This window comes from Pseudomonas sp. B21-048, assembly GCF_024748615.1.
Taxonomy (GTDB): Bacteria; Pseudomonadota; Gammaproteobacteria; order Pseudomonadales; family Pseudomonadaceae; genus Aquipseudomonas.
Genome location: NZ_CP087168.1, coordinates 4854998 through 4967809, shown reverse-complemented (window position 1 = coordinate 4967809; position 112812 = coordinate 4854998). Strand labels below are relative to the sequence as shown.

The window sequence follows — 112812 nt, the reverse complement described above, 5'->3', positions numbered from 1 at the left end:
CCCACACAGCACGGCACGGCCACAACAGCACCCGAACAGGCTCAGTCTTTCAGCCTGCAGCGTCTACTCAGCTACGCCTGGCGCGAGTCGCTGGAACTGCGGCGCGATCCGGTACGCGCCACACTGGCGCTACTGGGATCGCTGCTGCTGATGTTTGTTATCGGCTATGGCATCAGCACCGACGTCAATGACCTGCGCTACGCCGTGCTTGACCGTGATCAGACCGGCCTGAGCCATGACTACACCCTGGCGCTCTCCGGTTCGCCGTATTTTCTTGAGCGCCCGCCGTTGCACAGTTACGCAGAGCTGGACCGACGCATGCAGACCGGCGAACTGAGTCTGGTCATCGAGATCCCGTCCGGCTTTGCCCGCGACACCACGCTGGGGCGCAACGCCCAGGTCGGTGCCTGGATCAACGGCGCCATGCCCAGCCGCGCCGAAACCGTGCAAGGCTATGTGCAGGGCATGCACCTGCTCTGGCTGACGCAAAAATCCCAGCAATTGAACGGCGAAACCTACACCAACCCGGTCGAAGTGCAGACGCGCTTTCGCTACAACCCGGACATCAAGAGCCTGCCCGCCATCGTCCCGGCGGTGGTGCCATTGCTGCTGTTGATGCTGCCGGCGATGCTGACCGCGCTAGCCGTGGTGCGCGAGAAGGAACTGGGCGCGATCATCAACTTCTACGTCACCCCTGTCACCCGCACCGAGTTCCTGCTTGGCAAGCAACTGCCCTATGTGGCGCTGGGAATGCTGAACTTCCTGTTGATGAGCGTGATGGCGGTGACCGTACTGGATGTGCCCATGAAGGGCAGCTTTGCCACCCTGGCGCTGGCCACCCTGGTGTTTCTGGTGATCTCCACCAGCATGGGGCTGGTCGCATCGGCCGTCACACGCAGTCAGATCGCCGCGATGTTCGCCGCGCTGATCGGCACGCTGGTGCCTGCCACCCAGTTCGCCGGGCTGACTACACCCGTTTCCTCGTTGGAGGGCATTGGCAAGCTGATCGGCGAAGCCTACCCAGCCACCCATATGTTTCTCATCAGCCGTGGCGTATTCGCGAAGGCTTTGGGGCTGGCTGATCTGCAGCAGTCCTTCATTGCCTTGTTGGTGGCCGTACCGCTGGTGATGGGTCTGTCGATTGCGATGCTGCACAAACAGGAGCGCTGAGATGAAACGCACTTTTTCCAACATCTGGCAACTGAGCGTCAAGGAGCTTCGCAGCCTGTGGCGCGATCCGGTCATGCTGCTGCTGATCGTCTTCAGCTTCACGGCGATGGTCTACACGGCCGCCTCGGCCATTCCAGACACCCTGAACAACGCACCGATCGCCTTCGTCGACGAAGATGATTCGCCCCTGTCGCAGCGCATCGCCACCGCTTTCTACCCACCTCAGTTCACGCAACCAGAGCACATCAGTGTTGCCGAGATGGACGCCGGTCTGGACTCCGGCCGCTATACCTTCGTGCTGCACATGCCGCCCAACCTGCAGCGCGATGTTCTGGCGGGTCGTCCCGCGCAGGTGCAGCTCAACGTCGATGCCACACGCATGGATCAAGCCTTCAGCGGCAGCGCCTATGTCGAGCAGATCGTCACCGATGAGGTCCAGACCTTCGTGCAGCGTTATCGCGGCAATTCGGCCCTGTCGGTGGAACTGGCGCTGCGCGCACGCTTCAACCCGGCGTTGGACAAGACTTGGTTCAGCAGCCTGCTGCAGATCATCGACAACATCACCATGCTGGCGATCATTCTGACCGGAGCCGCGCTGATCCGCGAACGCGAGCACGGCACTATCGAACACCTGCTGGTGATGCCGGTCACCCCCACGCAGATCATGCTGGCCAAGGTCTTGGCGATGGGCACGGTGGTGCTGGTGGCGGCGGCGTTGTCGTTGCAGTTCGTGGTACGCGGGTTGCTCGCCGTACCCATCGAAGGCTCGGTCTGGCTGTTCCTGGTCGGCGCCGCGCTGAGCTTATTCGCCAACACCGCCCTGGGCATCTATCTCGCCACCGTGGCCCGCAGCATGCCGCAGTTCGGCCTGTTGCTGATGCTGGTGCTGTTGCCGTTGATCCTGCTCTCCGGCGGCGCCACTCCGCGCGAAAGCATGCCCACGCTGGTGCAGTACCTGATGCTGGCCGCGCCCACCACCCACTTGGTGCAGTTGGGAGAAGGCGTGCTGTACCGCGGCGCGGGGCTGGACGTCGTGTGGGTTCAACTTCTTGCGCTACTACTCATCGGCAGCGTGCTGTTCGCACTTTCGTTGCAGCGTTTTCGCCGGATGCTTGCGCAGATGGATGGAGGCTGATTGATGCCTGGCCCTTCATGGCGCCAATGTGTCATTGCTGGAGATTTAAGCGGCTAGCTCGGCATCCTACGCAATGCCTGCGTTCGGCCTGCTGGAAGGGGCAGGAAGATCAAGAGCCAAAGCGCGTTTTACGCGCTTCTTGTAGCCGCTGCCGAAGGCTGCGAACGGGCTGCGCGGTATTCCGACGAGGCGTACGCCAAACCTGGCGACGCGGTACATCAGGAACATTGGGGAGGCAGGTTTAGCGTCTCCTTCGGAGTCGTACGCAGCCTTCGGCAGCGGCTACAGGGACCGCGAAAGGTGCCGTAGAAGTGATCTTACAAGGGCATGCCGAGCCTAGGCGAGGCACCGAGTGGAGGGGCAAAGCCCTTTGGTTACTTTGGAGTGGCCGGCATTCCGAGCTCCAAAGTGACTCGCTGTAAAAGCCAGCCCTTTCAGGGTCTTCGTTTAAACTCCCCCAAAACTCTAGTCAGGGTGACGAAAACGATGTGGGCAGAAGTTCTAGCGCGGTTTGAAAAAAAGGCACCGGCCAGTGTCATGGTCAAGTTGGCACTGGAGCACACCATTCCTGCTGAGTGGGTGGATCAGGTATTTGAAGAGCATCGTCAACGCCAGTACCCGCGTGAGCTTTTGTTTTCGACCATCGTTGAGCTGATGTCCCTTGTTTCATTGGGTCTACGGCCTTCCTTACATGCCGCTGCGCGCCAGATGGATGCTCTACCGGTTACCTTGGCGGCGTTCTATGACAAGGTCAGCCGTACCGAACCGGCATTGCTGCGAGCCTTGGTCACCGGTAGTGCAGAGCGCCTGGCTCCGACGATAAAAGAGTTGGGCTGTTCAGCCATTTTGCCCGGCTGGCAGTTGCGCATCGTTGACGGTAATCACCTGCCGTCTACCGAAAAACGCTTGGGGGCTTTGCGGCGTGAACGAGGCGCGGCTCGGCCGGGGTTTCGGTGGTGGTTTACGATCCTGACCTGGATCAGGTCGTTGACTTGCAGCCTTGCGAGGATGCCTACGCCAGTGAGCGCGTCAGCGTGCTGCCGTTGTTAGCCCGGGCCAGTGCGGGACAGCTGTGGATGGCCGATCGGCTTTATTGCACGCTGCCCGTCATGCAGGTCTGCGAGGAAACGGGCGCTTCGTTCATTATTCGCCAGCAAAGCAAGCATCCACGGCTGATTTGGGAAAGCGACTGGCAAGAACCGGTGCCTGTCGACGCCGGAACAGTACGCGAACAAATTATCGAACTCAAAGGCGGCCACCGCTGGCGCCGAGTTGAACTGAGCCTGCAAACACCTACCGAATCAGGCGACTGCGTGATGTGGTTCTGGAGCAACTTGCCCGACACCATCAGCGCTGAGCAAATCGCCGATTTATACCGTCGTCGCTGGAGTATCGAAGGGATGTTCCAGCGTCTTGAATCGGTGCTGGACAGTGAAATCGAAAGCCTCGGCTCTCCCCGGGCGGCCTTGCTGGGTTTTGCCTCGGCGATCTTGGCCTACAACGTTCTGGCGGTTCTCAAGCGGAGTGTGGAGCAGGCTCACCGCGAGACGCAGCCTGAAAGTTGGGACGCTTCGACCTTCCATCTGGCGGTGCAAGTGCGTAGCGGTTATGAGGGCATGCAGATCGCGTTGCCCTCGGATTACCTGTCATTTCAATCAACCTCAGAAACGCTGGCAAAGCGGCTGTTGGCACTGGCCAGGAACATCAAGCTCAAGCAGGTCGCCAAAAGCATACGCGGTCCCAAAATCGCCAAGCCCAAGGAATGGCTGGAGGGAAAGGCTGCCAATGCTCATGTGTCGACCGACCGGGTGCTTAAGGCCCATAAAGGGAAGACACCTTGAAAGGGCTGGCTGTAAGAGCGAAACCGTCAGTAGCCGCAACCGCAACAACGGATATGTACCCCCAAAAAACCTCAGATTTCACGACCGCTGCGCGCCCGAGCGGGAGCAATCTCCCAGGCACACAGGGCTTATCTATTGCCATGAATGATTTCACTTTTACAGCACAGGGACGGATCCATATCCCCTAGTCAAATCTCAACCCCAACGCCCCCAACTGCCGCCGCGTCTCTCCCGCCGACACATGATGAATCGCCTGCCACCCCAACTCCATGGCCGCCACAATATTCGGCGCATGATCATCGATAAACACCAACTCCTGCGGCGCAACCTCCGGCAGATGGGCGCGAATGCGCCGCAAGGCCGTGTGATAAATTGGGGCATCCGGTTTGTAGTGGTCTAATGAAACCGGACACCCATTTATCCCCCCATCACATCGCCGGATGAGGTTAGGTGGCGTTAAACACCATTGGACAGAGAAATGCCTTATGGCCCCTGAATAGAGAGGCTATCAGTTGATTTCTCAGAATGGATAGGATTATTTCGGACAATTAAAAAGCCGGCTTGTGGCCGGCTTCTCGGGGACTGGCTTGATTTATTTTTGGTAAACCGCGCCAGCCTTCAAAACGTACACCCGGATCTTGCGTCCGGCTGTGGGACTTGGCGAGAAAGTCATCTGCCTTGTCGGTGCGATCTGAGCCTGAAGAAGGGTCGATGCGCAAATGTGGGGCGCAGCATACTGATTTTTTTGAGGAATTCCCAGCTTGGCGTGCGGAGTAGAGCGATTGTGCTGAGGTGTAGCAGCTGCCGAAGGTTGTGTTCGACCGCCGCACCGCTCGCTCCTACACAGGGGCAAGCCCCCCGCCATGGCTTACAGGAAGGGCACGGACGGCCGACGTTTGTTGAGCGTCGACCACCAGAATACCCATCCCAATACTCTGATGTTTTGCTTGTCGATCTGCTCGGCATTGAAGATCTCATCTGGATATTCGGTTTTGTTATAGCTGCGCAATCGCAACGCATTCCCCGGCATTCGATGCAGGTATTTGATCCGCAACATGCCGTCATGCTCTATCGCATAAATCTCCCCATCGATCACCTGGGTCAACCCGCGGTCGATCGCGAGCGTCGAACCGTCTTCAATCTTTTCGGCCATGCTGTTGCCGATCATGTGGATGCAGATGGCATCAGCGTGATTGATTTCCAGGGAGTCGAGGTGGGTGCGGGGCAGGCGGATGGATTGGCTGAGGTCTTCGACGACGTGGGTTCTGTTGGAGCCTGGCGCGGTGGCTGCTTCTTTGTAGAAGGACAGCTCGACGTCAATGGGCTCGATCACGGTGTAGATGCCGCGAATGGCCTGAGCGTCGAAGGTGTTGCCGGACTCGTCGAGCACACGCAGGCGCGAGGACTCTTTCGGGCCTTCACCGGTTTTCAGCCAGTCGCTATTTACAGACAGTAGTCTGGCGACTTCTTCCATGCGGTAGGCGGGCACACCTCGGGTGTACCAGTTATGGATATTTTGCGGCTCCGTGTCGAAGAAAGCGGCAAATCCTGTCGTTGTGATTTTCGCTGCTTCGAGCAGCGCTTTAAACCGTGGGCCGCTAGTGTTCTTTTTCATAAACACGAGTTTACGGGCGCAGGCTGGGGGTTTGAATAAACGACCCGTTCAAAATTCGAGGGAAATTTGAGACCGGATGTAAGACGCTTTTTGTAAGAATTAAACAAGCAAAAACCCGAGCCAAGAAGCTGCAAACGCACTGTTAAAGGCGTATTTCCAGGCGCCCATAAAAAACCCCGGATCAACCGGGGTTCTTTTTGAAGCTGGCAGCTAGAAGCTTATCGCAGCGACTCAGCCTTTATAGGCAGCAACCGACTTGGTGATCGCGTCGCGGGCGGCATCTGCGCCGGCCCAGCCTTCGATCTTCACCCATTTGCCTTTTTCGAGATCTTTGTAGTTCGCGAAGAAGTGCTCGATCTGCTGAATCAGCAGCGCAGGCAAATCGGTGTATTCCTTCACATCGACGTACAGCTGGGACAGCTTGTCGTGTGGAACCGCGATCACTTTGGCATCGCCGCCGCCGTCGTCGGTCATGTTCAGGATGCCGACTGGACGCGCGCGGATTACCGAACCTGGAGCCACCGGGTAAGGGGTCACGACCAGCACGTCGAGGGGGTCGCCGTCGTCGGCCAGGGTGTTCGGGATGTAACCGTAGTTGGCCGGGTAGAACATCGGGGTGGCCATGAAACGGTCAACGAACAGGCAGTCGCTGTCTTTGTCGATTTCGTATTTGATCGGCGCGTGGTTGGCCGGGATCTCGATCGCGACGTAGATGTCGTTCGGCAGGTCTTTGCCAGCCGGAATCTTGCTGTAGCTCATTGGGCGGTGCCCCCGTTAGTTGACCAAAAACACTTGGCCGGATTGACCAAAAAGTGGCGGCGATTATAGGCCTATTCCGCCGCCGTTGCCATGCGCCAGAGGTCGTAGAGACCCAGGTGCCCGCTAGTCGTGTGCCTGATAGACCGGGTTCTCGGCCAGAAGTTGCCGCAGACGTGCCAGTGGATCCTGCCGATAAAACAGCTTCAATTGCTCATAGACTTGTGGATAAGCGTCATGTAGCAAATCCGGGGCGCTGAAGAAATATTCGCTGGTGACGGCGAAGAATTCGGCGGGGTTTTCCGCTGCGTATGGGTCGATGGCGGTTTGCGCGTCAGGGTTGCGATCCAATTGCCGATCGAGGTCGTCATAGGCCTCTTGCATGACTCTTGCCCAATCACTGACGCGCATATCGGCATGCAGCGGCGGCAGGCCATTGGCGTCGCCGTTGAGCATGTCGAGCTTGTGCGCGAGTTCGTGGATGACAAGGTTGTAGCCTTCCCAGCCACCGCTGGCCATCACGCCGGGCCAGGCAAGGATGACCGGGCCTTGCTGCCAGGCTTCGCCGCTGTGTTCGCCGTCCCATTGGTGCTCGACGCCGCTGGCATCGCGATGGCGCTGCGGGCTGAGGAAGTCGTCGGGATAGAGGATGATTTCGTGAAAGCCCTGATACCAGTTCAGATCACCCAGATGCAGCAACGGCAATTGGGCCTGGGCGGCGAGCAGCAGGCGTTGCTCCAGGTGGAGTTCGACGCCGGGCAGGGCGGTCAGGTGTTTGTCTTGCAGGAACAGCACGCAGGCTTCGCGCAGCCACTGGTCTTCGGTTGCGCTGAGGCCATCGAGAAAACTCAAGTGATGGCGCACCCGTTGCCACATGTCGTCGGCAATCGGATGCCTGGCCAGGGTGCGCTGGCGTCGCCAGGCGCTAAGGGACCACATCGTGAGTCAGCGGGGTTCGGCTTTGGACGCAGCATGACCGAGGCGGCTGCGGATCACGCTGATGATCATCGGCAGCAGCGACAGCAGGATGATGCCCACTACCAGCAGCGACAGGTTTTTCTTGATGAACGGTACGTTGCCGAAGAAGTAACCGAGGGTGACCAGGCCACCCACCCAGAGAATGGTGCCGAGGACGCTGAAGGCAAAGAATCGTGGGTAAGGCATTTTGCCAATGCCTGCGACGAAGGGGGCAAAGGTACGGATGATTGGCATGAAGCGCGCCAGGGTCACGGTTTTGCCGCCGTGCTTGTCGTAGAAGTCGTGAGTCTGTTGCAGGTAGTCGCGGCGGAAAATTTTCGAGTTCGGGTTGCGAAACAACCGTTCGCCAACGGTGCGGCCGATCACGTAGTTGGTGCTGTCACCGAGAATCGCCGCCAGCATCAGCAGGCCGCCCAGCAGCACCGGGTCCATGCCGCCGCCGGCCGCCACGGCGCCGGCGATGAACAGCAGAGAATCGCCCGGCAGGAATGGCGTCACCACCAGACCGGTTTCGCAGAAGATCACCAGAAACAGAATGGCGTAAATCCATGCCCCATAGTTAGTCACCAGCAGGTCGAGGTAAACATCGAGATGCAGGATAAGGTCGATCGGGTTGAAATCCATGGAAAGCACCTGTGGTGATGGCCCGACTCGGCGGGCCTGTGCGGTTGGCTTCGCGTAAGACTACAGCCAAGTGTGATTTTTCTTACGAGCCGGAAGAATGGGCATTATACGGAGGGATAAGTGAAAAGCGCGTCGAGTTTGTAGCGGGGGATGTCGATGGGTCGACCCGCAGTCTGTTGGCCTTGCCCAATTCTTTGTGGCGAGGGAGCTTGCTCCCGCTGGAGTGCGAAGCGCTCCTGGTCCGACTACGCGATGTATCAGGACAATCGCTCTGGTTGGTTTACGACTGCTGCGCCCGAGCGCGGACCGAACGGGAGCAAACTCCCTCGCCACAAAGGCCCAGTGAGTTACAGCTCTTCACTGATCGGTAACACGTAGTTCTTGAACTCGGTATCTTCCTTGAACCCGATGGATTCGTAGGTTTTCTGCGCGACTTCGTTATTGCTGCTGGTGGAAACGCGCATGCGCACGGCGTTGGTTTCCTTGGCCATTTTCTTCGCGGTGCGGATCAGGTTGTCGGCCACTAACTGGCGGCGGGCATCTTCAGTGACGTAGATGTCATTGAGAATCCACACGCGTTTAAGCGAAAGAGATGAAAAGCTTGGGTACAACTGACAGAAACCCATCAGTTTGTTGCTGTCGTCATCGGCCAGGGCCAGGTAGATCACCGACTCCTTGCGCCGCAGGCGTTTCTCGAGGAACGCCCGGGACGAGTCCGGATACGGCAGGGAACCGTAAAACTCGCGATATTTGACGAACAACGGGGTCAGCAGGTCGAGGTGTTCGAGGGTCGCTTGAATAATCCGCATGTCAGGTCTCGTCTTCAAGTGGCTGTCTTACGTGGTGACGGCGATGGGAAATCCCCTGGCGGCCGTGCATCGATCCTGCCTGAAACCCGAAGAGAAACGCAATGCGGAAACGGTTCAGGCATTCGACGGGCTCAGTAGGAAATTACCTATCATGTCTGCACCAGAGTCCGACTCCAGCGTCTGAACCTGGGCTTCGTCCTTCAGACTGACCCCCGATAACTGCCGCCGGCAGGCTTCGCGCATCAAATACAGCAAACGGTGGGCCGCCATGCCATAACTCAAGCCTTCGAGCCGGACATTCGAGATGCAGTTGCGATGGGCGTCCGTCAGTCCGATTTTTGGATTATAGGTGAAATACAACCCGAGGCTGTCTGGCGAGCTCAAGCCGGGGCGTTCTCCGATCAATATGACCACCATTTTCGCGCCTAGCAGCTCGCCAATCTCGTCGGCCACCGCGACTCGGCCCTGTTCCACCAGAATCACCGGCGACAAGGACCATCCCTCAGGGGCTGTCTGTTCTTCCAGGCGCGCCAGAAACGGTACGGTGTGCCGATGAACGGCCAATGCCGAGAGGCCATCGGCTACCACAACGGCCAAATCGATCTCGCCAGGATGGCTCAGCGCATAGTCGCGCAGGGTCTGCGCCGACTGATCACTCAGCTTGCGCCCCAAATCAGGGCGCTGCAGGTAGCTGTTCCGGTCCGTGGCGGCGCTGTGCAGCAACAAGCTCTCACGTCCACGCTCGGCCAGTTGCGAACTGAGCCCCTTGTGATCGAACGGCAGGTGCACCGCATCCCGGGCCTGTGCATGGGCGTACTGAAAATCCAGCTGTGCGCTGGTCGGCATACTGGTGCCTGTACGACCGAGGGCAATACGTGCCGGGGTCAGGCGACGCAGTTCCAGCAATGGGTTTTGCGGATCGACAGGTGGTTTATCCATCTCAATACTCATCCCAGTTGCGCCATGGCCTGACGGAAGGCCGGCGGCAGGTTGTCGCCGAAGTGAATTTTGCCGTCTGCCTGGGTGAAGATGCCCATGTTCGCCAGCCACTGTTCAAACTCCGGTGCCGGTTTCAGGCCCAAGGTTTTCCGGGCGTAGAGGGCGTCGTGGAACGACGTGGTCTGGTAATTGAGCATGATGTCGTCGGAACCGGGAATGCCCATGATGAAGTTGATCCCGGCCACGCCCAGCAGGGTCAGCAGGGTGTCCATGTCGTCCTGATCGGCCTCGGCGTGATTGGTGTAACAGATGTCGCAACCCATGGGCACACCCAGCAGCTTGCCGCAGAAGTGGTCTTCGAGGCCGGCGCGGATGATCTGTTTGCCGTTGTAGAGGTATTCCGGGCCGATGAAGCCTACGACGGTGTTCACCAGAAACGGTTTGAAATGGCGCGCCACGGCGTAGGCGCGGGTTTCGCAGGTCTGTTGATCGATGCCGTGGTGGGCGTTGGCCGACAAGGCGCTGCCCTGGCCGGTCTCGAAATACATCAGATTCTGGCCCAGCGTGCCGCGATTCAGGCTCAAGCCCGCCTCATAGCCTTCCTGCAAAACGTTGAGGTTGATACCGAAACTGGCGTTGGCCGCTTCAGTGCCGGCGATCGACTGGAACACCAGGTCCAGCGGAACACCGCGATTCACCGCCTCGATGGAGGTGGTGACGTGGGTCAGCACGCAGGCCTGTGTAGGAATTTCGTAACGCTGGATGATCGCATCGAGCATTTCCAGCATGGCGCAGATCGAGGCGATGCTGTCGGTGGCCGGGTTAATGCCGATCATTGCGTCCCCGTTGCCGTACAGCAGGCCGTCGAGAATGCTCGCGGCGATGCCGGCCGGTTCGTCGGTGGGGTGATTGGGTTGCAGGCGTGTCGAGAGCCGGCCGTGCAGGCCCAGCGTGCCGCGGAATTTCGTGATCACGCGGATTTTCTGCGCCACCAGCACCAAGTCCTGCACGCGCATGATCTTCGACACGGCCGCAGCCATTTCCGGGATCAGGCCCGGTGCGAGGGCGCGCAGGCTCTGTTCGTCGGCGGCGTCGCTGAGCAGCCAATCGCGAAAGCCACCGACAGTGAGGTGGCTGACCGCTTTAAAAGCCTGTTTATCGTGAGTGTCGATGATCAGTCGGGTGACTTCATCGGTCTCGTAAGGAATCAGTACTTCCTGCAGGAAGTGAGTCAGCGGGATGTCAGCCAGGGCCATCTGCGCGGCCACCCGCTCGCCATCGTTGAGGGCGGCAACGCCGGCCAGAAAATCCCCGGAGCGCGCCGGGCTGGCTTTGGCCATGACGTCTTTGAGGCTGTCGAAACGGTAGGTCTGGGCGCCGACGGTATGGGCAAATACGGCCATGGTGTCCTCCTGAATAAATGACGACCTGTAGGAGCGGGTTACCGACCCCAAATAGGGCGGGCGCCGGGCAACTGGCCCGGCGCCGGTGCAACTCAGACGCCTTCGAGCATCGCATCCGCCGGCGCGTCGAAACGCTGCTTGGCAGTCAGTTGGAAATACAGGTAACCGGCCGCCATGAACCCGAGGAACACACACCCGATCAAGGTGTTGAACCACGCCATCGCCACCAGGCACACCACCGCCAGAAACAGCGCGATGCCCGGTACGATCGGGTAACCCGGGGCGCGGAAGGTGCGTTCCAGGTTCGGCTCGGTTTTACGCAATTTGAACAGGCTCAGCATACTGATGATGTACATCACGATGGCGCCGAATACCGACATGGTGATCATTGCCGCCGTCAGCGTCATGCCCTGCAGATTGACCAGGCCATCGCTGTAGATCGCCGCGATGCCGATCACGCCGCCCGCCAGAATCGCCCGGTGCGGCGTCTGGAAGCGCGAGAGTTTGGCCAGCCCTTTGGGCAGGTAACCGGCGCGAGCCAGGGCAAAGAACTGTCGGGAGTAGCCAAGAATGATCCCGTGGAAACTCGCCACCAGGCCGAACAGGCCGATCCACACCAGCATGTGCATCCAGGTCGAATTATTGCCGACCACGGCTTTCATCGCCTGAGGCAGCGGATCGTTGATGTTCGACAGTTGACGCCAGTCACCGACGCCGCCAGCCATCACCATCACGCCGATGGCCAGGAACACCAGGGTCAGAATGCCACTGACGTAAGCCCTGGGAATCGTGCGTTTCGGATCCTTGGCTTCCTCGGCGGCCATGGCGGCGCCTTCAATGGCGAGGAAGAACCAGATCGCGAAAGGTATCGCCGCAAAGATGCCAGGGATCGAGGCCAGGGTGAATTCGTTGGAACCCGACCAACCATTGAGTACGAAATTGCTGAAGCTGAAGCCCGGGGCGACCACGCCCATGAACACCAACAACTCGGCGACCGCCAGCACAGTGACCACCAGTTCGAACGTGGCTGCGATGCTCACGCCGAGGATATTCAAGCCCATGAACACGAAATAGGCGCCAACAGCGGCGATCTTCGGGTCCAGTTCCGGGTATTGCACGTTGAGGTAGGCGCCGATGGCCATGGCAATGGCCGGTGGCGCAAAGACGAATTCGATCAGGGTGGCAATGCCGGCGATCAGTCCGCCTTTTTCACCGAAGGCCCGACGGCTGTAGGCAAACGGCCCGCCAGCGTGGGGAATAGCGGTGGTCAATTCGGTGAAACTGAAAATGAAGCAGGTGTACATCGTCGCCACCATCAGGGCGGTGACGAGAAAGCCCAGGGTCCCTGCGGTGCCCCAGCCGTAACTCCAGCCGAAGTACTCGCCGGAAATCACCAAACCAACGGCAATGCCCCATAGATGCAGAGTGCCGAGTGTGGGTTTGAGCTGTGTCGTAGAAGTCATAAGTCCTCTCTGTCTTTTTTATTGTTTGATCTGTTGGACTTTCGGGTATGGCGTTTATGTGTGGAGCAGGCACGCAAAGCCCATGCCAGACCAGCAGGGCGATGATTAACGGTGCGTTTAAGGACGCCACCGCGGGCTTGCCCGCGATGGCTATCTGAAGGGCGATACAGAACTGCCTGCATCGCCCCCGGTTTTTAGAAGAAACCCAACGGATTGATGTCGTAGCTCACCAGCAGGTTTTTGGTTTGCTGATAGTGATCGAGCATCATTTTGTGGGTTTCACGGCCGACGCCGGACTTTTTGTAGCCGCCGAACGCGGCGTGCGCCGGGTACAGGTGGTAGCAGTTGGTCCACACGCGACCGGCCTTGATCGCCCGGCCCACTCGGTAGGCGCGGTTGATGTCGCGGGTCCAGAGGCCGGCGCCCAGGCCGAACTCGGTGTCGTTGGCGATGGCCAGGGCTTCGGCTTCGTCCTTGAAGGTGGTGATGCTCACCACCGGGCCAAAGATTTCTTCCTGGAACACGCGCATTTTGTTGGTGCCCTTGAGCAGGGTCGGCTGGATGTAATACCCGGTCGCCAGGCTGCCCTCGAGTTTTTCTACCTTGCCGCCGGTCAGCAGTTCGGCGCCTTCGCCCTTGGCGATGTCCAGGTACGAAAGGATTTTGTCGAATTGCTGCTCGGACGCCTGGGCGCCGACCATGGTGTCGGTGTCCAGCGGGTCGCCACGTTTGATTTGCAGGACTTTGTTCATGACCACTTTCATGAATTCATCGTAGATCGACTCTTGCACCAAGGCGCGGGACGGGCAGGTGCAGACTTCGCCCTGGTTGAAGAATGCCAGCACCAGGCCTTCGGCGGCTTTCTCGATGAAAGTCGGTTCGGCTTGCATGATGTCGGCGAAGAAGATGTTCGGCGACTTGCCACCCAGCTCCACGGTGGACGGAATGATGTTTTCGGCGGCGCATTTCATGATGTGCGAGCCGACCGGGGTCGAGCCGGTGAAGGCAATCTTGGCGATGCGTTTGCTGGTGGCCAGGGCTTCCCCGGCTTCTTTGCCGAAGCCTTGCACCACGTTGAGTACGCCAGGCGGCAGCAGGTCGCCAATCAGCTCCATCAGCACGGTAATGCCCAGCGGAGTTTGCTCGGCCGGTTTAAGGACCACGCAGTTACCGGCGGCCAGGGCCGGGGCGAGTTTCCAGGCGGCCATCAGAATCGGGAAGTTCCACGGAATGATCTGCCCGACCACGCCCAGCGGTTCATGGATGTGATAGGCCACGGTGTTGCCGTCGATCTCGGCGGCGCTGCCTTCCTGAGCGCGGATGCAACCGGCGAAGTAGCGGAAATGGTCGGCGGCCAGCGGGATGTCGGCGTTGAGGGTTTCGCGAACGGCCTTGCCGTTGTCCCAGGATTCGGTGATCGCCAGCACTTCCAGGTTCTGTTCGATGCGATCGGCGATTTTCAGCAGCACCAGCGAGCGTGCCTGGGCGGACGTGGCGCCCCAGGCATCGGCGGCGGCATGGGCAGCGTCCAGGGCCTTTTCGATGTCTTCGGCTGTGGAACGCGGGAATTGGGCAATAGGTTGGCCGTTGACCGGTGAGGTATTGGTGAAGTACTGACCTTTGACCGGCGCGACGAACTCGCCGCCGATGTAGTTACCGTATTGGCTCTTGAACGAAACGATAGCGCCTTCAGTACCGGGGTGAGCGTAACGCATGATGGTTTCTCCTTGGCTTTTGTGCTTATAAGGGAGGACGCGCTAAAGCGCCGTACAAGCGTAGAGCAAAGGTCGGGCCAGTGCCTTGCAAGTCAGGTAAATCAAGGTCTTGTGTGTTTTTTGTGGGGTGGATGGGCGGCGTTTGTGACGCTTGCGGTACAGCCCCTGTGACACTTTGTACCGTTTATGGCGCAGGCTGTGACTGGCGGGTCTTGCCAGCATTGCAATGCGTCGATGGCTGGAGGATGCTGGGCCTCAAATTGCCACACAGGTAATCCTCTGTGGCGAGGTTTGTTTGTGAGGGGCTTGTGTGGCGAGGGAGCTCGTCGGAACGCCGCACCGTCCCGCTGGGCTGCGAAGCGGCCCCAAAAATGTCTGCCGGTCATGATTTTTTGGCGAGCGCTTCGCACTCGAGCGGGAGCAAGCTCCCTCGCCACAAGGTGTGTGCCAGCCTCTTAATGGGGCAGCACAGCTATCGGGGAGAATAATAAGAAATGCACGACAACCATTTGAGTCGCCATGCCCAGCAAGTGTTGACCGTGACCCAGGGTAAATCCCACCTTCACGGTCCCGGCAGCGATCCGTCCATTGCCCGTTCCTGGCTGCGTTGTCTTGAGGACTATCACCTCGACCCGGCCCTGACCATGGCGCCGACGGTGCTGGAACATGGCCGCGTGCTGGAAAGCCGCGAACGTTTGCAGCAAGTGCTGCAGATCGCCGGCAACGAAATGACCAGTCTCCATCAGCAACTTTCCGGCGCCGGTCACGCGGTGCTGCTGACCGACGCCCGCGGGGTAATCCTCAACTGCGTCACTGCGCCCACCGAACGGAAGATTTTCGAGCGCGCCGGTCTTTGGCTGGGCGCCGACTGGAGCGAAGCCTGCGAAGGCACCAATGGCATCGGCACCTGCCTGGTGGAGCGTCAGTCCCTGACCATCCATCAAGACGAACATTTTCGTGGCCGTCACACCGGCCTGACCTGCTCGGCGAGCCCGGTGTTCGATCCGCACGGCGAGCTGCTGGCGGTGCTCGACGTGTCTTCGGCGCGCCACGAGGTTTCGCGTCAGAGCCAGTTCCACACCATGGCACTGGTCAATCTGTCGGCGAAGATGATCGAGAGCTGCTATTTCCTGCGTTATTTCGACAATCAATGGCTGCTGCGTTTTCACTTGCAGGCCGAATCCGTCGGGCTGTTCAGCGAAGGGTTGCTGGCGTTTGACGGGGAAGGGCGGATCTGTGCGGTGAACCAGAGTGCGCTGAATTTGCTGGGGCATATTCGTGGCGGGCTGTTGGGTAAACCGGTGGAGGCGTTTTTCGACTGTTCGCTGGATGAATTGCTCGGCCGCGCGAGCCCAGGTGCCAGCGCCAGTTGGCCGTTGCGCACCCGTGACGGGCGGCAGCTGTTTGCTGTCTTGCGCGGGCAGCCGCGCAGCGTTCCGGTGCCGGTGGTGCAAAGCCCGAGGGTTGCCGAGCGTCCGCGCTTGTCGGGCATTTGCCTGGGTGATGCTGCGTTGCAGGAGGATTTCCGCAAGGCCTTGCGGGTATTTGAGCGGGACGTGCCGTTGCTGATCAACGGCGAAACCGGTTCCGGCAAGGAAGCCTTCGCCAAAGCCGTGCATCAGGCCAGTCAACGGGCAGCAAAATCTTTCGTTGCTCTCAATTGCGCGGCGATTCCCGAAAGCCTGATCGAAAGCGAGCTGTTCGGCTATCGCGGCGGTAGCTTCACCGGTGCCCGCAAGGAAGGCATGCGCGGCAAGTTGCAGCAGGCCGATGGCGGGACGTTGTTCCTCGATGAAATCGGTGACATGCCGCTGAGCATGCAAACCCGGCTATTAAGGGTGCTGGAAGACCGGCAGGTGGTGCCGATTGGCGGTGAGCCGGAATCGGTCAATGTGCGGATCATCAGCGCCACCCACCGCAATCTGCTTGAGCGGGTGCAGGACGGCAGTTTTCGCGAGGATTTGTATTACCGGCTCAATGGGCTGGAGATCGCATTGCCGGCGCTGCGTGAGCGCGCTGACAAATCACAGTTGCTCGACTTTTTGCTGGCCGAAGAGGCGGGCGGGGAGACGGTATTGATCAACGGGCCGGCGCGGCAGGCCTTGCTGGATTTTTCCTGGCCGGGGAATGTTCGGCAGTTGCGCAATGTGCTGCGAACCCTGGCGGCGCTGTGTGACGGCGGTCGGATCGGGCTGGAGGATTTGCCGGCAATGATTCGCCAGGCCCGACCGCTGACGGCATCGGCAGTTGAAGAGCCGTCCGAGTATCCGCTGGACGATGCCGAGCGGTTGGCGTTGCTGACGGTGTTGGAGCAGCAGCGCTGGCACATGACGCACACCGCCGAACAACTGGGTGTCAGTCGCAATACCCTCTACAGAAAGTTGCGCAAACACGGTATCGCCCGCTAGGTTGTGACTGATCGTTCCCACGCTCTGCGTGGGAATGCCTCCCCGGACGCTCTGCGTCCGCTTTTGGGACGCAGAGCGTCCCTTGCTGCATTCCCACGCAGAGCGTGGGAACGAGCGTGGTTACAGCTAAAGAGTGCGATTTTCCCCTCCCTACGCTAACCTGCGGCCATGTTTTACGAGGTCGACTATGCACATTCATATTCTTGGTATCTGCGGCACTTTCATGGGTTCGATGGCGGTTCTGGCCAAAGAGCTGGGCCATCACGTGACGGGCTCCGATGCCAACGTCTATCCGCCAATGAGCACTCAGCTGCAAGCCCAGGGCATTGAGTTGACCCAAGGTTACGACCCGGCGCAGCTCGATCCGGCCCCGGACCTGGTGGTGATCGGCAACGCCATGTCCCGCGGCAACCCGGCCGTCGAATATGTGTTGAACAAAGGCCTGCCATACGTCTCCGGCCCGCAATGGCTGGCCGATCACGTACTGCAAGGTCGCTGGGTGCTGGCGGTTGCCGGCACTCACGGCAAAACCACCACTAGCAGCATGCTCGCCTGGGTCCTGGAACATGCCGGTATGAGCCCGGGTTTCCTGATCGGCGGTGTTCCGCAGAACTTCTCGGTGTCGGCACGTTTGGGTGATACGCCGTTCTTCGTGATCGAAGCCGACGAATACGACAGCGCGTTCTTCGACAAGCGCTCGAAATTCGTTCACTACCGTCCGCGCACGGCGATCCTGAACAATCTTGAGTTCGATCACGCCGACATCTTCCCCGATCTGCCGGCGATCGAGCGTCAGTTCCATCATTTGGTGCGGACTATCCCGAGCGAAGGCCTGGTGATCCATCCGACCACCGAACCGGCCTTGCAGCGTGTTATCGACATGGGCTGCTGGACCCCGGTGCAAACCACCGGTGCCGGCGGTCAGTGGCAGGTCAAACTGCTCAGTGAAGACGGCTCGAAGTTCGAAGTGATGTTTGAAGGCGTCGCCCAAGGCGTAGTCGAGTGGGACATGACCGGTCAGCACAACGTCGCCAACGCCTTGGCCACCTTGGCCGCCGCGCGTCACGTCGGCGTAGTACCGTCGATGGGCATCGCTGCATTGAGCGCGTTCAAAAGCGTGAAGCGGCGGATGGAAAAAGTCGCGGAAGTGCGTGGCATCACCATTTACGACGACTTCGCTCACCACCCGACCGCCATCGCCACCACCCTCGACGGTCTGCGCAAGCGCATTGGCGACGCGCCGTTGATCGCGATCATCGAGCCGCGCTCCAACTCCATGAAGCTCGGCGCTCACCGCGATGGTTTGCCGGAAAGTGTGGTCGATGCCGATCAGGTGATCTGGTATTCGCCGGCCAACCTCGGTTGGGACCTGGGCGCCACCGCCGCGTTGTGCACGGTGCCGTCGATTGTCAGCGATTCGCTGGAAGGCATCATCGAGCGCGTGAAGAGCCAGGCCCAGCCCGGCACGCACGTGGTGATCATGAGCAACGGCGGCTTCGGTGGCCTGCACGGCAAACTGGCCGAGGCGCTGCAATGAACAACGGTCCGGAACGCATCACGCTGGCAATGACCGGCGCTTCGGGCGCCCAGTATGGCTTGCGCCTGCTCGACTGCTTGGTGCGTGAAGACCGCGAGGTGCACTTCCTGATTTCCAAGGCTGCGCAACTGGTGATGGCCACCGAGACCGATGTCTCGCTGCCGTCCAAGCCGCAGATGATGCAAGCCTTCCTCACGGAATACACCGGCGCCGCCGCCGGGCAGATTCGGGTGTATGGCAAGGAAGACTGGATGTCGCCGGTGGCGTCGGGCTCTGGCTCGCCAGCGGCGATGGTGGTGGTGCCGTGCTCCACCGGAACCTTGTCGGCTATCGCGACCGGGGCCTGCAACAACTTGATCGAACGGGCCGCCGACGTCACCTTGAAGGAGCGCCGCCAGCTGATTCTGGTACCGCGCGAGGCGCCGTATTCGAGCATTCATCTGGAAAACATGCTCAAGCTGTCGAACATGGGCGTGACCATTCTGCCGGCGTCACCGGGCTTCTATCACCAGCCGCAGACCATCGATGACTTGATCGACTTCGTCGTGGCGCGAATTCTCAATCTGCTGAACATTCCGCAAGACATGCTGCCGCGCTGGGGCGAACACCATTTGAGCAGCGATGAATAAGTTGCTGATGATCCTGCTGGCTTTGCAATTGGCGGGCTGCGCCACGGCGCGCACGCTCGATGCCGCCAAGCCTGGAGCGCCGGTGGTGTATTCGGGGACGCGCCTGGATTTGTATGCAATGAACGGCGGGTGCTGCGCCATGGACCGATTCGGTGCAGAAGCGCCGAGCTATCCGGGTGTTGACCTGCCGGCCAGCGCCTTGCTCGACACGTTGCTGTTGCCGCTGTCGTTATTGACGGTGTTGGGAGTGAATTTTCAGGCGACGGGTGGATTGTAGGAACGAGCGCGGCGCTTGTGGCGAGGGAGCAAGCTCCCTCGCCACAGGTCGGCGCGTTATTTACCGAGCTTGCGCAACTCATCCGACTCGACAATCCGTACGCCATCCTGCTCTTCCAGCGCCAGGCGCCACATGGCGCGGGCCAATTGGCAGGCTTCGATGCCGTGGTATTTGCCCGGAATCAATTTCGACAATGGGCCGGCAACCCGCTCGGCCAGTCGCGGCTCGACGCGATCACCCAACAACAGCGAAGGCCGGCAAATGGTCAGTTGCGGCCAATTCTGCGCGCGCAATGCGTGTTCCATCTCGCCTTTGATCCGGTTGTAGAAAATCGAGGATCTGCGGTCGGCGCCCAAGGCGCTGATCACGATCAAGTGTCGCGCGCCCATTTCCCGTGCACGTTTGGCGAAGGCCACCACCATGTCCAGGTCCACCGCGCGAAACGCTTCCTCGGAGCCGGCCTGCTTGATCGTGGTGCCCAGGCAGCAATAGGCGATATCGACGCGACCGTTCAATTGCGGCAAAAACACCGCCGGGTCGCCGACCGGGTTTTCCAGGTGAGGGTGCTCGGCCAGTGGCCGGCGTGAGGGGGCCAATACGCGTGTAATCGTTGGCTCGTTGAGTAGACGGTCAAGCAAATGTTCACCGGTTAAACCGGTGGCTCCGGCAAGCAATACATGCTGAGGCGTCAAGTACATAATTATTCCCCCTTGATACTGTTCAGCTTAGTTGCTCTTTTCATCCTTGCTGATAGAGACACTTTGCAGTGCTTTTCGTGCCTGCTGTTTGCGTAACGATTGCCAGTGGGCGAGAACGCTTTTCGGGGCCCAGATTTGCGGTTCGGAGGCCTCGAAGTTGTCGGCCAGTTCACGCTCGGCCACGGTGGCGCTGGCCAGTTTGAAGGCTTGCTCCAGATCGTCGGTCTGGTTCAGCGCCTGGGCGAACAGCGCGTCGCCGAAATAAGTGAAGTTGGCTTCTTCCGAGCACCCGAAGGACACCCGGTCGGCGCGCGAAGCGGTCATGATCAAGGTACGTTCGTCCTTGAGGGCTGGGATGAAGCCGCCGGAATAACAAGACGAAATCACAATGATCTTGTCGCGCTTTTTCAGGGGGGCGAGAACCGCGGCGAGTTCGTCGGCCGGCAGGTCGGCCAGCTCCATGCGTGGCTGGTCGAGCACCAGCTCGTGCTCACTGGAACCATGACTGGTCAGGTAAATGAACAGCAAGTCTTCCGGGCCACTGCGCTCTGCCAGGGTCTGGGCGGCGCGGCGCAGGTTTTCCCGGGTGGCCATTGGCCGGTCGCCGAGGTGGTCGCGATGGTTGACCAGGCGGATCTGGCCAAAGGCGCCGAAACGGCTGGCGAGCATGTTGGCGACGTAGTCGGACTCGCGCAGGAACACGCTCTGCTTGCCGTCGCCGCCCAGGGTCAGGGTGTACAGCTCGACCGCCGGGGTCGAGGCCGGGACGTTGGCCAGTGCATCGTCGAGCAAACGACCCTGAGCCAGCAAGCCGAGTTCGAGTGGGTCGGGCAACAGCTTGCCGTTGGCGTCGCGCACGCGTTGACTATTGACCCAGGTGCCGCTCTGCACCGTGCCATCGGTCAGCACCAAAGTGCCTTGGCCCTGATAATTGTCGCCATCGAACTGGCCGACATAGAAACTGCCATCGGCCAGGTTCAAGCGACCCAGGCCGGTAAAACGCCAGTCGCTGAACTGGCCGATATAGTGACTGCCGTCGGCGCCGACCAACTCGCCTTTGCCGCTGAGCACGCCTTCTTTGAACTGACCCAGCCAGACATCGCCATCGGCGTTCTCGTAGCGGCCCTTGCCGTGCAGTTGATTGTTCTTGAAACCGCCGACATAGATATCGCCATCGGCGCTGTTGAAGGTGCCGTTGCCTTCCAGTTGACCGTCAGCGAAATGCCCGGTGAACTGATTGCCGCTGGCATCGCTGCGCTGGCCTTCGCCGTTGGGTTTGCCGTGGGCGAATTGACCCTGATACTGGCTGCCGTCTTCGAGTTCCAGGCGACCGAGCCCTGAATATTGATCGGCCTTGAATTCGCCGCGGTAGGTCATGGCGTTTTCTTTGAGGGTACCTTCACCGTCGCGTCTACCTGCCTTGAAACCGCCGGTATAGCTGCTGCCCGTGGTGGTCAGCGTGCCTTGGCCGTCGAATAGCCCTTGCTGGAATTGCCCGCGATAGACCTCACCATTGCTGCCGTGCCATTCGCCCTGGCCATGCCATTGGCCTTTGTCGAACTGCCCGGCGTACCAGCTGCCGTTCGGGTAATCGATGCGGCCCTCGCCTTGCAGCAAGCCATTGACCAGTTCACCGCGATAGCGTCCGCCGTCCGGCAGGCGGGCATCGGGGGGCAACAGCGATTCGCCGTCGCCGCAAGCGGTGAGCAACAGGGTCAGAGCAAGGAGTGCAAGTGAGCGCATAGCGGGATCCGGGCAATTAGGCGACGGAGTATGCCGCAGCTATGTGTCGCATTTATAGAGACACGGCGCAGACACGGCGCGAAACAGCGTGAGCTGCTTCGCATCCGGGATGCTTTACACGAAGCAGAGGGACAGTGGCTCGGCGATATACGCCGGTTTGTCCGACCCTTCGATTTCAAGCGTGGCGGTGGCCTTGAGCAACCATTGGCCGGGTTTCTTCTCGGTGACCTCGTTCATGTCGACCTTGAGTCGAACCCTGGAATTGACCTTTACAGGCTGGATGAAACGCACGCTGTCCAGACCGTAGTTGACCACCATCTTCGCGCCCTCGGGCAGGATGAGGATGTCTTCCATCAGTTTGGGGATCAGCGACAACGACAGGAAACCATGGGCGATGGTGCTGCCAAAAGGTGTTTGCGCAGCTTTGACCGGGTCGACATGGATGAACTGATAATCGCCTGTGGCTTCTGCGAACAGGTTGATGCGTTCCTGATCGATGGTGAGCCATTGGGAACGTCCGAGCTCCTTGCCGACATAATCTTTGAGCTCCGCAACTGGAACATAGGGCATTGAGACTCTCCTTGGGTTCATCGGTTTTATTGGTTTTCCGAGCGGGGGGATGACCTCCCTTGCGAACCACTTTAGATCAACATGGCAAATTGTTCCGGTCAACTCACCATGCTGTTGGCGAATGCCGATTCATAGCGTGGGCGTGCTTATAATGCTCGGCCCCTTCTTTGTGGGGAGAAAGCGCGGGAGAGGATGGATGTTGTTACGTGGCCTGACCTGGCTGGTGCTGTTTCAATTGCTCGGTACCGCCCTCAACCATCTGATATTACCGGTGCTGCCGGGGCCGATCGTTGGCTTGCTGTTGCTGCTGGGGTATTTGATTATCCGCGGTCAAGTCGGCGAGCCGCTGAACCTTGCGGCCAGTAGCCTGCTGCGTTATTTGCCGTTGCTGCTGGTGCCGCCGGCCGTGGGCGTGATGGTTTACGCCACCGACATTGCCGCGGATTTCTGGGCGATCACCGGTGCGCTGGTATTGTCGCTGGTGTTGTCGATGGCCTTTGCCGGCGTGCTGATGGACCGTTTGGTCAAGCGTCACGCCCATCGCGAGGACGGCCAATGATGTTCGATTGGCACGGCGCCTGGGCGTCGGTGATTCATCATCCATTGTTCGGCATTGGCGTGACGCTGGGGGCGTATCAGTTGGTGCTGGCGGCATTCGAGAAAACCCGCTGGGTTTTTCTGCAGCCGGTGCTGGTTTCCATGTTGCTGGTCATCGCTGTACTGGTCAGTTGCGGCCTGAGCTATGCCGAATACCGCAAGAGCACCGAGATCCTGAGTATCTTGCTCGGGCCGGCCACTGTTGCACTGGCAGTGCCGCTGTACCTCAATCTGCGGCGGATCCGGCAATTGTTCTGGCCGATATTTACTACGCTGGTGATAGGTGGGGTGGTCGCCACTAGCATGGTTGTGCTGCTGGGCTGGTGGTTCGGCGCCGACCACATGATCCTGATGACCATGGCCCCCAAATCGGTGACCTCGCCGATTGCCATGCTGGTGGCTGAGCAGATCGGTGGTGTCGCCGCGCTGGCGGCGGTGTTCGTGTTGATTACCGGTGTGATCGGGGCGATCTTCGGGCCGAGTCTTTTGACCCGTCTCGGTGTCCACAGTCCAGAGGCCCGCGGCATGGCCCTGGGCATGACGGCCCATGCGGTCGGCACGTCAGTGGCCCTGCAGGAAAGTGAAGAGTGCGGCGCCTTCGCGGCGCTGGCAATGAGTCTGATGGGCGTGGCCACGGCGGTGTTCCTGCCGTTGGCGGTGTCGATGGTGGTGTAAGGAAATGTCTATGAGCTTGCCGCTTTTTCCGCTGAACACGGTGCTGTTTCCGGGCTGCATCCTTGACTTGCAGATCTTCGAGGCGCGTTACCTGGACATGATCGGTCGCTGCATGAAACAGGGCGGCGGCTTCGGCGTAGTGTGCATTCTCGACGGTGAAGAAGTCGGCATCGCCCCCGAAGGCTACGCACGGGTGGGGTGCGAGGCGCTGATCACCGATTTCCATCAGCAGGACAACGGCCTGCTGGGCATTCGGGTGAAGGGCTGGCGGCGTTTTCACGTTGTGCGCACCGAGGTACAGCGCAACCAGTTGATCGTCGCCGAAGTCGAGTGGCTGGAAGACGAGCCCGAGCAACCGCTACAGGATGAGGACGCCGACCTGGTCGCGCTGCTCAAGGCTTTGGCGGAACACCCGATGGTCGAAGCGCTGAGCATGGGCGCCGAAGCGACGGGGCAGCAGTCGCTGGCCAATCAGTTGGCGTACTTGTTGCCGTTTTCCGAGGTAGACAAGATTGATCTGTTGCAACTGGATGATCCGCAGCAACGGCTGGATGCGATTCAGGCATTGCTGGATAAGTTGCAGGGTGAGTTGTTTGCCTGACGATCTTTTGATCTTTTCAGTACGCGTATCTCAACATCGCATGTGGCATGTGCCTCAACACAAAGAAGCCGAACAACGCCACCAATGATGGCAACACCAGCCACCAGATTTTCGGCGGCATGGCGGTGAGTGAAGTCTGGCGTTGAGTCAGCCAAAGGCTGGCCGCACACACACACGCCGCCAGCATCGCACCCGCCAGCACATCGGTCGGCCAGTGCGCCCCCAGATACACCCGTGACAGGGAAATCGTCAGCGCCGGCAAGCAGCCCACCAGTAACCAGGTCAAGCGCATTCGCGGTGGTTGTCCGCGACCCGCCAGTACCGCGAGCGTCAGGAACAGCGCGAAAGAGCCCGAGGCATGGCCGCTGGGCATGCTGTAGCTGGTCAGCGGATCGCTCAGCACTTCCGGGCGCACGCGGGTGAAAAAGTGCTTGGTCACGGTATTGCCCAGCGCGGTGAAAAGCAAAGTACTGCCAGCAAAAATTGCGTGCCGCCACTGGCGTGTGAGCAACAGCAAGGCTGTCAGCAAGGCGCTGAACATGAACATGTTGCGCAATTCACCGATCAGCGTGAACACCACGGCCACTTCATCGAGGATCGGGCTGCGGTGTTCCTGGATCAGGGTCATCAGTCCCTGGTCGAGCGCGGTCAAGTAGGGGTAGCCGATGAACAGGCCGAGCAGGATCAACAGGCTCATGCTGCTGATCCATATCGTCGCCCGGCGGTGGCGACGCAGACTGCTGGTCGCACTCAGGCCGACCATCACCGCGATACTGCCCACGACGATCCCGGCCTCGGGCCAAAAACCCTCCGGCAACGGCAAGCGAATCGCCGCGCCCGTGGCCCAGCCGGGCAGCACATAGGCAATGCTCCAGCCCGCGGCAGCCAACAGGCTGACGACGGCGAAGCGCGGGAACGGCATGTCGAACATCCCGGCAACCATGGGCAGCATTGGCCGCAGCGGGCCGATAAAGCGTCCGACCAACAAACTGGCAATGCCATAACGCTGAAAATACGCTTCGGCCCCGGCCATCCATTCCGGATGATGGCGCAACCCCGGCAGGCGCCGGATGTTCTGGTGGAAATGTCGGCCCAGGAAATACGAAGCGATGTCGCCCAGCGCACCGCCGAGCAAGCCCAGCAGCAGCGTTTCACCCAACGGCAGTGCGCCACTGCCGGCCAGCACCGTCACGGCAAACAACAACACCGTGCCGGGCACGATCAGTCCGACAATTGCCAGGCATTCCAAACAAGCCACTACGAACACTGCCGCGGCCAGCCATTGCGGATTGACCGTCAGCCAACCGGTCACGCTCTCGAGCCATGGGCCCATAAAAACAACTCCATCGAGTAATCAATCGACCCAAAGGGACGAATGCAAGCTTCAAAGCACTACAGATCCCACAAGGGATTTTCCAACACTCAGGACAGCAACAAATAATCGCGACCTTCGACTTGCCCCCGACGCAATGGGTTGCGCGTGCAATACGGCGCATAAGCCGCGTCGATGAAGCGGTACATCAAGTGTTCGTCGCGCCCGTGGGGAATGCCCAGGCGTGTGGTCTGGATGATATGGCCGGGCGCCGGTCCGAGGTCTTCCACCAGCAATATTTCGTGGTCGAAGCGCTTGGCGTCCCAGACCGGCACCTTCAGGCCCAGCGCCTTGCAGAGCAACGTCTGTCCGGCACACAGCTTTTGCGAGGGGCGAGGGCGGCCCTGAGCATCAGGATTGTTCAAAAGCATCTGCGCCAGGCTTGCCGGCCCGCTCAATTCATCGACCCATGGATAGGCGGATTTGATCAATACCGCATTGCCCGGCCCCTGAGCGCTGAAGTTCAACGAATCGCCGCCCCTGGCGTAATACATATAAATGTGGCCGCCATCCAGAAACAAAGCTTTACGCTTTTCTGTGTAGCCCAAGGAGGCGTGGCTGCCTTTTTCTTCGCAGTAATAGGCTTCGGTCTCGATGATCCGGGCACTGAGCCACAGGTCGCCAACACGATGACGGATGATTTTGCCCAGTAAATCCCGGGCCAGCGTTTGGGCATCGCGGTCGAAAAATGCATCCGGCAGCCCCTTGGGCTGACGCGTAGTGGATGCAGAAACAGGCAGGTTGGTCATGATGAACAGCGTTTGTCAGGGCTGATTGAGTTGTGATGATAACAATATGCAGCTTAATCCCGGCTGAACGGCGGCCAATTGCGCTCCATTTCGACCATCCGCCCGTCACCGCTGTTAGTCCCGGGACGCGACAGCTATAATCTGCCGCTTTACTCTTTACCAAGACCTTAGCAAAGACCATTGCAGACCATGACTGAGTCCGTTCTTGACTACATGACCCGTTTGGGTCACGCCGCCCGCGAAGCTTCCCGCGTGATCGGCCGTGCCAGCACCGCGCAGAAAAACCGCGCCCTGCAGGCGGCTGCCAATGCGCTGGATGCCGCACGCGCCGAGCTGACCACGGCCAATGAACTGGATTTGGCCGCTGGCCGCGCCAACGGTCTGGAACCTGCTTTGCTGGAACGCCTGGCCCTGACCCCGGCGCGCATCGACGGCATGATTGTCGGTTTGCGTCAGGTCGCGGCATTGCCGGACCCGGTCGGTGCGATTCGTGATATGAGCTATCGGCCGTCGGGCATCCAGGTCGGCAAGATGCGCGTGCCGTTGGGCGTGATCGGGATCATCTACGAATCACGGCCGAACGTGACCATCGATGCCGCCAGCCTGTGCCTGAAGTCCGGCAACGCCACTATCCTGCGTGGCGGCTCCGAGGCGATTCATTCCAACCGTGCCATTGCCGCTTGCATTCAGCGCGGCCTGGCCGAGGCCGGTCTGCCGGCCGCCGTGGTGCAAGTGGTCGAAACCACCGACCGTGCCGCCGTTGGCGCGCTGATCACCATGCCGGAATACGTCGACGTCATCGTGCCCCGTGGTGGCCGTGGCCTGATCGAACGGGTCAGTCGTGATGCCCGCGTGCCCGTCATCAAGCACCTGGACGGCATCTGCCATGTCTACGTCAGTGCCCACGCCGATCTGCCAAAGGCCCAGCGCATTGCGTTCAACGCCAAGACTTACCGTTACGGTATCTGTGGCGCCATGGAAACTTTGCTGGTAGATCAAGCGGTCGCCAGGGAGTTCCTGCCATCGATGGCTGCCCAGTTCCGCGAAAAAGGCGTCGAGCTGCGCGGTTGCGAGCGCACCCGGGCGATCATCGAGGCCGTGGCGGCCACTGAAGAAGACTGGCACACCGAATACCTGGCGCCGATCCTCTCGATCCGCGTGGTCGACGGGCTGGATCAGGCCATCGAGCACATTAACAAGTACGGCTCCCATCACACCGATTCGATCGTCAGCGAAAACCTGGCCGACACCCGGCGTTTCGTGGCTGAAGTCGATTCGTCTTCGGTGATGATCAACACCCCGACGTGCTTCGCCGATGGCTTCGAATACGGATTGGGTGCCGAGATTGGCATTTCTACTGATAAGCTGCACGCCCGCGGCCCGGTGGGCCTCGAAGGTCTGACCTGCGAGAAGTACATCGTGGTCGGTGACGGTCAGTTGCGCGGCCAGGAGTCGGTCTGACTTGGGCGACCTCGACCCATCAACCCAAGTGACCGCCAGCGAGCCTCGGCCTCGACGCATTGGCGTGCTGGGCGGGACCTTCGACCCGGTGCACATCGGCCATTTGCGCGGTGCGCTGGAAGTCGCCGAATCGCTGGAGCTCGACGAGTTGCGTCTGACCCCCAGTGCCAGGCCACCTCATCGCGGGACGCCGCAGGTGTCGGCGAAGGACCGTTTGGCGATGGTCAAGTGCGCGGTGGCCGGTGTGCCACCGTTGGTAGTGGACGCCCGCGAATTGCAGCGGGACAAACCGTCCTACACCATCGACACCCTGGAACTGATGCGCGCCGAACTGGCCGCCCCAGACCAGGTTTTTCTACTTTTGGGCTGGGACGCATTTTGCGGCCTGCCCACTTGGCACCGCTGGGAAGAGTTGCTCCAGCATTGCCACATCCTGGTGTTGCAACGCCCGGATGCCGACAGCGAACCGCCGGATGCCTTGCGCAACCTGCTGGCAGCGCGCTCGGTGAGCGACCCGCTGGCCCTCAAAGGGCCGAGCGGACAGATTGCATTCGTCTGGCAGACGCCGCTCGCGGTATCCGCCACCCAGATCCGTCAACTGCTGGCCAGCGGTAAGTCGGTACGTTTCCTGGTGCCCGACGCGGTCCTGGCCTACATCGATGCGCACGGACTCTACCGTGCGTCGAACTGAAAAAGGGTGCGCTTCAAAGCACGTGAATGCGTGTATCGAAGCGCCCGAACATACGAGCAAAACGAGTTTTATATGACTGACAAAGACGTAAGCAAAGTAAAGCGCAAGGGCACGTTCAAGAGCGCTCCGCTGCCGGTAGTGGCTCCAACAGGCGTGGCACTTGTCGGCGAAGCGCTGGTCAAGGTTGCCGTAGCGGCCCTGGAAGATGTCAAGGCCCAGGACATTCAGGTGATCGACGTTCGCGAAAAGCAGAGCATCACTGATTTCATGATCATCGCTACAGGTACTTCCAACCGCCAGATCGGCGCGATGCTCGATAAGGTCCGCGAAGCCGTCAAAGCCCAAGGCGTCAAGCCACTGGGTGAAGAAGGCAAGGGCGACAGCGACTGGGTCCTGTTGGACATGGATGATGTCATCGTGCACATGATGACCGCCTCGGCACGCCAGTTCTACGACCTGGAACGCCTGTGGGCCGGTGCCGAGCAAAGCCGTTCGGCCAGCGCTGCACATCACAGCCCGGAAAACACCCATGAGCATTTCACCAAGCTCAACAAAGACCAGCAATAAGGGGACGCTGTGCGACTGCGACTGATCGCCGTCGGTTCACGCATGCCCAAATGGGTGGAAGAAGGCTGGCATGAATATGCCAAGCGTCTTCCGTCCGAGCTGGCGCTGGAACTGGTGGAAATTCCGCTCAATACCCGCGGCAAGAACGCCGACGTGGCGCGCTTTATCCGTCAGGAAGGCGAAGCCATGCTGGCCAAGGTCGGGCCGAACGAGCGCATTGTCACCCTCGAAGTCCACGGCAAGCCCTGGAGCACCGAGCAACTGGCGGTCGAACTCGATCGCTGGCGGCTGGACTCGCGCACGGTGAATTTCATGGTCGGCGGCCCCGAGGGGCTGGCGCCGGAAGTCTGTGCGCGGGCGGATCAACGCTGGTCGTTGTCGCCGTTGACGTTGCCGCACCCATTGGTGCGGATTCTGATCGGCGAACAGCTGTATCGTGCCTGGACAGTGCTGTCCGGCCACCCTTACCACAAGTAGTTCTGCCCTCATGCCCCAGCCGATCCGCATCAAGGACCACGAAAAAGACGCCCGTCTGGTGCGTGGCCGCGTCGTGTTCGGGGCCATTGCAGTGGTGACGCTGATTGGCGTGCTGATCGCGCGGCTGTATTTCCTTCAGGTGATCCAGTACGAGTACCACTCGACCCTGTCGGAAAACAATCGCGTTCATGTGCAGCCAATTCCGCCGACTCGCGGGTTGATCTTCGACCGCAATGGCGTGGTGGTGGCCGACAACCGGCCCAGTTTCAGCCTGAGCATGACCCGCGAACGTTCCGGCGACTGGCAGCAAGTACTCGATGTGATCGTCGAAGTGCTGGGGCTGACGCCCGAGGATCGGGTGATCTTCGAGAAGCGCATGCGTCAGGGGCGCCGGCCGTTTGAGCCGGTCCCGATCCTGTTCGAGCTGACCGAAGAGCAAATTGCCCGCATCGCCGTAAACCAGTTCCGTCTGCCCGGAGTGGAAGTGGTCGCGCAGCTGGTGCGGCATTACCCGCAGGGCGCGCACTTTGCGCACTCGGTGGGTTATATGGGGCGGATCAACGAGAAAGAGCTGAAGACCCTGGATCCGGTGGGTTACAGCGGCACCCATCAAATTGGCAAAACCGGCATCGAGCGTTTCTATGAGCCCGAGTTGCACGGTCAGGTGGGTTACGAAGAAGTCGAGACCAACGCCCGCGGCCGTGTGCTGCGAGTACTCAAACGTACCGAACCGATTTCCGGCAAGGACATTGTCCTGAGCCTGGACATCAAATTGCAGGAAGCCGCCGAAGCCGCGCTTGGCGGTCGCCGTGGCGCGGTCGTGGCGCTGGACCCGAACACCGGCGAAGTATTGGCGATGGTCAGCCAGCCGAGTTTCGACCCGAACCTGTTCGTCACCGGCATCAGCTTCAAGGCCTATGCCGAATTGCGCGATTCCATCGACCGGCCGCTGTTCAACCGCGTATTGCGCGGTCTATACCCGCCGGGCTCGACGATTAAACCGGCGGTGGCGATCGCCGGCCTGGATGCGGGCGTGGTCACGGCATCGACCCGGGTCTACGACCCTGGTTACTACCAACTGCCCAACTACGATCACAAATACCGTAACTGGAACCGTACCGGCGACGGTTACGTGGACCTGGACACGGCAATCATGCGCTCCAACGACACCTACTTCTATGACTTGGCGCACAAGCTGGGGATTGATCGGTTGTCGGCCTACCTGAGCAAATTCGGCATTGGCCAGAAGGTCTCCCTCGACATGTTCGAAGAGTCGCCGGGGCTGATGCCGACCCGGGAGTGGAAACGCGCAACCCGTCGTCAGGCCTGGTTCCCGGGAGAGACGCTGATTCTCGGGATCGGTCAGGGCTACATGCAGTCCACTCCGTTGCAGTTGGCGCAGGCTACGGCGTTGGTGGCCAACAAGGGCGTCTGGAATCGTCCGCACCTGGCCAAGACGCTCGAAGGTGCGAAGCCGGTGGACGAAAATCCGATGCCGGACATCATCCTGCGCGACCCGTCGGACTGGAACAAGGTCAACCACGGCATGCAGCAGGTGATGCACGGTGCTCGCGGCACCGCGCGCAAGGCGTCGATCGGCGCGCAATACCGAATCGCCGGCAAGTCGGGTACGGCCCAGGTGGTCGCGATCAAGCAGGGCGAGAAATACGACCGTTCCAAGGTTCAGGAGCGTCACCGCGACCATGCCTTGTTCGTCGGCTTCGCACCGGCCGACAATCCGAAAATCGTGGTATCGGTGATGGTCGAGAACGGCGAGTCCGGTTCTGGCGTCGCCGCGCCGGTGGTGCGTCAAGTCATGGACGCCTGGCTCCTGGACCAGGACGGCCGTCTGAAAGCCGAATACGCCAGCCCTATCAGTGCGGAGGCTACGGCCCGTGAAGAATAATTTCGATCGCATGCTCTCCAGCGAGGATGTGATGCGTCGCCGCGCAACGCTGCTGCAACGCCTGCACATTGATGGCCCGTTGCTGATCCTGCTGTTGACCCTCGCGGCCGGCAGCCTGTTCGTGCTGTATTCGGCCAGCGGCAAGAGCTGGGATTTGTTGGCCAAGCAAGCCACTTCCTTCGGCATCGGCCTGGTGTCAATGATTGTCATCGCCCAGTTCGAACCACGCTTCATGGCCCGTTGGGTGCCGGTCGGTTATGTGATCGGCGTGCTGTTGCTGGTGGTGGTGGATGTCATGGGCCACAACGCCATGGGCGCCACGCGCTGGATCAACATTCCCGGGGTGATCCGCTTCCAGCCCTCGGAATTCATGAAGATTCTGATGCCGGCGACCATCGCCTGGTACCTGTCCAAACGCACCTTGCCGCCGCAGCTCAAGCATGTGGGCGTCAGTCTGTTTCTGATCGGGCTGCCATTCATCCTGATCGTGCGTCAGCCTGACCTCGGCACTTCGCTGCTTATTCTGGCCGGTGGCGCGTTCGTGCTGTTCATGGGCGGCCTGCGCTGGCGCTGGATTCTCAGCGTGATTGCCGCGGCTGTGCCGGTGGCGGTCGGCATGTGGTACTTCATCATGCACGACTACCAGAAGCAGCGAATCCTGACTTTCCTCGACCCTGAGAGTGATCCGCTGGGCACGGGCTGGAACATTATTCAGTCGAAAGCGGCCATCGGTTCCGGCGGTGTGTTCGGCAAAGGCTGGTTGCTTGGCACTCAGTCGCACCTGGACTTCCTGCCGGAAAGCCACACCGACTTCATTATTGCGGTGATGGGCGAAGAGTTCGGCCTGGTGGGCATCTGCGCATTGTTGCTGATTTACCTGCTGTTGATCGGTCGCGGGCTGGTGATTACCGCCCAAGCTCAGACATTGTTCGGCAAATTGCTCGCGGGCAGCCTGACCATGACGTTTTTTGTTTATGTTTTCGTCAACATCGGTATGGTCAGTGGCCTGTTGCCGGTTGTGGGGGTGCCGTTGCCATTCATTAGCTACGGAGGAACTTCGCTGGTGACGCTACTGTCAGCGTTTGGGGTTTTGATGTCGATCCATACCCATCGCAAGTGGATCGCACAGGTTTGAATAAGGTGAAGATTTCAATGCAAGCAATGCGTGGCTGGGCGACTCGATACGCACCGTGGATCGGCCTGGTAAGCATCCTTGGGGCTGCGCAGCAAGCGTTGGCCGGCGATTACGAAGGCTCACCCCAGGTGGCCGAGTTCGTTGGTGAAATGACCCGCGACTATGGCTTTGCCGGTGAACAGCTGATGGGCGTGTTCCGCGAAGCCGAACGCAAGCAGTCAATTCTGGACGCGATCTCCAAACCCGCCGAACGGGTCAAGCAGTGGAAAGAATATCGCCCGATGTTCATCACCGACGCGCGCATCGCCCGGGGTGTGGACTTCTGGCGTCAGCACGAAGCGCTATTGGCTCGTGCCGAGCAGGAATATGGCGTACCGGCGCAGGTTATTGTTTCGATCATCGGCGTCGAGACCTTTTTCGGTCGCAATACCGGTAATTTTCGGGTGATCGATGCCTTGTCGACCCTGGGTTTCGACTATCCTCCCCGTGCCGAATTCTTCCGCAAGGAATTGCGTGAATTCCTGCTGCTGGCCCGTGAGGAGCAGGTCGACCCATTGACTCTGAAAGGCTCCTACGCCGGCGCCATGGGCTTGCCGCAGTTCATGCCGAGCAGTTTTCGCGCCTATGCGGTGGATTTCGACGGTGACGGCCACATTAATATCTGGACCAATCCGGATGATGCAATTGGCAGTGTCGCCAGTTATTTCAAGCGCCACGGCTGGGGCGCCGGCGAACCGGTGGTCAGCCGCGCCGATGTGCGTGGCGATCAGGTAGACGAGGGTTTGACCGCAGGCATCGAACCGACGAAAACCGTCGGGGAGTTGCGGGCGCTGGGCTGGTCGAGTCATGATGCGCTGCGCGATGATATGCCGGTCACGGCGTTCCGTCTGGAAGGCGACAATGGGCCGGAATACTGGATGGGCCTGACGAATTTTTACGCGATCACGCGTTATAACCGCAGCGTGATGTACGCCATGGCCGTACATCAACTGTCTGAACAGCTGGTCCAAGCACGGGGCGTCAAGTAATGCGGGCATTGCCTATGAATAAACCCCTGAAGCTCATGGCATTCGCCGCGTTGGCGGTACTGGTCGCCAGTTGTTCGACCAGTCGCTCGCCGACTCAAAAGTCTTCGACCGCCGTTCGTTCGGCACCTGGCCTGGATATCAACCGGGCACACAAGGATGGCGCACCCTGGTGGGACGTCGACGTATCGCGCATCCCGGATGCCACGCCGACCCTGCACTCAGGCCCTTATAAAGCCAACCCGTACACCGTGCTGGGCAAGACTTACTTCCCGCTCCAGGAATCCAGGACCTACGTGGCCTCGGGCACTGCCTCCTGGTATGGCACCAAGTTCCACGGTCAGAACACCGCCAATGGCGAGGTGTATGACTTGTACGGCATGAGCGCCGCGCACAAGACCTTGCCACTGCCCAGTTACGTTCGGGTGACTAACCTGGACAACAACAAGACAGTTATCCTGCGGGTCAACGACCGTGGGCCGTTCTACTCGGACCGGATCATCGACTTGTCCTACGCGGCGGCCAAGAAGCTCGGCTATGCCGAAACCGGTACGGCGCGGGTCAAAGTCGAAGGCATCGACCCGCAGCAATGGTGGGCTGCCAAAGGCCGTCCGGCACCTTTGATGCTCAACGAGCCGCAAGTTGCACAGAATAGCGCCCCGGTCATAACGGCTTCGGCCGGCACTGTCGAGCAATGGACGCCGCCGCCGCAGCAACACGCGGCGGCCGTTGTGCCTGTGCAGATCGATGCAAAAAAAAACGCTTCTGTACCAGCCTCTGGCCAGTATCTGCAGGTGGGCGCGTTCGCCAACCCGGACGCTGCAGAACTCCTGAGATCGAAGCTCAGCGGGATGGTGAGCGCTCCGGTGTTCATCAGCTCGATCGTGCGTAACCAGCAGACACTGCATCGGGTGCGCCTGGGGCCAATCGGCTCGCCGGGTGAAATCCAGCAAGTGCAGAACAGCGTGCGCGTGGCCAACCTCGGTTCGCCGAGTGTGGTCACCGCCGAGTAATACGTAGTACTTGATTGACGGTTCGCTTGCGGTTTTGGGGGGCGAACCGGGTTGTTGGCTCGTTGAAGAACAAAAGCCCGGCAAGGGTTACAGAGTGAGCAACTGAACACGCGACAGCTTTTTAGAGTTGTCTGATTAGTTTTGCCCTAGGGCAGTTTCCATTAGCGATTTCGAGAGACGGATGAACATCACCACCTTTGCCAAACGCCTGTGCCTGCTAGTCCCGCTGCTCCTCTCGCCTGCCGCTTTCGCGGTCGAGATGATGCCGTCGCCACCGCAACTGGCCGCCAAAGCCTATGTACTCATGGACGCCAGCAGCGGCAACGTGCTGGTCGAGAACAACGGTGACCAGCGTCTGCCGCCGGCCAGCCTGACCAAGCTGATGACCGCGTACATCGCGACCCTGGAAATCCGTCGTGGCCAGATCGGCGAAAACGATCCGGTGACCGTCAGTGAAAACGCCTGGCGTACCGGCGGTTCGCGGATGTTCATCAAGGTCGGCTCGCAAGTCACTGTCAGCGACCTGCTGCACGGCATCATCATTCAGTCGGGTAACGACGCCAGTGTTGCGCTCTCCGAGCACATCGCCGGCAGCGAAGACGCCTTCGCCGACATGATGAACAAAACCGTGGCCGACCTGGGCATGACCAACAGCCACTTCATGAACCCGACCGGTCTGCCGAACCCGGAGCACTACTCGTCGGCTCACGACATGGCCGTACTGGCTCGCGCGATCATCCACGAAGACCCGGCTCACTACGCGATCTACTCGCAGAAAGAGTTCTTCTGGAACGGCATCAAGCAACCTAACCGCAACCTGCTGCTGTGGCGCGACAAGACCGTCGACGGCCTGAAAACCGGTCACACCGATGAAGCCGGCTACTGCATGGTGTCTTCGGCCGTACGTGATGGCATGCGCCTGATCGCCGTGGTGTTTGGCACCAATAGCGAAGTGGCTCGCGCCTCCGAAACCCAGAAGCTGCTGACCTACGGTTTCCGCTTCTTCGAAACCCAGACCTTCTATCAAAAAGGCGCCGAGCTGGCTCAGTCGCCTGTCTGGAAAGGCACCACCAATCAAGTCAAGGCCGGCCTGGCTGAAGACCTGACCATGACCCTGCCAAAAGGCCAGCTGAAAAAGCTCGCCGCCAGCATGACCATGACCCCGCAACTGGTCGCGCCCATCGCCAAGGGCGATGTGATCGGTAAAGTCGAAGTGAAGCTGGACGACAAAGTGGTGCACAGCGCCGACCTGATCGCGCTGGACGCGGTCGACGAGGGTGGTATCTTCCGCCGCATGTGGGATAGCATCCGTCTATTCTTCTACGGCTTGTTCAACTGATAGTGTGCTCCTGCATGGCCCCACGCTGATCCGGCGTGGGGCCTTGCTGTCGCCACGGCTTACGCTTACGAGGCCGTTACGCCATGACCGATACCGAAGTAAAGGCGCCTAAGATCGAATTTCCCAACGTTGATTACCCGGTTAAGGTGATCAGCGATACGGGTGTAGGCAACAAAGACAAGATCATCGAGATCGTCAAAAAACACGCGACGATCAACCATGATCGCGTCGACGAGCGCCAAAGCACCAACGGCAAGTACACCACGATTCAGTTACACATCGTCGCCACCGACCAGGATCAGCTGTACAACATCAACAGCGAACTGCGCGCCACCGGTTTCGTGCACATGGTGTTGTGATGTCTGGCACGCTGGGTTTTCGCGAGCTCGGCCAGATGGCTTACGAGCCGGTCTGGCATGCCATGCAGCGCTTCACCAACGAACGCGGCAGCGATGCCGCCGACGAAATCTGGCTGGTCGAGCACCCTCCGGTGTTCACCCAGGGCCAGGCCGGCAAGGCTGAACACCTGTTACTGCCCGGGGATATTCCGGTGGTGAAGGTCGATCGCGGCGGGCAAGTGACTTACCACGGTCCCGGTCAATTGGTCGCCTACCTGTTGCTGGACGTGCGCAAGCTGGGTTTCGGCGTGCGTGACCTGGTCAGCCGCATGGAGCAATGCCTGATCGAGCTGCTGGCCAGCTACGGCGTGACCGCGGTGGCCAAGCCGGATGCGCCGGGTGTCTATGTCGATGGCGCGAAAATCGCTTCTCTGGGTCTGCGGATCCGCCACGGTTGCTCCTTTCATGGCCTGGCCTTGAACGTGGATATGAACCTGGAACCGTTTCGACGGATTAATCCCTGCGGCTACGCCGGGCTGGCAATGACCCAGCTGTGCGATCACGCAGGATCGATTGAATTTGCCGAGGTAAGTGCCCGGCTGCGCGCGCAGCTCGTCAAGCACCTCGACTATGCTGAGCAGACGACCCTAACGGGCGGAATCGACTGATATGACTACTGATGCAGTGCAAACCATGATCCCGACGCTCGATGTCACCGAGCGTCCGGCCCCGCGTGCCAAGGTTGAAGCCGGCGTCAAGCTGCGCGGCGCCGAGAAGGTTGCACGCATCCCGGTGAAGATCATCCCGACCACCGAACTGCCGAAGAAACCCGACTGGATTCGCGTGCGCATCCCGGTGTCCCCGGAAGTCGACCGCATCAAGGCCCTGCTGCGTAAACACAAGCTGCACAGCGTGTGCGAAGAGGCATCCTGCCCGAACCTGGGCGAATGCTTCTCTGGTGGCACCGCGACCTTCATGATCATGGGTGACATCTGCACCCGTCGCTGCCCGTTCTGCGACGTTGGCCATGGTCGTCCGAAGCCACTGGACGTCAATGAGCCGGAAAGCCTGGCCATTGCCATCGCCGACCTGAAACTCAAGTACGTCGTCATCACCTCGGTAGACCGCGACGACCTGCGTGACGGCGGTGCCCAGCACTTTGCCGACTGCATCCGCGAAATCCGCAAGCTGTCGCCGAACGTGCAGCTCGAGACCCTGGTTCCGGACTACCGTGGTCGCATGGATGTCGCGCTGGAAATCACCGCCGCCGAGCCGCCGGATGTATTCAACCACAACCTGGAAACCGTACCGCGCCTGTACAAGGCTGCGCGTCCGGGTTCGGATTACCAGTGGTCGCTGACCCTGCTGCAACGTTTCAAGCAGATGATGCCGCACATTCCGACCAAGTCCGGTTTGATGCTGGGCCTGGGTGAAACCGACGAAGAAGTCATCGAAGTCATGAAGCGCATGCGCGAACATGACATCGACATGCTGACCCTGGGCCAGTACCTGCAACCGTCCCGCAGCCACTTGCCGGTGCAACGCTTCGTGCACCCGGACACCTTCGCCTGGTTCGCCGAGGAAGGTTACAAGATGGGCTTCAAGAACGTTGCTTCCGGCCCTCTGGTACGTTCCTCGTACCACGCTGACGAGCAGGCGAAGCTGGTCAAGGCTGAGCTGATGTCGTCCTGATCCCGCTGTGAGAAAACGCCCGCAAGGATTTTTACCCTTGCGGGCGTTTTCATTGGCGTTGCCTACGGCCATTACCGCCTTTTCGTGCAAGCCGTGGTACGACTGGCCCTCTTCTGTTTATTCCCGTTCCTGACTACTGTGTGCTGAAGTATTCACGCAGGGAGAATCATGGATGACTGCTCGACCGACCCACACCCTTTGTCCTCACGCCCCCGTTCCGGCCTTGCCGCCTACAGGGCTGATCGGCGTGATCGCGCCCGCCGGCCCCGCTGCGCTGGACACCGATAAAGCCATTGCCTGGATGCGCGCTCGCGGCTATTCGCTGCGGGTGTTTCCCGGTGTTTATGAGAAAGATGGCTACCTGGCCGGCAGCGATGATATGCGGCTCAATGACTTGCATGGCGCATTCGCCGACAGCGAGGTCGATGCCATCATCTGTCTGCGTGGCGGTTACGGTACGCCGCGTTTGCTCGATCGCATCGATTTCGAATTGCTGCGCAACAACGCCAAGCCGTTTATCGGCTACAGCGACATCACTGCACTGCATTCGGCGATCAGTCGTTATGCAGGGTTCGTGACCTTTCATGGCCCGATGCTCAACGCTGACCTGTTGGGTGACAAGCAGCAACCCACCGAGTTCTCGTTTTTCAACATGCTGCGCGGGCAGGTAAAGGCGGGCAGTGTGCTTTCTCACCCGGTGGCCTGGCCGTTGACCACCCTCTCGCCCGGCATCGCTCACGGACGTTTGCTGGGGGGCAATCTGTCGATGATTGCCGCGACCATGGGCACGCCTTACGAGCTCGATGCCGAGGGCGTCATTCTGTTCATCGAGGACATTAACGAACCGCTGTATCGCATTGACCGGCTGCTGACGCATTTGCGCCTGGCCGGCACGTTGCACAAACTGCGCGGCGTTCTGGTGGGGGATGTGGCGGGGGTTGATGTTGCTGCGCTTGAGCGCTTGCTCAAGCAAGTCTTCGCACCGTTGCGCATACCCGTGCTGGCCGGATGGCGCAGCGGGCATTGTGATCCGAATTTGACGTTGCCGATGGGCGCGCTGGTCAGGCTGGATGCGGGGGACAAGACGTTGGTGCTGGAGCAGGATGTGGTGATCAGGCGGTAGTTCGTTAGCGCCTGTTAGTCAGTCTTCACGGGCAAGTCGCGATCCGAGTTGCCCGCGAAGCTTTTAGCGGCTACGCAACCCTTCCAGCAACTTGTGCGTCGGATAACCATCCGCCGGCCAGCCAAACGACTGCTGGGCACTGCGGATCGCTTTGCGGGTATTGGCGCCGATAATCCCGTCGGCGGTCCCTGCGTCATAGTTCTGGGCGCTCAGCAGGTTTTGCAGCTCGATTCGCTCGGTACGGCTCAGCGGCAAGTCATCTTTTGGCCATAGACCGCTGATCAAGCCGCCGCCGTTGAAGCGCTCGGACAACAGGCTCACGGCCAAGGCGTAGGACGAAGAGTTGTTGTACTTGAGAATCGCGCGGAAGTTATCGAGGACCAGGAACGCCGGGCCGCGATAGCCTGCCGGCAGCAGCAGGGCGGCCGACAGATGTTCGGAACCTGCTGGAACCTGACCGCCATTGGGTAGGGTCACCCCCAGTTGCCGCCACTCGGCAACGCTCTTGCGAATCGAGCCATCGGCCAGGGCGTAATTGAAGCTGCTCGGCAGTTGCGCTTCGAAGCCCCAGGGCTGGCCTTTCTGCCAGCCGGAGCTTTGCAGGTAGTGCGCGGTCGAGGCCAGTGCATCGGCAGAGCTGTTCCAGATGTCTCGGCGGCCATCACCGTCGAAGTCCACGGCATGGGTGTTGTAGGTGGTCGGGATGAACTGGGTCTGGCCCATGGCGCCGGCCCAGGAGCCGAGCATTTTCTCAGGTTCGATATCGCCCTGTTGCAGGATTTGCAGGGCAGCGATCAGTTGCGCGTGAGCAAAGCCCGGACGTCGACCTTCATAAGCCAGCGTCGCAAGGGAGTTGATCACCGACTTGCTGCCCTGGAACTGACCAAAGTTACTTTCCATGCCCCACACCGCGACCAATGCCTGACGGTCGACGCCGTAGCGCTGCTCGATGCTTTGCAGGATGTCGGCGTACTGGCTTACCAGCGCCTGACCTTTGCGCACCCGCAGCGGCGACAGTGCGCCGTCGAGGTACTCCCACACCGGGCGAGTAAATTCCGGTTGGCTGCGATCGGCACGGATCACGCTGTCGTCCACGCTGACATTGGCAAAAGCACGATCGAACAGGTCGGCGCGAATACCGGCGGCGAGGGCGTCTTTGCGAAAACCCGCCTGCCATTCGGCAAAGGTCTGAGTAGGCTGGATGTCGAGATTCTCACCAGTTGGAACCACCGGCGGAATGATCGCGGGGGCCGTCGCAACGGTGCGGGTCTGAAGCGGTTGGGCGTCGGCGGCGGTGGGTTTTTCCGCGCAGGCGACAAGCAGAACGAGGCTGGAGGCAGCTATCAGTTGGCGAAGGTGCCAACGACGGGAAAGACAAAGGGGCATGCACAGGTCCAGAGGATACGAATCAGGTGCAGACCTTAACATGTTGAGCGATGGCTTGCCTTTCAGGCCGCCAGAAAGTAAGAAGCCTCCCAGCTATCAGACTGGAAGGCTTCGCGGCGGTAGCTGCCTTTGCCCTTGGTGGGACGTTCCTGACGGCTGCGGAACAGGGGCTGGGCGATGATGGATTTGGCCTTGTTGGGGCCATGCTTTGATGGCTTTTTGCTCATGATGAACTCTCGCAAGTGATTGGGTTTTGCGGGGGGAATAATCTGCCGAAGTAGGGGGTCTGTCTAGTCCCTACATTGTGTAGGAAATGATACCTGTGACGAGGGAGCTTGCTCCCGCTCGGCTGCGTAGCAGTCGTGAAACGGGTAATCGAGGAACATCTGAAGACGCGCGGTGACTGGTTTTAAAGGGGCGCTTCGCAACCCAGCGGGAGCAAGCTCCCTCGCCACAAAAGCCTTACTCGGCAGGCAACGACAATCTCTGACCGGCCATCAACAGCGTCAACCGACTCAAACTCATCCATGGCGAACCCGCCGCCTGGCCTTTGATCTGCGCATCAATGCGTTGTGCTTCGAGCAGCAACTGCGCCCAGCGTTGCGCCGAGTAGCGTTGCAGCGCCTTGCTCATCAGCGGTTTGCGTTTGTCCCAGATCGGCGGTCGGGCCTGGCTGAAGGCTTTGTCCAGCGGCACGCCCTGGCTGTATTGCAACGACAGGTTGGCCAGCAGACGCAGCTCTCGGGCCAGTGCCCAGAGAATCACCGGCGGCTCGACGCCTTCGCCCCGCAACCCTTCGAGCATGCGCAGTGCGTGAGCAGCCTCGCCATTAAGGATCGCGTCGGTCAGGCCGAAGACATCGAAACGCGCGCTGTCGGCCACCGCCGCTTGCACGGTTTCGACGGTGATCTGGCCACCCTCGGCCATCAGCTTGAGTTTTTCGATCTCCTGGGCGGCGGCCAATAGGTTGCCTTCGACTCGAGCGGCGATCAGTTCGACGGCGTCCTGGCTGGCGGAAAGCCCGGCCTGGGACAGGCGTTGACGGATCCAGCTCGGCAACTGGTGGGTGTCCACCGGCCAGATCTGCACGAACTGGGTTTGCGGACCTTCGATCAGTGCCTTGCCCCACTTGGTCTTCTGCGCGCTGCCGTCAAGCTTGGGCAGGCTGATCAGCAGCACCGTGTCGTCGGCCGGGCGCGAGCAATACTCAATGAATGCCGCGGCGCCTTTGTCTCCGGGTTTGCCGGAGGGCAGACGCAGTTCCAGAAGACGCTTTTCGGCGAACAGCGACATGCTGGCGCCGGCCTGCAGTAGCGTACCCCAGTCGAAACTGGCGTCGGCGGCAAAGACCTGGCGTTCATCGAAACCTTGCTGGCGGGCAGCCGCGCGAATGGCGTCGGCGGCTTCCTGACACAACAGTGGGTCATCGCCACTGATGACGTAGACCGGCGCGAGGGCGCCTTGCAGGTGTTTGCCGAGTTGGGCGGGGGCGAGTTTCATAAGAAGAGGCAAACGGGGCGCTTGAGCGCCCCGTAAGGCTTATTGCTGCGGCAGTTCGACGGGCGACTGACGCGGCGTCTGCGCTTCAGCCTTTTGCGCCGCTTCCAGCGCGTCGGTTTCAGCCTTGGCACGAGCGTTGGCGGTCTGCTGCAGCTGATCCAGTTGCCCCGGAGTCAGCTGTTGCAGGCGCAGCATCATGCGTTGCACCAGTTCGCGACGGATCTCGCGGCGGGCATCGTTGGCTTCCTGATCGGAGCCTACCAGATTGTTGCCGTCGTGGATGAACACCTTCTGCACTTCAAGCTTGTCGCTCAGCAGTGGCAGATTACCCTCGCCACGGATGTCGTAGTTAAGCACGGTGTTCACTTGGTACTCGCCAGTACGGCCGGCGCCTGCATAACTGAGGATGCGCTGATTTTCCTGCTCGTCAGCCAGGTACAGCTTGTAAGGTGCGCCGCTGTAGACCTTGACGCCGCTGCTTTCCAGTACCTGATGCAGTTGCGTCACGGTTTCGCCGTAGGCATTGCGGGCGCTCAGGTCGAGTTCCTTGATCGCCAGTTCGGTGGTGCCGGTGCCGCGCAGCTGGAAACCGCAGGCGCTCAACAGGACTGCAAGGCCCATCACCAGCAAATTGCGTTTGATCATCTTGTTGCTCCCCTTGAAACCATGTGGGCCGATCAGGCGGCCCGAAAGGTTACTTGGCGCCAGGCATGACCTGGCGCCCGATCCCATTTAGCTGGCGACGATATTGACCAGTTTTCCGGGCACTACGATCACTTTGCGAATAGTCAGGCCATCGACGAAGCGCAGGACATTTTCGTTGGCCCGTGCGGCCGCTTCGACTTCTTCGCGGCTGGCGCTGGCCGGCATTTCGATGTGACCACGCAGCTTGCCGTTGACTTGAATGACCAACTGCAGGTTGTCCTGTACCAAGGCGCTTTCGTCCAGCACCGGCCAACTGGCATCGATAACCGGATCTGCGTGACCCAGGCGATGCCAGAGCTCGTGGCTGATGTGCGGCGTGATCGGAGCCAGCAGCAGAGTTACGGTTTCCAGGCCTTCGTGAATCAGTGCGCGATCCTGCTCGGTGCCTTGCGAGACTTTTTCCAGTACGTTCATCAGCGTCATCACCTGGGCGATGGCGGTGTTGAATTTGTGGTGCTGGCCGACGTCCTGGCTGGCCTGCTTGATGGCCAGGTGGATCGAACGACGAACGGCTTTCTGCTCGTCGTTCAGGCTGGTGACGTCCAGTTTGCCCGGCAGGCCCTGAGTGACGTGCGCTTGAGCCAGACGCCAGACGCGCTTGAGGAAGCGGTGCGAACCCTCTACTCCGGAGTCGGACCATTCCGCGCTCATGTCAGGTGGCGAGGCAAACATCATGAACAGGCGGCAGGTGTCTGCGCCGAACTGGTCAATCATCGACTGTGGGTCAACGCCGTTGTTTTTCGACTTGGCCATCTTCTCGGTACCACCGATTTCCACCGGCAGGCCGTCTGCGATCAGCTTGGCGCTAATGACCTTGGCCTTGCTGTCGCGTTCGAGTTCGACGTCCGCCGGGTTGAACCATGTGTAAGCACCATTGGCTTCGCGACGATAGTAAGTCTCGGCGATCACCATGCCCTGGGTCAGCAGGTTCTTGAACGGCTCGTTGGAACTCACCAGGCCTTCGTCGCGCATCAGCTTGTGGAAGAAGCGCGCGTAGAGCAGGTGAAGAATGGCGTGTTCGATACCACCGATGTATTGATCCACCGGCAGCCAGTGGTCGGCCGCCGCTTTGTCCACCAGACCACCTTCATAGTGCGGCGAGGCGTAGCGGGCGTAGTACCACGAGGACTCGACGAAGGTGTCCATGGTGTCAGTTTCACGCTTGGCCGGGGCGCCGCATTTCGGGCAGCTGCACTCGTAGAACTCGGGCATGCGTGCCAGTGGCGAACCGGCACCGTCCGGTACGACGTCTTCCGGCAGTACCACGGGCAGTTGATCTTCCGGGACCGGCACATCACCGCAGGTGTTGCAGTGGATGATCGGGATCGGGCAGCCCCAGTAGCGCTGACGGCTGATGCCCCAGTCGCGCAGGCGGAATTGGGTACGCGAGGCGCCGAGGTTTTTCTTGATCAGCGCCACTTCGATGGCGTCGAAGGCGCCGGCGAAGTCCAGGCCGTCAAATTCGCCGGAGTTGATCAGCGTGCCGTGCTCGCCGTACGCGTCCTGCCAAGGGGCCGGGTTGGTGTCACCGGCACTGGTGCGCACCACCGACTTGATCGGCAAGTTGTACTTGTGGGCGAACTCGAAATCACGTTCATCGTGCGCCGGAACGGCCATCACCGCGCCATCGCCGTAATGCATCAGTACGTAGTTGGCGATCCATACCGGGAGTTTCTCGCCGGTCAGTGGATGCTCGACGAACAGCGAGGTCGGCAGGCCTTTTTTCTCTTGAGTGGCGACGTCGGCTTCGGCGACGCTGCCGCCCTTGCATTCAGCGATGAACGCTTGCAGCTCAGGGTTGTTCTGCGCGGCCAGGGCAGCCAGATGGTGTTCGGCGGCCACTGCAACGTAGGTTGCGCCCATCAGGGTGTCTGGACGGGTAGTGAAAACTTTCAGCGCGCCGGTTTCGCCGATGGAGGCGACGTCGTACGGGAACTGCACTTCCATGCCGCGGGACTTGCCGATCCAGTTGCGCTGCATGGTCTTGACCTGCTCAGGCCAGCCCGTCAGTTCGTCGAGGCTGTCCAGCAGCTCATCCGCGTAAGCGGTGATCTTGAAGTAGTACATCGGGATTTCGCGCTTTTCGATCAGCGCGCCGGAACGCCAGCCGCGACCGTCGATCACTTGCTCGTTGGCCAGAACGGTCTGGTCGACCGGGTCCCAGTTCACGGTGCCGCTTTTTTTGTAAATCACGCCTTTTTCGAACAGGCGAGTGAACAGCCATTGTTCCCAGCGGTAGTAATCGGGCTTGCAGGTGGTCACTTCGCGCGACCAGTCCACCGCCAGGCCCAGGCTGCGCAGCTGGGTTTTCATGTAGGCGATGTTTTCGTAGGTCCACTTGGCGGGCGCTACGTTGTTTTTCATCGCGGCGTTTTCCGCCGGCATGCCGAAGGCGTCCCAACCCATGGGTTGCAGGACGTTCTTGCCTTGCATGCGCTGGTAGCGGGAGATCACGTCGCCGATGGTGTAGTTGCGCACGTGCCCCATGTGTAGCTTGCCGCTGGGGTAAGGGAACATCGACAGGCAGTAGAAGGTCTCCTTGCCTGGCTGTTCACTGACTTCAAAGGACTTTTGCTCGTCCCAGAACGACTGGGCAGCATTTTCGATTTCGCGGGGCTGATAGTGTTCGTGCATGGCTACTTTTGAACTGAATAGGGGTGGCCTAATCCTCTTCAATGCAACGCTGGACGGTGATCACGCCAAATCGACGTTTCGGTGCCCAGGCGAGCTGGAAGTGGAGTTACAGGAAGCGCCGTAGCATACATGACCGCACTCTACCGAGGGAAACCCTGATTACAGGCAAGGACGCGGCCAATGATCGCTTCGAGGGCCGTTGGTCGCGGCGCTCAGCCGGTTTTTTCAACGAAGCTAAGCTCTAAAAGGGGAGTGAGTCTTATCTTCAATGAGGTGATGGATGGTTGAGTCACAGCAAAAAGCTACAAAACCGGAGCTGTACGAAAAACTGATAGACCGTCTCGCAATGGCTTTGGATGTGGCCAAAACCGCCGGTCGGCTTCGTGATGAGCGTCCCCTGGAGCTGGAGCTGCGTGGTTTGAGTCCTGCGGAGTTTGAACTGGTCAAGGCCTATCTGGATCGCAGTGAGCGTGAGGCGCACGGATGCTTGTCAACAGCAGTGAAGCAACTCGAAGCACCACGTTCGGCCAAGATCATCTGGCTCAAGGACAAGGCCCCCGGCAAAGGCGCGGTAAAGGTCCGGTCTTTGCAATTCAAGTAAGGGCACTTGAAGTCGTGGGATATGCTTTTTTGAAGCAAAGTCCTTCCACATTTGTTGTCGCATTGCGTCAATCCACTTAGGCTTCGGGCATCTATGGAGATGCCCGATGCCTTTTCGTTATTTCATTAAACAACTTCTATTGCCGCCCGGCATTTTATTGCTGTTGCTGGTGCTTGCCTGGTGGTGGCGCCGCTCAAGGCCGAGGCTGGCGGGGTTGTGTTTCGTCCTGGGCGTGGGCGGTTTCTGGTTGATGAGCTTGCCGGTGATGGTGCAGTGGAGCGCCAAGGCCCTGGAGCGCGAACCGCCGCTGGCGCGCGAGGAATGGGCAACCCTGGGCCAACGCGCCGATGCCATCGTGGTGCTGGGTTCTGGGCGTGAGCGTGGTGACCCGGCCTGGGGTGTCGACCAGCCGACCGGCGTCGGCCTGGGGCGCGAACGCTACGCCGCACGCCTGGCCAAGGCGTCCGGTTTGCCGATTCTGACCAGTGGCGGCCTGCATTACGGCACGCCACCATCAGAAGCGAAGCTGATGGCAGACTCATTGCTCGATGATTTCGGCGTGACGGTGCGCTGGCAGGAAGGGCGCAGCCGCACGACCTGGGAAAACGCGCAACTCAGTGCCCAGGTGTTGTTGCCAGAGGGGATCAAGCGCGTAGTGGTTGTGACCCAGGCCTGGCACATGCCGCGGGCGGTCTGGAGTTTCCGGCAGGCCGGATTTGAGGTGGTGCCCGCGCCAGTGGGGTTTTTAGGCGTGGACAATGCCCGGCCGTTGGGCGGCTGGATGCCGGAATTCAAATCGATCTGGCAGAGCGGGCAGTTGATGAATGAGGCGGTGGGGCAGCTCGGGTATTCGTTGTTTTATCGAGGCGATGTTGACCCTGATTGATATCGTGCCTGTGATGCCGTCTTCGCGAGCAAGCCCGCTCCCACATTTAATCTCTGTCGTTCACACATTATGTGTTCACAGAAGATCAAATGTGGGAGCGGGCTTGCTCGCGAAGCTTTTAAACGGTCTTCGCCATTCGGTTCGCAACCAACGCCCAACCAAACAACAACCCGCAAATGATGATCAACGGCCACGAACGCCATTCCAGGTACGGCGTCAGGTTGTGCATCGGCACCACTTCGCCATACAGAATGCCTTGTTCGAACTGCGGGATCTGCGCAGTGATCTGACCAAACGGGTTGATCAGGCCGGTCACGCCGTTGTTGGTGGCGCGGATCATCCAGCGGCCGGCTTCAAGTGCGCGCATCTGTGCCATCTGCAAATGTTGCAGAGGGCCGATCGAGGTGCCGAACCAGGTGTCATTGCTGATGGTCAGCAGCAAATCGCTGCGGGCGGCGAGGCCGGCGGCGAATTCCGGGTAGACCACTTCGTAGCAGATGAACGGCGCAATCTGATAACCCTTGGCTTGCAGCAGCGCCTGATCGGCCGGCCCACGGGCAAAGTCGGACATCGGCAGGTCGAAGAAAGCGATCAGGCCGCGCAACACTTCCTGCAATGGAACGTATTCGCCGAACGGCACCAGTTTCTGCTTCAGATAAGTGCCATCGCCTTCACCGACAACGGTAATGCCGTTGAAAAAGCGCTTCTCATGATGGACTTCCTGGCGAATCGGTACGCCGGTAATCAGCGCCGATTTACGCTCGGCGGCGAAGCTGCCCATCATGTTCAGGTAGCCCTCGGCGGACTCCTTGAGCACCGGGACCGCCGTCTCCGGCCAGATCAGCAGGTCGACGCGTTTGGAGCTGAAACTCATATCGCGGTACAGCGCCAACTGCGCATTGAGCTGCGAGGGGTCCCACTTCATGCTTTGTTCGATATTGCCCTGAATCGCCGCGACGCTCAGGGGGTCGCCCGCCGGGCTGGTCCAGGCATGTTCCTTGAGCGCCATGCCGGCCACCCATGGGCCAGCCAGCAGTAGCACGCCGACAGCGATGAAGCCTTTACGGCCAGTGCGCACCAATCGTGCAGCGTTGTAGATCAGCGCAGCCGTCAGGGCCAGGGTGAAGGAAATCAGCCACATGCCGCCGACAGGCGCGAGCCCGGTCAGTGGACCATTGAGCTGGCTATAACCGGAATAGAGCCATGGGAAACCGGTAAGGAACCAGCCGCGAAAGGCTTCCTGGCCCACCCACAACGCCGCAAATGCCAAGGCATCGGCCAGCGGCGCTTCGTTACGGCGCAACCAGCGCGCCCAAATCCAGGCGGGCAGGGCGAAGAACCAGGCGATTGCCGCGGTGAAGAGCAGCATCAAGAACCCGGCCAGCAACACCGAGGCGCCGCCGAAGTTGTGAATGCTGTAGTAGATCCAGCTGGTGCCTGCGGCAAACAGGCCGAAACCGAAACACCAGCCACGGCCCAAGGCCTGGCGGGGGCTCAGTTCGCGCAGCCCGGCGTAAAAGAAACCGACCGCCAGCAATGCCAGCGGCCAGATATCGAACGGCGCCAGGGCCAGGGTGGTGAGTGCACCGGCCGCCACGGCCAGCAGGTTACCGGGCCAGCCGGGGCGGGTGATACGGAGCATTTCAGTCCTTAGAATTACCGGGCGATAGGTGTCAAACGCAGCAAGTGAATCCGACGGCTGTCGGCGTTCAGGATGCGGAAGCGATAGGCGCCGATTTCAGTGATTTCGTTACGTTTTGGCAAGTGCCCGAACGCGCTCATCACCAAACCGCCGACGGTGTCGAATTCATCGTCCGAGAATTCGCTGTCGAAGAACTCGTTGAAGTTATCGATCGGCGTCAGGGCCTTGATCAGGAAGTCACCGCTGGGCAGCGGCTTGATGTAGCTGTCTTCTTCGACGTCGTGCTCGTCTTCAATGTCGCCGACGATCTGCTCCAGCACGTCTTCGATGGTCACCAGACCGGCCACACCGCCGTATTCGTCAATGACGATGGCCATGTGGTTATGGTTGGCGCGAAACTCGCGCAGCAGCACATTCAGGCGCTTGGACTCGGGCACGAACGTGGCCGGGCGCAGCAGGTCCTTGATGTTGAAGCTGTCGCCGTTCTCCTTGAGGATCAACGGCAGCAAGTCCTTGGCCAGCAACACGCCCATCACGTCATCGTGGCTTTCGCCGATCACCGGGTAGCGGGAGTGGGCCGAGTCGACCACGGCCGGCAGGAACTCGCGGGGTGTCTGGGTCGCCTTGATGCTGATCATCTGCGAGCGCGGGACCATGATGTCCCGCACTTGCAGGTCTGCAACCTGGATGGCGCCTTCGACGATGGCCAGCGCTTCGCTGTCCAGCAACTTGTTTTGATGTGCGTCGCGCAGCAGCTCCAGCAGCTCCTGGCGGTTCTTCGGCTCGTGGGCAAAAGCCTGGGTGAGCTTACCCAGCCATGACTTCTGCCCGTTGCTCGATCGATCTTCGCTCATAGCGATTACTCTGAATCCTTTGTTGTTACGATTGGGGATGTGTCTGTTTCGTCGTCCGCATAAGGGTCCGGATGACCCAGCTCTGCAAGCAACGTTCGTTCCAGTGCTTCCATTTCTTCGGCTTCGTCGTCATCTATATGGTCGTAACCAAGCAGATGCAAGCAGCCGTGAATGACCAGATGCGCCCAGTGGGCCTTTAATTCCTTGCCTTGTTCCGCCGCTTCGCGCTCGACTACTGCTACGCAGATCACCAGATCGCCCAGCAGTGGAATGTCGAGAAACTCGTCGGGCACATCGGCCGGGAACGACAAAACGTTGGTGGCATAGTCTTTCTGCCGCCAGGTGAAGTTCAGTTCGCGGGCTTCCTCTGCGTCGACCAGACGGATGGTCATTTCGGAGTCGGCAGTACGCTGGCGCAGGGCCAGTTCGCACCATTGACGGAATTCGGCTTCGCTTGGGGCAGACGCTTCGGTAGCCAGTTGCAGATCAAGCTCAAGCATCGGGGCGAGTGTCCTTGGGAGAGAGCTTCGCCGGTTCGTCGGCTGTGCGATTTTCGAAGCGCTCGTAGGCTTCGACAATGCGCTGCACCAGCGGATGGCGCACCACGTCCTTGGGCATGAAGTGGGTGAAGCTGATACCCGGCACGTCTTTCAGCACCTCGATCACGTGATGCAACCCGGACTTGGTGCCTTTCGGCAGGTCGACCTGGGTGATGTCACCCGTGATGACGGCGGTGGAGCCGAAACCGATCCGGGTCAGGAACATCTTCATCTGCTCGACGGTGGTGTTCTGGCTTTCGTCGAGGATGATGAAACTGTTGTTCAGCGTACGACCGCGCATGTAGGCCAGCGGCGCAACTTCGATCACCTGACGCTCGATCAGCTTGGCGACGTATTCGAAACCGAGCATTTCGTAGAGCGCGTCATAAAGCGGGCGCAGGTATGGGTCGATTTTCTGGGACAGGTCGCCGGGCAGGAAGCCGAGCTTTTCGCCCGCTTCAACCGCCGGACGGACCAGCAGAATGCGGCGAATCTGCTCGCGCTCCAGCGCGTCTACCGCGCAGGCAACGGCCAGATAGGTCTTGCCGGTACCGGCCGGACCGATGCCGAAGTTGATGTCGTTACCGAGGATTTCCTTCACGTAGCGCACCTGATTCAAGCCGCGAGGGCGAATCATGCCTTTCTTGGTGCGCAAGGCGACGGACGGTTCGGCGGGGGAGTGGTTGTCCAGTTCCTCGACGGCCGATTCCTGCAGGAACAGGTGAACCATGTCCGGCGACAGCTCGGTACCTTTGGTTTCCCGGTACAAGCGGCGCAGCAGGTTTTCCGCGGAGGTGGTGTGCTTGGGCTCGCCGATCAGTTCGAACTGGTTTCCACGGTTGCGGATCTCGATAGCGAGGCGCTGTTCGATCAAGCGCAGATGCTCGTCGAATTGCCCGCACAAATTGGCGAAGCGGCGAGCTTCAAAAGGCTCGAGGATGAAACGATGTGGTTCTATGGGTGCGTTCAAGGTCGTATTTAGCCGCCCAGGGGCAATTATGATGAATCAAGGATAGCGCCAGTCGCCTGGGTGCGAAAGCTCTTAAACAGCCCAATCACTAACGGACACTTCATGTCTGTGGCGAGGGAGCTTGCTCCCGTTGGAGTGCGAAGCACTCCCTTCCCGGTCTCTGCAGTTTACAGGGTTGCATCGAGTCGCTTGGTTTACGACTGCTTCGCCCGGGCGCGGATCGGCCGACGGGAGCAAGCTCCCTCGCCACACAAACCCGCTCCCTGAGGGGGCAATACGGTGTTACTGGATCAGCGAGCCCCGCAGCGAGTGCGGTTGCGCGGCGTCGATGTGCACGTCGGCGAACTGGCCGATCAGCGTCGGATTGTCGCAGCGGAAGTTGACGATACGGTTATTCTCGGTCCGGCCTTGCAGTTCGCCGGGATCTTTTTTCGAATAATCGGTGACCAGAATCCGCTGAATGGAGCCCACCATTTGTCGGCTGATCTCGAAACCTTGTTGGTTCAGGCGATGTTGCAGGGCGTTCAGGCGTTCTTTTTTCAGCTCTTCCGGCGTTTCGTCGGCCAGATCGGCGGCCGGCGTGCCTGGGCGCTGGCTATAGACGAACGAGTAGGAAAAGTCGAAACCGACGTCTTCGATCAACTTCATGGTCTGTTCGAAGTCTTTCTCGGTCTCGCCCGGGAAGCCCACGATAAAGTCAGAACTGATGCAGATTCCTGGCACGGCGGCCCGCAACTTGCGTAGTTTGGATTTGTACTCCAGCGCGGTGTGATTGCGTTTCATCGCCGCGAGGATCCGGTCGGAACCCGATTGCACCGGTAAATGCAGGTGTTTCACCAGTTCCGGTACGTCGGCGTGGGCCTGGATCAGGCTGTCGGAGAACTCCAGCGGGTGCGAAGTGGTGTAGCGAATCCGGTCGATGCCATCGACGGCTGCCACTACGCGGATCAGTTCCGCCAGATCGGCCAGTCTGCCATCGTGAGTGGCGCCGCGATAACCGTTGACGTTCTGCCCCAGCAAGGTCACTTCGCGCACGCCGTTTTCGGCCAGGTGAATGATCTCGGCAATCACGTCGTCGAACGGTCGGCTGACTTCTTCACCGCGCGTATAAGGCACTACGCAAAAGGTGCAGTACTTGCTGCAGCCTTCCATGACCGACACATAGGCGCTCGGCCCATCGATGCGCGGCTCGGGCAGGTGGTCGAATTTTTCGATTTCCGGGAACGAGACGTCGACTTGCGGCAACTTGGTCAGGCGCGCGGCGTCGATCATTTCCGGCAGGCGGTGCAGGGTCTGCGGGCCGAATACCACGTCCACGTACGGAGCGCGATCACGGATGGCCGCGCCTTCCTGGCTGGCCACGCAACCGCCGACGGCGATGACCATGTCCGGGTTGGCCAGTTTCAGTTCGCGCCAGCGGCCCAGCTGGGAATACACCCGGTCCTGGGCGCGTTCGCGGATCGAGCAGGTGTTGAGCAAGATCACGTCGGCGTCTTCAGCGCGAGCGGTGACTTCCAGGGCCTGATGTTCACCCAGCAGATCGACCATGCGCGAGCTGTCGTACTCGTTCATCTGGCAACCGTGGGTTTCGATGTAAAGCTTCTTGGCCATGGATAGGGTCATCACGTGATTCAAAGAACCGCGCATTATAGGGAACATGCACCAAGGTTCCTACCGTTGCGCGTTCGGCGGCTATGCTATAGTTCGCGCCCTCATTTTTATCCCCGATGTGTTACCCGCCCACCATGACCAAACGTGAAGCTCCAATCTACAAGGTGATTTTCCTCAATCAGGGCCAAGTGTACGAAATGTACGCCAAGCAGATCTATCAAAGTGATTTGTGGGGCTTCCTGGAAGTGGAAGAGTTCGTCTTTGGCGAGCGCACGCAAGTGGTCGTCGATCCGAGCGAAGAGAAGCTCAAGGCTCAGTTCGAAGGCGTTGTGCGCAGTTTTGTGCCGATGCATTCGATCGTGCGCATCGACGAGGTCGAGCGCCTCGGCACGCCGAAAATCAGCGAAGCCCGTGGCGCGGTCGGCAATGTCATGCCGTTTCCGATGCCGATGCCTGAGAAGTAAGCTTCAAGACCGAGCTGCCCCCATTCGCGAGCAAGCCCGCTCCCACATTTAATCTCTGGTGCTCACATATTGTGTTCACCGAAGATCTAATGTGGGAGCGGGCTTGCTCGCGAAGGGGCCAGAAAGATCGATACAGAATTCAGGGCAGTGGCGAAAACGGCGTACGCCCATCGGCGCTTTGCAATTCCATCAAGTATTTACGGAAAATTTGCCCCAGCACCTGGGTCGCGACTTCCAGATCTTCGCGAGGCATTTTCTCGGCGACTTCGTCGGCAGTGTCCAGCGCCTCTTCCGCACCGTTGACGGCGGCCATTTTCAGCACGATATACGCCTGAACGTTATTGGCCGGTACGCCTTCGCCATGAAAGAACATGGTGCCGAGTTTGAATTGCGCCTGGGCATGGCCTTGCAGCGAAGCCTTTTCGAAGTAGCTCAGGGCTTGATTGAGGTCGCGCGGCGCGTTTTTGCCGTCGTAGTAGAACTCACCCAACTCGTATTGCGCTTGCGCATCCCCTGCATCCGACGCTTTCTGGCAGGCGGCGAGCGCTTGCGTCAGGTCTTGCGGCTGTGTATTGAGGGTGCAGCGGCCCATCGCCGGGATCAACAACGAGTTGCCGCCTGCTTGTGCGAACGCGAGCAGGGGCTGAAGGAGCAACAGGCAGCCCAGTGCAAGGGTGCGGCCGGTGCGGTTCATGGGAATCGACTTACCTCTGAGGGGCGCGTGGACCCATCGAGGGATCCAATAAGCGCGCATTATGAAATAAGCAGGACCAACCTTACAAAGTCTTTACTCGTTTTTCTGCTGTGCGGGGGATATATCGGCCACTTTGCGCAGATTATTAGCAGATGAGTAGGAAATAGGGCGGGAATGCAGGTGAAAGCTGACGCTGGCAATCGCCAACGTCAGCGTGGCAGTTTTATTTCAACGCGGCGAATGCACGCTCGGCGGCGTCCAGCGTCAGTTTCAATTCTGTCTCGCCATGGGCGATCGAGGTGAAACCGGCTTCGAAGGCGCTTGGCGCCAAGTACACACCACCTTCGAGCATCAGGTGGAAGAAGCGACCAAACAGGCCGGCATCGCTGGCCATCACATCATCGAAAGTCACGATGTCGTCGGCGCCGCTGAAGTACAGGCCAAACATGCCGCCAGCCTGAGTGGTCACGAACGCAATGCCGGCGGCGTCGGCACGCTGTTGCAGGCCATCGAGCAGACGGCTGGTGTAGTCGCTCAGCTCTGCGTGGAAACCCGGACGACTGATCAGGCGAAGGGTGGTCAGGCCCGCCGCCATCGCCAGTGGGTTACCCGATAAAGTACCCGCCTGGTAGACCGGCCCCAGTGGCGCGATCTGCTCCATGATCTTGCGTTTGCCACCGAAGCAGCCCACCGGCATGCCGCCACCGATGATCTTGCCGAAGGTGCTCAGGTCTGGCGTGACCCCGTAATGAGCTTGAGCACCACCTAGGGCGACACGGAAACCGGTCATCACTTCGTCGAAAATCAATACCACGCCATGCTTGTCGCACAGGGTCCGCAGGCCTTCGAGGAAACCCGGGGCTGGCGGTACGCAGTTCATGTTGCCGGCCACTGGCTCGACAATGATGCAGGCCACGTCCTGGCCGACTTCGGCGAGCAGGGTTTCTACCGCGTTGATGTCGTTGAACGGCAGGGTCAGGGTGTGCTTGGCGAATGCTGCCGGCACACCGGCCGAACTCGGCACGCCTTGGGTCAGGGCGCCGGAACCGGCCTTGACCAGCAGGCTGTCGGAGTGGCCGTGGTAGCAGCCTTCGAACTTGATGATGCTGTCACGGCCGGTGAAACCACGGGCCAGACGGATGGCACTCATGGTCGCTTCGGTGCCGGAGCTGACCATGCGCACCATTTCCATCGACGGCACGATCGAGCAGACCAGATCGGCCATCTCGGTTTCCATCGCGGTCGGGGCGCCGTAGGACAATCCGTGCTCAAGCTGTTTGCGCACCGCGTCCAGCACTTCCGGATGGCTATGGCCGAGAATCATCGGCCCCCAGGAACCGACGTAATCCACATAACGCTTGTCGTCTTCGTCGGTGACGTAGGCGCCTTCGGCGTGTTTGAAGAACAGCGGCGTGCCGCCAACACTCTTGAACGCACGAACAGGCGAGTTCACGCCTCCGGGGATGTGTTTCTGGGCATTGGCAAACAGGGTTTCGGAACGAGACATTATTTGGCTCTCAACATCAGGATTTGAACAATTCGTTAAAGGCGCGGGCGCGGCGCGTTACTTCAGCCGTGCTGTCGGCACCAAACAAACCATGGACCACCGCCAGCAGATCGACTCCGTGGGCCACCAGCGGCGCAGCGTTATCCAGGGTGATGCCGCCAATCGCGCAGATCGGCAGGTGCACTTTGCTGCGGGCCTGATCGAGCAGATCGAGGCTGCAGGCCGGTGCGCCGGGCTTGGTGTTGGAGTTGAAGAAACGGCCGAAGGCAACGTAGCTGGCGCCTTCTTTGGCGGCTTGCTCGGCGAGTTCGAGTTGCGCGTGGCAGGTCGAGCCGATGATTGCCTGACGACCGAGCAGTGCGCGAACCGGCATCAGTGGGCCATCGGTCTGGCCCAGGTGCACGCCGACATTCAGGCGCGCGGCCAGTTCGGCGTCATCGTTGATGATCAGCTGAGTCTTGTAGCGTTCGCACAGGTCGCGCAGGGCTTCGGCCTCACGCAGGCGGCGGGCCTCGTCGCTGCTTTTGTCGCGGTATTGCAGCAGGGTGACGCCGCCTTCGAGCGCCGCCTCCACGTACGAAAGAAATTTACCGGCCAGTAACTGGCTGTCGGTAATGGCGTACAGGCCACGTAGTTTCATCGGACAAGCCTCTGCGCTTCACGCATAGAAAATTACGAACAAAAGTCCAGGGGCAGGCGGCGCGGCACGAACTGGCCTTTGCCCAGTTGCTCTGCGTCACGCAGGGTGCGCCAAGTGTAGTCAAGCGCGCTCTGTACGGCACTGGCGAGGTGTTCTCCCTGGGCCAGGCGACCGGCGAGGGCGCTGGCCAGTGTGCAACCGGAACCGTGATAACTGCCGGGCAGGCGCTGGCAAATAAAGGTTTCGCGGCGACCGTCGCGGCTGTACAGGCGATTGTGTATTTCGTGTTCGTCGCCATGGCCGCCGGTGATCAGCAGGTGTTTGACGAACGGCAGGAGTTTTTCAGCGCATTCGTCCGCGGTGCCTTCGGGCAGTTCGGCGAGGATGCGGGCTTCGGGAAGGTTGGGGGTGGCAATGATCGACAGCGGCAGCAGGCGTTCGCGCATGGCGTAGCCGACTTCGTCCTTGCCCAGTCGTCCGCCGCCACCGGCGCGCAGCACCGGGTCGCAGACCACCGGCAAATGCGGGTGTGCTGAAAGCAGTTCGACCACGGTGTCGACCATTTCCAGGGAGCCGAGCATGCCCAGTTTGACGGCGGCGACTTCGCAGTCGTTGAGCACGGCGTTGGCCTGGGCCAGCACCCACTCGCGGTCCAGGACACGGAAGTCAGTGACGTTGACGGTGTCTTGTACCGTCAGGGCGGTGACGGCCGGAGCCGCATGACAACCCTGAGCGAGCAGGGCTTCGATATCTGCCTGCAAGCCGGCGCCACCACTTGGGTCGTGGCCGGAGAGACAGAGGACAACGGGGCGAGAGCTGTAGATATTCATGGTGCGCGAGCTTACCACCAAACCTGTTTTCTCGGGTGTTCCGACAAGCCCCCTCACCACAGATGTTCACTACCCGCCGGGACATTGTCACAACCTGGCCAAGCCAACAGCTCTAACTCAATGCATAGCGCTGGAACGCCCGTCCTAGAGCTATGTAGGGGAAAATTTCAATGGTGCTCAATGGCCATCAACGGCTATGCTAGAGTGGATCCAAACTAATAACAGGTAATACCGGTTTTACGTCTACTCAAAAGGAATGGGGGGCTTCCTGACAGAACCGGAGAGGCCACGCTGGGGCTTAAATGCGCTATTTGCTGATGTTGCTGTTGTGCTTGCCCCTCTTGGCGAGCGCCGTCGAATTCGACGAGTTCACCCAGAGCCTTCCCCTGGGCCGAACGATGCAGGTTTATGAAGACACGGGCGGTCAGGCGACCATCGCCGATGTCCGTGCGCAAGCGGCGGCCGGGCAGTTCAAACCCCACGATAAAGCCACCCTCAATGCCGGTTATTCGCGTTCGGCGTTCTGGCTGAAAATCGACCTGCTGTACCGTCCCACTAACCCGGCGGCACAACGAACCTGGTGGCTGGAACTGGCTTATCCGCCCCTTGATCACCTTGATCTCTACTTGCCCGCTGCTGACGGTGACTATCAATTAGTTCGACAGACTGGCGATGCATTGCCGTTTGCCACTCGCGAGATTCGCCAGAACAACTATCTGTTCGACCTGAACTTTATGCCTGAGCAGACGCAAACCGTGTACCTGCGCCTGCAAAGCGAAGGGTCGGTTCAGGCGCCTGTCACCTTGTGGTCGAGCACCGCTTACCTTGAGGAGCAGCCGGTCCGGCTCTATGTGCTGGGGCTGATTTACGGCGTGTTGCTGGGGATGCTGGTCTACAACCTGTTCATCTTTCTCAGCGTGCGCGATACCAACTACCTCTATTACATCGTCTATATCGCTTCGTTCGGCTTATATCAGCTGTCGGTAAATGGCGCGGCCGTGGAGTATTTCTGGCCGAACAACCCCTGGTGGGCCAACGCCGCGACGCCGTTCTTCATCGGCTGTTCAGGATTGTTCGGCAGCCAGTTCGCCCGCCGCTTCTTGCAGACGGCCACCTACAGTCGCTGGCTTGACCGATTGTTGCTGGCCTTGATTGCGTTCAGTGCGCTGGTGGTCGGGTTGTCATTGATGACCAGTTACGCCCTGGCCCTGCGTCTGGCGACGCTGCTGGCGCTGGTCTTTACCGTGGTGATTTTCGCCGCCGGGATTTTCGCCTGGTGGCGTGGCCTGCGGGTCGCGCGGTATTTCATCATTGCCTGGTCGGCGTTCCTGCTCGGTGGCATCGTCAACACGATGATGGTGCTGGGTTATTTGCCCAACGTATTCCTGACCATGTACGCCAGTCAGATCGGCTCGGCGATCGAAGTGGCGCTGCTATCCCTGGCCTTGGCCGATCGCATCAACGCCATGCGCGAGCAACAGGCACAGACGTTGTTCGATTCCGGCCAAAAGCTCGAAGTGCTGAACCAGCAACTGGCTCACAGTAACAAGCTCAAGGACGAATTCCTCGCCACCCTGACCCATGAATTGCGCACGCCCATGAATGGTGTGATCGGTTCGCTGGAGCTGATGCAGACCGTCGAGATGAACCCTGAACTGGAGCAATATCAGCAAACGGCCGCCGGGTCGGCGCGGGACATGATGCGCATGGTCAACGGCATCCTCACCCTGACCGAATTGCAGGCCGGCAAGCTCAAGGTCTATCCGGACACGTTCAGTTTGCGCAGTGTGATCGAGGCCTTGCGCCTGCAGTTCGATGGCCATGCGTCGGGCAAGTCGCTGGACTTCAAGGTCGAGGTTGCGCTGGGGCTGCCGGACCGCTTGCACGGCGACAGCACCAAGTTGATGCAATGCCTGGAATGCCTGCTGGATAACGCGATCAAATTCACCCGGGTCGGTGGGTTGGCGCTGCGGGTAACCGGCAAACCGGTGGCGCCCGATCGGCTCGCGCTGTCCTTTGCGGTGATCGACACCGGCATTGGCTTTACCGATTTGGGGGAGGCAACGCTGTACCAGCGCTTCTTCCAGCTCGATGGTTCGATGACCCGTGAATACGGTGGTTTGGGCGTTGGCCTGGCTATTTGTCGGCAGTTGGTCGAATTGCTCGACGGGCGCCTGAGCCACCGCTCGGAGCCGGGGCGCGGCAGTCGCTTTCAACTGGACGTCGAATTCGAGCTGCCGGAGCTGAAACCTGCGCCCTTGAGGCAAACCTCTCGCCTGCGTTTGCCTCAGGACTGCACGGTGTTGCTGGTCGATGGCGACGGCATCAATCAATGGGTGCTGCGTGGCATGTTGCTCAAGCTTGGGTTCCGCGTACACACCGCCGACAGTGGCGTTGCCGCACTCGATCACTTGCAGCGCGGGGCCGTTGATGCCGTGCTGCTCGACGCTCAGCTGCCGCCACTGGATGGCGCCTCGATCTGCTGCCGGATCCGCGCCTTGTCAGGTTGCACCGAATTACCCCTGTTCATGATTGCCCTGGACGTGGGCCGAGCTTGTTGCGCGAGCGACGCCTTGGTCGACCACCTGAGCAAACCGGTGAAATTCGAGGATTTGCAGGTGGCGCTCTATCGACGGGTGCTCTGTCCGGGGCAAGGCGAAAGCGCCGACAGTTAGGCGGATATACCACTTTGTTCAGTCTCGGGGCAGTGCTTAACTGAAAGTCCCTTGGTTGACCAAAGGAGCCCCGTCATGAACCTGCATCAGTTCGCCGAAACCCACGAAGTCACCAACCAGCCCCCATCGCTGGACGGCATCAACCTCTATCGCATCGACCTGCCTTTGCAGGAGTGGTCGCGGCGTTTCGATGCCGGTTGGGCCGAGTCTCGGATCGACGTTTACGGCGCATTGGCCGGCGGGCCGCTGATGGCGGCGGGGTTTGCGGCCAATCAGAACAAGCCGGTGTTCGTCAGTCATGACCGCTACGGCCATCGCATTGACCTGGTGGAGTTTCACCCGGCTTACCACGAGTTGATGCGCACGGCGGTGGAGCATGGCCTGACGGGCTTGCCGTGGACCGATCCGCAACCGGGCGCCCACGTTGCCCGTGCATCCATGACCTACTTACACAGTCAGGCTGAAGCCGGCAGCGGTTGCCCGCTGACCATGACCTTCGCCAGCGTCCCGGCGATGCGCCTGCAACCGGATCTGGCCGAACAGTGGTTGCCGAAAATTCTTGCCACCGAATACGACCCGCGCAACGTCGGCATGCCCCACAAGGCCGGGGTCACTATCGGCATGGCCATGACCGAGAAGCAGGGCGGCACCGACGTGCGGGCCAACACCACCAAGGCTTATCCGGTCGGCGCCAGTGGTCCCGGTCAGGCCTATGAGCTGGTGGGCCACAAGTGGTTCTGCTCGGCGCCGATGTGCGATGCCTTCCTGACCCTGGCCCAGACCGACAAAGGCTTGACCTGTTTCCTGCTGCCGCGTCATCGCCCGGACGACACACGCAATCAGTTCTATATACAGCGTCTGAAGAACAAACTTGGCAACTGGTCCAATGCCTCAAGCGAAGTGGAATTGCGTGGCGCCCTGGCCTGGATGGTCGGTGAAGAGGGCCGGGGCGTTGCGACCATCATCGAAATGGTTGCCATGACCCGCTTCGATTGCATGGTCGGCTCCAGTGCGCTGATGCGCCAGGCGCTGACCCAGGCCAGTCATCACTGCGCGCACCGCAAGGTCGGGGGCAAGTTGCTCAGCGAACAACCGTTGATGCAGAACGTGTTGGCGGATCTGGCCCTGGAAAGCGAAGCGGCGTTGGCCTTGAGTTTGCGCATGGGCCGGGCGCTGGATCATCTGGATAACGAGCACGAAGCAAAATTTGCCCGACTGGTGACGGCGGTGGGCAAGTACTGGATCTGCAAACGCGCGCCCGCGATGATCAATGAGGCTGCCGAATGCATGGGCGGCGCCGGGTATGTCGAGGAAAGCATCCTGCCACGGCTGTACCGTGAGGCACCGGTCAACTCGACATGGGAAGGTTCCGGCAACGTGCAATGCCTCGACGTATTGCGTGCCTTGTCGAAAGAGCCGTGTGTGCTTGATGTGCTGTTCAGCGAGTTGGGCGACGGTCATGGCGACAAACGTCTGGCCGCGCACATCAGCCAATTGCAGGCCGCGTTCAAGGACACCGCCGACATTCAATACCGCGCCCGCCAGCTCACCGAAGACATCGCCTTGGGGCTTCAGGCCAAGCTGTTGCTGGAGGCGGGGAATGCGGCGGTCAGTGATGCTTTCATCGCCAGTCGCCTCGGTTCGGCGGGTCGGGTGTATGGGACGTTGCCGCGCGGGCTGAATGTGGAAGCGATTGTCGCCCGGTCGACTCCGCAAGGTTTCTGATCGACACCGAGCCAATGTGTGAGCGAGCCTGCTCGCGATAGCGCCGTGATAGTCGACTTCAATGTCGGATGTTGCTCGAAACGATCGCAACCTTCGGCAGCTCCTTGTACTGGTGTACGACGAACCTATGGAGCTGCCGAAGGCTGCGATCTTTTTTCACTGTTCCCGTGAAGCGACGATGCAGGCAAGATGAAGGTCTGCAAGTCAGAACACAGGAAGCTGATCGTGACCGAAGCGTTTATTGTCGTTCAAACCGCCGAGCAAGCCGTGGATCGGCTTGCTGCCTTGCACGAGCGTGCAACCACAGCGCTGAATCAGGCGCTCAAGCGTTATCTCAAGGATCGCGTCGAGCCGGACGCTGAGCAGCGTGCTCTGTTTCGTTATCCCGAGTTGCGTCTGACCTACCTTTGCCAGGGCGAAGTCCCACAGACCACTCGCGCCTATGCCAAGGTTCAATTGCCGGGGACCTACAGCGTCACCGTCACTCATCCGGCAGCCTTCCGCAAATACCTGCTGGAACAACTTGTCCCGTTGATGCACGACTTCACCGTGACCGTGGAAGTCGGCGTCAGTCAGCAGAACATTCCTTATCCGTACGTGGTCGAGCAGGGCGATGAGCTGGCCGGCTCCGGCGTCACGGCGGCGGTGCTGGCGCGAGTGTTCCCGAGTACGGATTTGTCGGCCGCGACCGATGGCATCGCCGATGGCTTGTACGATTGGGAAAACACCGATCCGCTGCCGCTGGCCCTGTTTGACGCCGCGCGGGTGGATTTCTCCCTGCGCCGACTGGTGCATTACACCGGCAGCGACTGGCGCCATGTGCAGCCGTGGATTCTGCTGACCAACTATCACCGCTACGTCGACCAATTCATCGTTCATGGTCTTGAGCAACTGCGCAACGATCCGCGTTTTGTGCGCATGGTGTTGCCGGGCAACGTGATCATCGAAAAGGGCATGGACCACGGCGAGGCGTCGGCGATTGCCGCGGGCGTGGTCTGGCATCGTTACCAGATGCCGGCCTATCACCTGATCGCCAGCGACGGTCATGGCGTGACCTTGGTGAACATCGGCGTCGGCCCGTCCAACGCCAAGAACATCACCGACCACCTGGCCGTGCTGCGTCCGCATTGCTGGCTGATGATCGGCCACTGCGGCGGCTTGCGTCAGTCGCAAACCATTGGCGACTACGTGCTGGCCCACGCCTACATGCGCCGCGACGGGATTCTCGACCGGGTTGTGCCGCCGAACATTCCGATTCCGGCCCTGGCCGAAGTGCAAATGGCGTTGCAGCAAGCGGCGGCCAACATCACCGGTGAGAAGGGCGACGAGCTGAAGAAGCGTCTGCGTACCGGCACCGTGTTGACCTACGACGACCGTAACTGGGAACTGCGCTGGGCGCAGGAGCGTCCGCTGATCAACCTGTCCCGCGCCGTGGCGGTGGACATGGAAAGCGGCACCATCGCCGCGCAAGGTTATCGCTTGCGGGTGCCGTACGGCACGTTGCTCTGTGTGTCGGATAAACCGTTGCACAGCGAAATCAAACTGCCGGGTTCGGCCAACGCCTTCTATGAACGCGCGGTCAGCCAGCACTTGAAAATCGGCATCGAAGCGGTGGATCTGTTGCGCACCGAGCTCAATTCGCTGCACTCGCGAAAACTGCGCAGCTTCGACGAACCGCCGTTCCGCTGATTGTTCTCATGGTCATTTGGCGGTCAGGGCACTAGCATTAGCAGCCCTGACCGTTAGATGTTCCTTTTCCCATGTCTCGTCCTCCACGTCCCGTTTCCCGCCGCCCTGGCGTGAGGCCTGCGCCATCCTCTTCAGCCTCGCGCCGTGTCGCCAAAGCGCCGCCGGCCGAGCCGAAGCTGATTCTGTTCAACAAACCTTTCGATGTGTTGACGCAATTCAGCGACGGCGAAGGGCGGGCGACGCTCAAGGACTTCATCGAGATTCCGGGAATCTACCCGGCAGGACGGCTGGACCGCGACAGTGAAGGCTTGCTGCTGCTGACCAATGACGGCCAGCTTCAGGCGCGAATTGCCGACCCGAAACACAAACTGGCCAAGACTTACTGGGTGCAAGTGGAAGGTGAGCCAACCGCTGAGCAGTTGCAGCGCTTGCGCGATGGCGTCGAGCTGAACGACGGCATGACGTTGCCGGCCGAAGCGCGACAGCTGGATGAGCCTGAGCTGTGGCCACGTAACCCGCCCGTGCGCTTTCGTAAAAGCGTGCCGACCAGTTGGCTGGAACTGGTGATTCGCGAAGGCCGCAACCGTCAGGTACGGCGCATGACCGCGGCGGTCGGCTTGCCGACGTTGCGTCTGGTACGGGTCAGGATCGGTGACTGGTCGATCGAAGGGCTCGATCAGGGCCAGTGGAAGGAAGTGCCGGCGCGCTTATAAAGTGCCGGATTCGATCAGGCCGATCACTACGCTTTTGATCACGAATGCGGCCACGCCCAGCCCCAGTACGAAGAACAAAATGAACGAGCCGAAGCGCCCTGCCTTGGATTTTTTCGCCAGATCCCAGACGATGAAACCCATGAAAATGATCAAGATGCTGACCAGGCCAGTCATCATCCACTCTTCGAGTACTGCAGGATCCATTGAACATCTCCAGCGTGGGCGGGGCTAAAAGGCGCTGGAGTATACGCCATGGGGGATTGGCGGGGCATTGACCTGCGGCAGTGTGTCGCGGCTATTCGTCGCCCGCGAAGGCATTCTCAGCTGCGCAGGTGAGTCAGCGGCAACTCGGTGCTGTTGAGCACCTGATTCAACACAAAACTCGACCGCACGCTGGTCACCCCTTCAATCCGGGTCAGATGCCCCAGCAGCAGTTTCTGATAGTGATCCATGTCCGGCACTACCACTTTGAGCTGATAATCCGCATCCATCCCCGTCACCAGGCTGCATTCCAGCACCTGCGGCAAGGTGCGAATGGCGGCTTCGAAGTTCTCGAAACGCTCGGGAGTATGGCGGTCCATGCCGATCAGCACATAGGCTGTCAGGCTCAGCCCGAGCATCTTGCGGTCCAGCAGGGCGACCTGGCGGGTGATGTAACCATCGTCTTCCAGTTGCTTGACCCGTCGCGAGCAAGGCGAAGGCGACAGGCCGATGCGTTCGGCCAGCTCCTGATTGGAGATGCGCGCATCGCGCTGTAATTCCGCCAAAATGCTCAGGTCGTATCGGTCGAGTTTGCTCATCAATCAGGCCTTTGTCATAACTATTGCGGCGGATTATCTATCCTGAGTTAAAAATTGCGCAAGTGATGTTTATTTGAGCAATCTTCGCAATCCTCTGTCGCCACTTCGGGCCTATTCTTATCACCAGAATCACTGCTCGGACAAACAGTCCAGTGCGGCTCGCCCAATCAAGCCAGCTGCGGTCGCCACCCCCACCGGGGATGTGCCGGCCCCCGAGCTACACACTGTCCAGAAGACGGCGTGAGGTGAGCCGACGTCATAAGCGTCGAGCACGGACGAAGTTCTCAAGGGGAGGCCGACGGGTCTCCCTTTTTTCTTGCCCGCAATTTGCCGGCAACCCTCAATAAATAAGTTGTGCGACTGATAACCTGTTGCAGAACCCGGCTTGCACTTTCCCAGTCTTACGTACAGGCCCTAACCCGCAGTGAGGAAAAGCATGAAGTCGCGCATCTGGCGTTTGGCCGGTGTTGGTTTGCTATGTGTGAGTGTCACTGCGCTAACGCTTGCCGATGAGCCGCAAAACCGTGGGTCTGATGGCGGGCAACGCGGGCCGGATCATCGGGGGGATGAGCAGGGCCATCGCGGTAACAATCAGCCACGTCCGCAGAACAACGAAATCATTCGTGGCGACAACAGCCGCCAGTTCGAACTCCACGACCAGAATCAGGGTGGCGAGCGTCAGAACCGTCCCCCGCACGATCCCAATACTCAGGGCCGACCGTTGCATGATGCCAATGCTCAGGACCGGCCGCCGCAACAACCCAGTAACAATCTGCCGATCCAGGGCCGGCCCGACACCGTGCGCCAGACCCAGGAACCCCGGCGTGGTTACTATCAGGACGAGCAGCCGCGCAATTATGACAACCAGCGCTGGCAGACCGGCGGTTCGGGCTCGCGTCACGACCAGCGCTGGCCTGGTCGCCCGGATGGACGCGGCAGTGGCTGGGGGCCCGGTCCGCAGTATCGTCCGGGCTACGTGATCGACCGCTTCCCGGATCGCAGTTATCGCGTGCCGTATCGTGGCCGGGATTACTTCTATTCCGGTGGTTACTGGTACCGCCCGCAAGGCCCGCGTTACGTGGTGGTTCAGCCGCCTCGCGGGATTCGTGTCAGTTACCTGCCCGATTACGCCCGCGAAGTGTGGATCGGCGGCACGTTGCTGTTCCTGGCAGCCGGCGCGTATTACGCCTATCAGGAGAGCACTCGGGATTACATCGTGGTCGAACCACCCGTGCAGCCGCAACCGGTCGGCAGTGGTTATGACGTGGTGGCGTATCCAGCCAACGGCCAGTCGCCAGAGGAGGTCAGTCGGGACGGTTACGAATGCTATCGCTGGGCCGTGGAACAGAGCGGTTTCGATCCCCGCGCCGTCACCTATCAACCGGATCCGTCGGTGGTGCAAGCCTATCGACAGGCCCAGGGCAACTGCCTGAGCAGTCGCGGTTATCAGGTGAGTTACTGAGCCCTGGCGGCGTTCACCACTTCTTGCGGGTCGGCGTGCACCAGCACTTCGGCTCGCGGATAAGCGGTGTGAATCGCATCGGCGGCTTGATCGCTGATGCCGTGGGCGACCGACAGGGTCAAGTTCCCCGGCAATTCCAGATGCAGCTGCACGAACCACTGGTTACCGGAAATCCGTGTGCGCAAGTCGTGAGCCCCCAAAACCCCCGGTACGCTGCAGGCCAGTTCAAGCATGTGCTGACTGACTTCCAGCGGCAGCTCTTCATCCATCAGCACCGCAAAACTTTCCCGGGCGATATGAATGGCGCTCCAGAGGATGTAGGCGGCGATCCCCAATCCGAACCAAGGGTCGACTTGATGCCAGCCAAACCCGGCCAGCACCAGCGCCACCAGAATGCTGCCGTTGAGCAGCAGGTCTGAGCGGTAATGCAAGGAGTCGGCACTCACGACGTTGGAACCGGTTGCCTTGATTACCCGATGCTGCAACATCAGCAGGGCCACGGTCAGGGCGAGGGAGAACACAATCACCCCGATGCTGAGCCACGCCGCGCCTATCGGCTCCGGATGTTTCAACCGTTCGATCGCCTGCAAGGCAATCAGCACCGCACTGCCGCCAATGAACAGCGCCTGAGCCATGCCCGCCAATGATTCGGCCTTGCCATGCCCGTAACGATGATCGTCGTCGGCCGGGCGCAAGGCGTAATGCACGGCCAGCAGATTGAGCAGCGAGCTGACGCCATCGAGTGCTGAGTCAGTCAGCCCGGCGAGCATGCTCACTGAACCGCTCAGCCACCAGGCGATGGCTTTGGCGACGATCAATGTGCACGCGACCGCCACCGAGGCGCGCGTCGCCAGCCGCAGCAGGCGGGCGTGTTCGGTACTGGTGGTCATAAGTGCGGCTTTTCCTTTAAGTGTTCCTTCGAGCGCACGAATTATGCGGCCGGTTGCAGGCCGAACATGGCCAGTTGCTGGGTGCTGCCCTTGTGCTGGATCAGGCGTGGATCATCCAGTGGGAAGCTGCGGCCCAGTTCACTTTCCAAAATAGTCTGCAACTTGTGGTTATCGACCTTGCCGTCGGCACCAATGGCTTCCTTGAGTTTTTCGGGAGCCACCTGAGCCGTCCGGCCGGGTTCGAAGTAAATGGCACCCGTGGCGAAGTCCACCGCGAAGGCAATCAGGCCAGGGATGATGTAGAACAGCAGACCCACGGCATCCAGCGCGGCGATGGCCGGGTCGATCTTGCCGTCGATCTGACCGCGACGATCGGGGTAGAAAATCGAGCCGCAGGCGGTCATTTGGGTCAGCAAGGTCGCGACCAGTACACCGCCGATCAAGCGAATGGGAGCACGCATGTGAAATCTCCTGAGTTATCTGGAAACGAAGGGCCGTCGATATGAATTAGGACCGCGACGAACGCCGTTATACTCGCCCCGGCAGGGCGTGCCCACAGTAAATTGCGGCCGCGTCTCACCCCCACTGGGATAGTTGAGGATTGATGTTGTTTTTTCCAGATCGACAACGCGTGACGGCTGAAGGATTTTATCGGGGTTCGGCCCTCCGGGCTGAAGCTGTGAGCGCACCATGCTGCGTTGCGGGACTTGGTAAGGAAACGACCCTTACCGGCATCCCGCGTCTTGCCTGGCACGCCCACAACTTCAACGCGACTCGCAATTTACTGTGGGCACGCCCTGGGGAGCCAGCATGATTTCTTTGCCGATTGATGAAGTTTTACCCGCCTTGCGTGAAGCCCTCGCTACACGCCACGAAGCCGTGCTCGAAGCGCCGCCCGGTGCCGGTAAAACCACCCGTGTACCCTTGGCCTTGCTCGATGAGCCGTGGCTGGCCGGGCAGACCATTCTGATGCTCGAACCGCGCCGCTTGGCAGCGCGGGCGGCAGCGGAGCGCTTGGCCAGTGAACTGGGTGAGAAGGTCGGCGAAACCGTTGGCTACCGCATTCGTCTCGACAGCAAAGTCGGTCCCAACACCCGCATCGAAGTGGTCACCGAAGGCATCCTCACCCGGCGCTTGCAGGATGATCCGGCGCTTGAAGGTGTGGGTTTGCTGATTTTCGATGAGTTCCACGAACGCAGCCTCGACGCCGACCTGGCGCTGGCCCTGAGTCTGAGTGGCCGGGAGCTGTTTCGTGACGATCAGCCACTGAAAATCCTTTTGATGTCGGCAACCCTGGAAGGCGAACGCCTGGCCGGGTTGCTGGACGATGCGCCGATTCTGCGCAGCGAAGGTCGCATGTACCCGGTGGCGATGCGCTGGGGCCGACCGTTTCAGCCCGGTGAATTTATCGAGCCAAGGGTGGTACAGACAATCCTCGACGCGCTGAACGATGAAACCGGCAGCCTGCTGGTGTTCCTGCCAGGGCAGGCAGAGATTCGTCGGGTGCATCAACAATTGGCCGATGCGCTGGGCGAGAGCACGTCTGTATTGCTTTGCCCATTGCACGGCGAACTGGATCTGGCGGCCCAGCGTGCGGCGATTGATCCGGCGCCCGCCGGCAAACGCAAAGTGGTGCTGGCGACCAACATCGCCGAGACCAGCCTGACCATCAACGGTGTGCGCGTGGTGATCGATGCGGGGTTGGCGCGTGTGCCGCGTTTCGATCCCGGCAGCGGCATGACTCGCCTCGATACTCAACGCATTTCCAAAGCGAGTGCCACGCAGCGCGCGGGCCGGGCCGGGCGCCTGGAGCCCGGCGTGTGTTATCGGTTGTGGTCGCAGGATCAGCACGAACAACTGGCGGCTTACGCCAGTGCGGAAATTCTCTCGGCGGATCTGGCCGGGCTGGCCTTGCAACTGGGGCGTTGGGGCGTGACGCCAGGTCAGTTGGTTTGGCTGGACATCCCGCCCGCAGCGGCTTATGCACAGGCTCAAGATCTGCTTGAACGTTTGGGCGCGCTGGAGGGCGAGGCGCTGACCCGTCATGGTCAGGCGATGGCTGAACTGCCGGCGCATCCACGGATCGCGCATTTGCTGTTACGTGGTCAGGCGCTCGGCTTGGCCGACATGGCCTGTGATGTTGCGGCCTTGCTCGGCGAGCGGGATATTTTGCGTGGCGCCGGAGCGGATCTGCACAGCCGATTGGTGCTGTTGTCCGGCGAAGAACGGGCCGCACGCGGCGCTCAGGGTGGCGTGCAACGTGCTCGGCAACTGGCGCGGCAGTATCGCGGTTACCTGCGGGGCAAAGCGTCGGAGCCGGTCGGCGATCCGGATCATCCGCGCTGGCTTGGTGCGTTGCTGGCGTTGGCTTATCCCGATCGAGTCGCCCAACAGCGGCGGGCCGGTGGCGCTGAATATCGATTGGCCAACGGTCGTGCGGCGCTGTTTGCTGAAGCGGACAGCTTGATGAAGCAACCGTGGCTGGTGATCGCCGATCTGGGCAGTCGTCAGGGCCAGCGTGAAGAACGGATTTATCTGGCGACGGATTTCGATCCGGTGCTGTTTGATTCGGTGCTGGCCGAGCAAGTGCGCGTGGTCGATCAATTGGATTGGGATGAGCGCGAAGGCGTGCTGCGAGCCGAGCGTCAGCGCAAGGTCGGCGAATTGATCCTCAGCCGTGAGCCGTTGACCGGACTCGATGAAACCGCCCGCAGTCAGGCGTTGGTGAATCTGGTGCGACGCAAAGGTCTGGAACTTTTGCCCTGGACGCCAGAGCTGCGTCAGTGGCAGGCGCGGGTGGCGTTGTTGCGTCAGTTGGATCTCAGCGGTCAGGACCAGAGCGAATGGCCGGATGTCAGCGACGCTGCACTGCTCAAAAATCTCGAATACTGGTTGATGCCGTATCTGGGCAAAGTCTCGCGGCTCAGTCATTTCGCCAATCTGGACCTGTCGAGCATCGTTCACAACCTGCTGCCGTGGCCGTTGCCGCAACGGCTCGAAGAGCTGGCGCCACATCATTTGAGCGTGCCGTCGGGCTCATCGATTCGTCTGGATTACAGCGAACAGCCGCCGATTCTGGCGGTGCGTTTGCAGGAGCTGTTCGGCTTGGCCGAGACGCCGCGCATTGCCGGTGGCCGGCAAGTGGTGAAACTGCATCTGCTGTCCCCGGCGCGGCGACCGGTGCAGGTGACGCAGGATCTGGCGAACTTCTGGCGCAGTACGTATGCCGAGGTGAAGAAGGATCTGAAGGGGCGGTATCCGAAACACTACTGGCCGGACGATCCGCTGGTGGCCGAGGCGACGGCGCGGATCAAACCGCGTAAATAGTCAGTTGCATCGGTGTTGCTCGCGAAGCTTTTGACCTAAGGCGCAGCCGGCAACAGAAACCGCGCAATCACCGGCAAGTGATCGGAAGTTCGTAACGTATCGTCCTGCCTCACCCGCGCTTCGACCCGTTTGAGGTGCGGGCTGTAAAACAGGTAGTCGACGGTCCGGTCGGGGCCGTTCAAGCCCGGGTCGTTCGGGTAATGGGTCAGCCATTGCGCCCGGTCGATACCGCTGGCTTCGTTGTTGGTGGGAATCATCGGGTATTTGTCCCACAGCACATGCAGCGCGCTGTCGGCGGAGTAGGGCATGCGTTGCTCGGCGCTCAGGCGTCGATACTGGCCCAACGGCAACAGGTTGAAATCACCACCCATCAGCCACGGCGTGCCGCGGCTTTCATACTTGTCGAGGACCTTGGCCACGGCGGTCACCTGGCTTTGCAAGGTTTCGTCGGGCGGCGTGGCGCGGTCCAGATGGGTATTGAGCACGGCCATCTGGCCGCCGTTGTTCAATGGCAGGTAAGTGACCAGCAAGGCGTTTTTCGGCGTGAACTGACGGCTGATGACATTGGCCGGTGCGACCGGTAATTGCAGTCGTTCGGCGTGTTCGATCTGATAGCGGCTCAGGGTTGCCAATTGCCGGCCAACGCTGCCGAAGATGTGCGGTTCAGGCACGAAGTCGGCTTTCCAGTCGAAGGCCTGGGTGGTGCATGGATACAGGTCGGTGACTCGATCCTGAAGCAGTTTGAATTGGTTCTGATAATCGCTGGCCTTGGCGCCGTCATCGAGTTCCTGCAGCAGCACGATGTCCGGTTGCTCGTCGCGAATAACTCGTGCCACTTCGTCGAGGCTGAAGGCCATGTCTTCAGGTGTAGGGCGCTCGTCGTCCCCTGCGGCCAGATCATTCCAGAACACATAGCGCTTGCCTGCCAGGTACTGGACGTTCCAGGTCATCACCTTCAGCGCCTGGCCGGGCACCAGCGTCGGCGCCTGGGCGTTGCAACTGACCGGCAGCACTTCCTTGACCTGGGGGCGCCAGGTCAGGCTATAGATCAGCAATGCAATCAGACCGATGGCAATCAGCAGGCCCAGCAGGGTGTAGCGCAGTAGACGGGTCATGGCTCGGCTTATCGCGTTACAAAATTGACCCCGAGCATAACCGAGAGCAGCGCCCAAGCCCAAGGGTAGAGCGCTCAGAGCGTTCCGTCAGCTTTCTCGGGCGCATCGGCGATCAGCATGAACAAGCGGAATAGCACCACGCTGGTGAACAGTTGCAGAAAGCTGTGAGCGCTGTCGATCAGTAGCGAGATGGCCGGGTTCTGCGGGTCAGGATAAGCCGCCAGCGTCGCCCCCTTGAGCACCCACAACGGGCCCATCACGCACAGAATGCACACCAGAATGCGCAGGAAATGCCCGCGGGTCAGGCGCAGGCTTTCCTTCATCGCCGCCAGCGGTGCAAATCCTCGCAGCACTAACAGGTACTCGCCGAATGCCAGCATCACCATCAACCAGATCCCCGGCAGGAAATACAGCGACAGGCCGATCAGGATCAGCAGTGTATTGAGGGCGGTCAACACGGCGAAACGCGGCCACAAGGTTGCAGAGGTTGCCAGCAAATCGCGGATGCGCGGCGATTCGCCACGGCTGCGGGCATCGAGAAACAGGATCAGCGCGGCGGTGTACAGCGGGTACACCAACAGGCCGACAATCACACTGATGCCGGGAAAGCTGTCCGGTTCGGTGGAGTGGTCGACCACTTGTTGCAGCACTGCCTCGACAATCACCAGCGGCAGGCACAACTGCACGATCTGGCGCAGATTGCGCTTGAAGAAATACAGAGAGTCACGCAGTACATCGAACGGATTCATCAGTCGGTATCGCAGGTTGAAAGCAGTGCCTCACTTTAACCGATGAAACCCTTTGGGGCGCAAACGTAAACGTTCGGTAAAGATCATTGAAACATCCTGTATCAGTCTCCATTACGGGTGAGCACCTTATCCACCGTGGATGAGGGCAACGATATTCCCGGCAATCTACGAGGTCGCCATGAACAGCGAAGAACAAACCCTGATCGATGGACTGTTTTCCCGGCTGCAACAGGCCGAAACGGATTCAGCCCCGCGCGATGCCCAAGCCGAGGCGCGGATCAAGGAACACCTGACGCGCCAGCCAGCGGCGGGCTATTTCATGACCCAGGCGATTCTGGTGCAAGAGGCCGCCATCAAGAGCCTCGACGAACAGAGCAAGCAGCTCACCGCGCAAGTGCAGCAATTGCAGGCCGAACTGCAACAGGCCAAGGCGCAGACAGCCGCCCCGGCATCCGGCAGCGGCGGCTTTTTGTCGAGCATCTTTGGTGGCGCTTCCCGTGATCCGCAACCAGCGCCGACGCAAAGCGCCGCCCCCTCGAACGGCGGCTGGCGTGAACCGGGACGACCATCGTTCAACTCGCAGCCGCCCCAGCAAAACTTTGGTGCGCCGGCTGCTCAGCAGAACTTCGGAGCGCCGCCTCAGCAGAACTACGCGCCACAACAACCTGCCGGCAGCGGTTTCCTCGGTGGTGCATTGAAAACGGCAGCGGGTGTGGCCGGTGGCGTGATGCTGGCACAAGGCATCAGCAGTCTGTTCCACCACAATCAACAGCCGGAAGTGGTTGAAGTCATCAAGGAAGAACCGGCTCAGGTCAGCGATCAAAGCGACAGCAGCAGTGGTTGGGGCAATGATCAGCGTGTGGCTGACAACTCCAATGATCAGGGCGGTTTTACCGACGCCGACTACAGCGATGACAGCTCATCGTTCTTCGGCGACGACGATTCCTTCGTCTAATACATCCGTGGCGAGGGAGCGTGCTCCCGCTGGACTGCGTAGCAGGCCCCTTGGGTTTTAAAGCAAGGGCGCCACTTCGCACCCCAACGGGAGCAAGCTCCCTCGCCACACGGCCGATTATTCGCGGAACAATCCTTCGGGCTGGCATACTGGGCAACTTTTCGGGCCTAGTGCCTGATCCTGCCCGCGCTTCGGCACGCTAATGAGGATGTACGGTGAAAAAAATCGCAGTGTTCGCCGATGTCCAGAACCTCTATTACACCGTGCGTCAGGCTTATGGTTGCCACTTCAACTACGCCGCGTTGTGGGCGGACGTCAGTAAAGAAGGGCAGATCGTCGAGGCCTATGCCTATGCGATCGATCGTGGCGACAGCAAGCAGCAGCAGTTTCAGCAGATCCTGCGCAATCTCGGCTTCATCGTGAAGCTCAAGCCCTACATCCAGCGCAGCGACGGTTCGGCCAAAGGCGACTGGGACGTGGGCATCACCCTCGATATCATGGACGCCGCCGACCATGTCGACGAAGTGGTGCTGGCCTCCGGTGACGGGGATTTCGACATGCTGCTGGAGCGCATCATCAGCAAGCACGGTGTGCAAGCGGTGGCCTATGGCGTACCCGGTCTCACCGCCAATTCGCTGATCCGCGCTGCCAGTCGTTATGTGCCGATCGAAGGCGCATTGCTGCTCAAGAATTGATTTTTACGGAGTTGAAACAGGTTTGGAACGCATAGCAGTCATCGACTTTGAAACCACCGGACTCTCCCCGAGCAGCAGCTGCCGGGCCACGGAAATTGCCGTGGTGATTCTTGAACAGGGGCGCATCGTCGAGCGTTATCAAAGCCTGATGAACGCTGGCGTGCGAGTGCCGGCCTTCATTGAGCAACTCACCGGCATCAGCAACGCCATGCTGCGCACCGCGCCCTCGGCCGAGCAGGTGATGAACGAGGTCAATGAATTCGTCGGCATCACCCCGCTGCTGGCCCACAACGCTGCGTTCGACCAGAAATTCTGGGACTACGAGCTCGGACGGATCAAACGCACACGCTTGCAGAACTTTGCCTGCTCGCTGTTACTCGCCCGCCGCCTGATGCCCGCCGCGCCAGACCACAAACTCGGCACCCTCACCGCGTTCGCCAGCCTGCCCAATACCGGCAAGGCTCACCGGGCCATGGCCGATGCGGAAATGGCGGCCAACCTGACGGCGCACTTGGCCGAAGAGTTGCGGCGCAAGCATGGGTTGCGGGAGTTGTCCCATGATCTGCTCGTCAGTTTGCAGAAAGTGCCGGCGGCGAAGATCAATGAGCATTTGAAGCGGTATCGTGGGTTCTGAGTACGCCGCAGATTGAGTGTGGGAGCGGTGACATTAGATCTACTTCCCTTCCAACTGCCCCAACGGCACCCGCTTCTCGATGGCGCTGGACAGCACGATCGAGGTCTTGCTGAACCCGAACGTGGCGATCCGGTTGATCAACTCTTCCAGCTCCGGCATCGAGCCCACCGCCGCTTGCATGATCACGCACGGGTCGCCGGTGACGCGATGGCATTCGGTGAGCTGTGGGATTTTGATCAGTTCGTCGTAGGTTTTCTGGTTGCCGTGCTGGTTCAGGCGCAGTTCGATCACGCACTGGATCGGCAGGCCGAGTTTGGCCATGTCGACTTTCGCCTGGTAGCCGGTGATCACCCCGCAGGCCTCAAGTTTGGCCACGCGCTCGGCCACCGCCGGAGCGGACAGGTTCACCTTGCGTGCCAGTTCGGCGTAGGACGCACGACCGTTTTCCAACAGGGCGCTGAGGAGCATGCGGTCGTATTTGTCCATCATGGCATTCCTGAAAAAATACTGACTTTCGAAAGCACGGTTTATAGCGCTGAACTCCGTGTTTTGAAAAGTGTACCGGCGCTATAAACAGGTTTTGTAACTTATTTTCCGCCGCTGGCCTTTCTAGAATAGCTGCTCTCTTTGTCTTGTTCTCGAGCTGCTCATGCCTGGCATACGCCGTTTTTCCTTACCGCTGATCGCCGCTTTTTTCGCGCTGTACGTGATTTGGGGATCGACCTACCTGGTGATTCGAATCGGCGTGCAGTACTGGCCGCCGTTATTGCTCGCCGGTATCCGCTTCGTGATCGCCGGGACGTTGATGTACGCGTTCCTGCGCTGGCGCGGGGCACCGGCACCGACGTGGGCGCAATGGAAAGCGGCGGGGATCATCGGGATTTTGCTGCTGACGTGCGGTAACGGTGCGGTGAGCGTGGCTGAACACATTGGTGTCGCCTCCGGCGTTGCTGCGTTGGCGGTCGCGACGGTGCCGTTGTTTACCTTGCTATGTGGATATTTCTGGGGCACGCGTAATACCCGTCTCGAATGGGCCGGGATTGTGCTCGGGCTGATCGGTATCGCCATGCTCAACCTCGGTTCCAATCTGCAATCGAGCCCGTTGGGTGCGGCGTTGCTGGTATTCGCGGCTGCGTCCTGGGCTTTCGGCTCGGTGTGGAGCAAACACTTGCCGTTGCCACAGGGCGCGATGGCCAGTGCCGTGGAAATGCTGGTGGGTGGCGTGGTGTTGTTGATCGGCAGCGCGGTGAGTGGCGAGCATCTGGAGAGCATGCCGCCGATCGAAGGGTGGGCGGCGCTGGCGTACTTGACCGTCTTCGGTTCGATCATCGCCTTCAACGCCTACATGTACCTGCTCAAACATGTGCGTCCGGCGGCGGCCACCAGTTATGCCTACGTCAACCCTGCGGTGGCAGTGTTGCTGGGGATCGTGTTTGTTGGCGAGACCATTGGTATTGAAGAAGCGTTGGCCATGACAGTGATCATCAGTGCCGTGGTGTTGATCGGGTTGCCGCAGTGGCGCCGAGGTGCCGATCGGCCTGCCGTAGTGGTGCCGACAGAATCCCGAGCGAATTAGGGTAAACTGCGCGCCATTGCACACTCGTTTTGCACAACCGCGCTGAATTTTCCTACGGTACTCCCATGACTTTCGCCACCCTTGGCCTGATCGAACCCTTGCTGCGCGCTCTCGAGACGCTCGGCTACCAGACCCCTACGCCGGTGCAGACACAAGCGATTCCGGCGGTGCTGGCCGGTCGTGACCTGATGGCCGCAGCCCAGACCGGCACCGGCAAAACTGCCGGTTTCGCCTTGCCGCTGCTGCAATTGCTGGCCATGGAAGGGCCGAAAGTCAGCGCCAACTCCGTGCGCGCACTGATCCTGGTGCCGACCCGCGAACTGGCTGAGCAGGTTCACGAAAGCGTGCGTCAGTACGCCGAGAATTTGCCGTTGAGCACGTACGCGGTGTACGGCGGCGTCAGCATCAACCCGCAAATGATGAAGCTGCGCAAAGGCGTCGACCTGTTGGTGGCGACTCCGGGCCGTTTGCTCGACCTGTTCCGTCAGAACGCGCTCAAGTTCAACCAGTTGCAAACCCTGGTGCTGGACGAAGCCGATCGCATGCTCGATCTGGGCTTTTCCGAAGAACTGGGGAATATCTATAAAGCGCTGCCGAAAAAGCGTCAGACGCTGTTGTTCTCCGCGACCTTCTCCGACGCCATCCGCACGCTGGCCGGGCAAATGCTCAACGACCCGCTGAGCATCGAAGTCAGCCCGCGCAACGTCGCTGCCAACACCGTCAAGCAATGGGTGGTGACGGTGGACAAGAAGCGCAAACCGGAGCTGTTCGTTCATTTGATGCGCAAAGGCAAGTGGAAGCAGGTGCTGGTGTTCGCCAAGACCCGTAACGGCGTAGACGCGCTGGTGGAAAAACTCCAGGGCCTGGGCATCAATGCCGACGGCATCCACGGCGACAAACCTCAGGCGACCCGTCAGCGGGCACTGGATCGTTTCAAGGCCAGCGAAGTGCAGATCCTTGTAGCCACCGACGTAGCGGCCCGTGGTCTGGATATCGAAGATTTGCCATTGGTGGTCAATTTCGACCTGCCGATCGTGGCGGAGGACTACATCCACCGTATCGGTCGTACTGGCCGTGCGGGCGCAACCGGGCAGGCTATTTCGCTGGTGTGTGCTGATGAGGTGAATCAGCTGTCAGCCATCGAGATGTTGACCCGTCAGACGTTGACCCGCCAGATGGAACAAGACTTCGAGCCTGAACACCGCGTGCCGGATACCGACGCCAGCGGTCAGGTGGTCAAGAAGCCGAAAAAGCCGAAGAAGCCCAAGACCTCCAGTGGCGGCAAGCGCAATTTGGGCAAGTGGGTCGAGAGCGGGGATGCTTCGGCGCCGGAGCCTTCGATCAAGCCTGTGCGTAAAGTGCCGGTGTTTAATACCGGGCCTCGTAAGCGCAAGCCTTGATCCTCTGAAGATCGTTCCCACGCTCTGCGTGGGAATGCCTCAATGGACGCTCTGCGTCCGCTTCGGTAGGGACGCGGAGCGTCCCGGGCTGCATTCCCACGCAGAGCGTGGGAACGATCAATGAAGAAGCAGCGTCAAGCTGTCAGCTGCAAGCGGCAAGCTGAAATGCGCCCGTCTTGAGCTTGCAGCTTATAGCTTGTCGCTGGTCTTGAACCACTCCACCATCCCCAACCCCGCCGCTCGCCCACTGGCGAAACACGCGGTTAGCAGATAGCCACCGGTCGGCGCTTCCCAATCGAGCATTTCTCCCGCGCAGAACACGCCAGGCAGTTGCTTGAGCATCAATCGTTCATCCATCGACTCGAACATCACGCCCCCCGCGCTGCTGATGGCCTCGTCCAATGGCCGGGTTTTCACCAGCGTCAGCGGCAATGCCTTGATCGCTTTGGCCAGCAATGCCGGATCGGCAAAGCAGTCGGCCGGTGTCAGCTCGCGCAACAACGCCGCTTTCACGCCATCAAGACCAAGCTGACTGTGCAGGTGTTTGGACATGGAACGGGAGCCGCGCGGTTTGCTCAGCGCTGCCTGAATTTTATCCACAGGCTTGCCCGGCAACAGATCGAGGTGAATGGTTGCCGAGCCGTGTTGATTGATCGCTTCGCGGATCGGTGCCGACAGGGCGTAGATCAAACTGCCTTCAATCCCCGTGGCAGTGATCACGCATTCTCCGAGTCGCGGCACATCGTCATTGAGACCAATGGCGATGTTTTTCAGCGGGCTGCCTGCGAATTTGCTGACCATCAATTCGCTCCAGGCCTGCACCTCGAAGCCGCAATTGCTCGGTTGCAACGGCGCCAGTCCTACACCGCGCTGTTCCAGCGGCAGCATCCAGGCACCGTCCGAACCGAGGCGCGACCAGCTGCCGCCGCCGAGGGCCAACAGGGTGGCGTCGGATTGAATGGTTTTTTCGCCTTCGGGGCTGTCGATGCGCAAGTCACCGTTGCCATCCCAACCGAGCCAGCGATGGCGGGTGTGGATAACTACGCCGGCATCGCGCAGGCGTTTGAGCCAGGCCCGCAACAGGGGCGCGGCTTTCATGTCGGTAGGAAACACCCGGCCGGAGCTGCCGACAAAGGTTTCGATGCCCAGGTCATGAATCCATTGGCACAGGGCTTCGGCTCCGAAGGACCGTAACAGCGGTGCAATCTGTGGCGCCCGTTCGGCATAGCGTGAGAGAAACGCCGGGTAGGCTTCGGAATGGGTGATGTTCATGCCACCGACCCCGGCGAGGAGGAATTTTCGCCCCACAGAAGGCATGCCGTCGTACAGGTCGACTTTGATCCCGGCCTGGCTCAGCACTTCAGCCGCCATCAAACCGGCGGGGCCGCCGCCGATGATGGCGACGTGAGGGGGGAGGGAAGTGGAGGGCTGGGTCATGGCGAGAGCTGCGGTATGGCGGAGTAGCCGCGCATTCTAGCAGTACACAATAACTGTGGGAGCGGCGGTGCGGCGATCCGACTTGCCCGCGATAGCGGACTGTCAGGCAACAATGATGTTGAATGTACCGGCCTCATCGCGGGCAAGCCCGCTCCCACAGGGATTATTGGTGTGTTCAAGAGCTGATCAAAAAACAACCACTCCGTTGCACGCCATAGGCAGCATGGCCTGCAGCCCCTTTCACTCAGGTTATCCACAGGCGGTTCCACAGGCATTGTGGGTAAAGACCCATAGATCAATGACAACCTGATGACTGCCAGACCCGTTGGGCGCTGTGATGGAGGATTCCATGGCGGCGCGCCAGGGCCTTGCGGTCCTTGCTGTAGCCGCCGCCGATCACGCCGACCACCGGAATATCCCGGCCCAGGCAATGACGCATCACGCTTTCATCGCGAGCGGCGACGCCTTCGTCTGTCAGCTTCAGATAACCCAGTGCGTCATCCTTATGCACATCGACGCCAGCGTCGTACAGCACCAGATCCGGTTGGTAGAGCGGCAGCAAATAGTTGAGCGCGTCATCCACCACCTTCAGGTAATCGGCATCGCCCATGCCCATCGGCAATGGAATGTCCCAGTCACTTTCGGCTTTGCGTGCAGGAAAATTCTTTTCGCAGTGTAGGGAAACGGTCACTGCCTGCGGAGTGTTGTGCAGAATCCGTGCAGTCCCGTCACCCTGATGCACGTCGCAGTCGAAGATCAGCACCCGATTCACTCGGCCACTTTCCAGCAGGTAATGGCTGATCACCGCCAGGTCATTGAAGATGCAGAACCCTGCGGGATGATCGTAATGTGCGTGATGAGTGCCACCGGCCAGGTGACAGGCCAAACCATGCTCCAGTGCCTGTTCTGCCGCCAACAGCGAACCGCCGACCGCTCGCACCGTGCGCCGGGCCAGCGCTTCGCTCCAGGGCAAGCCGAGGCGTCGCTGGTCTTCGCGGGACAAATCGCCGCCCATGTAGCGTTCGATGTACGCAGGGTCATGGGCGAGGGCGAGAATCTCTGGCGGGCAGAGGTCCGGGCGCAGCAGATCGGTGTCGCGGGTCAGGCCACTGTCCACCAAGTGATCGCGCAGCAGGCGAAACTTGTCCATCGGGAAGCGGTGATCCGCCGGGAACTCAGGGCTGTAGTCTTCGTGGTAGATCAATGGCAGGGGCATGGCTGATTTATACACAAAGGCCTGTAGGAATGAGTGAAGGATCCTACCAGCGATGTAGACTTGGCGGCATGAAAACGGAGGAGCGGGGCACAATGGAGCCAATACTGGAACTCGAAAGCGCACGACTGTTGTTACGGCAGTGGCGTGATGAGGATTTGCCGGCGTTTGCGGCGATGTGCGCCGATCCACAGGTGATGCGTTATTTTCCGGCACCCTTGAGTCGACTGGAAAGTGCCGCGCTGATCGGACGGGTTCGCGGGCATTTTGCCGAGCATGGTTTCGGCCTCTGGGCACTGGAGCGCAAGGACACCGGGGCATTCATCGGGTTTACCGGGTTGGGTGTGGTCGGCTTCGACGCGCCGTTTACACCGGCCACTGAAATCGGCTGGCGCTTGGCCCGCGAGCACTGGGGGCTGGGTTATGCCAGCGAAGCGGCGTGGACCGCTCTGCGCTGCGGGTTTGATCGATTGCCGCTGAAAGAAGTGGTGTCCTTTACCGCCGAAACCAACTTGCCGTCGCAGAAAGTCATACAGGCCATTGGCATGCACCATGATCCGGCAAATGACTTCGACCACCCACGACTCGATGCCGATCACCCGTTGCGTCGGCACGTGTTGTACCGCATCACCCGTGAGCAATGGCTGCAAACCTTGCATGGATAAGCAGGCGCGGACGTTTACAATGACCCTTATGTTGAACCGGGCCATACACTGAATCGACCGCCGCAGCCCAGACTGCGCGGCATTGCGTTATGTGAGGAGAGTCTGAATGAGCCAAGTGTTGGAAGATCTGGTAGACCTGCTGACCCTGGAACCGATTGAAGAAAACCTGTTCCGTGGCCGCAGCCAGGACTTGGGTTTCCGTCAGCTGTTCGGCGGCCAGGTACTCGGCCAGTCCCTGTCGGCGGCCAGTCAGACTGTCGAGCCGGCGCGCCATGTGCATTCGATGCACGGTTATTTCCTGCGCCCGGGCGATGCTAAATTACCGGTGGTGTATCAGGTCGATCGGGTGCGCGATGGCGGCAGTTTCAGCACACGCCGGGTAACGGCGATTCAGAAGGGCAACCCGATCTTCACTTGCAGTGCTTCGTTCCAGTACGACGAAGAAGGCTTCCAGCACCAGAGCGAAATGCCGCAAGTGGTCGGCCCGGAAAACCTGCCGTCTGAGCTGGAGCTCACCCAGCAGCGTGCGCACCTGATCCCTGAGCACATGCGCGAAAAACTGCTGTGCCCGAAACCGATTGAATTCCGACCGGTGACTGAAAAAGATCCCTACAACCCGCAGCCTGCCGACCCAGTCAAATACGTCTGGTTCCGTGCCGATGGTGCGTTGGCCGATATCCCGGCGCTGCACAAATACCTGCTGGCCTACGCGTCGGACTTCGGTCTGCTGACCACCTCGATGCTGCCCCACGGCAAATCGGTCTGGCAGAAAGACATGCAGGTCGCCAGCCTCGATCACGCCTTGTGGTTCCACGCCGACCTGCGCGCCGATGACTGGTTGCTGTATGCGATGGACAGCCCATGGGCCGGCAACTCGCGCGGATTCTCCCGTGGCAGCGTGTTCAACCGTGCCGGGCGACTGGTGGCCTCGGTCACCCAGGAAGGCCTGATTCGTCATCGCAAGGATTGGATATGAGCCTGGCCGAGGTGCGGCACTGGGTGTTCGACATGGACGGCACCCTGACCGTGGCCGTGCATGATTTCGCGGCGATCCGCGTGGCGTTGGCGATTCCCGCCGAACACGACATCCTGACCCACCTTGCTACATTGCCAGCCGATGAAGCCGCGGCCAAACACGCGTGGCTACTGGAGCACGAGCGGGATCTGGCGTTGGGTTCGAAGCCGGCGCCGGGTGCGGTGGAATTGGTGCGTGAGTTGGCCGGGCGCGGTTATCGTCTGGGTATTCTCACGCGCAATGCTCGCGAGTTGGCGCATGTCACGCTGGAGGCCATCGGCCTGGCTGACTGCTTTGCGGTAGAGGATGTACTGGGCCGCGATGAAGCGCCGCCCAAGCCGCATCCTGGTGGATTACTGAAACTGGCCGAAGCCTGGAAAGTGCCGGCGAGCGAAATGGTAATGGTGGGTGATTACCGCTTCGATCTGGATTGCGGGCGTGCGGCGGGGACGCGGACGGTGCTGGTGAATCTGCCGGATAATCCGTGGCCGGAGTTAGCCGATTGGCATGCAGTCGATTGCGTGGCGTTGCAGCAGTTGTTGTTGGCTTGAAGGCCCCGTCGCGAGCAGGCCCCACAAAACTCACTGACCAAACAACACCTTCTGCCCCTCAGGCGATGTAAATATCCCGTCCCCATCATGCCCGACCCCGGGCACTTCGATCAGCTGCTGACTCAACCCCTGAGGATGACGTCGCTGCAGATAATTGAAATAGTTGCGCCCGCGAATCAATCGAGACGCGCCCTGAGCCTTGGCTTCACAACTTTTATCCAGCGCCGGATGATTCGGGTCGATGTCCTGCTGCCCGAGTAAATAAACGATGTCACGTTTGACATAGTTTTCTTCGAGTTGCGCAGGCGTTTGCCCATCGGCATAAGCGGGCAAATCCGCCAGTCCATACTTCCAGCGATTGAAGTTCGGACACCCTGCGTGACTGAACGCCACCGGACGTTGTTCATTGAAGTAGGCGTACGAGGAAGGATTGGCGATCACGTAGCGCACTTTTATGCCCTCCGTATCGAGGGCTGGCTGAGGGTGACTTAGCAAGGCATAACGCTGAACCACTTGAGCGCCGCCGGAATGCCCGGCGATGACGATTTGCTTCACGTCCGGAAACTGTCGCCGGTCACTCAGTCGAGCGACTATTTCATCGAGCGCCGCATAGGAGCTCAGCGTAAACGGCGCGGTGGATAAGCCGCCGGCCATCCAGTCATTGCCTTGCCAACGTAAAACGCTGTCAGGCACCGGATGGCTCGCGATGTCGGTTTCATTGAGAAACTGCGGGGCGAGCACCAACGTGTTCGCGCTTTGCCCGGCCTGTTCGGCGGCGTGTTCGGCGCTTTGGCGGTAGGTTTCAGCATTGCGCAAACGGCCATGGACGATGATCAGCACGCGTTCGATCTTCGTCGGCGTCGGGCCAATGCTCACTGCAATTTCTCCGGCGCTCAACAGCAAGCGTCCGGAACTGATCGCCACCACCTGCTCGGCAGCCTGGGTGCTTGCGCAGGTGATTAACAGAGCCAGCAGCCACTTACGCATCACAGATTCTTCGCGGCAAAGGTATCGCACTCGCCGACTTGGCCTTGTGCGAATCCGGCCTTGAACCAGCGCACTCGCTGAGCCGAAGTGCCATGGGTGAAGGAGTCCGGCACCACGCGGCCCTGACCTTGCTGTTGCAAGCGGTCGTCGCCGATGGCGTTGGCGGCATTCAAGGCTTCTTCGATGTCACCGGGTTCCAGCCAGTTCAGACGCTTTTGCGCGTTGTTGGCCCAGACGCCAGCCAGGCAATCGGCCTGCAGTTCTTGACGTACCAGCAAACCATTGTCGCCTTCCATCTGCCGGCCCTGTTGGCGAGCAGTCTGAATCTTCGCTGAAACACCGAGCAAGGTCTGCACATGGTGTCCGATTTCGTGAGCGATCACGTAAGCCTGGGCGAAATCGCCTGCGGCGGAAAAGCGTTGGGACATTTCCTGAAAGAAACTCATGTCCAGATAAACCTTCTGGTCAGCCGGGCAATAGAACGGACCGGTTGCCGACGTTGCCAGGCCACAGGCCGAATTGACGCGGTTGCTGAACAGCACCAGGGTCGGGTCTTTGTACTGTCGACCGGCCTGCTGGAAAATCTGGCCCCACGTGTCTTCGGTATCGCCGAGGATCGAGCGCACGAATTCGGCCCCTTCATCGGTAGCCGGTGGCGCCTTTCGGGTTTGAGTGGGTGCCGGGGCCGACTGTTCGCTCATTTGCCCAGTCAATTGGCCGAGGATCTGCATCGGGTCCTGGCCGGTGATCCAGCCGATCCCGACGATCAACAGGATCGCCGTCAGGCTTAGGCCCTTGCCTCCACCAAAGCGCATCCCTCCACCGACATCATCGCCACGGGCATCGACCACGTTGTCGCTGCGTCGGCCTTTTTTCCAAAGCATGGGGGATCCTCTTTTTTTGCTGGTGAAGAAGCATGATGAACAAGCCTGTGATGAGTGTTGCCGGTGAGTAGGCGTGACGCCAGTCCGGTCGTCCATCTTTTAGCACGCACGAAACATTTCAGACTTGTATTGAACATCGATAGCCCATCGAATTCCGTCAGACGATGGTTTTTTATCGATTGGGCGACGCATCTCATCGAATACCGGCGCTGATCGAACATTATTTGCCGTAACGCCTGTGAGAATCTGGAACCAGGTTCTAAATTGTCGGAGTTCATCCCCAGGTGCGGTGATCCGACTTGCCCGCGACGCTTTTGATCTCAAGACCCCCAAAGGGAGACCCATGACCCTCAGCACTCCGCTTTCCGGTGTCAATCAGCCCTTCAAAGGGATTCTGCTGATCGTCGTCGCCACTTTCCTGTTCTCCAGTCATGACGCTTTGTCGAAATACCTCTCGGGTTTCTACCCGGTAATCATGGTGGTGTGGGCCCGCTATGTGGTTCACACGTTACTGATGGCGGGGATTTTTCTGCCGCAGTCCGGGTTGCGTGTCCTACGGACCAAACGGCCATTGCTGCAACTGTTGCGGGCGTTGTGCCTGCTAGGGACCAGTTTGCTATTCACCACGGGGCTGCTGTTCATCCCTTTGGCCGAAGCCACGGCGGTCAACTTTCTCGCACCGGTATTGGTGACGGCGCTGTCGGTGCCGCTGCTCGGTGAACAGGTGACGCGTGGCCAATGGCTGGCGGTGGTGTGTGGGTTTATCGGGGTGTTGATCATCGTCCATCCCGGTGGCGAACTGTTCACGCCGGCGGTGTTGCTGCCGTTCTGCTCGGCACTGTTTTTCTGTTTCTATCAATTGCTCACCCGCAAGCTCAGCGAAATCGACAGCCCGACCACCAGCAACTTTTTTGCCGGGCTCTGCAACACCTTGGTGATGAGCACGCTGGTGCCGTTCTTCTGGCAAGTCCCAAGCCTGGGTCATGGTTTTATGATGGTGGCGCTGGGGGCGTGCGGGATGACGGCGCATCTGTTTCTGACTCAGGCCTTCCGCCACGCCGCGCCCGCGCTGTTGGCGCCGTTCGGCTATTGCCAGATCGTCTTTGCCGGTTTGCTGGGTTGGTTACTGTTTTCTCACACGCCGACCCTGACCACGGTGGTCGGGATCACGGTGATTTGTTGCAGCGGGTTGGCGGCAGTGTGGCAACAGCGTGGGCAGTAAGAGAGCGCAGGCCTGGAATCAGGCCTGCCGGAGGAAGGGATTTTACTCGGTGACGGTAGGAATCTTGCGCGGTGCCATGAAGTACATCCAGATCAGCGCGATGAAGTACATCGCCGGAATCATGGTGAACAGCACGGTGTAGTTGTTGTGGGTGACCGTCAGAATATGGCCCACCAATTGGGTCATGAACATCCCGCCGATGGCCGCGCACATCCCGCCGAAACCGAACACCGTACTCATCATGTGCTTGGGCGTGTAGTCCATCACCAGGCTCCAGATATTCGCGGTCCAGGCCTGGTGCGCACCGATGGCCAGGGAGATGGCAAACACCGCGACCCACAGGCTGCTTGAGCCGGCGGCCATGACCACGCCAATGATGCAGCAGGCGAACAGGAACATGGACATCAGTCGTGCTTTGATCGGGTTGATCCCGCGACCGATCAGGAATGAAGACAGGATCCCGCCACCGACACTGCCGAAGTCAGCGGTGAGGTAGATGATGATCAGCGGGATACCCATCTGAGTCACGTTGATCCCCAGGTTGTATTGCTGATTGAGGAACGGCGGCAGCCAGTACAGGTAAAACCAGAACACCGGCGCGGTCATCGAGTAGGCGAGGGCGAAGGCCCAGGTGCCACGCATGCGCAGGATTCGCGAGAACGGTACGCGGGACTGTTCCGGCTCGACTTCCCGCTGGATGTAGTCCAGTTCCGATTGTTTGACGCTCGGGTGATCTTCCGGGTTGAAGTACTTCAGCCCCCAGAACAGCAACCAGATGCCGCCCAGTGCCGACATGCACAGGAACGCGGCTTGCCAGCCCCAGACGTGGAGGATCAGCGGCAGCAGCATCGGCGTGAACATCGCGCCGACGTTGGTCCCGGCGTTGAAGATGCCAGTTGCTACGGCGCGCTCGCCAGCGGGGAACCACAACCGGGTGGTTTTCACACAGGCTGGGTAATTCGCCGCTTCGGTCAAACCGAGAATGAACCGGCAGACCATGAAGCCCACTGCCGACGTGGCCAGGCCATGAGCGCCGGTGGCCAGGCTCCAGAGCAGCACCGCGCAGAAGAACACGCGTTTAACGCCGACCCGATCGATCAATCGGCCCTGCAGCACAAAGCCGATGGCGTAGCCGACCTGAAACCAGAAGTTGATGTTGGCGTAATCCATCGCCGTCCAGCTCATCTCCTTGGCCAGGATTGGCTGCATCACGCCCAGGGCAGCGCGGTCGATGTAATTCAGGGTGGTGGCGAAAAACACCAGCGCCAGCATCCCCCAACGGGTTTTGCCCACGGCCATGGCGCCGCGGATTTTGTCGCCGATACCGCCAGTGGCGACGCCTATGGCCGGAGCCACGCGAGAGCTTTCCGTTTGAGAGCTTTGAGAAGGAAACATGTAGGTGCCATCCGTTCAATGACTGACAAGCGAGGCTTGTCGGGACTTCAAGGGCGCGTGATCAATCGACGGCGACAGACGCGGGTGTGATTGATCGGCTGAGGTGTTTTCGTCGGACAGACGACAACGGTTATTCAGCGAGCGGCACGGTTCGGCCGAGAGGGCGCAAGGTTCGGATGGATGCCAGGTACGGCGTGAGGTCGGTGGAGCAAGCAAACAAGGCGTTGAATGAGCGCATGAGCGTGTACCCGTTTTTTGAAATTTTTATGTGGTGTTCAGGGTCTTTGGTAACCGAGTCCATGGGGTTGTGACCGGACTCAATGTGGTGTCGATGTTGCGCAGTGGACAAAAAATCGTCAATTCGCCAACCGCCATTGTGTTCGATAATCGCCCGCAAAACTAACCGGGTAGTACACTTTGAATTGCTGTGTGGATTCGTCAAGCCAATAATTTGCCCAACAAGAATGTCCCCACCACCGGGAGTCGACACATGCAGCGTTCCATTGCCACCGTTTCCTTGAGCGGCACCCTGCCGGAAAAACTCGAAGCCATCGCCGCCGCCGGTTTTGACGGGGTGGAGATTTTCGAAAACGACCTGCTCTACTACGACGGCAGCCCGCGGGAAATCAGACAGATGTGCGCCGATCTCGGAATCGCCATCACGCTGTTTCAGCCCTTTCGGGATTTCGAAGGTTGCCGCCGCGATCGCTTGCCACGCCATCTGGAGCGGGCCGAGCGCAAGTTCGATTTGATGCAGGAACTGGGCACTGACCTGGTGCTGGTGTGCAGCAACGCCTCGGCCGACTCCATTGGTGATGAGCAGATCCTGATTGATGATTTGCACCAGCTCGCAGAGCGGGCCAGCATTCGTGGCCTGCGGATCGGTTACGAAGCGCTGGCTTGGGGCCGGCATGTGAACACCTGGCAACAGGTATGGAACATCGTTCGCCAGGCCAATCATCCAAGCCTCGGTGTATTGCTGGACAGTTTTCATACGCTGTCGCTCAAGGGCGACCCAAGCGCCATCGCCGAGATTCCCGGCGACAGGATCTTCTTCGTGCAAATGGCCGACGCGCCGATCCTGGCCATGGACGTGCTGGAGTGGAGCCGGCACTTCCGCTGTTTCCCGGGCCAGGGCGAATTCGATCTGCCGGGGTTCCTCGCGCCGATCATCAAGAGTGGCTACACCGGGCCGCTGTCGCTGGAGATCTTCAACGACGGCTTCCGCGCCGCGCCGTCACGGGCCAACGCCGCCGACGGTTTGCGTTCGTTGCTGTATCTGGAAGAGAAAACTCGCCAACGTCTGGAACAGGAAGCCACGCCCGCAACCCATCGCGACATTCTGTTCGACACCCCCAGCGCCAGCGAATACAACGGCATCGAGTTTCTTGAATTCGCAGTAGATGAAAGCCTCGGTGCCAAGCTGTCCCATTGGCTGGAGCGGCTGGGTTTCGTCAAGGCTGGGCAGCACCGTTCCAAGAGCGTCAGCCTGTTGCGTCAGGGCGATATCAACCTGATCCTCAACTCTGAGCCTTATTCTTTCGCCCACAGTTTTTTCGAGGCGCACGGCCCATCGCTGTGCGCCACCGCCGTGCGGGTCAAGGACAGCGCCAGTGCGCTGGCGCGTGCCGTTGCGTACAAGGGGCAGCCCTATCGCGGGCTCGTGGGTCCCAATGAGCTTGAACTGGCCGCGGTGCGTGCGCCGGACGGCAGCCTGATTTACCTGGTGGACAAGGACGCCGATGTCTACGGCACCGACTTCAATCTGCAACCGACGGCTGTGGCCAGCGGTGGTCTCAAGCGCATCGACCACATGGCGATGGCACTGCCGGCCGACAGCCTCGACAGTTGGGTGCTGTTCTATAAGAGCCTGCTGGATTTCGAAGCCGATGATGAAGTGGTGCTGCCCGACCCGTATGGCTTGGTGAAGAGTCGCGCATTGCGCAGCCGTTGCAGTTCAATCCGCCTGCCGCTGAACATCTCCGAGAACCGCAACACCGCCATCTCACACGCGCTGTCGAGTTATCGCGGTTCTGGCGTGCATCACATTGCCTTCGATTGCGACGACATTTTTGCTGAAGTCAGTCGCGCCAAGGAAGCGGGCGTGCCGCTGCTGGATATTCCGCTCAACTACTACGATGACCTCGCCGCGCGGTTCGATTTCGACGATGAGTTCCTCAGCGAACTGGCCTATTTCAACGTGCTCTACGACCGCGATGCTCAGGGCGGCGAGCTGTTTCATGTCTACACCGAGCCGTTCGAAGGACGGTTCTTCTTTGAAATCATCCAGCGCAAAAACGGCTACGCGGGTTACGGCGCGGCCAATGTCGCCGTACGACTGGCGGCCATGGCTAAATCGCGAAATGGTGGCGTACGTCAGGCAAAGTTGTAGGAAAATCGTAAACTCGGGTACCAAACTGCTGTCGCGCGACTTCCTTCATTGTGCGCGGCAGCCCATAATCGCCAGCTTGTGCAGTGATGGCCGTGAGCCCGCAATGACAATAATTTCAGAACGCTCCGCAGCACCCGAAAAGCCAATGGCCGAGCCTCGCAAGAGTCGCAAGAACAACCCGGAAAAGACCCGCGAGAACATCCTTCAAGAGGCCATTGTCGAGTTCGTTCAGCAGGGGCTTTCCGGTGCGCGCGTCGATGCGATCGCCGAGCGCATCCACACCTCCAAACGCATGATCTATTACTACTTCGGCAGTAAGGAACAACTCTACGTCGAAGTGCTGGAGAAACTCTACGGAGATATCCGCAGCACCGAAAACCGTTTGCACCTGGCTGAACTGGCTCCGGTGGAAGCGATTCGGCGCTTGGTGGAATTCACCTTCGATCACCATGATCGCAATGTCGATTTCGTGCGTATCGTCAGCGTCGAGAACATTCACAACGCCGAGTATGTGAAGCGCTCCGATGCGATCAAGGCGATGAACAACACCATCCTCGATTCACTGGGCGAGATCTTGCGGCGCGGAGCCGCAGCGGGCGTATTTCGTACCGGCCTCGATCCGCTGGATGTGCATCTGCTGATCAGCTCGTTTTGCTTCTATCGGGTGTCGAACCGTCATACGCTCAGTGAGATCTTTCAGATCGACTTGCCGGACGAAAACATCAAGCAGCGTCATCGGGAGATGATTTGCGAGTCGGTGTTGCGATACCTGCAGGCCTGACGTCTTCGCGGGCAAGTCGGATCGCCGCACCGCTCGCGCCTACACAGGTCACGTGATCTGTGTAGGAGCGAGCGGTGCGGCGATCCGACTTGCCCGCAAAGGCTTTTCAACCATTCATGCTCTGAAAATGCGCCAGCATCCGCTGAGCGTCCGGCACCACGCCGCTGAACAGTTCAAACGCTTTCACCGCCTGAAACACCGCCATGTTGCCGCCGTCCAAAGTGCGACAACCCAACGCGCGAGCGTTGCGCAGCAGTTCGGTTTCCAGCGGAAAGTAAACGATCTCAGCGACCCACAATTGCGCCCGAAGCAGCTCTGCTGGCACTGGCATGCCTGGCAGCTTTTTCATGCCCATCGGCGTGGTATTCACCAGCCCGTTTGCCTGGCCCAACGTGCCTGGCAAATCATGCCCGGCCACGGCACGACCGAAACCAAAATGCTGATTGAGGTTGTTCGCCAGCGACTGAGCGCGATTTTGATCCACATCGAAAATGCTCAGCAGCTGTACGCCTTCGCTCAATAGCGCGTGGGCCACTGCCGCGCCTGCGCCACCGGCGCCCATTTGCACCACACGCTCACGGGCAACGTCCTTCAAACCACGGCGAAAGCCTTCGGCAAAACCCAGGCAATCGGTGTTGTGGCCGATGCGTTTACCGTCCTTCAGCGCCACCGTGTTCACCGCGCCAATGCCGCGAGCTTCCGGGGACAACTCGTCGAGCAACGGGATGATCGTCTGCTTGCACGGGAAGGTGATGTTCAGCCCGGTGAAGTTCATCCGTTCGGCGGCCATCAGCAGGTCGGGCAGGGCGCTGCTGTCGAGTTTCAATTGATCCAGATCGATCAACCGATACAGGTAACGCAAACCCTGCGCATCGCCTTCATGCTCGTGCAGCGCGGGGGTGCGGGAAGCCTGAATGCCGGCACCGATCAGCCCGGCCAATACCACGGTGTTCTGTGTCATGACGCTTAACCTTCCAAACGTTGGCTGAAGTGCTCCAGCGCCAAACGATAGCCGTGGCTGCCGAAACCGCACATGACCGCCGTGGCGATGGAGGAAACAAAGGAGTGATGCCGGAACGGTTCGCGGGCATGGACATTGGACAGGTGGACTTCGATCACCGGCAGTTCGCTGGCGACCAAGGCATCGCGGATGGCGACCGAGGTGTGAGTCCACGCAGCCGGATTGATGACGATCCCGGCGCAACGGCCACGGGCGGCGTGAATCCAGTCGAGCAGTTCGCCTTCATGGTTGGTCTGGCGAAACTCCACTGTCAGGCCGAATTCTTCGGCAGCACGACCGCACAGCGCCGAAATATCCGCCAAGGCTTCGTGGCCATAAGTCGCCGGCTCACGGGTGCCGAGCAGGTTCAGGTTCGGGCCGTTAAGCACCAGAACGATAGGGGACATCGGGTCTCTCCACATATTATTGTTGGCATTGGCTGAGTGTTTTAGCCTGTGGGTGAAAATTGTACCAACTGGTTAACAAGGTCAATTGAAGAGGGCGTCAGGCCTGGATTATTTGTGCGGTGATCGGACAGATACAAAAAGATCGTCCGAACGCGGCCCGAGCCTTCGGCAGCTCCTTGTGCGATCTTTTCAGTGCGGCAGATGTTCTAGCAAAAAATCGATAAACGCTCTTAGCCGCAACGGCACATGGCGGCTTTGCGGGTACAGCAGAGTGAAGGGGCGGGAGCGTCCGCCATAGGGTTTGAGCACTTCCACCAGCGAACCGTCCGCCAGTTCGTTTTCGACGATGAAGCGATAGGTTTGAAAGATCCCCGCGCCGCTTTTTGCCAGCGTTACGCCGCCCAATACGTCATCGGAGCAGCAGTAGTTGCCCTCGGCAAGAATCTCCAGCGGCACACCGTTGTCGTTGAACAGCCAGGCAATCCGCCTGCCGCTGCTGGGCAGTTCGTACTGAATGCATTCGTGCTGAGCCAAGTCATCCAGTGTTTGCGGGGTGTCGGCGCGCTTCAGGTAATCAGGGCTGGCAATCATCACCAGCGCGGCGTCTTCCAAGGGCCGGGCAATCAACCCGGAGTCGGGAATGGCCCGCACACGGATTGCCATGTCATAGCCTTCGCCGACGAAATCAATGTTGCGATTGCTGATATGCGCCTCGACCTTCACGGCAGGGAAGCGCGCCCGAAACGCAGGCAGCAAGGGCAGGATTCGATGATGGGCATAGGTCGTGGGAATGCTGATGCGCAACGTGCCAGAGGGTTCTTGCTGCTGCCCCATCACCTCGCGCTGGGCCTCGACCAGCTGGGCAAGAGCCTCGCGACACTCCTCGAAATAACGCCGGCCACTATCAGTCAGCTTGACGCTGCGGGTGGTACGCGCAAACAACCGCACACCCAAACGTTCTTCCATGCGCGACACCGAGCGGCTGACGGCGGCCGGGGTTACGCCTGCTACAAGTGCTGCTGCGGTAAAGCTGCCCGCTTCGGCGGCCAGGCAAAACAGTTCGATGCTGCCCAGCTGAAGATCGTCGAAATGTCGCTGCATGATTGATTACACCGGGAATCAAATGAAGTATCTGAGTCTGTGTTTATCAAATAAGAGCGCACAAATACAGGGCCAGATTCAGCACTGGCCAAGTGTTGGCAATGAAAGGATTGCTTACTCTTTTTTGCCTTGATCGGCAGCGCCCGATCAGCCTGGAACGCTAGGCTCAAACGTGGCCGGTTGATCAATCGATCAGTGCCAGTTATCGGATTCTTCAAGGAATGGCGAATCTTCGAACTCTATAACCTAACGGATGGGTTAGCATGAACGTATGCCGCTACAAAGGGTTTTCACTGGTGGTCATGTTGCGTGATGAGCATTGCCCGCCATACGTTCACGTCGACGCAGGCACATGGAGCGCGCGCTTCAGGTTCAGCTTCTGGCACAACGGCGTCGAGCTCTGGATGTCGTCCCTCATTCGCATCGACCTCCTCTGGCTGTGCTGGAGGGATTGCGTCAGGCGCTCAGGCAACCCGCCAGTTTACGGCGAGCTCGTGGCATCTGGTGGAACAAATTGCAGACGGCCTGCCTCGACAACCAGTTATGGGATTGGCAGGGCAATGAAGTGGTCGTGATGAAGTGGATTGGCAGCACGACTTACATGATTGGTTCGGCTCGCTATGAGCCGGAGAGCAACAAGACCCTGCTGAGCCTGATGGGAGCATCAGAAGGCGTGGAGATCGAATTATGAAAACGATAAGCGCAAAAATGCAGGTTGATCACCCCGTGACCGAAGGCGCTCTGGACGAAGCGATCGAGCGTGGTGAGGCACGCCGTCGTGCCGGATTGAATGCGACGACGGTGATCTTTCTTGATCCATGTCTCGCCGTCGGTTTCGAGGATGGCAGCGGTGTGTTGTTGCCAGTAAAAAACTATCCGGAGTTCGATGGTTTTGAGACCGAGGATTTCGCCGGGCTGAAAGTCGGTTTCGCCGGAGCCGCGCTTTGTCATGAAGACAAGGAATTGCAGGTGTCCATCGCCGGTTTGATTTCGGCGAGTAAACCTCTTATGGATATGGCAGCCTCGGTGATCGCCTCGCGAAATGGTCGTCAGAGCAGCGCGGCGAAGGCCGAGGCTGCGCGGGCCAACGGCAAGAAGGGTGGTCGCCCGCGCAAGGTCGATGCGACTCGTTGACCGCCCACAAAAAAGCCGTCCTGTGGACGGCTGATTTGTATATGGAGGCTGCGATCAACGACGGGTCAACAACACCCCGGATTCCATGTGATGGGTCCACGGAAACTGGTCGAACATCGCGCATTGGGTAATGCGGTGGGTGTCGTGCAGTTGGGCGATGTTGGCCGCGAGGGTTTCCGGGTTGCAGGAAATGTAGAGGATGTTGTCGAAGCGCCGGGTCAGTTCGCAAGTGTCCGGGTCCATGCCGGCGCGGGGCGGATCGACGAATACGCTACCGAACTCGTAGCTCTTGAGGTCGATGCCGTGCAGGCGACGGAACGGGCGAACCTCGTTCAGGGCTTCGGTCAGTTCTTCGGCAGACAAACGCACCAGCGTGACGTTATCCACCGCGTTTTCACTCAGGTTGCTGAGTGCTGCGTTGACCGAGGTCTTGCTGATTTCGGTGGCCAGCACTTTGCGCACGCGGGTCGCGAGTGGCAGGGTGAAGTTGCCGTTGCCGCAATACAGTTCCAGCAAATCGTCGGAACGATCACCGAGGGCGTCGTACGCCCAGTTGAGCATTTTCTGGTTCACCGTGCCGTTGGGTTGGGTGAACGCGCCTTCCGGCTGGCGATAGCTGAAGGTGCGGCCGCCCACTTCGAGTTTCTCGACCACGTAATCGTGGCCGATCACTTCGCGCTTGCCCTTCGAGCGACCGATGATGCTGACGTTCAGGTCGGCTGCCAGTTTCGACGCCGCTGCGTGCCAGTGCTCGTCCAGCGGGCGGTGGTAGCACAGGGTGATCATCGCATCGCCGGCCAGGGTGGTGAGGAACTCCACCTGAAACAGCTTGTGGCTCAGCGCCGCACTCGCTTGCCAGGCCGCCTTGAGTTGCGGCATCAACTGGTTGATGCGCAGGCTTGCGATCGGGAACTCTTCGATCAGGATCGGCGTGCGTTTGTCTTCCTGGGAAAACATCGCGTAATGGCGCTCGCCGGCTTCGCGCCACAGGCGGAATTCGGCACGCAGACGGAAGTTTTTCAGCGGCGAATCGAACACTGCGGGTTCGGGCGCACCGAACGGGGCCAGTAGGTCGCGCAGGCGCGTAACCTTTTCTTCAAGCTGAATGGCGTAGGCCTGGGAGTCAAAAGTCATGCGTTGAACCAACCCAATTTGATCACGAACAGAATCGACAGAATCACCAGCGCCGAATTCAACTCACGGCCGCGACCGGACAACAACTTGATGGCAGTCCAGGAGATGAAACCGAAGGCGATGCCGTTGGCGATGGAATAAGTGAATGGCATGGCCAGGGCGGTGACCACGACCGGTGCGGCGACGGTAATATCGTCCCAGTCTATTTCGGCCAGGCCGGATGTCATCAGTACGGCGACGAACAGCAACGCAGGTGCGGTGGCGAAGGCTGGAACACTGGCCGCCAATGGCGAGAAAAACAGCGCCAGCAGAAACAGAATCGCGACCACGATGGCGGTCAGGCCAGTGCGGCCACCGGCACTCACGCCGGCTGCGGATTCGATGTAGCTGGTGGTGGTCGAGGTGCCCAGCAAGGAACCGGCCATGGCCGCGGTGCTGTCGGCGATCAGGGCGCGGCCCATTTTCGGCATATGGCCGTCCTTGCCCATCAGACCGGCGCGCTTGGCGACGCCGATCAGCGTGCCGGAGTTGTCGAACAGATCGACGAACAGGAAGGCGAAGATCACGCTGACCAGACCGATGTCCAGTGCACCTTTGATGTCCAGTTGCAGGAAGGTCGGGGCGAGGGACGGTGGCATCGACATCACGCCACCGAACGGGCTGAAGCCCATCAGGATCGAAACAATGGTCACCGCCAGAATACCGATCAGCACCGCACCGCGTACTGCAAGCGCTTCGAGAGCAACGATCAGGGCAAAACCAAGGGTCGCGAGAATCGGCGCCGGTTGCTTCAGATCGCCGAGGCCGACCATGGTCGCCGGGTTGCTGACCACGATGCCGGCGTTATGCAGAGCGATCAGCGCCAGAAACAGGCCGATACCGGCGGCAATCGCCGAGCGCAGCGCCAGCGGGATGCTGTTGATGATCCATTCGCGGATGCGGAAGATCGACAGCAGGAAAAACATCACAGCCGAGAGGAACACCGCCCCCAGTGCCACTTGCCAGGTGTGGCCCAAGTGCAGGACCACGGTGTAGGTGAAGAAGGCGTTCAGGCCCATGCCTGGTGCCAGGGCGATCGGGTAATTGGCGATCAGGCCCATGGTCGCCGAGCCGATAGCGGCGGCCAGACAGGTGGCGACGAACACCGCGCCTTTGTCCATCCCGGTCTCGCCGAGGATGCTTGGGTTGACGAACAGAATGTAGGCCATGGCCAAAAAGGTCGTGACGCCCGCCAGAATTTCGGTCCTCACGTTGGTATTGTGTGCCTTGAGTTGAAACAGCCTTTCCAGCATGTCCGCTCCCCGTGGCGCGCCCGGCGCCGTGAATGTATCGACCTCAACAGCAAAGCACAGACCGCTGCAGGCGCCTGGGTATTTTCTGTGGGGTCGGAAAAAGCCGCGCATCATACCAGCAGCGTGGGACTATGGCTGCTTATGGCTGCGATCGTCGTCGATGTTTTGTACAAAAGGGAACTGCGCCATACTGCGCGCTGTTTTTTTGGGGGAGGGAGGGGGTAGATATGTATTGCATTGATAAGCGTGTGATTACGGCATTTGGATTGCTGCTCTCCTGTTTCATCGGAGCGCAAACGGCCATTGCAGCCACGGCGCCACCGTTGAGCCAGGTGAAGGTGCTCAAGGTCGAATCGCCATCCTGTGGATTTGAAGATATTGCGGCCGGTCAGGACCAGACGCGCTGCGACCACAGTGGTCCGAACATCAAGGTCTACGTGTTGGAGGTCGGTTACGGTCGCGAGCCTCATGTTGCGCTGGACGGTTTTAAAGTGGACGGCACCCGAACCCCTGTCTGTGCTTTTGATACCGGCAACCTGACCGAGTGCTCCGCCGGGAAAAAAACCGTCGGCTATCTGTACGTCTTCAACCTGGCAGGCAAGCAGGACGGCACCTTCACCTTCAGCAACACTTCGGTCAACGCCCCCGGCAACACGCTGTCGACGCAGCTTTACATCAAGTAACGGCTGGGCTCGAACAAGGGTCAGGAAAGCTGACTACGCTTTAAAGATTATCCTGTGGACCGCGCCCATGACCTTTAGAGCCCTGATTACCCTCGCCGAGGGCATCGACGATCTGCAAACCGTGACCCTGATCGATGTGCTGCGCCGCGCCAAGGTTGAAGTGGTGGTGGCCAGCATCGAGGCACGGCGCATGCTCACCTGCGCTCGCGGCTCCCGCTTGACCGCCGATGCGATGTTGGTGGATTTGCTCGCCCAATCCTTCGACCTGATCGTGCTGCCCGGCGGTGCTGTGGGGGCGCAGCATTTGGCGGCCCACCAACCCCTGCAACAATTGATCAAGGACCAGGTCGCCGCCGGGCGCCTGTTCTCCGGTATTGCCGAATCTCCGGCGCTGGCGCTGCAAACCTTTGGCGTTTTGCGTCAGCGACGCATGACTTGCCTGCCTACGGTCAGCAATCAACTGTCGGGTTGTAACTTCGTTGATCAACCGGTGGTGGTCGATGGCAACTGCATCACCGCCCAAGGCTCGGGCGCCGCGTTGCAGTTTGCGCTGACGCTGGTGGAGCAACTCTGCGGCAAAGCCACGCGGTCGGCGGTGGCGGGGGAGTTGGTGGTCTAGTGAATATCAGGCGTGGATAGCAATCGGTTCGATGAAGGGTTGCTCACGCTGCTCCGCTTGCCAGAGATCGTAGTCAGTCTGAACTCCTAACCACATCCGGGCCTTACCGATTCCAGCCCGCTCCAGACGTACCGCCAGGTCCGGACTGATGGGCGCATGGCCGTGCAGCACTCGCGAAAGATGCGGGCGGGCGAATCCAAGGTGCCTGGCCAGTTCGGTGACACTGATACCAAGCTCGGGCAATACATCCATCAAGAGTGTTTCGCCAGGGTGTGGCGGGTTGTGCATGGGCATGGTCCTGCCTCCTGTCAGTGATAGTCCAGATAGTCGACCAATTCGATATCCGAACCAATAAAACGAAAAATAACCCGCCAGTTCCCCGAAACGCTGAGTGACCAATATTCAATCAGATCACCCTTGAGCGGGTGTAATCGCCATCCCGGAAGGTCGAGGTCGTCAGAGGCCACTGCGCGATCCATGAACTGCAGCATGCGAGCCAGACGTTTCGCATGATCTGCCCGAATCCCACGAGTCGAACCTGTTTCGTAGAAGCCACGAAGGCCTTTGTGCTGAAAGGATTTGATCATGCATCAAGTGTAAGGCGATACATTACACTTGATGCACTATCTATGTATTGCACTTGGTCGGAGAATTTATGCTTTGTGCTGATTTCCAGTCTTTTGGAAGCAGGTACGGGACCTCCGTATCCTGAGCTACGTCAGGCCCTGACCTCTTCCTTCGGCACATGCATACGGTCGCGGTTGGCCAGGGTCGGGAACAGTTTGATCCAGGCCCCGGTCACCATCAGCGTGCCGATGCCGCCCATGACCACTGCCGGCACCGTGCCGAACCAGTGGGCCGTCAGGCCGGATTCGAACTCGCCGAGCTGATTCGAAGCGCCGATGAACAAGCCATTCACAGCGCTGACCCGGCCGCGCATTTCGTCGGTGGTTTCCAGCTGCACGAATGAGGCGCGGATCACCATGCTGATCATGTCCGCTGCGCCCAACACCACCAGCACGGCGAGAGAGAACCAGAACGAAGTCGACAGGCCGAAAGCAATGGTCGCCACGCCGAATACACCCACGGCCGTGAACATCACCCGCCCGACGTTGCGCTCCACGGCAAATCGCGCCAGAAACAGCGACATCAGCAGCGCCCCCACCGCCGGTGCCGACCGCAGCAGGCCCAAGCCCCATGGGCCGGTCAGCAGAATATCTTTGGCGAACACCGGCAGCAGCGCGGTCGCGCCACCCAGCAGGACAGCAAACAGATCCAGGGAAATAGCCCCGAGAATGTCCGGGCGACTGCGAATAAAGCGGATACCCGCCAGCAGCGAATCCAGGGTGGCCTTGCCCTTGTTCAGCGGTGTCTGCCGGGCCGGGAGGTTGAGCATCAGCGCACAAGCGATGAGGTAAAGGATCACCGTCGGGCCATACACCCAGACGCTGCCGAAGGCGTACAACAGACCGCCCAGCGCCGGGGCAACGATGGTCGCTGATTGTTGGGCCGATTGGGCGGCGGCAACGGCACGGGGGAATAACGCGCTGGGCACGATGCTCGGCAGCAGTGCCTGAGTCGTCGGCATTTCGAAGGAGCGGGCGGCACCGAGCAGGAATGCGAGGATGAAGATCATCTCCCGGGTGACATGGTCGGTCGCGCTGCCGATGGCCAGCGACAGGGCGATCAGCGCTTGCAGGGACTGACAAATCGCCGCGACCTTGCGCCGGTCATAGCGGTCCGCGACATGCCCGGTGTGCAGCATGAACAATACCCGCGGAGCAAATTCCACCAGCCCCACTAACCCCAGATCGAGCACGTTGCCAGTCAGTTGATACAGGTTCCAGCCGATGGCCACCGTGAGCATCTGAAAACCGCTGGCGGTAAACACCCGAGCCAGCCAGAACGCGATGAACGGGCGGTGATGACGTAACAGCAGGGGCGCTTGGATGGGCATCTGAAGGCGGGTCTGGGCGAGGGGAAGGGCGAGGTTATCACCAAGCTGTAACACGAAGTTGCAAGGCGAGGAAATTTAGTTAGCTAGGCACCGATCTATGCAGCCTCGCCATGGGAATGTACCGCCGCTCATGACCAAACTCATGAGGCAACCTGTCACGCGGCAAAAGACCACACCGTCCATCGGTAAAAATGCGACTACTCTTTCAACGTTGCTTGATCCAGATCAAGACCCTTCGTGGAATTGTTCCGGCGGCCAGACGGCCAGATTCCCTACGTTGTGATGATGGTAAAAAAAGAACGAATCCGAATTCGCCATAATCCGTGGGGGCAGTGGGTGTAGGCCGCAAGCCTTCAGCCGGTATTACCTGACAGAGGAAGACTTATGTTCGGTTTGGAGGCACTTGATCTCGCCCGGATTCAGTTCGCATTCACCATTTCGTTTCACATCCTGTTCCCGGCCATCACCATTGGCCTGGCGAGTTACCTGGCGGTGCTCGAAGGCTTGTGGCTGAAGACGCACAACGACACTTACCGCGATCTGTATCATTTCTGGTCGAAGATCTTTGCCGTCAACTTCGGCATGGGCGTGGTGTCCGGTTTGGTCATGGCCTATCAGTTCGGCACCAACTGGAGCCGCTTCTCGGACTTCGCCGGTTCGGTGACCGGGCCATTGCTGACCTATGAAGTGCTCACTGCTTTCTTCCTCGAGGCCGGTTTCCTCGGCGTCATGCTGTTCGGCTGGAACAAGGTTGGGCGCAAGCTGCACTTTTTCTCGACGGTCATGGTGGCCATTGGCACCCTTATTTCGACCTTCTGGATTCTGGCCTCCAACAGTTGGATGCAGACTCCGCAAGGTTACGAAATCGTCAATGGCCAGGTCATTCCGGTGGACTGGCTGGCGATTATTTTCAACCCGTCATTCCCTTACCGCCTGATGCACATGGCCACGGCGGCGTTCGTGGCGACCGCCTTCTTCGTCGGTTCATCGGCGGCCTGGCACTTGCTGCGCGGCAAGGACAACCCGGCAATCCGCACCATGCTCTCGATGGCGATGTGGATGGCACTGATCGTTGCCCCGATTCAGGCGGTTATCGGCGACTTCCACGGCGTTAATACGCTCAAGCATCAACCGGCGAAAATCGCCGCGATCGAAGGCCACTGGGAAAACGTCGGCGATGAGCCGACCCCGCTGATCCTGTTCGGCTGGCCGGACATGAAAGCCGAGAAGACCAAATTCGCGGTAGAAATTCCGTACCTCGGCAGCTTGATCCTGACCCACAGCCTGGACAAGCAAGTGCCGGCACTCAAGGAGTTCGCGCCTGAAGACCGGCCGAACTCGACCATCGTCTTCTGGTCATTCCGGACGATGGTCGGCCTGGGCGTGCTGATGATTTTCACTGGATTGTGGAGCCTGTGGCTGCGCAAGCGCGACAGGCTGTATACCTCGCGGCCGTTCCTGTACCTGGCGCTGTGGATGGGCCCGTCCGGCCTGATTGCGATTCTCGCCGGCTGGTTCACTACTGAAATCGGCCGTCAGCCATGGGTGGTCTACGGCTTGATGCGCACGGCAGATGCGTCCTCCGGGCACAGCTTCGTGCAGATGAGCATCACCTTGATCATGTTCGTTGTGGTGTATTTCGCCCTGTTCGGCGCCGGTCTTGGCTACATGATGCGCCTGGTGCGCAAAGGGCCGAAGATCGACGAAGGCAAGGGAACCAACGAAGGTGGTCCTGGCCAGCAACGCACACCGGCCCGTCCGCTTTCCGCAGCCGATGACAACGGTGATCACAACCACAGCCTGAACAAGGAGATTTGAATCATGGGTATTGATCTTCCGCTGATCTGGGCCGTGATCATCATCTTCGGCATCATGATGTACGTGGTCATGGACGGCTTTGACCTGGGAATCGGAATTCTCTTCCCATTCATCAAGGGCAAGACCGACCGTGACGTCATGATGAACACCGTCGCCCCTGTCTGGGACGGCAACGAGACCTGGTTGGTGTTGGGCGGCGCAGCCTTGTTCGGCGCCTTTCCGCTGGCCTATTCGGTGGTGCTCTCGGCGCTGTACCTGCCGCTGATCTTTATGCTGATCGGGTTGATTTTCCGCGGTGTGGCCTTCGAGTTTCGCTTCAAGGCCAAGGACGACAAGCGTCACCTCTGGGACAAGGCATTCATCGGTGGCTCGATCGCCGCAACGTTCTTTCAGGGCGTGGCGTTGGGTGCATTCATCGATGGGCTGCCGGTGGTCAATCGTCAATTTGCCGGTGGCTCCCTCGACTGGCTGACGCCGTTCACGATGTTCTGCGGTGCGGCGCTGGTGGTGGCTTACGCGCTGCTCGGTTGCACCTGGCTGATCATGAAAACCGAAGGAAAATTGCAGGAGCAGATGCATGACCTGGCGCGACCATTGGCCTTCGTGTTACTGGCGGTGATTGGCATCGTCAGCATCTGGACGCCGTTGGCCCACGCCGAGATCGCTGCACGCTGGTTCACCCTGCCGAACCTGTTCTGGTTCTTGCCGGTGCCGATTCTGGTGCTGGTGACCCTGTACGGTCTGATTCGCGCGGTGGCCCGCAATGCGCATTACACGCCATTCCTGCTGACCCTGGTGCTGATCTTCCTCGGTTACAGCGGCTTGGGTATCAGCCTGTGGCCGAACATCGTGCCGCCGTCGATTTCGATCTGGGACGCCGCCGCACCGCCGCAAAGCCAAGGCTTCATGCTGGTGGGCACGCTGTTTATCATCCCGTTCATCCTGGGTTACACCTTCTGGAGCTACTACGTGTTCCGCGGCAAAGTCACCCACGAAGATGGTTACCACTAGCCCACACGACTACGGCGCTGGATTGATACCGGCGCCATTCCAGAGGAGAAAGCGATGATGGCTGGCAAACCTACGTTGCAGGAAATCGAAGCGGCCGAGAAAAAGCCGCTCTGGCAGCGACTCGGCTGGTTGGCGATGATCTGGGCTGGCAGCGTCGTGGCACTGTTCATTGTGGCCACCCTGATGCGCATGTTCATGAATGCCGCCGGTTTGAGCACCCACTGAAATTCCCATCCCGTCGCCTTGCGGCACGGATTTATAACCCTCCCGATGGAGGGTTTTTTTTCGCTTTTATTTACGTGCTTTGAGAATCACGAACTTGGGGGTGGCAGCTACTTGCTCGACGCCGCGGAACAACCGCGCCAGCTTGCTGTGATAACCCAGATGACGGTTGCCGACGATGTACAGCGCGCCGCCCACCATCAACGATTCACGCGCCTGCTGGAACATCCGCCAGGCCAGGAAATCGCCGACCACTTGCTGTTGGTGAAACGGCGGATTGCACAGCACCACATCCAGTGATTGAGGTTCCTGCTCTGCCAAACCATCGCCGGCCCGCACGATCACGTCACGATCACCCAGCGCCGCGCGCCAGTTTTCAGCGGCCGATTGCACCGCCATGAACGATTCGTCCACCAGCGTGTAGTGGGCCTCAGGGTTTTGCAGGGCACTGGCAATCGCCAACACGCCGTTGCCACATCCGAGGTCGGCAACTCGCGCTGCGCCGAGGTTCTTCGGCAAGTGCGGCAAAAAGGCCCGCGTACCGATATCCAGCCCTTCGCGGCAGAACACATTGGCGTGATTGAGCAGTTCGATAGCAGGCGAGTCGAGTCGATAGCGAGTCGGGTACGGGGAGACAGCAGGCGCTTTGGCTTCGGGCGTGGCGATTAACAGCCGGGCCTTCTTCACGGCCAGCGAGGCTTGCACCGGGCCGATGTAACGCTCCAGCAGATCGCCCGCAGCGCGTGGCAAATGCTTCACCATCGCCGCCGCAATCACTTGAGCGCCGGGAGCCAGTTGCCCTTGTAGCCGGATCAGTTGATCTTCCAGCAGGGCGAGGGTTTTCGGTACCCGGATCAATACCCGGTCGAACGGCCCGATGAACGCTTCGCTGGCAGGCACCTTCGGCACTGCGTCAAACGCCTGGCCGTTGCGTATCAGGTTTTTTTCCAGCCCCTGAAAAGCCAGAAACGAATCGCCGCTGCTGATCACCTGAACCTTGCCCGCCAGGCTGGCGGCCAAAGCACCGAAGCTGTCGTTGAGCACCAGCACTCGGGTATCGGCTGCCGGTTGTTGCTCGGCCAGATGAGTGAGCAGGTATTCGTCTGCGGCATCAAACGCTTGCAACGGTTCATTCTGCTGTTCTGGCTGGCGGATCAGATCGAGTTGAGCGAAAGGGGTTTCGAGCAGAGGCATGAGGCGGGGGGCTCTGGGTGGTCAACGGAGAATAATCAACGAGTGGCTCGCCGCTCAGGGGCTTGTAGCGGGCGAGCCATTCCGAGTGGACTACGTCGTGGAATCTCACACGGCATCACTCAGGATTGGATCGCAGATGGTACGTTTTTTTCGCTTGGATTACTCGCGAGGATTCGCGGGATTCAAACAGATTCAGATCACGCCCGCTCTCGCGGCTCTGATCACGGCCGCAATCTTGTTGTTAACGCCGAATTTTCGGATGGCGCCCCGTATATGGAAATTAACCGTGCTTTCACTCAGGTTGAGGATGATCGCGATCTCGCATGCTGTCTTGCCGTCGGCTGAATATTTCAATACCTCGACTTCTCGGATTGATAAATGCACTGCGCCCGGTTTCGGGGGGGTAGGCAGATCTTTCGCAACAAGCCCGTGCAGGTGACGGCTAATGAACATCGCATAGCCCAGATTTTTGTACAGATCATGCGTAGTAATCGGGCAGTGGCTTCTGGCCAGGCTCAGCATGCTGCAGAGCCCGTTCTGATCATGAACGGATTGGGACCAGCCATAGCGCAAACCTTGCTGTTTTTGTGCTTGCCACAACGTAGGTGTCTTGGAGAAGACCTCTTCCTGCCAAAGAATCGGTAATTCGCAATGATTGCAATGGGCTAGTATCGGGTCGACTTCACTGAAGTGCTCTTGTTCATATTTCGTGTTCCATTCGATGGGGTAATTATTCAGGCTGGTCGTATGGCGATGTATCCCTCTTGTTTGGGATGTTATTGAAAATGCACAGAAATTAAAGCCGAGAGTCTTAACGAGACTGAGAGAAATCTCATACGCGGTCTCTATTTTCTGAGCGTAAGAAAGCTGCGTTAACTGTGATTCCTTCCACACTTTCATTGGGTAACTCCATGCGGACTTACTTGAGTTGGTGCTGATTGGATCCAGGACCCGGCACGCACCGAGTGTAGGAGTATTCCTACATATATGCTGGATTATTTTGCTCTTGAAAAATCTGCCAACTGCATAACCGGTTCTTAGATCTGAAACGGAGAAAGAATCAGCTGCCTATCATTTGTATTTCTACTGTTTAGTGAGTGAGGCTAAAGCCATTACAAATCACCGGTGTTTATGCCACTTGCTTTGCGGGACACTGACGTTATCTGTTGAATGGAGCGACCCATGACCGCCAGTGCAGAAAAATTCATGCGCCAGACACTGTTTGACGTCCAGACTTTGACTCCAAACCTGTTCACCCTGCGAACCACCAGGGATCCGGGCTTTCGTTTTCGCGCAGGGCAATTCGCCCGGCTGGGCGTTACCAAGGCGGACGGCAGTACGGTGTGGCGGGCCTATTCGATGGTCTCGTCACCCTATGACGAGTTCCTGGAGTTCTTCTCCATTGTCGTGCCGGGAGGGGAGTTCACCAGTGAACTGAATCGGCTGGAAGTCGGCGATACGCTGCTGGTCGACCGGCAGGCCTTTGGTTATCTGACCCTGGATCGCTTCGTCGATGGCCGTGACCTCTGGTTGTTATCCACAGGCACCGGGCTGGCGCCTTTTTTGTCGATCTTGCAGGACTTCGAGGTTTGGGAAAGATTCGAACGAATCATCCTTGTCTACAGCGTGCGCGAAGCGCGGGAGCTGGCGTACCAGGAGCTGATCGCGGGGCTGGCGCAACGCGACTATCTGGCCGAATACGCGCACAAGCTGCAGTTCATCGCCACCGTCACCCGCGAGCAGCATCCGGGTGCCTTGAATGGGCGGATCACGACACTCATGGAAAGTGGCGAGCTAGAGCGCACGGCCGGTGTAGCGCTGACAGCCGAGCATTCGCGGGTAATGCTCTGCGGCAATCCACAGATGATCGATGACACGCGCAAGTTGCTCAAGCAACGGGACATGCACCTGAGCCTCAGTCGACGACCCGGCCAGGTGGCGGTGGAAAACTATTGGTAAACAAACGGCGCCCGAAGGCGCCGTTTCTTGGGGCAATCAGTCATCAGGGCCGATTGTTCTGGGCCTTGAGCAGATCGCGAATCTCTTCCAGCAGCTCTTCTTCCTTGGTCGGAACCGGCGGCAGGGTTGGCGCAACGGCCTCTTCGCGTTTCAGACGGTTGATGGCCTTGACGCCCATGAAGATCGCGAAGGCGACGATGATGAAGTCGATCAAACTCTGGATGAACTTACCGTACGCCAGCACCACCGCCGGGACATCCCCGTTGGCAGCCTTGAGCGTTACGGCCAGGTCACTGAAGTCCACCCCACCGATCAACAAGCCGATTGGCGGCATTACCACGTCACCGACAAACGAAGAAACGATTTTGCCGAAGGCTGCGCCGATGATGATACCGACGGCCATGTCGACCACATTACCTTTGACCGCGAAGGCCTTGAACTCACTTATCACGCCCATAGGTTATTTCCTTGTTACAGATGAGGTTGGTGAACGCAGTGTAAATCAGCAAAACGGTTCGTGCTCGAAACACCGCCTTACAATGCTCGCTCCTATGACACATCTGGCAATTAGTTTATAAAGTGCCACCATTCGCGCGCGACTACCCGCTCTAGACCGGGCTTTCCAGAACCTTTTCGCTATGGGCTCGGTATGGGATTTCTATTTATGTTTTGGCCTTTGGGTCACTAGCCTCTGTGGGGCGCACCTGGATGCGCCTTATAAAATCAGAGGAAACTTTCATGACAACTTCCCTTGGCTTCGGGGCTTTTCCCCTCCATCGTACGTTTGGCGTTTTGACCGTCAGCCTGCTGTCCTTCTCCATTAATGCTGCAACCTTGACCCGTGATAACGGTGCCGCTGTCGGCGACAATCAAAATTCGCAAACCGCTGGCGCGACCGGGCCGGTGCTGTTGCAAGACGTGCAACTGATCCAGAAACTCCAGCGTTTTGACCGTGAACGCATTCCCGAGCGCGTGGTGCATGCCCGTGGCACTGGCGCCCATGGCACGTTCACGGTGACCGACGATCTCAGTGACCTGACCAAGGCCAAGGTATTTGCCGGGGGCCAGAGCACGCCGGTCTTCGTGCGTTTTTCCGCTGTGGTCCATGGCAATCATTCGCCGGAAACCTTGCGTGATCCGCGCGGGTTCGCCACCAAGTTCTACACCGCAGACGGCAATTGGGACCTGGTCGGCAATAATTTCCCGACCTTCTTCATTCGTGACGCGATCAAGTTTCCGGACATGGTCCACGCCTTCAAGCCAGACCCGCGCACTAACCTTGACGACGATTCCCGTCGTTTCGACTTTTTCTCCCATGTTCCAGAAGCCACGCGTACCTTGACCGAGCTGTATTCCAACTCTGGCACGCCTGCCAGTTATCGGGAGATGGATGGCAACGGTGTGCATGCCTACAAGTTAGTTAATGCAAAAGGTGATGTGCACTATGTAAAGTTTCACTGGAAAAGTTTGCAGGGGATAAAAAATCTTGACCCTAAAGAGGTAGCGGGTGTTCAAGGTCAAGATTACAGTCATATGACAAATGACCTGGTGTCACATATTAACAAGGGTGACTTCCCGAAATGGGACTTGTACATCCAGATTGTAAATCCGCAAGACGTGTCCAAGTTTGATTTCGATCCATTGGACGCGACCAAGATCTGGCCAGGTGTGCCTGAACGAAAAGTTGGACAAATGGTGTTGAACCGTAATCCAGCGAATGTGTTCCAGGAAACCGAGCAAGTGGCCATGGCTCCGGCTAATTTAGTTCCGGGTATCGAACCTTCGGAAGATCGTTTATTGCAAGGACGAGTGTTCTCGTATGCCGACACCCAACTGTATCGTCTGGGGGCCAACGCTCTGCAGCTGCCGATCAACGCACCCAAAGTCGCCGTGAATAACGGTAATCAGGATGGCGCAATGAACATCGGCACCAGCAGCACGGGCGTGAATTACCAGCCAAGTCGCCTGCTGTCCCGCGAAGAACCGCAAATTGCGCGTTATAGCCAGTCGGCCCTGTCGGGCAGTACGCAGCAGGCGAAGATTCAGCGTGAGCAGAACTTCAAACAGGCCGGCGATCTGTATCGCTCGTTCAACCCGAAGGAACGTCAGGACCTGATCGACAGCTTCGGTGGCTCACTGGCCACCACCGATGACGAGAGCAAGCACATCATTCTGTCCTTCCTTTACAAGGCCGACCCGGATTACGGGACCGGGGTGACCAAAGTCGCCAAGGGTGATCTGGCTCGGGTCAAGGCGCTGGCGGCCAAACTGGTCGACTGATCCATCCGCCTGAAGCGGGACCTCATGCGAGGTCTCGTCTGATCAAGGAGCTCTGCCATGCGTTTTTATCTGTCTGTGATTCTGGCGTGCTGGTCGCTCAGTGTGTTCGCCGGGGCTGAACCGCAAGTATCAAAGGCCCCTGAAGCGCTGAAGGCGCAATTACAGAATTACTATTTTGATGCCGCTCGACGGGGTGATGTGCCCATGCTCGATACCTTCATCGAGGCCGGCTATTCCCTCGACACCCGCGACAGCAAGGGTTACACCGCACTGATTCTGGCCGCCTATCATGGCCAGAGCGCCGCAGTGGAACGTTTGCTCGCTGCCGGGGCGGACGCCTGTGCTCAGGATCGACGTGGCAATACGGCGTTGATGGGGGCGATCTTCAAAGGCGAAGTGCAGATTGCCAAGACCCTGCTGGCGGCCAATTGCAATCCCGACCAACGCAACGGTGCGGGACAGACCGCCGCGATGTATGCCGGCTTGTTCAAGCGCGTCGAGTTGCTGGACGCACTCAAGGCCAAAGGCGCGGACATGAACGCCGAAGATCCGCTGGGCAATAGTGCCGCGCGTCTGGCCGGCGGTGAAATCCGCACGGCGGCGCCGCGCTGATCCGCGCCAGCTGAGCTATCATCGCGGTTTTTGCCGGGAGTTCAGATGGCCAAGGCCAAGCGCATGTACGGCTGCACCGAGTGCGGCTCAACCTTCCCCAAGTGGGCCGGCCAGTGCGGCGAGTGCGGAGCCTGGAACACCCTGACCGAAACCATGGTGGAGAGTGGCGGCGCTGCAGCTCCCAGTGGTCGCACCGGGTGGACCGGCCAGCAGGCGCAGATCAAAACCCTGGCCGAAGTCAGCGTTGAAGAGATTCCGCGGTTCTCCACGGCATCCAGCGAGCTGGATCGCGTTCTCGGCGGCGGCCTGGTGGATGGCTCCGTGGTGTTGATCGGTGGTGATCCCGGCATCGGCAAGTCGACCATTTTGTTGCAAACCTTGTGCAACCTCGCCAAGAGCATGCCGGCGCTGTATGTCACCGGCGAAGAGTCCCAGCAACAGGTGGCCATGCGCGCCCGGCGGCTGGGCTTGCCTCAGGATCAGCTGCGGGTAATGACCGAAACCTGCATCGAAACCATTATCGCCACGGCCCGGCAGGAAAAGCCCAAGGTGATGGTGATCGACTCGATTCAGACGATTTTCACCGAGCAGCTGCAATCGGCACCGGGTGGCGTCTCTCAGGTTCGCGAAAGTGCAGCATTGCTGGTGCGTTACGCCAAACAAAGCGGCACGGCGATTTTCCTCGTGGGCCATGTCACCAAAGAAGGCGCACTGGCCGGTCCCCGAGTGCTGGAGCACATGGTCGACACCGTTCTGTATTTCGAAGGCGAGTCCGATGGGCGCCTGCGTTTGTTGCGGGCGGTGAAAAACCGTTTCGGCGCGGTGAATGAATTGGGTGTGTTCGGCATGACCGACAAGGGCCTGAAAGAAGTCTCTAACCCGTCGGCGATTTTTCTGACCCGCGCTCAGGAAGAAGTCCCGGGCAGCGTGGTCATGGCAACGTGGGAAGGCACTCGGCCGATGCTGGTGGAAGTCCAGGCGTTGGTGGATGACAGTCATTTGGCCAACCCGCGCCGGGTAACGCTCGGTCTGGATCAGAATCGCTTGGCCATGTTGTTGGCGGTTTTGCATCGCCATGGCGGCATTCCGACTCACGATCAGGACGTATTCCTCAACGTGGTTGGCGGAGTGAAGGTACTGGAAACAGCATCTGACCTGGCGCTGATGGCGGCGGTCATGTCCAGTTTACGCAACCGGCCGCTGCCCCATGATCTGCTGGTGTTCGGCGAAGTCGGCTTGTCCGGTGAAGTGCGCCCGGTGCCGAGTGGCCAGGAACGTTTGAAAGAGGCGGCCAAGCACGGCTTCAAGCGCGCCATCGTGCCCAAGGGCAACGCGCCGAAAGAGGCGCCGTTGGGGTTGCAGATTATTGCCGTGACGCGCTTGGAACAGGCGCTCGACGCTCTATTCGAATAAACGCCGATCCCTGTAGGAGCAGCCTTCGGCAGCTCCTACAAAAGCGGTCAGATTTCGATCAGTGCACCCAGTTCACGTTCCAGCTCTTGCGGATCCCCCAGATTGAACTCGATCAACCGCCGCAGGCGCTCAATGGACTCCAGACTGATGTGTTTGCAGACAAACCCGAGTTGACCATGGTCATCGTGGGTCAACATCACATCCATCTTGATCTCTACGTCTTCGTTAAGATGAATATCAACCAGGAAATGCCAGTCTGGATTACCCAGCCATGGCTCGGGCTTCTCGATAAGTAGCCCCTTGAGTGACAGGTCAATCAACTTCACCGGCCAGATGAATTCCCCTTGGCTCAGTTCGGTTCGGGCATCGAACGCAATACGTTTGAAGCGGCGGCGATCAGCAGGGTGGTCACTCATGGCGCAATCCTCTGAATGTCCGCTGACTATAGACCCGCATTGTTAAAGCCTGCCAGCAAGACAGGGTCTAGACCAACGTTGGGGTGGCCTTTGAGGCCAGTAGCGCTAAACTCGGGATGGCTGTCTTTCTTGTCCACTCTGGCTGGAATCATAAAATGAAAAATAATAATAGCCTGCTACGCCACTTACCCTGGCTGCTGCTGGCAATCCTGGGAGCGTGCGCCCTGGGCGTAGTGGCATTGCGCCGAGGCGAGGCGATCAACGCCTTGTGGATTGTGGTCGCCGCCGTGGCCATTTATCTGGTCGCGTACCGCTACTACAGCCTGTTCATCGCTAACAATGTGATGCAACTCGATCCGCGTCGGGCTACACCTGCTGTGCTCAACAATGACGGTCTGGACTACGTGCCGACCAACAAACACATCCTCTTCGGTCACCACTTCGCGGCCATCGCCGGCGCGGGGCCGCTGGTCGGTCCGGTATTGGCGGCGCAGATGGGCTACTTGCCCGGTACGCTGTGGCTGATTGCCGGGGTGGTGCTGGCCGGTGCGGTGCAGGACTTCATGGTGCTGTTCATGTCCACCCGCCGCAATGGCCGCTCCCTGGGCGACATGGTCCGTGAAGAAATGGGCCGCATCCCCGGGACCATCGCGCTGTTTGGCTGCTTCCTGATCATGATCATCATCCTCGCGGTGCTGGCGCTGATCGTGGTCAAGGCCCTGGCCGAAAGCCCGTGGGGGATTTTCACGGTGATGGCGACCATCCCGATCGCAATGTTCATGGGCATTTACATGCGCTACATCCGCCCGGGTCGCATCGGTGAAATCTCGGTAATCGGCGTGGCGTTGCTGCTGGGTTCGATCTGGCTGGGCGGGCAGATTGCCGCTGACCCGGTGTGGGCCAAAGCGTTCAGCTTCACCGGGATTCAGATCACCTGGATGCTGATCGGCTACGGTTTCGTCGCCGCAGTACTGCCGGTATGGCTGATCCTCGCCCCCCGCGATTACCTGTCGACCTTCCTCAAGATCGGCACCATCGTTGCGCTGGCGATCGGCATCCTGATCACCATGCCCGAGCTGAAAATGCCGGCATTGACCCAGTTCATCGATGGCACGGGACCGGTGTGGAAGGGCGGTCTGTTCCCGTTCCTGTTCATCACCATTGCCTGTGGCGCGGTGTCGGGTTTCCACGCACTGATATCCTCCGGCACCACGCCGAAGTTGCTGGATAACGAGGTTAACGCCCGTTACATCGGTTATGGCGGCATGCTGATGGAATCCTTCGTGGCGATCATGGCCATGGTGGCCGCTTCGGTGATCGAGCCAGGCGTGTACTTCGCCATGAACAGCCCGGCGGCGGTCGTCGGCGGTGACGTGGTGGCTGTGGCACAAGCTGTCAGCGGCTGGGGGTTCGCGATTACCCCGGAAGCGCTGCAAGCGGTGGCCAAGGATATCGGTGAAACCACCATCCTGGCCCGTGCCGGCGGTGCGCCGACCCTGGCGGTCGGTATCGCGCAGATCCTGCACAGTGTCCTGCCGGGTGAAAACACCATGGCGTTCTGGTACCACTTCGCAATCCTGTTCGAAGCGCTGTTCATCCTGACCGCGGTCGACGCCGGTACCCGTGCCGGGCGTTTCATGCTGCAGGACTTGCTCGGCTCCTTTGTGCCGGCGCTCAAACGCACCGAATCCTGGACCGCCAACCTGATCGCCACCGCCGGTTGTGTGGCGATGTGGGGTTACCTGCTGTACCAAGGCGTGATCGACCCGCTGGGCGGGATCAACACCTTGTGGCCGTTGTTCGGCATCTCCAACCAGATGCTGGCGGGTATCGCGCTGATGCTGGCAACCGTTGTGCTGATCAAAATGAAACGCCAACGCTATGTCTGGGTGACCCTGCTGCCAGCCGTGTGGTTGCTGATCTGCACCACCACCGCAGGCTTCATCAAGTTGTTCGACGCTAATCCGGCCATCGGCTTCCTGTCGCTGGCGAAGAAATACAGCGATGCGTTGGCCAATGGGCAAATCCTGGCTCCGGCCAAGAGCATCGAGCAGATGCAGCATGTAATCTATAACGCCTACACCAACGCAACGCTGACCGCGCTGTTCCTGTTCGTGGTGTTCAGCATCCTGTTCTATGCGCTCAAGGTCGGCATTGCCGCCTGGGGTACCAAAGAACGCACGGATAAAGAATCGCCGTTCCAGGCTCAGCCGGATGCGTAACCTGAGGATTGCACCATGTTCAATGACCTGAGTCGCCTCGGTAAATACCTCGGTCAGGCTGCGCGCCTGATGGTCGGCATGCCCGACTACGACAACTACGTCGAGCATATGCAAACCAGACACCCGGACAAACCGGTGATGAGCTACGAGATGTTCTTTCGCGAACGTCAGGAAGCCCGTTACGGTGGCAAGGGTGGGCCGAAGTGCTGTTGACCCGACAGCCAGGTTGATGCAATCCCTGTGGGAGCGGCGGTGCGGCGCTCCCACATTTGTTTTGTGTTGTTTCTTAATTTTGTGAAACAGGAGAACCCGTTTGTCCTCTCCCATTCCAGTAACAATCCTCAGCGGCTTCCTCGGCGCCGGCAAAACCACGCTGCTGCGCCATCTGCTCAAAGCCGAGCACGGCCTGAAAATCGCCGTGATCGAAAACGAATTCAGCGACTCCGGTATCGATACCCAACTGTTGGGCTTTGATCCGGTGCAAGTGATGACGCTGTCCAACGGCTGCGTCTGTTGCACCATCCATACCGATTTGACCAAAGCGCTGTACCTCCTGCTTGAACGCCTGGACAGCGGCGAAATCGCCTTTGATCGTCTGGTCATCGAATGCACCGGTCTGGCCGACCCGGCCCCGGTGGCGCAAACCTTTTTCATCGACGAAGAACTGCGTGAGCGCTACATCCTCGACGGCATCATCACCCTGGTGGACGCCGCCCATGCTGACCTGCATCTGACCCAGACCATAGCCCAGGCGCAGATCGGTTTTGCCGACCGTTTGCTGGTGAGCAAGCGGGATCTGGTGGACGAGCCGACCTTCACGGCGTTGAGCGAACGTCTGACCCGAATCAACCGTCGCG

General features: G+C 59.7%; 108 protein-coding genes and 2 pseudogenes (2 of these 110 only partly in view). 57 read left to right on the top strand and 53 right to left on the bottom strand.

All coding sequences use genetic code 11. The features are described from left to right. From rbbA to LOY56_RS23260, 3 genes and pseudogenes are all read left to right on the top strand, one after another. Window positions 1-1170, top strand: partial view of a ribosome-associated ATPase/putative transporter RbbA gene (gene rbbA, locus LOY56_RS23270; RefSeq protein ID WP_258617352.1) — the end only. It extends 1566 nt beyond the left edge of the window; only the last 1170 of its 2736 coding nucleotides appear in the window; its start codon lies beyond the left edge, outside the window; it ends in the stop codon at window positions 1168-1170. Window position 1171: 1 nt separating this feature from the next. Then, window positions 1172-2305, top strand: a complete 1134-nt coding sequence (locus tag LOY56_RS23265) for an ABC transporter permease (protein WP_258617350.1) — start codon at window positions 1172-1174, stop codon at window positions 2303-2305. A 537-nt stretch (window positions 2306-2842) separates the two neighbouring features. Further along, window positions 2843-4146: pseudogene (locus tag LOY56_RS23260) on the top strand (IS4 family transposase). 184 nt (window positions 4147-4330) lie between these two features. On the opposite strand, the gene LOY56_RS23255 reads toward LOY56_RS23260, so the two are convergent. From LOY56_RS23255 to LOY56_RS23210, 10 genes are all read right to left on the bottom strand, one after another. Next, window positions 4331-4588, bottom strand: coding sequence for an HAD-IA family hydrolase (locus LOY56_RS23255; RefSeq protein WP_258622850.1), 258 nt, complete (start codon window positions 4586-4588; stop codon window positions 4331-4333). A gap of 426 nt (window positions 4589-5014) precedes the next feature. After that, complete coding sequence (locus tag LOY56_RS23250) at window positions 5015-5761, bottom strand: helix-turn-helix transcriptional regulator (protein ID WP_258617348.1); 747 nt, start codon at window positions 5759-5761, stop codon at window positions 5015-5017. 231 nt (window positions 5762-5992) lie between these two features. Beyond that, window positions 5993-6520, bottom strand: coding sequence for an inorganic diphosphatase (gene ppa / locus LOY56_RS23245; RefSeq protein WP_007894323.1), 528 nt, complete (start codon window positions 6518-6520; stop codon window positions 5993-5995). A 123-nt stretch (window positions 6521-6643) separates the two neighbouring features. Continuing rightward, entirely contained in the window at window positions 6644-7456 is an 813-nt protein-coding gene (locus LOY56_RS23240) for a zinc-dependent peptidase (RefSeq protein WP_258617346.1), read from the bottom strand. 6 nt (window positions 7457-7462) lie between these two features. Then, entirely contained in the window at window positions 7463-8119 is a 657-nt protein-coding gene (locus tag LOY56_RS23235; RefSeq protein ID WP_258617345.1) for a DedA family protein, read from the bottom strand. Between the two features lie 347 nt (window positions 8120-8466). Next, entirely contained in the window at window positions 8467-8928 is a 462-nt protein-coding gene (locus LOY56_RS23230; RefSeq protein ID WP_258617344.1) for an N-acetyltransferase, read from the bottom strand. Window positions 8929-9042: 114 nt separating this feature from the next. After that, a complete protein-coding gene (gene eutC / locus LOY56_RS23225) occupies window positions 9043-9867 on the bottom strand; it encodes an ethanolamine ammonia-lyase subunit EutC (protein ID WP_258617343.1) in 825 nt (274 codons plus the stop codon). A gap of 8 nt (window positions 9868-9875) precedes the next feature. Then, entirely contained in the window at window positions 9876-11270 is a 1395-nt protein-coding gene (locus LOY56_RS23220) for an ethanolamine ammonia-lyase subunit EutB (RefSeq protein ID WP_258617342.1), read from the bottom strand. 92 nt (window positions 11271-11362) lie between these two features. Further along, the gene (gene eat / locus LOY56_RS23215; RefSeq protein WP_258617340.1) at window positions 11363-12733 is read right to left on the bottom strand and encodes an ethanolamine permease; all 1371 of its coding nucleotides are present in this window, start codon (window positions 12731-12733) and stop codon (window positions 11363-11365) included. Window positions 12734-12927: 194 nt separating this feature from the next. Beyond that, window positions 12928-14448, bottom strand: coding sequence for an aldehyde dehydrogenase family protein (locus tag LOY56_RS23210; protein WP_258617339.1), 1521 nt, complete (start codon window positions 14446-14448; stop codon window positions 12928-12930). Between the two features lie 494 nt (window positions 14449-14942). Here LOY56_RS23210 and LOY56_RS23205 point away from each other — a divergent pair, with 494 nt between their 5' ends. The 4 genes from LOY56_RS23205 (at window position 14943) to LOY56_RS23190 (ending at window position 19299) form a co-directional block, all read left to right on the top strand. Then, window positions 14943-16856 (top strand): sigma-54-dependent Fis family transcriptional regulator, encoded by a 1914-nt coding sequence (locus LOY56_RS23205; protein WP_258617337.1) that lies wholly within the window; start codon window positions 14943-14945, stop codon window positions 16854-16856. A gap of 187 nt (window positions 16857-17043) precedes the next feature. Continuing rightward, window positions 17044-18393, top strand: a complete 1350-nt coding sequence (gene mpl / locus LOY56_RS23200) for a UDP-N-acetylmuramate:L-alanyl-gamma-D-glutamyl-meso-diaminopimelate ligase (protein WP_258617335.1) — start codon at window positions 17044-17046, stop codon at window positions 18391-18393. Beyond that, the gene (gene ubiX, locus LOY56_RS23195; protein WP_030129554.1) at window positions 18390-19022 is read left to right on the top strand and encodes a flavin prenyltransferase UbiX; all 633 of its coding nucleotides are present in this window, start codon (window positions 18390-18392) and stop codon (window positions 19020-19022) included. Before mpl ends, ubiX begins: the two co-directional genes overlap by 4 nt. Beyond that, window positions 19015-19299: a YceK/YidQ family lipoprotein gene (locus LOY56_RS23190; RefSeq protein WP_258617330.1), complete on the top strand. Its 285-nt coding sequence runs from the start codon at window positions 19015-19017 to the stop codon at window positions 19297-19299. Before ubiX ends, LOY56_RS23190 begins: the two co-directional genes overlap by 8 nt. A gap of 56 nt (window positions 19300-19355) precedes the next feature. Here the strand turns inward: LOY56_RS23190 and LOY56_RS23185 are convergent, their stop codons facing one another. The 3 genes from LOY56_RS23185 to LOY56_RS23175 form a co-directional block, all read right to left on the bottom strand. Beyond that, window positions 19356-19997 carry an oxidoreductase gene (locus tag LOY56_RS23185; RefSeq protein ID WP_258617329.1) on the bottom strand — a complete coding sequence of 214 codons (642 nt, stop codon included), beginning with the start codon at window positions 19995-19997 and terminating at the stop codon, window positions 19356-19358. A gap of 27 nt (window positions 19998-20024) precedes the next feature. After that, on the bottom strand, window positions 20025-21740 hold the full coding sequence (locus LOY56_RS23180) for a C13 family peptidase (RefSeq protein ID WP_258617327.1): 1716 nt from the start codon (window positions 21738-21740) through the stop codon (window positions 20025-20027). Between the two features lie 114 nt (window positions 21741-21854). Next, window positions 21855-22310: a MaoC family dehydratase gene (locus LOY56_RS23175; protein WP_258617326.1), complete on the bottom strand. Its 456-nt coding sequence runs from the start codon at window positions 22308-22310 to the stop codon at window positions 21855-21857. A 196-nt stretch (window positions 22311-22506) separates the two neighbouring features. Between LOY56_RS23175 and LOY56_RS23170 the strand changes: the two genes are divergently transcribed. The 3 genes from LOY56_RS23170 to LOY56_RS23160 are packed head-to-tail and all read left to right on the top strand — an operon-like array spanning window position 22507 to window position 24183. After that, a complete protein-coding gene (locus tag LOY56_RS23170) occupies window positions 22507-22869 on the top strand; it encodes a CidA/LrgA family protein (RefSeq protein WP_258617323.1) in 363 nt (120 codons plus the stop codon). Further along, a complete protein-coding gene (locus tag LOY56_RS23165; RefSeq protein ID WP_258617322.1) occupies window positions 22866-23582 on the top strand; it encodes an LrgB family protein in 717 nt (238 codons plus the stop codon). The genes LOY56_RS23170 and LOY56_RS23165 overlap by 4 nt, the downstream gene beginning before the upstream one ends. Before the next feature lie 10 nt (window positions 23583-23592). After that, window positions 23593-24183: an LON peptidase substrate-binding domain-containing protein gene (locus tag LOY56_RS23160; protein WP_258617320.1), complete on the top strand. Its 591-nt coding sequence runs from the start codon at window positions 23593-23595 to the stop codon at window positions 24181-24183. A gap of 16 nt (window positions 24184-24199) precedes the next feature. Here the strand turns inward: LOY56_RS23160 and LOY56_RS23155 are convergent, their stop codons facing one another. Both LOY56_RS23155 and LOY56_RS23150 read right to left on the bottom strand, forming a co-directional pair. Beyond that, window positions 24200-25516 carry a bifunctional DedA family/phosphatase PAP2 family protein gene (locus LOY56_RS23155; protein ID WP_258617317.1) on the bottom strand — a complete coding sequence of 439 codons (1317 nt, stop codon included), beginning with the start codon at window positions 25514-25516 and terminating at the stop codon, window positions 24200-24202. 89 nt (window positions 25517-25605) lie between these two features. Then, the gene (locus LOY56_RS23150) at window positions 25606-26304 is read right to left on the bottom strand and encodes a DNA-3-methyladenine glycosylase (RefSeq protein ID WP_258617316.1); all 699 of its coding nucleotides are present in this window, start codon (window positions 26302-26304) and stop codon (window positions 25606-25608) included. Window positions 26305-26493: 189 nt separating this feature from the next. Between LOY56_RS23150 and LOY56_RS23145 the strand changes: the two genes are divergently transcribed. The 13 genes from LOY56_RS23145 (at window position 26494) to LOY56_RS23085 (ending at window position 39071) form a co-directional block, all read left to right on the top strand. Beyond that, the gene (locus LOY56_RS23145; RefSeq protein ID WP_258617315.1) at window positions 26494-27765 is read left to right on the top strand and encodes a glutamate-5-semialdehyde dehydrogenase; all 1272 of its coding nucleotides are present in this window, start codon (window positions 26494-26496) and stop codon (window positions 27763-27765) included. Window position 27766: 1 nt separating this feature from the next. Then, window positions 27767-28456 (top strand): nicotinate-nucleotide adenylyltransferase, encoded by a 690-nt coding sequence (gene nadD / locus LOY56_RS23140; protein ID WP_258617314.1) that lies wholly within the window; start codon window positions 27767-27769, stop codon window positions 28454-28456. 72 nt (window positions 28457-28528) lie between these two features. Then, window positions 28529-29023, top strand: coding sequence for a ribosome silencing factor (rsfS, locus tag LOY56_RS23135; protein ID WP_258617310.1), 495 nt, complete (start codon window positions 28529-28531; stop codon window positions 29021-29023). A 9-nt stretch (window positions 29024-29032) separates the two neighbouring features. Beyond that, window positions 29033-29500: a 23S rRNA (pseudouridine(1915)-N(3))-methyltransferase RlmH gene (gene rlmH / locus LOY56_RS23130; RefSeq protein WP_003185785.1), complete on the top strand. Its 468-nt coding sequence runs from the start codon at window positions 29033-29035 to the stop codon at window positions 29498-29500. Window positions 29501-29510: 10 nt separating this feature from the next. Next, window positions 29511-31406, top strand: a complete 1896-nt coding sequence (gene mrdA / locus LOY56_RS23125; RefSeq protein ID WP_258617309.1) for a penicillin-binding protein 2 — start codon at window positions 29511-29513, stop codon at window positions 31404-31406. Window positions 31407-31437: 31 nt separating this feature from the next. Then, entirely contained in the window at window positions 31438-32541 is a 1104-nt protein-coding gene (gene rodA, locus LOY56_RS23120) for a rod shape-determining protein RodA (protein ID WP_258622849.1), read from the top strand. Between the two features lie 17 nt (window positions 32542-32558). Next, entirely contained in the window at window positions 32559-33569 is a 1011-nt protein-coding gene (mltB, locus tag LOY56_RS23115) for a lytic murein transglycosylase B (protein WP_258617308.1), read from the top strand. Beyond that, a complete protein-coding gene (locus LOY56_RS23110) occupies window positions 33569-34579 on the top strand; it encodes a septal ring lytic transglycosylase RlpA family protein (protein WP_258617306.1) in 1011 nt (336 codons plus the stop codon). The genes mltB and LOY56_RS23110 overlap by 1 nt, the downstream gene beginning before the upstream one ends. 181 nt (window positions 34580-34760) lie before the next feature. After that, entirely contained in the window at window positions 34761-35918 is a 1158-nt protein-coding gene (locus tag LOY56_RS23105; protein ID WP_258617304.1) for a D-alanyl-D-alanine carboxypeptidase family protein, read from the top strand. 83 nt (window positions 35919-36001) lie between these two features. Then, window positions 36002-36277 carry a DUF493 domain-containing protein gene (locus LOY56_RS23100; protein ID WP_003215438.1) on the top strand — a complete coding sequence of 92 codons (276 nt, stop codon included), beginning with the start codon at window positions 36002-36004 and terminating at the stop codon, window positions 36275-36277. Then, complete coding sequence (lipB, locus tag LOY56_RS23095) at window positions 36277-36924, top strand: lipoyl(octanoyl) transferase LipB (RefSeq protein ID WP_258617303.1); 648 nt, start codon at window positions 36277-36279, stop codon at window positions 36922-36924. The genes LOY56_RS23100 and lipB overlap by 1 nt, the downstream gene beginning before the upstream one ends. Window position 36925: 1 nt before the next feature. Next, complete coding sequence (gene lipA, locus LOY56_RS23090; RefSeq protein WP_007946663.1) at window positions 36926-37948, top strand: lipoyl synthase; 1023 nt, start codon at window positions 36926-36928, stop codon at window positions 37946-37948. Between the two features lie 172 nt (window positions 37949-38120). Continuing rightward, the gene (locus tag LOY56_RS23085) at window positions 38121-39071 is read left to right on the top strand and encodes an LD-carboxypeptidase (protein WP_258617302.1); all 951 of its coding nucleotides are present in this window, start codon (window positions 38121-38123) and stop codon (window positions 39069-39071) included. A 63-nt stretch (window positions 39072-39134) separates the two neighbouring features. On the opposite strand, the gene LOY56_RS23080 is transcribed toward LOY56_RS23085, so the two are convergent. From LOY56_RS23080 to leuS, 5 genes are all read right to left on the bottom strand, one after another. Next, the gene (locus tag LOY56_RS23080; RefSeq protein WP_258617301.1) at window positions 39135-40457 is read right to left on the bottom strand and encodes a lytic murein transglycosylase; all 1323 of its coding nucleotides are present in this window, start codon (window positions 40455-40457) and stop codon (window positions 39135-39137) included. A gap of 62 nt (window positions 40458-40519) precedes the next feature. After that, complete coding sequence (gene arfA, locus LOY56_RS23075) at window positions 40520-40684, bottom strand: alternative ribosome rescue factor ArfA (RefSeq protein ID WP_003228536.1); 165 nt, start codon at window positions 40682-40684, stop codon at window positions 40520-40522. A gap of 235 nt (window positions 40685-40919) precedes the next feature. Continuing rightward, window positions 40920-41957: a DNA polymerase III subunit delta gene (gene holA / locus LOY56_RS23070; protein WP_258617299.1), complete on the bottom strand. Its 1038-nt coding sequence runs from the start codon at window positions 41955-41957 to the stop codon at window positions 40920-40922. A 39-nt stretch (window positions 41958-41996) separates the two neighbouring features. Continuing rightward, window positions 41997-42602 carry an LPS assembly lipoprotein LptE gene (gene lptE / locus LOY56_RS23065; RefSeq protein ID WP_258617296.1) on the bottom strand — a complete coding sequence of 202 codons (606 nt, stop codon included), beginning with the start codon at window positions 42600-42602 and terminating at the stop codon, window positions 41997-41999. Window positions 42603-42689: 87 nt separating this feature from the next. Continuing rightward, entirely contained in the window at window positions 42690-45296 is a 2607-nt protein-coding gene (gene leuS, locus LOY56_RS23060) for a leucine--tRNA ligase (RefSeq protein WP_258617293.1), read from the bottom strand. Between the two features lie 280 nt (window positions 45297-45576). Here leuS and LOY56_RS23055 point away from each other — a divergent pair, with 280 nt between their 5' ends. Both LOY56_RS23055 and LOY56_RS23050 read left to right on the top strand, forming a co-directional pair. Next, on the top strand, window positions 45577-45897 hold the full coding sequence (locus tag LOY56_RS23055; protein ID WP_258617291.1) for a hypothetical protein: 321 nt from the start codon (window positions 45577-45579) through the stop codon (window positions 45895-45897). A 106-nt stretch (window positions 45898-46003) separates the two neighbouring features. Further along, on the top strand, window positions 46004-46783 hold the full coding sequence (locus LOY56_RS23050; protein WP_258617290.1) for a YdcF family protein: 780 nt from the start codon (window positions 46004-46006) through the stop codon (window positions 46781-46783). A 118-nt stretch (window positions 46784-46901) separates the two neighbouring features. Here the strand turns inward: LOY56_RS23050 and lnt are convergent, their stop codons facing one another. From lnt to miaB, 5 genes are all read right to left on the bottom strand, one after another. Next, window positions 46902-48425 carry an apolipoprotein N-acyltransferase gene (gene lnt, locus LOY56_RS23045; protein WP_258617289.1) on the bottom strand — a complete coding sequence of 508 codons (1524 nt, stop codon included), beginning with the start codon at window positions 48423-48425 and terminating at the stop codon, window positions 46902-46904. Between the two features lie 14 nt (window positions 48426-48439). Further along, complete coding sequence (locus tag LOY56_RS23040; protein WP_007894419.1) at window positions 48440-49279, bottom strand: HlyC/CorC family transporter; 840 nt, start codon at window positions 49277-49279, stop codon at window positions 48440-48442. Window positions 49280-49284: 5 nt separating this feature from the next. Continuing rightward, complete coding sequence (gene ybeY, locus LOY56_RS23035; protein WP_258617288.1) at window positions 49285-49779, bottom strand: rRNA maturation RNase YbeY; 495 nt, start codon at window positions 49777-49779, stop codon at window positions 49285-49287. Continuing rightward, window positions 49772-50788, bottom strand: coding sequence for a PhoH family protein (locus tag LOY56_RS23030; RefSeq protein ID WP_258617285.1), 1017 nt, complete (start codon window positions 50786-50788; stop codon window positions 49772-49774). The genes ybeY and LOY56_RS23030 overlap by 8 nt, the downstream gene beginning before the upstream one ends. A gap of 282 nt (window positions 50789-51070) precedes the next feature. Further along, window positions 51071-52399: a tRNA (N6-isopentenyl adenosine(37)-C2)-methylthiotransferase MiaB gene (gene miaB, locus LOY56_RS23025; RefSeq protein ID WP_258617284.1), complete on the bottom strand. Its 1329-nt coding sequence runs from the start codon at window positions 52397-52399 to the stop codon at window positions 51071-51073. A gap of 134 nt (window positions 52400-52533) precedes the next feature. Between miaB and LOY56_RS23020 the strand changes: the two genes are divergently transcribed. Next, on the top strand, window positions 52534-52863 hold the full coding sequence (locus tag LOY56_RS23020) for a DUF1820 family protein (RefSeq protein ID WP_007894425.1): 330 nt from the start codon (window positions 52534-52536) through the stop codon (window positions 52861-52863). A gap of 139 nt (window positions 52864-53002) precedes the next feature. On the opposite strand, the gene LOY56_RS23015 is transcribed toward LOY56_RS23020, so the two are convergent. The 4 genes from LOY56_RS23015 to LOY56_RS23000 all read right to left on the bottom strand — a co-directional run bounded on the left by LOY56_RS23015 (window position 53003) and on the right by LOY56_RS23000 (window position 56534). After that, the gene (locus LOY56_RS23015) at window positions 53003-53557 is read right to left on the bottom strand and encodes a tetratricopeptide repeat protein (RefSeq protein WP_258617281.1); all 555 of its coding nucleotides are present in this window, start codon (window positions 53555-53557) and stop codon (window positions 53003-53005) included. Between the two features lie 223 nt (window positions 53558-53780). Continuing rightward, the gene (gene hemL, locus LOY56_RS23010) at window positions 53781-55064 is read right to left on the bottom strand and encodes a glutamate-1-semialdehyde 2,1-aminomutase (protein ID WP_258617279.1); all 1284 of its coding nucleotides are present in this window, start codon (window positions 55062-55064) and stop codon (window positions 53781-53783) included. 16 nt (window positions 55065-55080) lie between these two features. Continuing rightward, window positions 55081-55704: a thiamine phosphate synthase gene (gene thiE, locus LOY56_RS23005; RefSeq protein ID WP_258617278.1), complete on the bottom strand. Its 624-nt coding sequence runs from the start codon at window positions 55702-55704 to the stop codon at window positions 55081-55083. Window positions 55705-55736: 32 nt separating this feature from the next. Beyond that, window positions 55737-56534 carry a hydroxymethylpyrimidine/phosphomethylpyrimidine kinase gene (locus tag LOY56_RS23000; RefSeq protein ID WP_258617276.1) on the bottom strand — a complete coding sequence of 266 codons (798 nt, stop codon included), beginning with the start codon at window positions 56532-56534 and terminating at the stop codon, window positions 55737-55739. A 302-nt stretch (window positions 56535-56836) separates the two neighbouring features. On the opposite strand from LOY56_RS23000, the gene LOY56_RS22995 reads away from it, so the two are divergent. The 4 genes from LOY56_RS22995 (at window position 56837) to LOY56_RS22980 (ending at window position 63336) form a co-directional block, all read left to right on the top strand. Next, entirely contained in the window at window positions 56837-59209 is a 2373-nt protein-coding gene (locus LOY56_RS22995; RefSeq protein WP_258617275.1) for a hybrid sensor histidine kinase/response regulator, read from the top strand. Between the two features lie 75 nt (window positions 59210-59284). Further along, the gene (locus LOY56_RS22990) at window positions 59285-60934 is read left to right on the top strand and encodes an acyl-CoA dehydrogenase family protein (RefSeq protein ID WP_258617272.1); all 1650 of its coding nucleotides are present in this window, start codon (window positions 59285-59287) and stop codon (window positions 60932-60934) included. Window positions 60935-61123: 189 nt separating this feature from the next. Then, window positions 61124-62623 (top strand): AMP nucleosidase, encoded by a 1500-nt coding sequence (amn, locus tag LOY56_RS22985; RefSeq protein WP_162130612.1) that lies wholly within the window; start codon window positions 61124-61126, stop codon window positions 62621-62623. Window positions 62624-62694: 71 nt separating this feature from the next. Then, a complete protein-coding gene (locus LOY56_RS22980) occupies window positions 62695-63336 on the top strand; it encodes a pseudouridine synthase (RefSeq protein WP_258617268.1) in 642 nt (213 codons plus the stop codon). Here the strand turns inward: LOY56_RS22980 and LOY56_RS22975 are convergent. Then, a complete protein-coding gene (locus tag LOY56_RS22975; RefSeq protein WP_007894445.1) occupies window positions 63331-63540 on the bottom strand; it encodes a DUF2788 domain-containing protein in 210 nt (69 codons plus the stop codon). The genes LOY56_RS22980 and LOY56_RS22975 overlap by 6 nt on opposite strands. A 116-nt stretch (window positions 63541-63656) precedes the next feature. Next, complete coding sequence (locus tag LOY56_RS22970) at window positions 63657-64136, bottom strand: Lrp/AsnC family transcriptional regulator (protein ID WP_007894448.1); 480 nt, start codon at window positions 64134-64136, stop codon at window positions 63657-63659. A gap of 436 nt (window positions 64137-64572) precedes the next feature. On the opposite strand from LOY56_RS22970, the gene LOY56_RS22965 reads away from it, so the two are divergent. Continuing rightward, window positions 64573-65598, top strand: a complete 1026-nt coding sequence (locus LOY56_RS22965) for a DUF6515 family protein (RefSeq protein ID WP_258617267.1) — start codon at window positions 64573-64575, stop codon at window positions 65596-65598. Here LOY56_RS22965 and LOY56_RS22960 read toward each other — a convergent pair. Together LOY56_RS22960 and LOY56_RS22955 are read right to left on the bottom strand one after the other, a co-directional pair. Continuing rightward, complete coding sequence (locus LOY56_RS22960) at window positions 65592-66488, bottom strand: cation diffusion facilitator family transporter (RefSeq protein WP_258617266.1); 897 nt, start codon at window positions 66486-66488, stop codon at window positions 65592-65594. The genes LOY56_RS22965 and LOY56_RS22960 overlap by 7 nt on opposite strands. 41 nt (window positions 66489-66529) lie before the next feature. Further along, entirely contained in the window at window positions 66530-66949 is a 420-nt protein-coding gene (locus LOY56_RS22955) for a polyribonucleotide nucleotidyltransferase (RefSeq protein ID WP_258617264.1), read from the bottom strand. A gap of 349 nt (window positions 66950-67298) precedes the next feature. Between LOY56_RS22955 and hrpB the strand changes: the two genes are divergently transcribed. Then, window positions 67299-69815, top strand: coding sequence for an ATP-dependent helicase HrpB (hrpB, locus tag LOY56_RS22950; protein WP_258617263.1), 2517 nt, complete (start codon window positions 67299-67301; stop codon window positions 69813-69815). A 35-nt stretch (window positions 69816-69850) separates the two neighbouring features. On the opposite strand, the gene LOY56_RS22945 is transcribed toward hrpB, so the two are convergent. Then, on the bottom strand, window positions 69851-70930 hold the full coding sequence (locus LOY56_RS22945; protein ID WP_258617261.1) for an endonuclease/exonuclease/phosphatase family protein: 1080 nt from the start codon (window positions 70928-70930) through the stop codon (window positions 69851-69853). Window positions 70931-71004: 74 nt separating this feature from the next. After that, window positions 71005-71679: a YciC family protein gene (locus LOY56_RS22940; RefSeq protein WP_258617256.1), complete on the bottom strand. Its 675-nt coding sequence runs from the start codon at window positions 71677-71679 to the stop codon at window positions 71005-71007. A 178-nt stretch (window positions 71680-71857) separates the two neighbouring features. Here LOY56_RS22940 and LOY56_RS22935 point away from each other — a divergent pair, with 178 nt between their 5' ends. From LOY56_RS22935 to LOY56_RS22925, 3 genes are all read left to right on the top strand, one after another. Beyond that, on the top strand, window positions 71858-72634 hold the full coding sequence (locus LOY56_RS22935) for a DUF2076 domain-containing protein (RefSeq protein WP_258617255.1): 777 nt from the start codon (window positions 71858-71860) through the stop codon (window positions 72632-72634). Between the two features lie 215 nt (window positions 72635-72849). After that, entirely contained in the window at window positions 72850-73329 is a 480-nt protein-coding gene (locus LOY56_RS22930) for an NYN domain-containing protein (RefSeq protein ID WP_030129509.1), read from the top strand. Between the two features lie 22 nt (window positions 73330-73351). Continuing rightward, window positions 73352-73963, top strand: a complete 612-nt coding sequence (locus LOY56_RS22925; protein WP_258617254.1) for a PolC-type DNA polymerase III — start codon at window positions 73352-73354, stop codon at window positions 73961-73963. Between the two features lie 39 nt (window positions 73964-74002). Here LOY56_RS22925 and LOY56_RS22920 read toward each other — a convergent pair whose 3' ends face one another. After that, entirely contained in the window at window positions 74003-74449 is a 447-nt protein-coding gene (locus LOY56_RS22920) for an Lrp/AsnC family transcriptional regulator (protein WP_217858139.1), read from the bottom strand. 163 nt (window positions 74450-74612) lie between these two features. Here LOY56_RS22920 and yedA point away from each other — a divergent pair, with 163 nt between their 5' ends. Together yedA and LOY56_RS22910 are read left to right on the top strand one after the other, a co-directional pair. Beyond that, window positions 74613-75539: a drug/metabolite exporter YedA gene (yedA, locus tag LOY56_RS22915; RefSeq protein ID WP_258617253.1), complete on the top strand. Its 927-nt coding sequence runs from the start codon at window positions 74613-74615 to the stop codon at window positions 75537-75539. Window positions 75540-75604: 65 nt separating this feature from the next. Further along, the gene (locus tag LOY56_RS22910; protein ID WP_258617252.1) at window positions 75605-76939 is read left to right on the top strand and encodes a DEAD/DEAH box helicase; all 1335 of its coding nucleotides are present in this window, start codon (window positions 75605-75607) and stop codon (window positions 76937-76939) included. Window positions 76940-77128: 189 nt separating this feature from the next. Here the strand turns inward: LOY56_RS22910 and LOY56_RS22905 are convergent, their stop codons facing one another. Together LOY56_RS22905 and LOY56_RS22900 are read right to left on the bottom strand one after the other, a co-directional pair. Further along, window positions 77129-78376 (bottom strand): TIGR03862 family flavoprotein, encoded by a 1248-nt coding sequence (locus LOY56_RS22905; RefSeq protein WP_258617251.1) that lies wholly within the window; start codon window positions 78374-78376, stop codon window positions 77129-77131. 295 nt (window positions 78377-78671) lie between these two features. Then, window positions 78672-79592 carry a histone deacetylase gene (locus tag LOY56_RS22900; protein ID WP_258617250.1) on the bottom strand — a complete coding sequence of 307 codons (921 nt, stop codon included), beginning with the start codon at window positions 79590-79592 and terminating at the stop codon, window positions 78672-78674. Window positions 79593-79684: 92 nt separating this feature from the next. On the opposite strand from LOY56_RS22900, the gene LOY56_RS22895 reads away from it, so the two are divergent. The 3 genes from LOY56_RS22895 to LOY56_RS22885 all read left to right on the top strand — a co-directional run bounded on the left by LOY56_RS22895 (window position 79685) and on the right by LOY56_RS22885 (window position 81820). Continuing rightward, window positions 79685-80254, top strand: coding sequence for a GNAT family N-acetyltransferase (locus LOY56_RS22895; RefSeq protein ID WP_258617249.1), 570 nt, complete (start codon window positions 79685-79687; stop codon window positions 80252-80254). 106 nt (window positions 80255-80360) lie between these two features. Then, a complete protein-coding gene (gene tesB, locus LOY56_RS22890) occupies window positions 80361-81230 on the top strand; it encodes an acyl-CoA thioesterase II (RefSeq protein WP_258617248.1) in 870 nt (289 codons plus the stop codon). After that, window positions 81227-81820 (top strand): HAD family hydrolase, encoded by a 594-nt coding sequence (locus LOY56_RS22885; RefSeq protein ID WP_258617247.1) that lies wholly within the window; start codon window positions 81227-81229, stop codon window positions 81818-81820. Before tesB ends, LOY56_RS22885 begins: the two co-directional genes overlap by 4 nt. Window positions 81821-81850: 30 nt before the next feature. Here LOY56_RS22885 and LOY56_RS22880 read toward each other — a convergent pair whose 3' ends face one another. Together LOY56_RS22880 and LOY56_RS22875 are read right to left on the bottom strand one after the other, a co-directional pair. After that, window positions 81851-82807: an alpha/beta fold hydrolase gene (locus LOY56_RS22880; protein WP_258617246.1), complete on the bottom strand. Its 957-nt coding sequence runs from the start codon at window positions 82805-82807 to the stop codon at window positions 81851-81853. Further along, on the bottom strand, window positions 82807-83691 hold the full coding sequence (locus tag LOY56_RS22875) for a neutral zinc metallopeptidase (protein ID WP_258617245.1): 885 nt from the start codon (window positions 83689-83691) through the stop codon (window positions 82807-82809). Before LOY56_RS22875 ends, LOY56_RS22880 begins: the two co-directional genes overlap by 1 nt. Window positions 83692-84034: 343 nt before the next feature. Here LOY56_RS22875 and LOY56_RS22870 point away from each other — a divergent pair, with 343 nt between their 5' ends. Then, the gene (locus LOY56_RS22870; protein WP_258617243.1) at window positions 84035-84913 is read left to right on the top strand and encodes a DMT family transporter; all 879 of its coding nucleotides are present in this window, start codon (window positions 84035-84037) and stop codon (window positions 84911-84913) included. Between the two features lie 42 nt (window positions 84914-84955). Here the strand turns inward: LOY56_RS22870 and LOY56_RS22865 are convergent, their stop codons facing one another. Continuing rightward, window positions 84956-86308, bottom strand: coding sequence for an MFS transporter (locus LOY56_RS22865; RefSeq protein WP_258617242.1), 1353 nt, complete (start codon window positions 86306-86308; stop codon window positions 84956-84958). A gap of 490 nt (window positions 86309-86798) precedes the next feature. Between LOY56_RS22865 and quiC the strand changes: the two genes are divergently transcribed. Both quiC and LOY56_RS22855 read left to right on the top strand, forming a co-directional pair. Next, window positions 86799-88700 carry a 3-dehydroshikimate dehydratase QuiC gene (gene quiC, locus LOY56_RS22860; protein ID WP_258617241.1) on the top strand — a complete coding sequence of 634 codons (1902 nt, stop codon included), beginning with the start codon at window positions 86799-86801 and terminating at the stop codon, window positions 88698-88700. 103 nt (window positions 88701-88803) lie between these two features. After that, window positions 88804-89481 carry a TetR family transcriptional regulator gene (locus LOY56_RS22855; RefSeq protein ID WP_258617240.1) on the top strand — a complete coding sequence of 226 codons (678 nt, stop codon included), beginning with the start codon at window positions 88804-88806 and terminating at the stop codon, window positions 89479-89481. Window positions 89482-89587: 106 nt separating this feature from the next. Here the strand turns inward: LOY56_RS22855 and LOY56_RS22850 are convergent, their stop codons facing one another. The 3 genes from LOY56_RS22850 to LOY56_RS22840 all read right to left on the bottom strand — a co-directional run bounded on the left by LOY56_RS22850 (window position 89588) and on the right by LOY56_RS22840 (window position 91989). After that, window positions 89588-90442 carry a shikimate dehydrogenase gene (locus LOY56_RS22850; RefSeq protein ID WP_258617239.1) on the bottom strand — a complete coding sequence of 285 codons (855 nt, stop codon included), beginning with the start codon at window positions 90440-90442 and terminating at the stop codon, window positions 89588-89590. A gap of 5 nt (window positions 90443-90447) precedes the next feature. After that, a complete protein-coding gene (gene aroQ / locus LOY56_RS22845; RefSeq protein ID WP_258617238.1) occupies window positions 90448-90888 on the bottom strand; it encodes a type II 3-dehydroquinate dehydratase in 441 nt (146 codons plus the stop codon). Between the two features lie 189 nt (window positions 90889-91077). Beyond that, window positions 91078-91989, bottom strand: a complete 912-nt coding sequence (locus LOY56_RS22840) for a LysR family transcriptional regulator (RefSeq protein WP_258617237.1) — start codon at window positions 91987-91989, stop codon at window positions 91078-91080. A gap of 263 nt (window positions 91990-92252) precedes the next feature. On the opposite strand from LOY56_RS22840, the pseudogene LOY56_RS22835 reads away from it, so the two are divergent. Continuing rightward, window positions 92253-92680 (top strand): annotated as a pseudogene (locus LOY56_RS22835) (DUF4160 domain-containing protein). Further along, window positions 92677-93123, top strand: coding sequence for a DUF2442 domain-containing protein (locus LOY56_RS22830; RefSeq protein WP_258617236.1), 447 nt, complete (start codon window positions 92677-92679; stop codon window positions 93121-93123). Before LOY56_RS22835 ends, LOY56_RS22830 begins: the two are co-directional and overlap by 4 nt. A 54-nt stretch (window positions 93124-93177) precedes the next feature. Here the strand turns inward: LOY56_RS22830 and trmA are convergent, their stop codons facing one another. Then, window positions 93178-94257 (bottom strand): tRNA (uridine(54)-C5)-methyltransferase TrmA, encoded by a 1080-nt coding sequence (gene trmA, locus LOY56_RS22825; protein WP_258617235.1) that lies wholly within the window; start codon window positions 94255-94257, stop codon window positions 93178-93180. Further along, window positions 94254-95549 (bottom strand): NCS2 family permease, encoded by a 1296-nt coding sequence (locus LOY56_RS22820; protein WP_258617233.1) that lies wholly within the window; start codon window positions 95547-95549, stop codon window positions 94254-94256. The genes trmA and LOY56_RS22820 overlap by 4 nt, the downstream gene beginning before the upstream one ends. 227 nt (window positions 95550-95776) lie before the next feature. Between LOY56_RS22820 and LOY56_RS22815 the strand changes: the two genes are divergently transcribed. Continuing rightward, window positions 95777-96232, top strand: a complete 456-nt coding sequence (locus LOY56_RS22815) for a YolA family protein (RefSeq protein WP_258617232.1) — start codon at window positions 95777-95779, stop codon at window positions 96230-96232. 67 nt (window positions 96233-96299) lie between these two features. Continuing rightward, on the top strand, window positions 96300-96851 hold the full coding sequence (locus LOY56_RS22810) for a DJ-1 family glyoxalase III (protein WP_258617231.1): 552 nt from the start codon (window positions 96300-96302) through the stop codon (window positions 96849-96851). 6 nt (window positions 96852-96857) lie between these two features. Here LOY56_RS22810 and LOY56_RS22805 read toward each other — a convergent pair whose 3' ends face one another. From LOY56_RS22805 to LOY56_RS22795, 3 genes are all read right to left on the bottom strand, one after another. Next, a complete protein-coding gene (locus tag LOY56_RS22805; RefSeq protein WP_038981447.1) occupies window positions 96858-97145 on the bottom strand; it encodes a HigA family addiction module antitoxin in 288 nt (95 codons plus the stop codon). 14 nt (window positions 97146-97159) lie between these two features. Then, complete coding sequence (locus tag LOY56_RS22800; protein WP_258617230.1) at window positions 97160-97438, bottom strand: type II toxin-antitoxin system RelE/ParE family toxin; 279 nt, start codon at window positions 97436-97438, stop codon at window positions 97160-97162. A gap of 131 nt (window positions 97439-97569) precedes the next feature. After that, on the bottom strand, window positions 97570-98808 hold the full coding sequence (locus tag LOY56_RS22795; protein ID WP_258617229.1) for an MFS transporter: 1239 nt from the start codon (window positions 98806-98808) through the stop codon (window positions 97570-97572). A 384-nt stretch (window positions 98809-99192) separates the two neighbouring features. Here LOY56_RS22795 and LOY56_RS22790 point away from each other — a divergent pair, with 384 nt between their 5' ends. The 3 genes from LOY56_RS22790 to LOY56_RS22780 are packed head-to-tail and all read left to right on the top strand — an operon-like array spanning window position 99193 to window position 101862. Beyond that, a complete protein-coding gene (locus LOY56_RS22790; RefSeq protein WP_258617228.1) occupies window positions 99193-100626 on the top strand; it encodes a cytochrome ubiquinol oxidase subunit I in 1434 nt (477 codons plus the stop codon). 3 nt (window positions 100627-100629) lie between these two features. Further along, window positions 100630-101637 carry a cytochrome d ubiquinol oxidase subunit II gene (gene cydB / locus LOY56_RS22785; RefSeq protein WP_258617227.1) on the top strand — a complete coding sequence of 336 codons (1008 nt, stop codon included), beginning with the start codon at window positions 100630-100632 and terminating at the stop codon, window positions 101635-101637. A 57-nt stretch (window positions 101638-101694) separates the two neighbouring features. After that, window positions 101695-101862: a DUF2474 domain-containing protein gene (locus LOY56_RS22780; protein ID WP_258622847.1), complete on the top strand. Its 168-nt coding sequence runs from the start codon at window positions 101695-101697 to the stop codon at window positions 101860-101862. A gap of 66 nt (window positions 101863-101928) precedes the next feature. Here the strand turns inward: LOY56_RS22780 and LOY56_RS22775 are convergent, their stop codons facing one another. Next, window positions 101929-103053, bottom strand: coding sequence for a methyltransferase (locus LOY56_RS22775; protein ID WP_258617226.1), 1125 nt, complete (start codon window positions 103051-103053; stop codon window positions 101929-101931). 192 nt (window positions 103054-103245) lie between these two features. Beyond that, a complete protein-coding gene (locus LOY56_RS22770; RefSeq protein ID WP_258617225.1) occupies window positions 103246-103953 on the bottom strand; it encodes an autoinducer binding domain-containing protein in 708 nt (235 codons plus the stop codon). A 282-nt stretch (window positions 103954-104235) separates the two neighbouring features. Here LOY56_RS22770 and LOY56_RS22765 point away from each other — a divergent pair, with 282 nt between their 5' ends. Then, window positions 104236-105012 carry a ferredoxin--NADP reductase gene (locus LOY56_RS22765; RefSeq protein ID WP_258617224.1) on the top strand — a complete coding sequence of 259 codons (777 nt, stop codon included), beginning with the start codon at window positions 104236-104238 and terminating at the stop codon, window positions 105010-105012. 43 nt (window positions 105013-105055) lie between these two features. On the opposite strand, the gene mscL is transcribed toward LOY56_RS22765, so the two are convergent. Continuing rightward, window positions 105056-105469, bottom strand: coding sequence for a large-conductance mechanosensitive channel protein MscL (gene mscL, locus LOY56_RS22760; protein WP_008149145.1), 414 nt, complete (start codon window positions 105467-105469; stop codon window positions 105056-105058). 281 nt (window positions 105470-105750) lie between these two features. On the opposite strand from mscL, the gene katB reads away from it, so the two are divergent. The 3 genes from katB to radA are packed head-to-tail and all read left to right on the top strand — an operon-like array spanning window position 105751 to window position 109317. After that, window positions 105751-107292: a catalase KatB gene (gene katB / locus LOY56_RS22755; protein WP_258617223.1), complete on the top strand. Its 1542-nt coding sequence runs from the start codon at window positions 105751-105753 to the stop codon at window positions 107290-107292. Window positions 107293-107349: 57 nt separating this feature from the next. Beyond that, complete coding sequence (locus tag LOY56_RS22750) at window positions 107350-107904, top strand: ankyrin repeat domain-containing protein (protein WP_258617222.1); 555 nt, start codon at window positions 107350-107352, stop codon at window positions 107902-107904. A gap of 45 nt (window positions 107905-107949) precedes the next feature. Further along, entirely contained in the window at window positions 107950-109317 is a 1368-nt protein-coding gene (gene radA / locus LOY56_RS22745) for a DNA repair protein RadA (RefSeq protein WP_258617221.1), read from the top strand. Window positions 109318-109364: 47 nt separating this feature from the next. Here the strand turns inward: radA and LOY56_RS22740 are convergent, their stop codons facing one another. Next, the gene (locus LOY56_RS22740) at window positions 109365-109733 is read right to left on the bottom strand and encodes a PilZ domain-containing protein (protein ID WP_048396474.1); all 369 of its coding nucleotides are present in this window, start codon (window positions 109731-109733) and stop codon (window positions 109365-109367) included. A gap of 155 nt (window positions 109734-109888) precedes the next feature. Here LOY56_RS22740 and LOY56_RS22735 point away from each other — a divergent pair, with 155 nt between their 5' ends. The 3 genes from LOY56_RS22735 to yjiA all read left to right on the top strand — a co-directional run. Then, a complete protein-coding gene (locus LOY56_RS22735; protein WP_258617219.1) occupies window positions 109889-111955 on the top strand; it encodes a carbon starvation CstA family protein in 2067 nt (688 codons plus the stop codon). A 15-nt stretch (window positions 111956-111970) separates the two neighbouring features. Continuing rightward, a complete protein-coding gene (locus LOY56_RS22730; protein WP_095633526.1) occupies window positions 111971-112168 on the top strand; it encodes a YbdD/YjiX family protein in 198 nt (65 codons plus the stop codon). A gap of 100 nt (window positions 112169-112268) precedes the next feature. After that, window positions 112269-112812: the 5' portion of a GTPase gene (gene yjiA, locus LOY56_RS22725; RefSeq protein WP_258617217.1), read on the top strand. Its footprint extends 428 nt past the window's final position; 544 of the gene's 972 nt are visible here — the first part of the coding sequence; its start codon is at window positions 112269-112271; its stop codon lies beyond the right edge, outside the window.

What these genes read in the sequence shown, in the direction of transcription:
- LOY56_RS23170 (WP_258617323.1), top strand. Translation starts at nt 22,507, where the DNA reads ATGTTGTTACGTGGCCTGACCTGGCTGGTGCTGTTTCAATTGCTCGGT.
- rsfS (WP_258617310.1), top strand. Translation starts at nt 28,529, where the DNA reads ATGACTGACAAAGACGTAAGCAAAGTAAAGCGCAAGGGCACGTTCAAG.
- cydB (WP_258617227.1), top strand. Translation starts at nt 100,630, where the DNA reads ATGGGTATTGATCTTCCGCTGATCTGGGCCGTGATCATCATCTTCGGC.
- mscL (WP_008149145.1), bottom strand. Translation starts at nt 105,469, where the DNA reads ATGGGCGTGATAAGTGAGTTCAAGGCCTTCGCGGTCAAAGGTAATGTG.
- LOY56_RS23020 (WP_007894425.1), top strand. Translation starts at nt 52,534, where the DNA reads ATGACCAAACGTGAAGCTCCAATCTACAAGGTGATTTTCCTCAATCAG.
- LOY56_RS23265 (WP_258617350.1), top strand. Translation starts at nt 1,172, where the DNA reads ATGAAACGCACTTTTTCCAACATCTGGCAACTGAGCGTCAAGGAGCTT.
- LOY56_RS23180 (WP_258617327.1), bottom strand. Translation starts at nt 21,740, where the DNA reads ATGCGCTCACTTGCACTCCTTGCTCTGACCCTGTTGCTCACCGCTTGC.
- LOY56_RS22820 (WP_258617233.1), bottom strand. Translation starts at nt 95,549, where the DNA reads ATGCTGGAAAGGCTGTTTCAACTCAAGGCACACAATACCAACGTGAGG.
- LOY56_RS23150 (WP_258617316.1), bottom strand. Translation starts at nt 26,304, where the DNA reads ATGACCAACCTGCCTGTTTCTGCATCCACTACGCGTCAGCCCAAGGGG.
- LOY56_RS23145 (WP_258617315.1), top strand. Translation starts at nt 26,494, where the DNA reads ATGACTGAGTCCGTTCTTGACTACATGACCCGTTTGGGTCACGCCGCC.
- LOY56_RS22765 (WP_258617224.1), top strand. Translation starts at nt 104,236, where the DNA reads ATGACCGCCAGTGCAGAAAAATTCATGCGCCAGACACTGTTTGACGTC.
- LOY56_RS22955 (WP_258617264.1), bottom strand. Translation starts at nt 66,949, where the DNA reads ATGCGTGCTCCCATTCGCTTGATCGGCGGTGTACTGGTCGCGACCTTG.
- holA (WP_258617299.1), bottom strand. Translation starts at nt 41,957, where the DNA reads ATGAAACTCGCCCCCGCCCAACTCGGCAAACACCTGCAAGGCGCCCTC.
- thiE (WP_258617278.1), bottom strand. Translation starts at nt 55,704, where the DNA reads ATGAAACTACGTGGCCTGTACGCCATTACCGACAGCCAGTTACTGGCC.
- arfA (WP_003228536.1), bottom strand. Translation starts at nt 40,684, where the DNA reads ATGAGCAAAAAGCCATCAAAGCATGGCCCCAACAAGGCCAAATCCATC.
- lptE (WP_258617296.1), bottom strand. Translation starts at nt 42,602, where the DNA reads ATGATCAAACGCAATTTGCTGGTGATGGGCCTTGCAGTCCTGTTGAGC.
- LOY56_RS23110 (WP_258617306.1), top strand. Translation starts at nt 33,569, where the DNA reads ATGCGGGCATTGCCTATGAATAAACCCCTGAAGCTCATGGCATTCGCC.
- ubiX (WP_030129554.1), top strand. Translation starts at nt 18,390, where the DNA reads ATGAACAACGGTCCGGAACGCATCACGCTGGCAATGACCGGCGCTTCG.
- LOY56_RS22995 (WP_258617275.1), top strand. Translation starts at nt 56,837, where the DNA reads ATGCGCTATTTGCTGATGTTGCTGTTGTGCTTGCCCCTCTTGGCGAGC.
- lnt (WP_258617289.1), bottom strand. Translation starts at nt 48,425, where the DNA reads ATGCTCCGTATCACCCGCCCCGGCTGGCCCGGTAACCTGCTGGCCGTG.
- ppa (WP_007894323.1), bottom strand. Translation starts at nt 6,520, where the DNA reads ATGAGCTACAGCAAGATTCCGGCTGGCAAAGACCTGCCGAACGACATC.
- LOY56_RS22840 (WP_258617237.1), bottom strand. Translation starts at nt 91,989, where the DNA reads ATGCAGCGACATTTCGACGATCTTCAGCTGGGCAGCATCGAACTGTTT.
- LOY56_RS22805 (WP_038981447.1), bottom strand. Translation starts at nt 97,145, where the DNA reads ATGCCCATGCACAACCCGCCACACCCTGGCGAAACACTCTTGATGGAT.
- yedA (WP_258617253.1), top strand. Translation starts at nt 74,613, where the DNA reads ATGCCTGGCATACGCCGTTTTTCCTTACCGCTGATCGCCGCTTTTTTC.
- LOY56_RS22810 (WP_258617231.1), top strand. Translation starts at nt 96,300, where the DNA reads ATGACCTTTAGAGCCCTGATTACCCTCGCCGAGGGCATCGACGATCTG.
- quiC (WP_258617241.1), top strand. Translation starts at nt 86,799, where the DNA reads ATGCAGCGTTCCATTGCCACCGTTTCCTTGAGCGGCACCCTGCCGGAA.
- miaB (WP_258617284.1), bottom strand. Translation starts at nt 52,399, where the DNA reads ATGGCCAAGAAGCTTTACATCGAAACCCACGGTTGCCAGATGAACGAG.
- mrdA (WP_258617309.1), top strand. Translation starts at nt 29,511, where the DNA reads ATGCCCCAGCCGATCCGCATCAAGGACCACGAAAAAGACGCCCGTCTG.
- LOY56_RS23185 (WP_258617329.1), bottom strand. Translation starts at nt 19,997, where the DNA reads ATGTACTTGACGCCTCAGCATGTATTGCTTGCCGGAGCCACCGGTTTA.
- amn (WP_162130612.1), top strand. Translation starts at nt 61,124, where the DNA reads ATGAAGGTCTGCAAGTCAGAACACAGGAAGCTGATCGTGACCGAAGCG.
- LOY56_RS23000 (WP_258617276.1), bottom strand. Translation starts at nt 56,534, where the DNA reads ATGAATATCTACAGCTCTCGCCCCGTTGTCCTCTGTCTCTCCGGCCAC.
- LOY56_RS22780 (WP_258622847.1), top strand. Translation starts at nt 101,695, where the DNA reads ATGGCTGGCAAACCTACGTTGCAGGAAATCGAAGCGGCCGAGAAAAAG.
- LOY56_RS22900 (WP_258617250.1), bottom strand. Translation starts at nt 79,592, where the DNA reads ATGCCCCTGCCATTGATCTACCACGAAGACTACAGCCCTGAGTTCCCG.
- LOY56_RS22730 (WP_095633526.1), top strand. Translation starts at nt 111,971, where the DNA reads ATGTTCAATGACCTGAGTCGCCTCGGTAAATACCTCGGTCAGGCTGCG.
- LOY56_RS22770 (WP_258617225.1), bottom strand. Translation starts at nt 103,953, where the DNA reads ATGAAAGTGTGGAAGGAATCACAGTTAACGCAGCTTTCTTACGCTCAG.
- LOY56_RS22880 (WP_258617246.1), bottom strand. Translation starts at nt 82,807, where the DNA reads ATGCGTAAGTGGCTGCTGGCTCTGTTAATCACCTGCGCAAGCACCCAG.
- trmA (WP_258617235.1), bottom strand. Translation starts at nt 94,257, where the DNA reads ATGACTTTTGACTCCCAGGCCTACGCCATTCAGCTTGAAGAAAAGGTT.
- lipA (WP_007946663.1), top strand. Translation starts at nt 36,926, where the DNA reads ATGACTACTGATGCAGTGCAAACCATGATCCCGACGCTCGATGTCACC.
- mpl (WP_258617335.1), top strand. Translation starts at nt 17,044, where the DNA reads ATGCACATTCATATTCTTGGTATCTGCGGCACTTTCATGGGTTCGATG.
- LOY56_RS23160 (WP_258617320.1), top strand. Translation starts at nt 23,593, where the DNA reads ATGAGCTTGCCGCTTTTTCCGCTGAACACGGTGCTGTTTCCGGGCTGC.
- LOY56_RS23080 (WP_258617301.1), bottom strand. Translation starts at nt 40,457, where the DNA reads ATGCCCCTTTGTCTTTCCCGTCGTTGGCACCTTCGCCAACTGATAGCT.
- radA (WP_258617221.1), top strand. Translation starts at nt 107,950, where the DNA reads ATGGCCAAGGCCAAGCGCATGTACGGCTGCACCGAGTGCGGCTCAACC.
- LOY56_RS22945 (WP_258617261.1), bottom strand. Translation starts at nt 70,930, where the DNA reads ATGACCCGTCTACTGCGCTACACCCTGCTGGGCCTGCTGATTGCCATC.
- rodA (WP_258622849.1), top strand. Translation starts at nt 31,438, where the DNA reads ATGCGTCGCCGCGCAACGCTGCTGCAACGCCTGCACATTGATGGCCCG.
- LOY56_RS22855 (WP_258617240.1), top strand. Translation starts at nt 88,804, where the DNA reads ATGACAATAATTTCAGAACGCTCCGCAGCACCCGAAAAGCCAATGGCC.
- LOY56_RS23100 (WP_003215438.1), top strand. Translation starts at nt 36,002, where the DNA reads ATGACCGATACCGAAGTAAAGGCGCCTAAGATCGAATTTCCCAACGTT.
- eat (WP_258617340.1), bottom strand. Translation starts at nt 12,733, where the DNA reads ATGACTTCTACGACACAGCTCAAACCCACACTCGGCACTCTGCATCTA.
- LOY56_RS22775 (WP_258617226.1), bottom strand. Translation starts at nt 103,053, where the DNA reads ATGCCTCTGCTCGAAACCCCTTTCGCTCAACTCGATCTGATCCGCCAG.
- LOY56_RS22895 (WP_258617249.1), top strand. Translation starts at nt 79,685, where the DNA reads ATGGAGCCAATACTGGAACTCGAAAGCGCACGACTGTTGTTACGGCAG.
- LOY56_RS23040 (WP_007894419.1), bottom strand. Translation starts at nt 49,279, where the DNA reads ATGAGCGAAGATCGATCGAGCAACGGGCAGAAGTCATGGCTGGGTAAG.
- LOY56_RS22920 (WP_217858139.1), bottom strand. Translation starts at nt 74,449, where the DNA reads ATGGACAAATACGACCGCATGCTCCTCAGCGCCCTGTTGGAAAACGGT.
- LOY56_RS23190 (WP_258617330.1), top strand. Translation starts at nt 19,015, where the DNA reads ATGAATAAGTTGCTGATGATCCTGCTGGCTTTGCAATTGGCGGGCTGC.
- LOY56_RS23015 (WP_258617281.1), bottom strand. Translation starts at nt 53,557, where the DNA reads ATGAACCGCACCGGCCGCACCCTTGCACTGGGCTGCCTGTTGCTCCTT.
- LOY56_RS22885 (WP_258617247.1), top strand. Translation starts at nt 81,227, where the DNA reads ATGAGCCTGGCCGAGGTGCGGCACTGGGTGTTCGACATGGACGGCACC.
- LOY56_RS22960 (WP_258617266.1), bottom strand. Translation starts at nt 66,488, where the DNA reads ATGACCACCAGTACCGAACACGCCCGCCTGCTGCGGCTGGCGACGCGC.
- LOY56_RS22800 (WP_258617230.1), bottom strand. Translation starts at nt 97,438, where the DNA reads ATGATCAAATCCTTTCAGCACAAAGGCCTTCGTGGCTTCTACGAAACA.
- LOY56_RS22815 (WP_258617232.1), top strand. Translation starts at nt 95,777, where the DNA reads ATGTATTGCATTGATAAGCGTGTGATTACGGCATTTGGATTGCTGCTC.
- LOY56_RS22790 (WP_258617228.1), top strand. Translation starts at nt 99,193, where the DNA reads ATGTTCGGTTTGGAGGCACTTGATCTCGCCCGGATTCAGTTCGCATTC.
- leuS (WP_258617293.1), bottom strand. Translation starts at nt 45,296, where the DNA reads ATGCACGAACACTATCAGCCCCGCGAAATCGAAAATGCTGCCCAGTCG.
- LOY56_RS23105 (WP_258617304.1), top strand. Translation starts at nt 34,761, where the DNA reads ATGAACATCACCACCTTTGCCAAACGCCTGTGCCTGCTAGTCCCGCTG.
- LOY56_RS23165 (WP_258617322.1), top strand. Translation starts at nt 22,866, where the DNA reads ATGATGTTCGATTGGCACGGCGCCTGGGCGTCGGTGATTCATCATCCA.
- LOY56_RS22910 (WP_258617252.1), top strand. Translation starts at nt 75,605, where the DNA reads ATGACTTTCGCCACCCTTGGCCTGATCGAACCCTTGCTGCGCGCTCTC.
- LOY56_RS22935 (WP_258617255.1), top strand. Translation starts at nt 71,858, where the DNA reads ATGAACAGCGAAGAACAAACCCTGATCGATGGACTGTTTTCCCGGCTG.
- LOY56_RS23250 (WP_258617348.1), bottom strand. Translation starts at nt 5,761, where the DNA reads ATGAAAAAGAACACTAGCGGCCCACGGTTTAAAGCGCTGCTCGAAGCA.
- LOY56_RS22905 (WP_258617251.1), bottom strand. Translation starts at nt 78,376, where the DNA reads ATGACCCAGCCCTCCACTTCCCTCCCCCCTCACGTCGCCATCATCGGC.
- LOY56_RS23220 (WP_258617342.1), bottom strand. Translation starts at nt 11,270, where the DNA reads ATGGCCGTATTTGCCCATACCGTCGGCGCCCAGACCTACCGTTTCGAC.
- LOY56_RS23155 (WP_258617317.1), bottom strand. Translation starts at nt 25,516, where the DNA reads ATGGGCCCATGGCTCGAGAGCGTGACCGGTTGGCTGACGGTCAATCCG.
- LOY56_RS23085 (WP_258617302.1), top strand. Translation starts at nt 38,121, where the DNA reads ATGACTGCTCGACCGACCCACACCCTTTGTCCTCACGCCCCCGTTCCG.
- LOY56_RS22975 (WP_007894445.1), bottom strand. Translation starts at nt 63,540, where the DNA reads ATGGATCCTGCAGTACTCGAAGAGTGGATGATGACTGGCCTGGTCAGC.
- LOY56_RS22965 (WP_258617267.1), top strand. Translation starts at nt 64,573, where the DNA reads ATGAAGTCGCGCATCTGGCGTTTGGCCGGTGTTGGTTTGCTATGTGTG.
- LOY56_RS22970 (WP_007894448.1), bottom strand. Translation starts at nt 64,136, where the DNA reads ATGAGCAAACTCGACCGATACGACCTGAGCATTTTGGCGGAATTACAG.
- LOY56_RS22980 (WP_258617268.1), top strand. Translation starts at nt 62,695, where the DNA reads ATGTCTCGTCCTCCACGTCCCGTTTCCCGCCGCCCTGGCGTGAGGCCT.
- LOY56_RS23235 (WP_258617345.1), bottom strand. Translation starts at nt 8,119, where the DNA reads ATGGATTTCAACCCGATCGACCTTATCCTGCATCTCGATGTTTACCTC.
- LOY56_RS23175 (WP_258617326.1), bottom strand. Translation starts at nt 22,310, where the DNA reads ATGCCCTATGTTCCAGTTGCGGAGCTCAAAGATTATGTCGGCAAGGAG.
- LOY56_RS23050 (WP_258617290.1), top strand. Translation starts at nt 46,004, where the DNA reads ATGCCTTTTCGTTATTTCATTAAACAACTTCTATTGCCGCCCGGCATT.
- aroQ (WP_258617238.1), bottom strand. Translation starts at nt 90,888, where the DNA reads ATGTCCCCTATCGTTCTGGTGCTTAACGGCCCGAACCTGAACCTGCTC.
- mltB (WP_258617308.1), top strand. Translation starts at nt 32,559, where the DNA reads ATGCAAGCAATGCGTGGCTGGGCGACTCGATACGCACCGTGGATCGGC.
- lipB (WP_258617303.1), top strand. Translation starts at nt 36,277, where the DNA reads ATGTCTGGCACGCTGGGTTTTCGCGAGCTCGGCCAGATGGCTTACGAG.
- LOY56_RS22740 (WP_048396474.1), bottom strand. Translation starts at nt 109,733, where the DNA reads ATGAGTGACCACCCTGCTGATCGCCGCCGCTTCAAACGTATTGCGTTC.
- eutC (WP_258617343.1), bottom strand. Translation starts at nt 9,867, where the DNA reads ATGGATAAACCACCTGTCGATCCGCAAAACCCATTGCTGGAACTGCGT.
- LOY56_RS23055 (WP_258617291.1), top strand. Translation starts at nt 45,577, where the DNA reads ATGGTTGAGTCACAGCAAAAAGCTACAAAACCGGAGCTGTACGAAAAA.
- LOY56_RS22850 (WP_258617239.1), bottom strand. Translation starts at nt 90,442, where the DNA reads ATGACACAGAACACCGTGGTATTGGCCGGGCTGATCGGTGCCGGCATT.
- LOY56_RS23240 (WP_258617346.1), bottom strand. Translation starts at nt 7,456, where the DNA reads ATGTGGTCCCTTAGCGCCTGGCGACGCCAGCGCACCCTGGCCAGGCAT.
- LOY56_RS22830 (WP_258617236.1), top strand. Translation starts at nt 92,677, where the DNA reads ATGAAAACGATAAGCGCAAAAATGCAGGTTGATCACCCCGTGACCGAA.
- hrpB (WP_258617263.1), top strand. Translation starts at nt 67,299, where the DNA reads ATGATTTCTTTGCCGATTGATGAAGTTTTACCCGCCTTGCGTGAAGCC.
- LOY56_RS23210 (WP_258617339.1), bottom strand. Translation starts at nt 14,448, where the DNA reads ATGCGTTACGCTCACCCCGGTACTGAAGGCGCTATCGTTTCGTTCAAG.
- tesB (WP_258617248.1), top strand. Translation starts at nt 80,361, where the DNA reads ATGAGCCAAGTGTTGGAAGATCTGGTAGACCTGCTGACCCTGGAACCG.
- ybeY (WP_258617288.1), bottom strand. Translation starts at nt 49,779, where the DNA reads ATGCTTGAGCTTGATCTGCAACTGGCTACCGAAGCGTCTGCCCCAAGC.
- LOY56_RS22870 (WP_258617243.1), top strand. Translation starts at nt 84,035, where the DNA reads ATGACCCTCAGCACTCCGCTTTCCGGTGTCAATCAGCCCTTCAAAGGG.
- LOY56_RS23230 (WP_258617344.1), bottom strand. Translation starts at nt 8,928, where the DNA reads ATGCGGATTATTCAAGCGACCCTCGAACACCTCGACCTGCTGACCCCG.
- LOY56_RS22750 (WP_258617222.1), top strand. Translation starts at nt 107,350, where the DNA reads ATGCGTTTTTATCTGTCTGTGATTCTGGCGTGCTGGTCGCTCAGTGTG.
- LOY56_RS22795 (WP_258617229.1), bottom strand. Translation starts at nt 98,808, where the DNA reads ATGCCCATCCAAGCGCCCCTGCTGTTACGTCATCACCGCCCGTTCATC.
- katB (WP_258617223.1), top strand. Translation starts at nt 105,751, where the DNA reads ATGACAACTTCCCTTGGCTTCGGGGCTTTTCCCCTCCATCGTACGTTT.
- hemL (WP_258617279.1), bottom strand. Translation starts at nt 55,064, where the DNA reads ATGTCTCGTTCCGAAACCCTGTTTGCCAATGCCCAGAAACACATCCCC.
- LOY56_RS22940 (WP_258617256.1), bottom strand. Translation starts at nt 71,679, where the DNA reads ATGAATCCGTTCGATGTACTGCGTGACTCTCTGTATTTCTTCAAGCGC.
- LOY56_RS22865 (WP_258617242.1), bottom strand. Translation starts at nt 86,308, where the DNA reads ATGTTTCCTTCTCAAAGCTCTCAAACGGAAAGCTCTCGCGTGGCTCCG.
- LOY56_RS22875 (WP_258617245.1), bottom strand. Translation starts at nt 83,691, where the DNA reads ATGCTTTGGAAAAAAGGCCGACGCAGCGACAACGTGGTCGATGCCCGT.
- LOY56_RS22735 (WP_258617219.1), top strand. Translation starts at nt 109,889, where the DNA reads ATGAAAAATAATAATAGCCTGCTACGCCACTTACCCTGGCTGCTGCTG.
- LOY56_RS23205 (WP_258617337.1), top strand. Translation starts at nt 14,943, where the DNA reads ATGCACGACAACCATTTGAGTCGCCATGCCCAGCAAGTGTTGACCGTG.
- LOY56_RS22990 (WP_258617272.1), top strand. Translation starts at nt 59,285, where the DNA reads ATGAACCTGCATCAGTTCGCCGAAACCCACGAAGTCACCAACCAGCCC.